The organism is Leisingera sp. NJS204 (assembly GCF_004123675.1).
Taxonomy (GTDB): domain Bacteria; phylum Pseudomonadota; class Alphaproteobacteria; order Rhodobacterales; family Rhodobacteraceae; genus Leisingera.
Genome location: NZ_CP035417.1, coordinates 3,535,860 through 3,648,023 on the forward strand (window position 1 = coordinate 3,535,860; position 112,164 = coordinate 3,648,023).

Sequence of the window (112,164 nt, forward strand, 5' to 3'; positions counted from 1 at the left end):
CCACGGGATCAAGGCGGTGGACGCCGAGATCATGAAGCTGCTGGACAGCTCTGCCGTTACCTTCCAATGCGTCATGACCAAGGCCGACAAGGTCAAGGAATCGGACCGCGCCAAGGTGCTGGAGCAGGTAAAGGACGCCTTGTCCAAACACCCCGCCGCTTACCCTGAGATCGTCCTGACCTCGTCCGAGAAGGGCGACGGCATCGCCACTCTGCGCTCGATCATCGCCGGGCTGTAACCGCATGCTGCGCTGCTTGTCCTCCTTTCTGGTTGTGATCGCCCTGGCCGTTGCCGGGCTGATCCCGGCCGGCTGGATGCCAAGCTCCGCACAGGACGGCAAGGTGCTGCTGGTGATCTGCACCACCGATGGCGTGCAGGAGGCCTGGGTCGATCCGGGTGATGATGGTTCACATGATCCTGCTGAACCAATGGACGACCGCAGCTGCCCCTTCTCCGGGTTTACCACGGCGGCTTTGCTGCCGGACGGCACGCTGCACCTCAGCCTTGATGCACCGCTGGCCGACCGCTGGTCACGCGAGGTGTTCACTCATCACAGCGCCGGTTTCCACTGGCGCTACGACGCCCGCGGCCCGCCCGCCGCGGCCTAGGGTCAGCCCCCTTTCATCCGGCCCCCGGCACTGGCTGAGCGAACAGGTCCCCCCTGCCCGCCGCCTGACAGCCGCGCCGCCAGTCTGCTTTGCTGCATTGGATCAACGCCCGGCGCGTTCTCCCGTCCAGCAATGTCTGGACCTGGCCGGATCAATGGGTCCTGACCCTTTCATCCCCCAAACCCCCAATATACCTGCCGGCACATCTGTGCCCGGCGCCCTGACATGGAGAGACCCATGGCGACCAGCCAACCGCAATCCGCGGGCCAATCGCGCCCGCTGTCCGAGAAATTCTACTTCGCCGCCTGGCGCTGGCACTTCTACGCCGGCCTGTTTGTGGTGCCGTTCCTGATCATGCTGGCTGTCACTGGCCTGATGATGATGTTCATCACCCAGTTCGACGGCCGCGACGGTGAGACCATCACCGTTACCCAGGGCACGGCTGAACTCAGCATCGCTGATCAATCCGCCGCCGTGCTGGCCGCCCAGCCCGGCACCATTGCCGAATGGATCGGCCCCAAGGCGCCGGATCTGGCCGCCGTTTTCCGCGTCAAAACCGAGGCCGGCCAGCGTCTGGTGGCACTGAACCAGTACACCGGCGAAGTGATCGAGACATGGGACCGCCGCGCAGGCTGGTATGATCTGGCCGACAACATCCATTCGACCCTGTTGATCGGCGACACCGGCGACCGGCTGATCGAGATCGCCGCGGGCCTTGGCATCGTGCTGGTGCTCACCGGGCTGTACCTGTGGTGGCCGCGCGGCAATGCCGCCAGTGCCTTTGTCCCGGATTTCCGCGCCAAGGGCCGCGCCCTGTGGAAGAACCTGCACGCGGTCACCGGCTTCTGGATGTCGGCACTGCTGGTTGTCTTCCTGATCTCCGGCCTCTCGTGGACCGGCATCTGGGGCGGCCAGATGATGCAGGCCTGGAGCACCTTTCCGGCAGCCAAATGGGACAACGTGCCCCTGTCCGACGACATTCACGCCAGCATGAACCATGGGCATACAAACGATGTGCCCTGGGCGCTGGAACAGACCCCGATGCCAGCTTCCGGCTCTGAGGCCGGGATTACCGGCATTTCCGAAGGCCAGCCTGTGGACGCAGGCAACATTATCGCCCTGGGCCGCGCTTTGGGGATGGAGGGCCGCTTCCGCCTGGCCTATCCCGGCGGCGGAAATGGCGTCTGGACCATCAACCGCGACAGCATGAGCGGCGACGGCGACGATCCTTTCATCGACCGCACCATTCATATTGACCAGTACAGCGGCAAGATTCTCGCTGACGTGAAATACGAGGACTACTCGCTCGCGGGCAAGGCAATGGCCGTCAGCATACCCTTCCACATGGGGCTGATGGGCACCTGGAGCTTCGTGCTGAACGTGGTGTTCTGCCTGGCAGTGATTTTTGTCTGCGTCTCCGGCCTGGTAATGTGGATGAAACGCCGCCCCGCAGGTGCCAGCCGCCTGGCCGCACCGCCGGAACCGGCAGAGATGCCGTTCTGGAAGGGGGCTGCGCTGATTGCCGTGCTGGTCTCGCTGGCCTTCCCGCTGACCGGCCTGCTGCTGCTGGCGGTGCTGGCGATTGACGTGCTGCTGCTGGGAAACCTGCCGGTGCTGAAACGCGCCGTGAGCTGACAGAGCGCCGCCCGGCCTTGAGGCCGGGCGGTGTGCCCGCAATCAAACGTGCTGCGCGCCGTTCACCTCAATCTCGGCGCCGGAGATATAGGAACTCCCTTCCGAGCACAGGAAATAGATCGCCGAGGCCACCTCCTCGGGCTGGCCCAGCCGCTGCATCGGCAGCTTCTCGACAATCTTGTCGGTGCCTGGCGACAGGATCGCGGTTTCCACCTCGCCCGGTGCAATGGCATTGACCCGCACCCCCAAGGGGCCGAAGTCATGCGCCATCTCCCGCGTCAGCGCCGCCAGTGCCGCCTTGGAGGTGGCATAGGCGGCCCCGGCAAAGGGGTGCACCCGGCTGCCCGCAATAGAGGTCACATTGACGACGGACCCTTTGGCGGCTGCCAGTTCCTCCTTCAACCCCCGCGCCAGCACAACCGAGCTGAAGAAATTCACGTGGAATACTTTGCCCCAATCCATCAGATCGGTATCCAGCGTGCTGAGCCGCTCGCCGTCCGGCCCTTTCGGCGAGATCCCGGCATTGTTGACCAGCGCGTCCAAGCGGCCGTCCAGCAGGTCCTGGATCTGGCCCACCGCGTTGATCGTGTCCGACGGGTCTGACAGGTCCAATTGCACATGGTTTTCCTGGCCGCCGCCCCAAGGGCATTCCGCCGGGAACGGATGCCGCGAGCAGGTGATAACCCGCCAGCCTTCGCGGTTGAAGCGGCGCACCGTTGCATGGCCGATACCGCGGCTGGCGCCGGTCAATAGCAAGGTCTTCTGACGCATCTGTTGATCCTCACAGGAGATTTCCAGGCTGAGCCTACCACCGGCACAGGCAACCGCAATGGCCTCCCGCCTGCGGCGGCGCCCGGCGTGCCGCACGCAACGCTTGGCAGCGGCCCCGGAACCGCCTAAACCCTTCTGTCAAAGGAATGATGACAGCGATGAAGACACAAAACATGAACCGCGACTGGATTGCCACTGCCGAGACCCTCTCAAGCGCCCTGCCCTATCTGCAGCGCTATGACGGGGCCATTGTTGTCATCAAGCTGGGCGGCCACGCCATGGGCAGCGACGAGGCGATGGAGACCTTTGCCCGCGATATCGTGCTGATGCGCCAGGTGGGGGTGAACCCTGTGATCGTCCACGGCGGCGGACCGATGATCAATGCGATGCTGGAAAAGCTGCAGATCCAGTCTGAGTTCGTCAACGGCAAGCGGGTCACCGATGCTGCCACCATGGAGGTGGTGGAGATGGTTTTGTCCGGCGTCGTCAACAAGCGTATCGTGCAGGCGATCAACCGGCAGGGCGGCCGCGCCGTTGGCTTGTCGGGCAAGGACGCCAATCTGATAACCTGCGATCAGGCCGACCCGGATCTGGGCTTTGTCGGCGCCCCGTCCGAATTGGACCCCAAGGTGCTGTACGGTCTGTTTGAAAAAGACATGATCCCGGTGATCGCCCCGATCGGTGCGGGCCGGGAAGGCGAGACCTTCAACATCAATGGCGACACCGCTGCCGGGGCCATCGCCAAGGCGCTGCAGGCTGACCGGCTGCTGCTGCTGACCGATGTGGCGGGCGTCAAAAACGGCGACGGCGAGGTGGTCACCGAGCTGAAGGCCGCGGATGTCGACGCAATGACCGCCAGCGGCGTGATTGCCGGCGGGATGATCCCCAAGACCGAAACCGCGCTGGATGCGGTGCGCAACGGCGTGCGCGCCTGCACCATCGTCGACGGGCGGGTTCAGAATTCGGTGCTGCTGGAGCTATTCACCGATCACGGCGCCGGCTCGATGATCCGCGCCTGACGCAGGTGGAAGGAGGGTATGAGGGGCGCTGCCCCTCTTGGCCCTTGGGCCAATTCACCCTGGGGTATTTTTGACCAGAAAGAAGCCGGATGGCAGCGGGCGGCTGCCGTCCGGCGCTGGCTGCGTTAGCTTCCTGGCGCTTTGTAGACCTTGGCGATGCCGCCGGCCTTCTTCTGTATTGCGGTGAATTCGTCCGAGGTGAACGCCCGCACGGTTTTCAGGTTGCTGACGGCGCCGCTGGCGCCCGTTGCCATCAGCCCCGCAAGCAGGCCCGTTGCGTCGTCAATTGTCACTTGGATCGCAAAATCGCTGTCGCCGGTGGTCAGATAGTAGCTTTCCAAAGTCCCGCCTGCCGCTTCGACAATTGCGCGGGCTGCCGCCTCGCGGTCACTGGGGTTTTCAATCATCGCTTTCATGGCAGAGGCCGTGTAACAGCCGGTCACGATAAATCTTGGCATTCTGTCTCTCCCTGGGGCGAAACCTGCAAGCCGGCGATGGGCCCGATGCCGCACAGCCCGGCCCGCATTCCCCCGGGGCCGGATCATACCACATTCAGGCGTTCCGGCATATGAGAGCGAAGCTGGCAGCGGGGCTGCACTGGCAGGACGGACGCCCGGCAAAGCTGGACTGGAGCCGGCGGCTGCCGTTCCGCCGCTTCTGACCGCGCCGGCGGGAAGACGCCGGCAGAACAGGACGGGACGTTTTTGCGCTCTGGCAAGCAGGCTTGCGCTGTTAGGCTCGCGCTAAGCCCATGACCGGATGCCGCATATGACCCAGACCGACCTGCCAGACCACCGCCTCCACAGTGCCCAAGGGGCACTGTCTTATCCTGAGATCGAAGCCGCCGCCGCGCAGGTCGGGCTTGCGGTCTGCGGTGCCCTGCATCCCGCGCGCCAGCCCGTCAAGGCGCTGGAAGATGGCACATTGATCCTGCTGGGAACCGCCGCCGCTTTCTGGCCCGTCTTCAAGAGCAGTCCGGAGCACCGCGACGGCGCCCCGCACCCGGTGGACCGCTGGTCCGAGCGGGTGGTCAGCGCCCTGGCCCAGGACCTGCGCGGCAGCGCCTATTTCCCCTTTGGCGGGCCGCCCTACACGCCATTCATCAATTGGGCGCTGGCATCGGGCCGGTTTTTCACATCCCCGTCACAGATGATGGTGCATGATCGCGCCGGCATGCTGATATCCTTGCGGGGGGGCCTTCATTTCAAACAGGAAATTGACATTCCCCCTCCGCCTTTGGCAGAGTCTCCCTGCCGCAGCTGCCACTCCCGCCCCTGTCTCAGCGCCTGTCCCGTCAGCGCATTGGCAGACGGCGGCCCCTACGATCTGGCAGCCTGCCATGACTATCTTGACACTCCTGCCGGCGCCGGCTGCATGGCAGGCGGCTGTCTGGCCCGCCGCGCCTGCCCGCTGAGCCGCAACGCCGGCCGCGACCCGGAACAAACCGCACATCACATGAGGCATTTTCACCCCCAATGACCTGCACCCTGATCCTGACCCGCCATGCCAAATCCGCCTGGGACGCCAATGTCCCCAGCGACCACGCCCGAACGCTGAACAAACGAGGGCGCCGGTCTGCCCCGGCCATCGCCGCCTGGTTGCGGGACACAGGATATGTGCCGGATCAGGTAATCTCATCCTCCGCGCAACGCACCCGCGAAACCTGCGAGCTGATGGAGCTGGGTGTGCCTGCGCGGTTCACCGAGCGTCTGTATCACGCCAATTCGGAAATGATGTTCAAGGTGCTGATAGAGGCGGAACAGCCGCGGGTCATGCTGATCGGGCACAATCCCGGCATCGCCGCCTTTGCCCATTCCATCGTCTCCAGCCCGCCGGATCATTCGCGGTTCGACGATTACCCGACCGGGGCAACGCTGGTGGCGGAGTTTGATATCAGCAGCTGGCGCGACCTGGCCTGGAGCAGCGGCAAACCCGTCGGCTTTGCCGTTCCGCGCGAACTGCTGGGCGAATAGCACGGTTGCGGCTGCGGCAATACCGCGCATCCTGCGCGGGAGGGGCATGGCGCGGTTGCAAGGGCGGACCTAGGTTGCCTGACAGACCCGTATTTGCCAGGACTGGAGATCCCCATGCGCCGCCGTTCCCTGCTGCTGGCCGCAGCCGCCCTCCCCCTCACCGCCCTGCCGGGATTTGCCACGGCAGCGGAAACCATCCGCATCATGAAGTCGCCCTCCTGCGGCTGCTGCACGGCCTGGGCCGATCACCTGGCCGCCGCCGGTTTTGCGGCCGAGGTGCGCAATGTGGCGGATGAGGATCTGTGGGCAATGAAAGAACGGCTCGGCGTCAGCGGCGATCTGGCTTCCTGCCACACTGCAATGGCCGGGCCTTATGTGATTGAGGGTCATGTGCCGGCAGGTGACATCCAGCGGCTGCTGACGGAACAGCCTGCGGCGCTGGGACTGACCGTTCCGGGCATGCCGATCGGTTCGCCGGGGATGGAGATGGGGGATGAGCGCGAGGCGTTTGACACCCTGCTGATCCTGGCTGATGGCACGGCAGAAGTGTTCGCCAGCCACTCCTAATCGAGGCGGCCTGATCAAGGCGGCCCGGCCTAGAACACCTGAACAAAAAAAGGCCGGGCGCAATGCCCGGCCTTCATTGTTTCGTGATACAGCTGCCTTAATGGCCCAGGATCTGGCTGAGGAACAGCTTGGTGCGGTCGCTCTTCGGGTTGTTGAAGAACTCTTCCGGCTCGTTCTGCTCCACGATCTGACCTGCGTCCATAAAGATCACCCGGTTCGCCACCTGACGGGCAAAGCCCATCTCGTGGGTCACGCAGAGCATGGTCATACCTTCTTCGGCCAGCTCGATCATGGTGTCGAGCACCTCTTTGATCATCTCCGGGTCCAGCGCCGAGGTCGGCTCGTCGAACAGCATGATGCGCGGCATCATGCAAAGCGAGCGCGCGATGGCCACACGCTGCTGCTGGCCGCCCGACAGCTGACCGGGGTATTTGTCGGCCTGCTCCGGGATTTTCACCTTCTCCAGGAAATGCATCGCCCGCTCTTCGGCTTCCTTCTTGGGTGTCTTGCGGACCCAGATCGGCGCCAGGGTGCAGTTCTCCAGAATGGTCAGATGCGGGAACAGGTTGAAGTGCTGGAACACCATGCCAACCTCGGAACGGATCTTGTCGATGTTCTTAAGGTCATTTGACAAGACGGTGCCATCCACCTCAATCCTGCCCTGCTGATGCTCTTCCAGGGCGTTCAGACAGCGGATCAGGGTGGATTTACCCGAACCGGACGGGCCGGCAATGACGATACGCTCGCCCTGGTTCACCGTCAGGTTGATATCGCGCAGCACGTGAAAAGACCCGTACCATTTGTTCATGTTGGAGATTTCGATGGCGACCTCGTCGCTCACCTGCATCTTGGAACGGTCGATTTGACGGTCGGTCATAAGTTCAGACATATGTTGAACTCCTTAACGGTGGCCAGTCTGAAGCTTGCGCTCCAGATACATGGAATAGCGGGACATGGAGAAGCAGAAGACGAAGAACAACAGGGCGATAAAGCCGTAAAGTTCCCAGACAATGCCGTTCCAGTTGGAGTCCGCGCGAATGGCGTTTGACAGGCCCAGAGGGTCCAGAAGCCCGATGATCGAGACCAGCGTGGTGTCCTTGAACACCCCGATAAAGGTCGAAACGATGCCGGGGATCGAGATCTTCAGCGCTTGCGGCATAATGATCAGCCGCTGCGCCTGCCAGTAGTTGAGGCCAAGACTGTCGGCGCCCTCATACTGGCCGCGGGGCAAGGCTGCCAGACCGCCGCGGATCACTTCGGCCATATAGGCCGCGGCAAACAGCGTGACCATGATCAGCACCCGCAGGATGATGTCGAAATTGGTTCCCGGCGGCATGAAGATGTTCAGCAGGGTCGAAGCCACAAACAACAGCGTGATCAACGGCACACCCCGGATGAACTCGATAAAGCCCACGCAGATGTATTTGACGATCAGCAGATCCGACTGGCGGCCCAGCGCCAGCACGATGCCGATCGGCAAGGAGCAGGCAATGGCCACAACACCGATGGTCACCGACAGCATGAAGCCGCCGAACTTGCGGCTTTCCACCGCTTCGATGCCGATGGGCAGGATCCCATCCAGCAGACCCGAGACCGGCGCCGCCAGCAGCATCCACCAGATAACAGCCGCGGCTACGCCCAGGATCACCCCCAGAAGTGTGCTCAGCGCTTCTGCGGCGAATTTGTAGACCAGCCCGCCGATGACAAAACCTGCCAGCGCGGCAATCGGCATCCAGATGGTGCCGCCCCACAAAAGCCAGGGGAAGATGAACGGGTAGAGCGCCGAAAAGATCAGCAGTTTCGACGGCACCCGGTCCGAGAACAGCACCGGAGCCAGTGCCGCGCCCAGCAGGACAAAGGCAGCGATGGGGCGCCAGTACAGGTGGCTCGGGTAGAAACCAAAGATCAGCTGGACCCAGCGCTCCTTGATCACGCCCCAGCAGGCGCCATGAGCATCGCCGTGGCCGGCAGCTGCCAGCGTTTCACGGCAATTGGACAGCGAGGTGCCGTTCCAGGTGGGCGACAGGATCCAGGGAACAATGGCGGCCAGCACGAAATAGACCGCAGCAAAGGACGCGATGGTCAGGATCGAGTTGAACCAGTTGGAAAACAGGTTATGCCGCGCCCAGCCGATCACCCCGACCTCAGAGGCGGGCGGATCCTGCTCGGGAAGCATTTCAGTGCGGACAAATCCGATATCAGACATCTCAGCGCTCCTTCAGCTTCACGGCTTCGTTGTACCAGTTCATGACCCCGGAAATGGTCAGCGAGATCGCCAGATACACCACCATCAGCAGCAGAACGCATTCCAGCTCGCGCCCTGTCTGGTTCATGGTGATGCCGCCCAGGGTTCCGGTGATGTCCATGTAACCCACGGCAATCGCCAGCGACGAGTTCTTGGTCAGGTTCAGATAGTTGGAGATCAGCGGCGGGATGATCACCCGCAGCGCCTGCGGCAGGACCACCAGCGACATGATCTTGTTGGAGCGCAGGCCCAGGGCCTCGGCGGCTTCGGTCTGGCCCTTGGATATCGCCATGATCCCGGCGCGCACGATTTCCGCGATAAAGGCGGCGGTGTACAGCGACAGCGCCAGCCACAGTGCGATCAGCGAGTTGCGCATGTGGGTGCCGCCCTGAAAGTTAAAGCCTTTCAACTCGGGGTAGCCCAGGTAAAAACCCAGCACGGCCAGCAGGATCGCCATCGGCACCACCACCACGGCGGTGCGCATATGCCAGGTGACCGGACGGTCGCCGGTGGCTTCCTGGATGCGGTCCGCACGCTGGCGGATCTTGATCGACGCAAACAGGCTGAGGCCCAGCACCACCAGAATGGCTATCAGGTCCAGGCTGACATCAAACCGCAGCGAGGATTCTCCAAACAGATGCGCATCGCCCAGCGAACGCGAAAACAACGGCTCGGGGATGTAGACACCGCGGTTGGTCACGGCAACGCTGTCGGCCAGGCTCATCGTGGCTTCGGGGTTCTCGCCCCGGAACGCCCGTGGCGCCGGCAGGGTTTCGATCAGGATCGCCATCACAAAGACAATCCACAACAGCACCGGCACATTGCGGAACAGCTCGACGTAGATCGTCATCAGACGCGCCACCAGCCAGTTCGACGACAGCCGCAGAACGCCGATGATCACGCCCAGGATTGTTGCAGTTATACAGCCGAGGAAGGCCACAACCAGCGTATTCAGAAGCCCCATCAGCGCGGCCCGCAAATGGCTGTCGCGCGAGGTGTATTCCAGCAGGCGCTGGTTGATATCATAGCCGGCCGGTTCCGCGAAGAAGCCGAAATCGATCGGCTTACCCAGTGCGGCCAGGTTGCTCAGCGTGTTGTTGATCAGCCAGGCTGCCAAAAGCATGAAGCCGAACATGGCGATGACCTGGATGGTCCCCGACCGGTACCGGGTGTCATAAAGGAGCATAGACAGCCGGAACTGCTCCTTTGGAGGGTCAGTTAACGTTGACATATAGTGTGATCCCCTGGGCTCCGGTATTCTGTCCTGGCGGGGTTGTCCCCGCTCCGCAGCGGTCCGGAGCTTATTTTCTGATAGGAAAAGGGCGCAGGAAATTCCTGCGCCCTTTCCGGTTGTGTGATTAGCGGAACGGCGGAGCGTACAGCAGGCCGCCTTCGGTCCACTGTGCGTTCAGGCCGCGGGCCAGACCGACTGGAGTGTCTTCGCCGATGTTCTTGGCAAAGATTTCACCGTAGTTGCCCTGCGAAGCGATGGCTTTCTGTGCCCAGGTGGCGTCCAGGCCGAGCATCTCGCCCAGGGTGCCTTCGCTGCCCAGCAGACGGTTGATTTCCGGGTTCTCGGTGCCGGCGGACATTTCGCTCAGGTTGGCCGAGGTGATGCCCAGCTCTTCAGCCGCGATCAGCGAGTTCAGAGTCCAGCGGACAACGTCGCCCCACTCGTGGTCGCCGTGGCGGACCAGCGGGCCCAGCGGTTCCTTGGAGATGATTTCCGGCAGCAGCACATGCGCGCCCGGATCATCAAAGGTGGCACGGGTCGCAGCCAGGCCGGAGGCGTCGGTGGTGTAAACGTCGCAGGCACCGGCCAGGTACTGCTGCTGCGCTTCGGCGTTGGTTTCGATCGGAACCGGCTCATACGAGATATTGTTGGAGCGGAAGAAGTCCGCCAGGTTCAGCTCGGTGGTGGTGCCGGTCTGGATGCAGACGGTGGCGCCGTCCAGTTCCTTGGCCGAGGACACGCCCAGCTCTTTCGGGACCATAAAGCCCTGGCCGTCATAATAGTTGACGCCGGTGAATTCGAACTTCAGGTCGACATCGCGGCTGAAGGTCCAGGTGGTGTTGCGGGCCAGCATGTCGATCTCGCCGGACGCCAGCGCGGTAAAGCGGGTCTTGCCGGTGGTCGGCACGAATTCAACAGCAGTCGAGTCGCCCAGCACAGCTGCAGCCACAGCCCGGCACACGGCAACGTCGAACCCTTCCCATTCCCCGTTCGCATTCGGAGCCGCAAAGCCGACCAGGCCGACGGTGACGCCGCAGTTCAGCTTGCCGCGCGCCTTCACATCGTCCAGCGTTCCGGCAGATGCCGCGCCAGCCGCAAGACCGGCAAAAGCCATTGCGCCCAAAAGTACGGATTTTTTCATATTTACCTCTTCCTGATAGCCCGCCATTCAGCGGAATAGTCCGCCATTCGGCGGTTCTTATTAACCGGCGATCCCCCGCCGGAATTGAGACTGAAGAAGGGTTTACCCCTTTTTCGCGCCCAAGTGTGGGCGCATTCATCAACAAACGTCAAGGGTGGGATCAGGAAATTCGATGCGCGGCATACGCACAGTTTGCCCGTGAGTAAATTTATTTACGCCTCACGGGGTCATTCGGTAATTTTCTGTTCTCTCAGGAGAAATCGTAAAACCGCTTGGCGTGCAGAAATTCCTGCCGCTTCACCTCCGCCGCAGCCTGAGCGTCCTCGTCGACACCCCATTGCTCTTCCTGCCAGCGTTCATCCAGACGCGACAGTTGCCAGATCTCATCGGCACTGCGCCAGCCCTGCGCAGCAGCAAAGCCAAGGATCAAAGAGCCGGAAATCCCTACCAAATCATGGAAAGCCGCCAGCTGGAACGGTGTCATAGCCTGCACCTTTTCCGCCAGCACCGCCAGCGCCGCTGTCTCCTGCGGCTGGTGCAGAATGCCGGTCCTGGGCTGCAGCTGCACGCCCAGCGCCCCTGCTGCCCAGTCCAGCGCCGGGTCCCATTCCCGCGCCTGACGCAACGTCAACTCAACCGGTGCGTCGGCGCGGTAGCACAGCAGGTCGGAATCGCCGTATTCAGCCAGCATGGCAGCAACTTCGCTGTGCTGATGTGTCACCTTGTCAATCGCAGCATTGGCAGACCGGGTGCAAGGCATGGTTCCGGGGTCAACTGATTCGCTCTGCGCGTCCCATTCCGCGGCGATGGCGTCCCCCATGGCCCGGGTCGGCACCGCCAGCGGCGCCTTGGCCGGCGTCTTTACCCGGCGCCCGTCCAGCTCCACCGCGAACCCGTCTTCGGTCTGCACAACCGAGACTGCTTTCCAGAACCGTTTCTGTGCCCAGCCGCTCATTTCTTACACCTTCCAAATCTCTGCCAGCAGCGGGCGCAGCTCCGCGAAATCGCGGATCAGGTAATCGGCGCCCAATGTCTCTGCCGGGTGGTATCCCCAGGGCACGGCAATGGTGGTGACCCCCGCTGCGCGCCCCATTTCAATGTCAAACCGCGTGTCGCCGATCATCACGGTGCTCGCGCGCTCCACCCCGGTTTCCGCCATCGCCGTCAGCACCATCGACGGATGCGGCTTTGACGGATGGTGGTCGGCCACCTGCCGGGTCACAAAGCAATCCAGCCCATGCGCCGCAATCAGCGCCTCAACCCCGCGCCGGGACTTACCGGTGGCAACCCCCAGCAGGTACTCCGGCACCGCATTCAGCTCCGCCAGCGCCTCGCGCGCACCGGGATACAGCGGCGAATGCCCCGCCCCGGCCGCCTCACGCGCCAGCATGTAGGAGGATTTGTACCCCTCCACCAGCGCCTCCAGCGTCGCGGCATTCTGATCCGGCGCCAGCTCCTTCATCGCCAAGGGCAGCGACAGGCCGACTATCGACAGGATCGCCGCGCGCGGCGGCACCGGCAGGCCGGCCCCCTCAAAGGCTTCAGCCATGGCGCCGGTGATCGCGCCCTGGCTGTCCGCCAGCGTGCCATCCACATCAAACAGGATCAGCCGCAGCGGTGAACTCACTTCAGATCCTCAAACGGGTCATCCGCCGCCAGATCCTCGCTCCAGCCGAAGGTGTCCCAGCTCTCTTTCATATGGTCGGGCAAAGGCGCCACAACCGAGACATTCTTGTGGGTCACCGGGTGTTCGAACACCATCCGGCGGGCGTGCAGATGCAGTTTCTTGGAAATCACCCCGCCAAACTGCGCACCCCAGCCGTCGCCCAGGTTCTCCTGACCCGAGCCGCCGTATTTACCGTCCCCGGCAATCGGATGGCCCATGCCCGACATATGCGCCCGCAGCTGGTGGGTGCGGCCGGTAATCGGCTCCATCGCCACCCAGGCAGCGCGGGAGGCAACACGGTACAGCGTCGCGTACAGCGTATGCGCCCGTTTGGCGCCGTATGTCTCGTCGATGTCTTGCGGGTGGACGTTGATCATCTTCTCGCCTTCGCCGCTCTTGCCATGGCCCGGTGCCTTGACCAGCCCGTTCTTGATCTCGCCCAGATAGGGCGTCGGAACACCCGCGACCAAGGCCCAGTAAATCTTGCGGGTATTCTTGTGGCGGAAAGCAGCGGTCAGCCCCTGCGCCGCTTTGCGGTTGCGCGCCAGCACCAGAATGCCGGAGGTGTCCTTGTCGATCCGGTGCACCAGCTTGGGCTTATCCTCCAGCCCGAACTTCAGCGCCTCCGCCAGCCCGTCCACATGTTTGGTGGTGCCAGAGCCGCCTTGCACCGCCAGCCCTGCGGGCTTGTTCAGCACGATCACATCGTCGTCGCGGTAGATCACGCAATCCTGGATCATCCTGGCATCGGCGTCCGAGATCTTCATCTCGCGCGGCGCGGCAGGTTTCAGGTCGCTGTCCGCCAGCGGCGGCACCCGTACCACCTGGCCGGTCTCGACACGGGTATTGGCCTTGACCCGGCCGCCATCCAACCGCAGCTCGCCCTTGCGGCACATCTTCTCGATGCGGCCCTGGTTCACATGCGGAAACAGCCGCCGCAGCCAGCGGTCAATGCGCTGGCCGCCATCGTCTTCGCTGACGGTAATCATCTGAACGCCGCTCATGCGAACACTCCTCTTGCGGCCATCAGGCCCAGAAACAAACCGCCCACGGACAATCCAACGGACAGAACAACATAAAGCGCCGCCTGCCCGAAGGCGCCGCGCTCGATCAGGTTGGCGGTCTCCAGCGAGAACGCCGAGAAGGTGGTGAACCCGCCCAGAAGCCCGGTCATCACCAAGGGGCTGAGGTGGGTCAGCCCGCGCATCGCCGCAGCCACCACAAACATCCCCATCAGAAAGGAGCCGATCACGTTGACGGTGACCACCGCGACCGGAAAGTCGTGATGCCCCATGACCCGGATGATACCCAGCCCGGCCAGAAAACGGCACACCGCCCCGATTGCGCCGCCCAGGGCCACCATGGAAACCGAAGAAATCATCCCCGTCCTGTCGCCGGCACAGGCAAGGATGTCAAGTTTTGCCCGTGTTGCATGGGGTGCAGAGCTTCCGTTTCATCTTTCCCCAAATACTCCCGCCGGAGGCAGCGGCTTTGCCTGCAAAGCCGCTTTACTTGTTCCGCTTCACCCTGAGGTTCGCGAAGTAGTCCGTGCGCCGCTTCAGCTCGCGCTCGAACCCGCGCTCAACTGGCTGATACAGTACCGGGCGCTTGACCCCGTCGGGGAAGTAGTTCTGGCCGGAGAACCCGTCCTCGGCGTCGTGGTCATAGGCATAGCCGTCTCCATACCCCTGCTCCGACATCAGCTTGGTCGGCGCATTCAGGATATGCTTGGGCGGCGGCGCGCTGCCGGTCTGCTTGGCCAGCCGCCGCGCCGCCTTGATGCCCACGTAAACCGCGTTGGATTTCGGCGCCAGCGCCAGATATACGGCGGCATTGGCCAGCGCCAGCTCGCCCTCCGGGCTGCCGAGCCGCTCATAGGTCTGCCAGGCATTGAGGCAGACGGTATTGGCCTGCGGATCCGCCATGCCGATATCCTCGGTCGACATCATGGTCAGACGCCGGGCCAGGAACCGCGGATCCTCGCCGCCCTCCAACATCCGCGCCAGCCAGTAAAGGGCGGCATCCGGATCCGAGCCGCGGATGGATTTGTGCAGGGCGGAAATCAGGTTGTAATGCTCGTCGCCGGACTTGTCGAACTTGGCCGCCCGCCGCATCAGCCGGGCCGACAGCGCCTCGCGCCCCAAGGGCGCCTCTACCGTCCAGGCGGCAACCTGTTCGATCAGGTTCAAAAGCGCCCGGCCGTCGCCATCGGCCATCTCATGCAGCGCATCACGGGCATCGCCTGACAACGGCAACGCCTGGCCCAGTTCTTTTTCAGCGCGCTGGGTGAGGTGTTCCAGATCCGCCAACGACAAACGCCCCAGCACCAGCACTTGCGAACGAGACAGTACAGCGGCGTTCAGCTCAAACGAGGGATTCTCGGTTGTCGCCCCGACCAGCAGGATAGTGCCATCCTCCATATGCGGCAGGAAGCCGTCCTGCTGGGCCTTGTTGAAGCGGTGGATCTCATCCACGAACAACAGCGTTCCCTGGCCGTTCTGACGGCGGATCTTTGCGGCCTCAAAGACTTTGCGCAGCTCCGGAACCCCGGTGAAGATCGCCGAGATCTGCATGAAATGCAGGTCGGTCTCCTGCGCCAGCAGCCGTGCGATGGTGGTCTTGCCTACGCCGGGCGGCCCCCAGAAAATCAGTGATGACAAGGAGCCGGACGCCAGCATCACCCCCAGCGGCGCCTCCGGCCCCAGCACCTGTTGCTGGCCGATCACCTCTGCCAGCGACCGCGGCCGCAGCCGGTCGGCCAGCGGCCGGTTGGGCTGCTGTGCATCGCCGCTTGCTGGCGCAGGGCTGCCGAACAGATCCGCCATCAGGTCCGGAACCGCAGGGTCACACGCTGGCCGCGCCGGTTCAGATCCAGCTGAATCCAGCGTCCGCTGTTTGCCAGAATTGCATAAACGTCATCGGTGCTGGCGACAGGCTGGCCGTTCACCGCCAAGAGTGCGTCGCCGGGTTGCACCCCGCCGCGTCCGGCATAGGGGCCGGGGTCCGTCACCACCACGCCTTCGGCCGACAGGGGCAGGCCGAGGCGCGCAATCACCTGCGGATTGATCCGCGCCACGGTCAGGCCGGGCAATGCCGTGTCTTCATCCAGCTGCACCGGATTTGCGGGCGGCTGATCAGGCGCCACGATCATCGGCACCGCAATCTCTTCCCGCGCCTCACCGCGCAGCCGGGTGATTGCGGACATACCGTCCAGCCCGGCGACAGACATGCGGAACACCATTTCCGAAGGTGAATTCACCACTTCGCCATCCACATGGGTGATCACATCGCCCACCTTGAACCCCGCCTTGGCAAAAGGGCTCTCAACATGCAGATCGGAAATCACCATACCCTCAGGCACGTTCATCTCCAGCGAGGCTGCCAGATCGGCATCCACGGGCTGCCCGGCCATGCCGGCCCAAGGGCGCTGGAACTCTTCCGCGCCTTTGCGGGCCTGATTGACGAACTCCGTCACCAGGTTTGCAGGGATCGCAAAACCGATGCCGTTGGAACCGCCGGAGCGGGACAGGATGCGGGTGTTAATGCCGATGAGGTCGCCGTTCACGTCGATCAGCGCCCCGCCCGAATTGCCCGGATTGATCGGCGCGTCGGTCTGGATGTAATAGCCGAAACCATCGCCTGCCCCCATGCCGGTGCGCGCGAGGCCCGAGATAATGCCGCTGCTGACGGTCTGCCCAACCCCAAAGGGGTTGCCGATGGCCAGCGCCAGTTCGCCCACCTCGACCTGGTCGCTGTCGCGCAGGTCCAGATGCGGCAGATCTGCGGCCTCTTCCAGCTGCAGGATTGCCAGGTCGCTAGCCTTGTCGCCCAGGATCACCCGCGCATTGTATTCACGCCGGTCAGAGGTCACCACGCGGATTTCGGTGGCGCTGCCGACAACATGGTAGTTGGACACAACGATGCCATCCGCCGACAGGATCACGCCCGAACCCAGCGAGTTCTCCACCCGCGGCTGCGGCTTGGCAAAGCCGCGGAAGAAATCATCGAAGAACGGATCGTTCATGAAAGGCGATCGGCGGCGCTGCTGCACCTGGCGCACCACCTTGGCATAGATATTCACCACTGCAGGCGAGGCTTCCTTGACCAAAGGCGCAAAGCCGAGGGTTATCTCCGCCTGGTTCTGCGGCACACGGGTCTCTGCCACAGCCGGCAAGGCAAGAATAATGGCAAGGGCGGTCAGGGCTGGGCGGATCATGGGCGCTCCGTTTGTTACTGCCCGAAGGATATGCGGAGCGCGCACGCGGATTGCAAGGCGGGAGACGTATAAGGACAAAGGGACGCCGCCCAGCAAGTTGCCGTGAAAGGGGCGCTGCCCCTCTTGGCCTCGCGGCCAATTCACCCCGAGGTATTTGGGACCAGAAAGAAGCAGACTGCCGGCAAGGCGCATCAGGCCTTCTTCCTTGCCGGTATCCTCGCAGTCCCTTTGCGGCATCAGGCCTCTGCCAGGCTCGGTGCAGCAGCCTGTGCCGCATGGGCACGCCGCGCGGTGACAGCTTCTGCCAGAGCCTCCAGCTCTTGTACTGTATCCTCCCAGCCCAGGCAGCCGTCGGTAACCGACTGCCCGTAAGTGAGTTCCCCTTTGCCCAGGTCCTGACGGCCCGCTACCAGATGGCTTTCCACCATCACCCCGGTGATGCGGCTGTCGCCGCCTGCGATCTGGCCCGCTACATCGCGCAGCACGGCGGGCTGCTTCATGGGATCCTTGCCGCTGTTGGCATGGCTGGCGTCGATCATCACATGGCCGCGGATGCCGTCTTTTTCCGCCAGCCTGCAGGCCGCATCGACCGAGGCGGCGTCATAATTGGTGCCGCCGCCGCCGCGCAGGATCAAGTGGCAGTCCGGGTTGCCGCTGGTCGCCGCAATTGCCGCGCGGCCCGATTTGGCCAATGCCATGAAATGATGCGGATGCGCCGCCGAGCGCACCGCGTCCACTGCGATCTGCAGATTGCCGCGGGTGCCGTTCTTGAAACCCACCGGGCAGCTGAGGCCTGAGGCCATCTCGCGGTGGATCTGGCTTTCGGTGGTGCGGGCGCCGATGGCGGCCCAGGCCACCAGATCCGAGATGTATTGCGGCACCGCCGTGTCCAGAAACTCAGTTCCGACCGGCAGGCCCAGGCTGTTGATGTCCAGGCACAGACGGCGGGCCAGCCCCAGGCCTTCGTTGATGCGGAACGAGCCGTCGAGGCCGGGATCGTTGATCAGCCCTTTCCAGCCCGAGATGGTGCGGGGTTTCTCGAAATAGACCCGCATCACAACCTCCAGCTCACCCGCCAGCCGTTTGCGCAGCGGTGCCAGCCGTTCGGCATACTCCATCGCCGCCTTGGGGTCGTGAATCGAACAGGGGCCGACCACAGCGACAACACGGTCATCGCGATCATGCAGCACATCCTGGATGGCGGTGCGGCTGGCCAGCACGGTATCTGTGGCCGCCGCCGTGCCGGGTAGCTGGGATGCGAGGTCTTCCGGCGAGATCAGCTCCTGCATGCCGGTGATACGGAGATTTTCGGTCTGGGGTGTCATGTTTCAGCTTCCTTGGCGGGGGGCCCTTGGCGCTGCGGCGGATACGAAAAAACCGCCGGCTGCTGCGGGCGGTTGGTGGTATCCTGGTGCGTTCCGATATCTTAGCTCAGAATGCGCTGACCCCTCCGTCCGCCATGTGGCGCGGATAAAAGAAATACCAGAATGCGGCATAGCTACGGGTCATGACCCGGACGCTAGCGGAGATTCGCCGGGCTGTCACCCCGGAAAATCCACCCTGAAAAGGCAACAGGCCCTCCACCGGGGAGGGCCTGTGCGGCGGTTTCCTCTGCGGCTCAGAAATCCTGCCAGAGGTCGCGGGCTGCATTTCCGTCTGCCGCCGGCTTTGCTGCGGGCGGGGCCGGGCTGGCCTCCAGGTCCCAATCATCGCTGCCATGGGCTGAGGGCGCCATGGCAGCCGGCGCCGCGGAAACCGGGGCGGATGCGGCTGCAAGGGCACCGCCGCCGGCCACCTGGAAGCGGGCGACCAGATCCGACAGCTTGCCCGCATCGCTGTTCAGCAGATGGCCTGCTGCCGTGGCTTCCTCGACCATGGCCGCGTTCTGCTGGGTCACCTGATCCAGCTGGGTGACGCCGGTATTGATCTCAAGCAGGCCGGTGGATTGCTCCTCGGCGCCTTCGGCGATCTCGGAGACCAGTTGCGAGATATGGCTGACCTGACCGACAATCGACTGCAGTGCGTCACCGGCGCGGCCGACCAGGTCCACCCCCTCCCCGACCTGACGTGAACTGTCGCCAATCAGAGTTTTGATCTCCATCGCCGCGTCCGAAGACCGCTGCGCCAGCGCCCGCACCTCGGACGCCACCACCGCAAAGCCGCGGCCGGCCTCGCCCGCGCGGGCGGCCTCGACCCCGGCGTTCAGCGCCAAAAGGTTGGTCTGGAAGGCGATGTCGTCAATCACCGAGATGATCTGGGAAATCTTCTTCGAGCTGGCCTCGATCCCGCTCATGGCGGCCACGGCGCTTTGCACCACCTCGCCGCTGCTTTCGGCCTCCTGGCGGGCTTCGCGCACGGTTGCCTCGACATTGCGGGCACCTTCGGCGGCGGATTTCACCGAGGCCGTCAGCTCGTCAATCGCGGCAGCGGTTTCTTCGAGCGTTGCCGCCTGGCTTTCGGTCCGGTGGGACAGATCGTCGGAGGCCTGACTGATCTCTGCAGAACCGCTGCGGATGCTGGTGGCGGCTTCGATCACCTGCTGCACCGTGGCGTTCAGATTGTCGATGGAGCCGTTGAAATCAGCGCGCAGCTGTTCGTATTCCTCCGGGAATTCCTCGGCGATGCGGATGGTCAGATCGCCGTGCGACAGCCGCGCCAGACGCTCGCTCAGCTGCTGGACCACATTGCCCAGTTCGGCGTCTTTGCTTTCCGCCTTCTGCGCTTCCGCCTCCTGCATCCGCAGCAGTTCAGCACGGAATTTATCCAGCGCGCGGGCCATATCGCCGACCTCGTCGCCGCGGGTCTGGCCCTTGATCTCCACCGCGTTGTTGCCCTCGGCCAGACCCCGCATCGACACCACGATGCGCCGCAGGCCCGAAGCGATGCCGGAGCCGGTGATCAGCGCCATCACCGCGCCGATCAGGATCGCCACAGCAATTGCCCCCGGAATCATGATCCGGGTCTGGGCGGCTAGCGCCTCATTGGCGGCGCGGCGGGCGGCCATTGCCTCGGCCCCTTTCGCCTCGATCGTCTCCATGGTGGCACGGAAGCTGTCGAAATACGCCTTGCCCTGCCCCTGAGCGACAAGGTCGGCCATGTCATCCATAGTCGCCGCGCTGCCGATCACCCGGCGCAGCTGCAGCATCGGAACCACCACGCTGCTGCGCCATTCGTCAACGATTTTGGCCACGTTATCCAGGCGGTTTGCCTGCATCAGATTGTCGGCCAGCGCTAGGTGGAGGTCGGCCAGAACCTCGTTGAAGCGCCCGTTGCCCTCCATATACGGTTCGAGAAATTCCCGGTCGCCCGCCAGAAGAAAGCCGCGCATCCCGGTTTCCATGTCGACCGCCGCCGACAGCAGATCCTTGGCGCTGCTGATGACCTTGTGGGTCTGCTCCACCGCCTGCAGCGAGGTGTTCAGGTAATCCGGATCGGCGATCCCGGCGTTCACCAGGGAAGAAAAGGTGTTGCGACGGTTGTTCAGCTCGACTTCCTCTTCCTCAATGACCTTAGCCATCTCCGCACGGAAGTTCTCAAAGTAGACCCTGCCCTTGGACTGTTTCACCTCTGCCGCCATATCGTTCATGGTCAGGGCGTCGCCGATATCGCGGCGCAACGCGATGGCGCCGGCCGCAACATCCTCCTGCCAGCCGGCCAAAGTCTGCTCCGCCGTATCGAGGTCAGCCAGCAAGTCCGGATTGCCCGCGGCCAGGCTGCGCAAACGATCCAGGGAGCCGGCAACTTTGGCGCTGCCGTTCTCAAACGGCACCAGATATTCATCCTGCCCGGCCAGCAGATAGCCCCGCAGCCCGGCCTCCATGCCTGAGGCGGCTTCGGCCAGCGCCTGCGCTTCGGTCAAAATCTCCTGGGTGTGGTCAACAGCCTGCGCAGTCTTGTCCATGCGGCCCAGGTTCACCACCGCCAGCACCCCGACCCCAAGAACCAGCAGCAGCGGGAACACCGCCACCGAAACGATCTTTGTCTTGGTGCTGAGGTTCGCCAGTGAGAACCGCCTGGCCGCGGGTGTCTTCTTTACTGCCATCACATCCGTCCCGGAACTTGCTTGCTTGCGACAGTAAAATCAGAAGAAAATTACGATTCCCTTTCGCACAAAAAATGCATTCTAAACATTGTCCGGATGCCGTCAGGTAACGAAAAACCCCCGCTCCGGGCGGAGCGGGGGCCAGATAGCTGAACCTGATAACTCAGCGTAATTTATTCGTCAGCTTCAGCAGCTGCTTCTGCTGCTTCCAGGCGGGCCTTGTCGGCGGCACCCTTAGCGGCAGTGTCGCGGTCAACAAACTCGATGATCGCCATCGGAGCCATGTCGCCGTAACGGAAGCCGGCCTTCAGGATACGGACATAGCCGCCCTGACGGTCCTTGTAGCGCGGGCCCAGAACCTCGAACAGTTTTGCGACGTCCTTGTCCTGCTTCAGCTTGGACGCGGCCTGACGGCGGGCGTGCAGATCGCCGCGCTTTGCCAGGGTGATCATCTTTTCGATGATCGGGCGCAGTTCTTTTGCTTTGGGCAGGGTTGTCTTGATCTGCTCGTGCTCGATCAGCGAGCCGCACATGTTCGAAAACAGGGCTTTGCGGTGCTCATGAGTACGGTTCAGGCGGCGGTAACCACGTGCGTGACGCATTTCTAAATTCCTTATCTTGCGTTTTTGCTTTGTCAGGCAGCTGATGCGTGTCGGCTGCTCACCTTGGGGCAGAAGCCCGTATCTTCCCCGGCCAAACCCGGGAATGGTTTGGGGAGGGCCAGTGCCCTCCCCTCAAAGACGCGCTTTAGAAGCTGTCTTCGAATTTCTTGGCCAGATCTTCGATGTTGTCCGGCGGCCAGTCCTCGACGTCCATGCCAAGGTGCAGACCCATGCCCGACAGCACTTCTTTGATCTCGTTCAGCGACTTGCGGCCGAAGTTCGGCGTGCGCAGCATTTCTGCTTCGGTCTTCTGGATGAGATCGCCGATATAGACGATGTTGTCGTTCTTCAGGCAGTTTGCCGAGCGCACGGACAGTTCCAGCTCGTCCACTTTCTTCAACAGAAGCGGGTTGAACTCGAGACCATCGTCCTCGTCCTGACGGTTTGCCGATTCCGGCTCGTCGAAGTTGACGAAGATCGACAGCTGGTCCTGCAGAATGCGGGCGGCATAGGCCACGGCGTCATCCGGCGTGATGGAGCCGTCGGTTTCCACCTTCATGGTCAGCTTGTCATAGTCCAGAACCTGGCCCTCACGGGTCGGCTGAACGTCATAGGAGACCTTCTTGACCGGCGAATAGATCGCGTCGATCGGGATCAGGCCGATCGGTGCGTCTTCCGGCTTGTTCTTCTCTGCCGAGACATAGCCTTTGCCGGTGTTCACGGTCAGTTCCATGAACAGGTCGGCGCCGTCGTCCAGGTGGCAGATGACGTGATCGCGGTTCAGAACCTCGATGCCGGCGGTTTCGGCAATGTCACCAGCAGTGACAACAGCCGGGCCCTTGGCATTGATCGACAGGCGCTTGGGGCCTTCGACTTCCATGCGCAGGGATACGCCCTTGAGGTTCAGGATGATGTCGGTGACGTCTTCGCGCACACCGGCAACAGACGAAAACTCGTGCAGCACGTTGTCGATCTGCACGCTGGTGATGGCCGCGCCTTGCAGCGAGCTCATCAGAACGCGGCGCAGCGCGTTGCCCAGGGTCAGGCCGAAACCGCGTTCCAGCGGCTCTGCGACGACAGTTGCCTGGCGTGCAGGATCGTTACCCGGCTTCACTTCCAGCTGTGCCGGCTTGATCAGCTCTGCCCAGTTCTTATGGATCATGCGTTCCCTCCATTCCTGTCCTTGCCCCATGTCCGAAAGGCCAAGGACGCCCGAGGTTTAAATGACGCACTGGGGCCCTGCGAATCAAGCGGGGCCCCAGCAAAAATTCGAATTAGACGCGACGGCGCTTCGGCGGGCGGCAGCCGTTGTGCGCAATCGGGGTCACATCACGGATCGAAGTGATGTTGAAACCGACGGCAGCCAGTGCGCGCAGAGCCGATTCACGGCCAGAGCCGGGGCCCTGAACTTCGACTTCCAGCGTCTTCACACCGTGATCCTGGGCTTTCTTGCCCGCATCCTCGGCAGCCATCTGGGCTGCGTAAGGCGTGGATTTCCGCGAGCCTTTGAAGCCCATGGTGCCGGCCGACGACCAGGAGATCGCGTTGCCCTGCACGTCGGAGATCAGGATTTTGGTGTTGTTGAACGACGAGTTCACATGCGCAACACCGGTTGCGATGTTCTTGCGCTCTTTCTTCTTAACGCGTGTCTTATCACGTGCCATTGGTCAAACCCTCCCTTACTTCTTCTTACCAGCGATGGCCTTTGCGGGGCCTTTGCGGGTGCGAGCGTTGGTGTGGGTACGCTGACCGCGGACCGGCAGGTTGCGGCGGTGGCGCAGGCCACGGTAGCAGCCAAGATCCATCAGACGTTTGATGTTCATCTGAGTTTCACGGCGCAGGTCGCCTTCGACGGTGAAGTTGGCGTCGATGTGCTCGCGCACGGCCAGGACTTCCGCGTCGCTGAGTTCGTTCACACGGCGGGTCGCGTCGATGCCAACGGCTTCGCAGATAGCTTTCGCCGAGGTATTACCGATACCGGTGATGTAGGTGAGGGCGATGGGAACCCGCTTTGCAGTCGGGATGTTAACGCCGGCAATACGTGCCACGTGTCACTTTCCTTTTCGTTGCGGTTCCGTAGCGCCGGAACCTTTTTTCACAACACTTGACCGTGGCAGTGTGGCCAGAGGGTCCAGCATTTCGAGGTGATAAAGCAGGCAAACGAATCTGCCCGCCGGGAATCATTCCCAGAAGGGATGTGGGTAACTAGGGGCTGGGAAATGGGCCGTCAAGCCCTAAAGAAAAAGCCCCGCCGGACCGGCAGGGCTTGGCTGTTCAGGCAGCTGGCAGAGCGGCTGCCCCGCCGCCTGCAATGAGCGTTATTCGCCCATAATCCAGGCCATCGTCTTGCGCACTTCCTGGATCGAGGCAAGGCCGTCCAGACGCTGCAGATTGCCCTTGGCATAGTAGTAGCCAATAAGGGGCGAGGTCTTTTTGTAATACTCCATCAGACGGGTCCTGAGGCTGTCCTCATTGTCGTCCGCACGGCGTTTCACATCATCGCTGCCGCAGTTGGCGCATTTGCCGTCCGCCGGCCAGGGCTTGGTCTCGTCATGATAGACCTCGCCGCAGCCGCCGCAGGTGGAGCGGCCGGTGATGCGGGTGACCAGCGCGTCATCATCGACCTGCATCTCGATCACCGCATCAAGCTTCAGACCCATCTCGTCCAGCAGCTTGGCCAGCGCATCGGCCTGGGCCAGGGTGCGCGGGAAGCCGTCGAAGATGAAACCGCCCTCGGCGCCCTCGCGCAGTTTCTCGCGGATCAGGCCAATGACGATCTGGTCGGTGACCAGCTTGCCTTCGGCCATGATGGCAGCAACCTTCTTGCCCATTTCGGTTCCGGAGGTCTGGGCCTCGCGCAGCATATCACCGGTGCTGAGTTGCACCATGCCGCGGGATTCAACCAGGTAGCGCGCTTGCGTACCTTTGCCCGCCCCCGGCGGGCCAAGAAGGATAATGTTGCTCATCGGCGAGAGGGTCCCCGTTTTGTCCGTTTTTTGTTGCGCCCGCGCAGCTGGCTTTTCTCAATAAGCCCCTCATACTGATGCGCGAGGAGGTGGCTTTGCACCTGTTGGATGGTGTCCATAGTGACGGATACCACAATAAGAACGGAGGTGCCGCCAAAATAGACGGGGATGGCGAATTGGCCGCGGAGGACCTCGGGCAGCAGGCAGACCAGCGCCAGGTAGCCGGAGCCGAGAACCAGGATGCGGTTGACCACGTACTCGATGTATTCTGCGGTTTTCTTGCCGGGACGGATGCCGGGAACAAAGCCGTTCTGGTTCTTCAGGTTGTTCGCCACGTCATCCGGTTTGAAGGAGACGTTGAAGGTGTAGAAATAGGCAAAGAACACGATCATCGCGACAAAGAACAGCAGATACAGCGGCTGGCCGGGGCCGAAGTTCGCCAAGAGCCAGGACATCACCGGACCGGTTGCAGCACCTGACGAGAACGCCGAAATGGTGGTCGGCAGCAGCAAGAGCGACGAGGCGAAGATCGCCGGGATCACGCCCGCCGGGTTCACCTTGACCGGCAGATGCGAGGAGCCGCCGTCATAGACCTTCATGCCGACCTGGCGGCGCGGGTACTGGATGTGGATCTTGCGCAGGGCGCGCTCCATGAACACGACAAACATGATCACGCCGATCACCATCAGGATCACACCGATGATCACGGCGGGGCTGATCGCACCGGAACGGCCGGAGGCAAAGAACTGGGCAATCGCTGCCGGAACCTCGGCGATGATGCCGACAAAGATGATCAGCGAGATACCGTTGCCGATGCCGCGCTGGGTGATCTGCTCGCCCAGCCACATCAGGAACATGGTGCCGCCGACCAGGGTGATCATGCAGGCCATGCGGAAATACATGCCCGGATCGGTCGCCAGATCACCCGATTCCAGCGACACCGCCAGCCCATAGGCCTGCGCGGTCGCCAGCGCCACGGTGCCGTAGCGGGTGTACTGGTTGATCTTCTTGCGGCCCTGTTCGCCCTCTTTCTTGAGCTGCTCAAGCGAGGGCACCATCGAAGTCAGAAGCTGAACGATAATGGAGGCGGAGATATAGGGCATGATGCCAAGGGCAAAAATCCCCATCCGGCCAAGCGCGCCGCCGGTGAACATCGACACCATGCCGCCGATGCCCTGGCCTGCCTGCTCCATGAACTGGCGCAGGGCGCCTGAATCAATGCCCGGAACCGGAATGAACGTGCCCAGGCGATAGACAATCAAAAGGCCGATCGTGAACAGGATCCGGTTGCGCAGATCCGTGGCCTTGCCCAGGGCAGCCCAGCTGGTGTTCGCCGCCATTTGTTCTGCTGCTGATACCATGAAAAGGTCTCTTCTTTAGCGAAACGCCGCCCGGAACCGTTTTCCGGCTCGGGCGGCGTTCTAGGAAAACTCGAAGACTATGTAAGCGGCATTGGCGCCGCTCACAAGCCGTTACTCTGCGGCGGCTGCAGTTGCCACAGTCAGAGCGCCGCCAGCTTTTGCAACAGCGTCAACGGCAGCTGCCGATGCACCGGTCACAGTGATGGTGGCTTTGGCGGTGATTTCACCTTTGGCCAGGACGCGGACGCCGTCCAGCTTGCGGCGTACCAGACCCGATGCGATCATCGAATCTTCGGTGATGTCCGCGGCGTCCAGCTTGCCCAGGTCGATGAATTTCTGGATCAGACCCAGGTTCACAACGGCGTATGCCTTGCGGTTCGGCTTGTTGAAGCCGCGCTTGGGCAGACGCTGGTACAAGGGCATCTGACCGCCTTCGTAACCGTTGATCGACACACCCGAACGGGATTTCTGGCCTTTGATACCACGGCCGCCCATTTTGCCCTTGCCGGAGCCGGGGCCACGGGCAACGCGCATGCGTTTTTTGGTTGCGCCAGGATTGTCGCTGAGTTCGTGAAGTTTCATGTCGCTTCTCCTTGCCGGATGTGGCCCCCGAAGCGAGACGGGCCAACCGCGGCGTTTCTTGATTGGTGATTCCATGGCGCAGAACGCCACCGGGTGCCTATAGACCCGATGCGGGACGGGATCAAGCCCCGCAGCCTTGCCAAACATGCGGCGCAGTCGGATCCCGCCGTCAAGACCCCTGCCCTGCCGGTTGCTGCTCTTGCTGCCTCTGGTGCTGTCCGTTCCGTCTGAGGCCGTCCGTTAAGGGATGGCGGCGCCGCCGGGGTGGAGATGGGATGGGGTTTCCCCCATGCGAATACGCGCATCGCGCGCTCCGGGTGCCATGCCGGAGCCCAGTTCCAGGTGCCGGGGGTGTCAGGCCCGGCGGGTGATCATGACCGGGGAACAGCATGGCGCATCCGGGTTAAATCCGCGTGGGCAGTGCGAACGGCGCCTGCGCAACACCTCTGCAAACAAAAACGCCCCCGCCGGGATGGCAGGGGCGCTTTCGGGCCGGGCTTTCGGAGAGGGAGGAGGATCCGTCAGCCGGCCGATGAGATTACTTGCCGTAAACGTGTTCACGCGCGACACCGGGGATGGCGCAGCGGGTCAGGCCGATGTCGGCCAGATCGCGGGTGGACATCGCGCGCAGGGCGTTGACGGTCGCCTTGTAGTCGCGGCGCAGCTTCCAGTTCTGGATCAGCCCGGCGGCAAAGCCTGCGAAACGAGCCGAAATCCCGGCGGAGGGTGCGGAGAGAGTTGAATATGCCATTGTTCTTGTTCCTTCGCTGCGCTGCCGGAGCGGGCCTCCGGCGCGTTGCTTGATCTGTTCGTCTGAAGTGAACGGCACATAAGGACGGCACGGACCGGGATCAACGGATGCTTTGGTCTGGCGGCTATGCAGCACCCGCATAGCACGATTGCGTGAGGTTCCTTGAAGGGCGTGCAAAAGAAAACGCTCCCGCCCGGCGGGGGCAGGAGCGCTTTGGCCCGGACACAAAGGAGGAGGAGGAGAGTAGCGTCCGGGAAGGAGGAAATTCTTAGCCGTAGACGTGCTGGCGGGCCAGGTCGGCGATATCGTCGCGACGCACGCCGATGTCCGAAAGCTCATGATCGCTCAGCGCGTCCAGTTCATTGTAGGTGCGCTGGAATTCACGGGCTTTCACCCAGGAATCGGCCAGGCCTTCCACGGCGGAACGGATGCGGGCGGTGAGGCTGTGGGTGCTGTGTGCGGTGCTGATAACATGTGCCATCGTAACAATCCTTATCTCTGATACCGGGCATATTCCCGGTGGTCTGTGTTTGGTCATTTGCTGTGACTCCGAGATAGGGAGCCGCTGCGATTCCAACAACTGACACAACCGGCAAGCCGCTATGCACGCGGTGCAAGGAGCCTTTCCCGCAGGCAAACGCCCTGCCCCCGCCCTGCGCTGTCCCAAAACGAAAAACGCCCCCGGTTTCCCGGAGGCGTTTGTTAGTCAGGGATCGAAAAGAGGCTTAGCCGCGCTCTTCGATGATCTGAACCATATGCGAGATCGAGTTGACCATGCCGCGGACCGAAGGAGTATCCTCCAGCTCACGGGTTTTGTGCATCTTGTTCAGGCCCAGGCCAATCAGCGTAGCGCGCTGTTTGGCAGGACGGCGGATCGGCGAGCCGATCTGCTTGATCACGATGGTTTTTGCCATGTCTCTCTACTCCTTACGCTTCAGCTTCGGCAGCTGCCGGTGCTTCGTCCCGCTTGGGCAGGATGTCAGCGACCTTTTTGCCGCGGCGCTGAGCCACCGAACGCGGGCTCTGCTCTTTGGACAGGCCGTTCAGGGTGGCGCGGATCATGTTGTAGGGGTTCTGCGAACCGATCGACTTCGAAACAACGTCTTTGACGCCAAGCATTTCGAAGACAGCACGCATCGGACCACCTGCGATGATACCGGTACCTTCAGGCGCGGTACGCATCACAACTTTGCCTGCGCCGTGACGGCCGGCCATGTCGTGGTGCAGGGTGCGGCCCTCTTTCAACGGCACACGGACCATCTGGCGCTTGGCCTGCTCGGTCGCCTTGCGGATCGCTTCGGGCACTTCTTTCGCTTTACCCTTGCCAAAGCCGACGCGGCCTTTTTGGTCGCCAACAACAACCAGGGCTGCAAAACCAAAGCGCTTACCGCCTTTTACGGTTTTGGAGACGCGGTTGATCGCGACCAGGCGATCTGCGAATTCCGGTGTCTCGTCACGGTCGCGGCGGTTGCCACGGCGGTTATCACGTTCTGCCATCAGGCATTCCTTTTAAGAGAGGCGCACTGCACAAAGCACGGGGCGCCTGTTGTTCCAATCCTGGTGACACCCGGACAAAGCCCGGGGTCCCGGATCATCGGGGCGGTCCCGAAAGACCGCCCGCAATAGATTAGATCTTCAGGCCGCCTTCACGCGCAGCGTCGGCCAGAGCCTTCACCTTGCCGTGAAACAGGAAGCCGCCACGATCGAAGTAGGCTTCGCTGACACCGGCCGCTTTTGCGCGTTCGGCGATCAGAGCACCAACTTTGGTCGCTGCTTCGACGTTGTTTTTGCCAACAACGCCGAGATCTTTTTCCAGGGTCGAAGCGGAGGCCACGGTCACGCCGCGCAGGTCGTCGATCAATTGAACAGAGATGTTCTTGTTCGAACGGTGCACAGAAAGACGCGGACGGCCTGCGTTCACTTTGCGAAGCTTGTTCCGGACGCGCAGCCGGCGCTTCAGAAACAGGGTACGTTTGCTGTTTGCCATTTTGCTGGTCCTTACTTCTTCTTGCCTTCCTTGCGGAAGATGAATTCGCCCTTGTAGCGGATGCCTTTGCCTTTGTAGGGCTCGGGACGGCGCCATTCGCGGATTTTCGCCGCGACTTCGCCCACCTGCTGCTGGTCGATACCTTCCACAACGATTTCGGTCTGCTTCGGTGCGGTGATGGTGACGCCATCAGGTGCAGTGAAGTCGACATCGTGGCTGTAGCCCAGGTTCAGCTTCAGGGTGTTGCCCTGCATCTGAGCCCGGTAACCCACACCCTGGATCTCAAGCTCTTTCTTGAAGCCCTGGGTCACGCCGGTCACAAGGTTGGCCACCTGAGTGCGGGACATGCCCCACTGCTGACGGGCACGCTTGGACTTGCCGCGCGGCTCGATGGTGACAACATTGTCGTTGACCGACAGGGTGACATCGTCGGTGGCAGTGAAGGTACGGGCGCCTTTCGGGCCTTTCACTTCGATGGTCTGGCCGGACACGGCAGCGGACACGCCGCTGGGCAGTTCGACCGGTTTTTTACCAATACGGGACATCTGCGAGCCTCCTTAGAAGACGGTGCAGAGCACTTCGCCGCCAACGTTGGCTGCGCGTGCGCTTGCGTCCGACATCACACCCTGGGGGGTGGAGACAATCGACACGCCCAGGCCCTGACGGACCGACGGGATGTCATTGACGCCCATGTAAACGCGGCGGCCGGGCTTGGAGACCCGCTTAAGCTCGCGAATGACAGGTTCGCCGTCGAAGTACTTCAGGCTGATTTCGATAGCCGGGTGGCCATTGGCACCAGTCATCTTCTCATAACCGCGGATGTAGCCCTCGTCTGCCAGCACGTCCAGCACCCAGGCCCGCAGCTTGGAAGCCGGGGTCAGGACGGTGGATTTGCCGCGCATCTGAGAGTTACGGATACGGGTGAGCATATCGCCGATAGGATCGTTCATATCTGTCTCTCCCTTACCAGCTCGATTTCACCATGCCGGGGATCTGACCAGCAGAACCCAGCTCGCGCAGCGCAATACGGCTGACCTTCAGCTTACGGTAGTAAGCGTGGGGACGGCCGGTGAGCTGGCAGCGGTTGTGAAGACGGGTTGCCGACGAGTTGCGCGGCAGTTTCGCCAGTTTCAGACGCGCTGTGAAACGCTCTTCCATCGGGCGGCTTTCGTCAGTCGCGATTTCTTTCAGCTCGGCGCGCTTTGCGGCGTATTTTGCCACCAGGCGCTCGCGCTTCTTCTCGCGTTCGATCATGCTTTTCTTAGCCATGGTCTCTATCCTTCCCCCGCTTAGCTGTTGAAGGGCATGTTGAAAGCTTTCAACAGCGCCTTTGCTTCCGCGTCGGTGTTCGCGGTGGTGGCGATCACGATGTCCATGCCCCAGTTTTCATCGATCTTATCAAAATCGATTTCCGGGAACACGAGATGCTCTTTCAAGCCCATGGCATAGTTGCCACGGCCGTCGAAAGAGGTGCCCGAAACACCGCGGAAGTCGCGGATACGGGGCATCGCAATGGTGATCAGACGGTCGAGGAATTCGTACATCCGGTCACCGCGCAGGGTCACCTTGGCGCCCATCGGCATGCCTTCGCGAACGCGGAAGCCGGCGATGGAGTTCTTTGCCACGGTGGTCAGAGCTTTCTGGCCCGCGATGAGGGTCAGATCGGCCTGAGCGGATTTGGCTTTCTTGCTGTCTTTGACAGCAGCGCGGCCGCAGCCGATGTTCAGAACGATTTTCTCCAGCTTGGGGAGCATCATGTCGTTCTTGTAGCCGAACTCTTCTTTCAGGGCGCCACGGATGGTGTCCTTGTACAGAGTCTTCAGGCGCGGGGTGTAGGTTGCAGCGTCAAGCATCAGACAGTCTCCCCGGTGGTCTTGGCGAAGCGCACCTTCTTGCCGTCTTCCTCGCGGAAGCCGACACGGGTTGCTTTGCCGTTGCTGTCCAGCAGCGCCAGGTTCGACAGGTCGATCGGCAGTGCTTTGGGCAGACGGCCGCCCTGTTCGTTTTGCGACTGGCGGGTATGGCGGATGGCCATGTTCACGCCGTCGACGATGGCTTTGCCGGCTTTCGGGTCAACGGAGGCGATAGCGCCTTCTTTGCCTTTGTCTTTGCCGGACAGCACGACGACCTTGTCGCCTTTGCGGAGTTTAGCAGCCATGATTACAGCACCTCCGGAGCAAGCGAGATGATCTTCATGAAGTTTTTCGCGCGCAGTTCACGAACAACCGGGCCAAAGATCCGGGTACCGACCGGCTCATTGTTGGTGTTCAGGATAACGGCTGCGTTCCGGTCGAACCGGATTGCAGTGCCGTCTTCGCGGCGGACTTCTTTGGCGGTGCGTACGACAACGGCCTTGCGGACGTCGCCTTTTTTCACGCGGCCGCGCGGGATGGCTTCCTTGACCGAAACGACAATGATGTCGCCTACGGATGCGTATTTACGCTTGGAGCCACCCAGAACCTTGATGCACTGAACTCGGCGGGCGCCGGAGTTGTCAGCAACATCCAGATTTGTTTGCATCTGGATCATGTGGTTTCTCCCGACCTATGGGGCGCCGATGCGTGGCGTGATCCCCCAGGGTTTCGACTTTGCTTTTCAGCCCAGTCGCCAGGAGTCTCGGTTGAGACTCTTAGGCTTCCAGAACTTCCCAGCGTTTCGTTTTCGATTTCGGCGCGCATTCGATGATGCGTACAGAGTCGCCGACCTTGAAAGCGTTCTTTTCATCGTGAGCCCGGTATTTCTTGGACTTACGGATGGTTTTCTTCAGAACCGGATGCGTGAAGCGGCGTTCAACCGAGACAGTTACGGTCTGGGCGTTGGCATCGCTGGTCACGGTGCCAGTGAGAATACGTTTGGGCATCGTGTCGCTCCTTATTCAGCTGCTGCAGCAGCTTTTTCGTTCAGGATGGTCTTCACTTTGGCAGCGTTGCGGCGGGCCGCTTTGATGCCTGCAGTGTTTTCCAGCTGACCGGTCGCCTGCTGAAAGCGCAGGTTGAAGCTCTCTTTTTTCAGGGATGCGAGGGCATCGCGGAGTTCATCCACGGTTTTGTCGCGCAGATCATTGGCGTTCATCGCCTTTGTTCCTTGTCCAAAGCACCAGAAGGCCCCGATGGGTAACCTTTGACCTGGTGGGTTATGTCAACCGCGCCAAAGACGCGGCAAAAAAGAATCACCCGGCCCAAATCCAAGGCGGATAAGGGACAGGCGATGGGTCCCTATAGAGGAGACAGGGTGCAGGGGCAAGGGAAAGATCGAAGATGCGCCGCAAGCCCGTCCGCCCTGCGGCGGCGGCGGTTCAGATGATCTCATCCTCGTCGAACATCGCCGCGTCCTCCAGCTGCGCATGCAGGCTCTCGATGCGGCTTTCGGCCTCTACCGGCGTCGCCACCCTGGCAATGTGGAACAGGGCGTCGCCCTCATTCACGATCGGCATATTGGCACGGCCGATGATCAGGCCCGCCTGGCCTGCCTGCAGCTCTTCTTCGTGTTCGCCAAAGGGATCGGAAACAACCCCCAGCACGTCGCCCTCCTCGACCATTTCACCGGTGGTCTTGTAGGTCCGCAGCAACCCGCCGGCGGGCGCGCGCTCCCAGCTGCTGCTGCCCGCCCGGACCGGCACCACCTCGGCCAGCGGCACGCCATCCCCGGGGATCATGTCCAGCGCGTGCATCACCCGCAGGATGCCGGCAACCCCCACCCGCGCGGACTGCTCGTCGAACCTAAGGCCCTCGCCGGCCTCATACAGCAGGACATCGACCCCGCGCGCCTGCGCCTCCTTGCGCAGGGAACCGTCGCGCAGCCCGGAGCGGATCACCACCGGCGCGCCAAAGGCATCGGCATAGGCCAGGGTCCCCTGCGCCTTCGGCGACACCCGGATCTGCGGCATATTGGTGCGGTGGATGGCGGCAGAATGCAGGTCGATACCCAGATCGCAGCGATCCACCACTTCGGTCATGAACAGATGCGCCAGGCGGCTGGCCAGCGAACCGCCGCCGCTGCCCGGAAAACAGCGGTTCAGGTCGCGCCGGTCCGGCAGATAACGGGAGTGGTTCAAAAACCCGAAGGTGTTGACGATCGGCACCACGATCAGGGTGCCCTTCAGGCGCGAAAACTTGCGGCTGCGCAGCAGGCGGCGGGCAATTTCCACCCCGATCACCTCATCGCCATGAATGGCCGCCGAGACAAACAGGGTTGGCCCGTCCTTCGCCCCGTGGATCACATGTGCGGACATGGTGACCGGTGTGTGGTCCGACAGCACGCTCACCGGCAGGTCCACCGTGCGGCGGGTGCCGGGCGGAATGTCGAAGCCGCCGATTTCAAAGTCAGGACGGGTCGCCATGGCAAAGCCTTTCAATGAGATGCTCTCAACAGGCTTAGCAAGTTTTCCGCATTACGCAATTGCACCGGTCCAGGCCAGCGCTCTGCCCGTTCGCAGGCAAAACACTCACCGGAGCGCTTCAGGGAAGCCTGCTTACTCCCACTTGTAATTGAAGCTCACCGAAATCCGTTCTTCCTCGGCCATATTCAGCGGCACTTCGTGGCGGATAAAGCTTTCCCACAACAGCACATCCCCCACCGCGGGCGACTGATAGACAAAGGTCCGCAGCTCCTGACGGCAGTCCTTCACTCGCGGCGGATGCGCCATCATCATCGCATGGCGCGGGTCCTCCAGCTTCAACGCCGAGGCACCCTCGGGCATCGACACATAGGTGGTGCCGGAAATCACCGAATGCGGATGGATGTGGCTGGCATGGGTGCCGCCCTCAGGCAGAATGTTGATCCACAGATCCTCCAGCACCAGTGCGCGCCCGTCCAGGTCCAGCTCCAGATCCTTGGCAAATGCCGCCACATGCAGATCCAGCGACTTTACCAGATCGGCAAAGATGGGAAACCGCCAGGGCAGATCGGTGAGCGAGGCGTAAGAGGTATAGCCGGGATAGCCGTTCTCCTCGCACCAGTCCTGCCCGGCATCGTCATCACCGGCGATGACAAGACAGGAGTTTTCCATTTCCTGCGCATCAATCGATGGTCCGTGTTCGGACAATTGCGCGCGGTAGAGGCGGGTCGCAAAAAGCGATTCAATCTGGGCCATAGCACCGTCTTAGCGTAGCGCCCCTGCCTTGGCGAGATGCTTCCTGCAGCTTCTTTCTGGTTGCAAATACCCCGGGGGAGCCGCCAAGGGCGGCGGGGGCAGCGCCCCAACGGACGGCCACAACGAAAAACCCCCGCCGATCACTCAGCGGGGGCCTTTGATTTTTTCAAAAACCGGCTGCGCTCTCATCGCTTTTGCAGGCAAAAGCAACTGTTGCGCAGGCGGCGGCAAGGCCGCCGTTTACCAGTCTTCGCGAACCACGACGCGGGTCTTGACCGGCAGTTTCATCGCTGCCAGGCGCAGGGCCTCGCGGGCGACTTCGTCGGTGACGCCGTCGATCTCGAACATCACGCGGCCAGGCTTAACCTTGGCGGCCCAGTAATCCACGGAACCTTTACCTTTACCCATACGGACTTCGGTCGGCTTCGAGGTCACCGGAGTGTCCGGGAAGATACGGATCCAGACACGGCCCTGGCGTTTCATGTGCCGGGTCATGGCACGGCGGGCAGCCTCAATCTGGCGCGCAGTCACACGCTCAGGAGTGGTTGCCTTCAGGCCATAGGTGCCGAAGTTCAGGTCGGAACCGCCTTTTGCCAGGCCGTGGATCCGGCCTTTGTGCATTTTGCGGAATTTAGTGCGCTTTGGCTGAAGCATCTCAAATCCTCCTTAGCGACGGCCGCCACCGGCACCGCGAGGTGCTGGGCCGTCCTGGATTTCTTGTGCTTTACGGTCACGTGCCGAAGGATCGTGCTCCATGATCTCGCCTTTGAAGATCCAGACCTTGATCCCGATGATCCCATAAGGGGTCACCGCTTCGGTGGGTGCGTAATCGATGTCGGCACGCAGGGTGTGCAGCGGCACGCGGCCTTCGCGGTACCATTCGGTACGGGCGATTTCAGCACCGCCCAGACGGCCGGCGACATTCACCCGGATACCCAGGGCACCCATGCGCATGGCGTTCTGCACGGCACGTTTCATCGCGCGGCGGAAGGACACACGGCGTTCCAGCTGCTGAGCGATGGACTCGCCGACCAGAGCAGCGTCGAGTTCCGGCTTGCGGACTTCAACGATGTTCAGGTGCAGCTCGCTGTCGGTCATCGAAGCCAGCTTCTTGCGAAGTACTTCGATATCCGCGCCTTTTTTACCGATGATCACGCCCGGACGCGCGGTGTGAATGGTCACACGGCACTTCTTGTGGGGGCGTTCGATGATCACACGGGCGATGCCCGCCTGCTTGCACTCGGTTTTGATGAACTCGCGGATTTTCAGGTCCTCGAGCAGCAGATCACCGTAGTCTTTGGTGTCGGCATACCAGCGGCTGTCCCAGGTGCGGTTCACCTGCAGGCGCATGCCGATCGGATTGACTTTATGACCCATTAGGCTTGCTCCTCAACTTGACGCACCTTGATGGTGATCTCCGCAAACGGCTTCAGGATTTTGCCGAACCGGCCACGGGCACGCGGACGGCCGCGCTTCATGGTCAGGTTTTTGCCGACCCACGCCTCGGCGACGACCAGTTCATCGACGTCCAGGTTGTGGTTGTTTTCCGCGTTTGCGATGGCGGACTGAAGGCATTTCTTCACGTCCTGAGCAATCCGCTTGTTGGAGAATGTCAGGTCGGTCAGCGCCTTCTCGACTTTCTTGCCACGGATCATCTGAGCCACCAGGTTCAGTTTCTGCGGCGAGGTACGGAGCATGCGCAGTTTTGCCATTGCTTCGTTGTCTGCCACGCGGCGGGGATTCTTTTCCTTACCCATGACTTACTTCCGCTTCGCTTTTTTGTCAGCGGCATGGCCATAATAGGTGCGGGTCGGCGAGTATTCACCGAACTTCTGACCGATCATGTCTTCCGAGACGTTGACTGGGATGTGCTTTTTGCCGTTGTAGACACCAAAGGTCAGACCGACAAACTGCGGCAGGATGGTGGAACGGCGCGACCAGATCTTGATCACTTCATTGCGGCCCGACTCACGCGCTGCTTCGGCCTTTTTCAGGACATAAGCATCAACGAAGGGGCCTTTCCATACGGAACGTGCCATGGATTAGCGGCCTTTCTTCTTGGCGTGGCGCGAGCGGACGATAAGCTTCTGCGACGCCTTGTTTTTGTTGCGGGTCCGTTTGCCCTTGGTCGGTTTACCCCAGGGGGTCACCGGGTGGCGGCCACCGGAGGTCCGGCCTTCACCACCGCCGTGGGGGTGGTCGATCGGGTTCATAACCACACCACGCACCGAAGGACGCTTGCCCTTGTGGCGCATACGGCCGGCTTTACCGAAGTTCTGGTTCGAGTTGTCGGGGTTCGACACGGCACCGATGGTGGCCATGCATTCCTGACGCACCAGACGCAACTCGCCCGAGGACAGGCGGATCTGAGCGTAACCGCCGTCACGGCCAACGAACTGAGCGTAAGTACCGGCTGCACGGGCGATCTGGCCGCCTTTGCCGGGCTTCATTTCGATGTTGTGAACGATGGTACCGATCGGCATGCCCGAGAACGGCATTGCGTTGCCCGGCTTGATGTCAGCCTTCGCCGCAGCGATGACCTTGTCGCCGACTGCCAGACGCTGCGGTGCCAGGATATAGGCCTGCTCGCCGTCTTCGTATTTGATCAGCGCGATGAATGCGGTCCGGTTCGGGTCGTATTCGATCCGTTCAACGGTGGCCGCGACATCAAATTTGTTCCGTTTGAAGTCAACGATCCGGTAGAGACGCTTTGCGCCGCCGCCGCGGCGGCGTGAAGTAATCCGTCCGGTGTTGTTCCGGCCGCCCGATTTGGTCAGACCCTCAGTGAGAGATTTGACCGGACGCCCTTTCCAAAGCTCCGAACGGTCGATCAGAACCAGCCCACGCTGGCCCGGCGTCGTCGGCTTATACGACTTAAGTGCCATGCTTTCTGTCTTCCGTTTAGCGTGCAGGCCCTTAGGTTTTTGTCTTTGGACCCGCTATGTGTTAGCCCCCCGCCCGGTTGTCTCCTGCGGAGACGCCCTACTAGGGTTGCCTGAAATATAGGGCCCCGAAGGTCCCAAAGTTGATGCATCCTGACAAACGTAACAACCCCGGAACGAATCCGGGGTCTGCAGGATTGGTGCGGCTTAGCAGAGTCGGCGCGCGCTGTCGATACTGTTTGGGAGGCTTTTTACACGAGGCACGCAACCTAGAAAATTCGACCGCAGCTTAGATTCTTGCAAAGCCAGAAACGGAGGTGCTTCGTCATTTCATTGCAGCTTGCGCCAGCTCGAGCATTTGAGACGAACAGACCATCCTCCAGCATATATGCCCCATGCTCCAGCCGGAGCGGCAAAAGGAATAGTTTTTACAGTTGGCGACGCTCCACTGGAAGTAGATACCCTTTTAAAGTTGTGATCCTCTGTAACCTCTCCCTTTGCACAATAAGTTTGCGACAGTATCTCTTTCGCCAATGAGACCGCACGTTCCCTATTCCGGGACGACTTTATCGGCGCAACCAGCCTTGGAGAGGACAAGTCAGGCGCATGCCTGAAGTGCTTTTTGACAAAATTGCGCGTCTCCTGAGGGTCTTTCAGCCACCTTAAGAATACACTGACATTCAGCGGCTCCCCTGTCCCTTTACGAGAGAAATTCTTGCTCGAGCCAACTGGACTTTCGAAATGAACCTGTAGATAGCCAGCCTCGGTCTCCAGCAAAAGATAGGGCACCGAGAACGGTGAAGAAACACGCGCCTCCTTCGGCAAGTCACGGGAAGAAAACTTTCGAAACCGTTTTAGAGCATCTGCATGCAGCGCTGACCCAGCAAAGCTGATCGTGAAAGCCATCAAGATAAGATGTCTTATTGCCAACATTTGTATTTCCTTTTCACTTCAATTCCTTTTGGGGGATGGCAACGCGCCAAAACGTGAGGAACCGAACCTGACCTCAAGTTAAACAAATCACCGGAACTCCAGCCCAGGTTTGCCTTCGAGAAGTGAGCTCGATAGCGGCATTGCCATTTGCGGGCTGTCATGTCGGCATCTGACCCGTAGTAAAAGCACATCTCGTCCAGAAGCTTCGTCCAGCGCCCTCGGACACCAGTTCGATTTCCCGGATACCAAAGATAGGAACGACCGTCAGCGGCAAGATACTCGACTTGGAAGCCTTGCTTAGGGGAAAACGAGAGGTACGTGGTATCAGGCTGCGGGTAATCCGGGGTGAGGTCCTCTTGAGCCAGTACAGCAGAAACTTCAGTTTCACGCGAGTTCAAGCAGCCGGACAAGATCAAACTGGCAGCCAGAAAAATTAGAGATGTTCTCCTTGATGAAGAAGATATTGCAATTGAATTCCACGCCGCCAAATTCATGATGTTCCAAACTTTCGCGAACTGAGAAATTAGATTCTTGCATGAGTGACAGTAGATAAACGAGCACTTTAAACACCACCATTCTGGAAGATCAACATGATCCTAAGACGGCCAAATCCGGACGACCTCACCGACGAGCACACCACCAGCCAAGTAGCGCCGCCCCAGGGGGCGGGACGGCGCTGGCGCGGCGGCCTGCGGCCTTGATCCCGCGCCGGGGAACTTTCCACTCCTACAGCACTTCGGGGGCGGATTACGCCGGAGGCATACTTTCAGCATAACGCTGGCACGCCCGGCAGCACCCTATTGCGCCTCAAGGAACCGGCTGGCGTCCAGAATGGTCTCAGTCAGCCCGGCAAAGAAGCCGGGAAAACTGATGTCCACCAGCCCCACGGATGCCACCCCGTCATCGGCGACAATGTCCTGGCCGGTGGTCACGGCAAATTTGGACGCCGGAGCATTCAGCAACTCCCGGTAGCTCGCCCCCTTGCCGTGCTTCAAAACATTGATCACCAGATAATACTGATGGACCCTCTCGGCGAGGGCGGCCTGCCCGGACTGCATCAGCAGGGCTGTCAATTTCCGTGAAAACGGTCCGCGCTTAAAATGGTGCTGCATCCGCGCCTCGAACAGAGTGAAGATATCGACCGCTGCGGCTTCCAGCGCAACCGTTGCCGCGCGCAGCTCTTCACACTGCCCGTCAGGGGACTGCGCCGCCATGATGCGATCTTCAAGCGTCTTGGCATTGGCCCGCGCCGCCGCGACCAGTTCAGGCAAACTCTGTGAAGGTCCCATCATTCATTCTCCTTAAGGCACCCCCTCCCATACGCTATAGCGCCAGGAATGATAGTGCCGGGGCGTCGTTTTTGAACGCCGCCCGTTGCGCAGGCAGCGCACGCGGGGCTTCGCGGATCTTAACCGCCGGCGGCTATTAATCAGCGGACGGAATGCACCAAGGAAGCCGCCATGCAGACATGCCTGCCCCGCACAAACGCAAAAGGCCCCCGCTGTCGCGAGGGCCTTCCAAAGTCTCAAAGAGGCAAATCTCAGAGTCCGGTGGACACGTCGATTGTGTTGCCCTCTTCCAGGGTCACATAGGCTTTCTTGACGTCTTTGCGACGGCCCATCTGGCCGCGGAACCGCTTGACCTTGCCTTTGGTGATGGTGGTGTTGACCGCCTTCACCTTGACGCCAAAGAGAGCTTCAACAGCTTCTTTGATCATCGGCTTGTTCGAGTCGATTGCCACCTCAAAGACCACTGCGCCGTTTTCGGACGCCATGGTGGTTTTTTCGGTGATGATCGGCTTGCGGACCACGTCGTAGTGTTCTGCTTTCGCGCTCATTTCAGGCGAGCCTCCAGTGCTTCGACACCTGCTTTGGTGATCACCAGGATGTCACGCTTCAGGATGTCATAGACGTTTGCGCCCATTGTCGGCAGGATATCCAGGCCTTCAATGTTGCGCGACGCTTTCAGGAAGTCTTCGTTGACCGAAGAACCGTCGATGACCAGCGCGCGTTTCCAGCCCAGGTTTTTCACCTGTTTGGCCAGAGCCGCGGTTTTGCCTTCGGAGGCTGCATCCTCGATGATGACCAGCTCGCCCGCTTTTGCCTTAGCGGACAGCGCGTGGCGCAGACCCAGCTTGCGGAACTTCTTGGTCAGATCGTGGCCGTGCGAACGGACAACCGGGCCCTTGTAGATACCGCCCTTGCGGAAGATCGGCGCGTTACGGTCACCGTGGCGTGCGCCGCCGGTGCCCTTCTGGCGATAGATCTTCTTGGTCGAATAGGAGGTTTCCGAGCGGGTCTTCACCTTGTGGGTGCCCTGCTGCGCGTTGTTGCGCTGCCAGCGGACCACACGGTGCAGGATGTCCGCACGCGGCTCCAGGCCGAACAGGTCTTCGGACAGCTCGATGTCGCCGGACTTGCCGCCGTCGAGTTTGATCACGTCAAGTTTCATGCTTCACCACCTTCCGCGGGGGCTTCAACAGCCGGTGCATCGGTTGCAGCCGCTTTCAGACCAGCCGGGAACGGCAGACCTTCGGGCGCTTTCTTCTTCACGGCGTCCTTGACGGTAACCCAGCCGGATTTCGGGCCGGGAACGGCGCCTTTGATGAAGACCAGGCCGCGATCGGCGTCGGTTTTCACCACTTCCAGATTCTGGGTGGTCACGCGGGCAGCGCCCATGTGGCCGGCCATCTTCTTGCCTTTGAAGACTTTGCCCGGATCCTGACACTGACCGGTCGAACCATGCGAACGGTGCGAGATCGACACACCGTGCGTGGCGCGCAGGCCGCCGAAGTTGTGCCGCTTCATGGCACCGGCGAAACCTTTACCGATCGAGGTGCCGGTGACGTCCACTTTCTGGCCAGCCAGGAAATGTTCGGCCGAAATTTCGGCGCCGACTTCGATCAGGGCGTCTGCGGGCACGCGGAATTCCACGAGCTTGCGCTTCGGCGCAACCTTGGCTGCTGCGAAGTGGCCGCGCATGGCTTGCGACGTGCGCTTTGCCTTGGCGGAACCGGCACCGAGCTGAACGGCGGTGTAGCCGTCTTTGTCATCGGTGCGCTGCGCAACAACCTGCAGGCCGTCCAGCGACAGAACGGTCACAGGGATCTGCTTGCCGTCTTCCAGGAACAGCCGGGTCATGCCGACTTTCTTTGCGATAATACCAGAGCGCATATTCATTACCCTCCGATCTTACGACTGCAGCTTGATTTCGACGTCCACACCAGCGGCGAGGTCGAGCTTCATCAGCGCGTCCACGGTCTGGGGGGTCGGATCAACGATGTCGAGAAGACGCTTGTGCGTCCGGATTTCGAACTGATCGCGGGATTTCTTGTCAACGTGGGGGCCACGCAGAACAGTGAATTTCTCGATCTTGTTCGGCATCGGGATCGGGCCACGAACCTGAGCGCCGGTGCGCTTGGCTGTGTTGACGATTTCCTGGGTGCTGGCATCCAGCACGCGGTAATCGAATGCCTTCAGCCGAATGCGAATGTTTTGGCTTTGCATTACATCTGCCTTTATTGAGGCGTTGAGGTTGAGAGGAGGGCCTGCGACCACCGCCGAACCCTCATCGAACCCAAAAGGCGGGAATCACCCCGCCCCTATCCGCACATAGCGAACCTGCGCGCTATACGCTTGATGAAGCAATGTGGCAAGGGGTTTCGCGGCGAAACGGTTGCGTTTGGGGCGGACGGTGCGTTTGGGGTTTGTTTGCCGTGGTAAACACCACCTAAAGCGTCACGAACTAAACAAGCTTGGCACAGGTCTCAAGGGAACGGCATTGCAATTCAAGCGCCAACTTCGTCTTGTCGGAGATAGTCTTATCCGTATAGCGTTTGGGCTTCACAAGATCCATTATGCAGTACCTGGAGTTCCCCAAAGCTGTACCCTTAAAGCAATCCAGTAGAACAAGAGTACCAATATTCGCAATCCTCTGAGCGAGTTCCGGCCTTTGCGTCGCCCAGACCAAATGCAGGTGGCTTTGCCCCTTCTCAAAGGTGCGAAACCACGGATCGACCTTCAACTCAATGTCGAAGTTCGGAATCGAGTAAATCCTCTCCTGATCGACTACTTCGATCTCTTTGGCTTTCCCAAACTTCGCGATGAAATTTTCAAAAGCAGCTTTGTTGTACTTTCGCTCCGCTTCTTTGGTTGGCGTATCGAGAATGTCTTCGATTTCTACCGAAGTAGCTCCTTCGATATAACTGTGAATAGCCTTTTTCAAAGACCAATGGAAATTGTGACCACCACCGGGACCATTCAACATCGTATCAAGTGCCCGCGCCAGCTCGACCTGATCGTAGTGGCAGAGTTTGATAAATGTTTGCAGGCGCATTGTGAGCATTCGACTCTCCTTTTAGATGCGCACAACAACACTCCAAACAGCACGGGAAGTAAAGGAAAACAAAGTCCTATCGTCTGGCCGTTTGCGATCGAATAGTTAGTTACCTGAGCGTGCCTCCGGGTTAGCCAAAATTCTCCTAAAATTTGCATCACGCTTTCTTGAACAACCAAGATGTGTGCTTATCTAAGCTTCGCACTGATACAAATGGAGAACATTGCATGAGCAGAACCTTGAAACCCGGTCAAAAAGCACCCGGCTCTGGCCAAGTCGAAATTGTTGGCCCTCGCGGAGGAAAGACTGGACAAGAACGCACTACCACAAAAGGGAACCCATTGCCTCCCACACCAAAACCGGGACAACGATACGTACCTGTAGACGGCACTAAGAACAAAAGCGGCTTTAAGAAATAGAGGTCAACAACGACTTCCGGTCTCTGCCCCGTTCAAACGCTGCTGCAAAAGAAAAGGGCCTCCCAAGGGAGGCCCTTTCTGTATTCAGAACCGGGTGGGTTCTCGGCGATTTTCTAGCGAAAACCGCCTGCCACCCACTGTTTCAAAATCACTCAGTGATTTTGGAAACGACGCCGGCGCCGACGGTGCGGCCGCCTTCGCGGATGGCGAAGCGCAGGCCGTTTTCCATCGCGATCGGCGCGATCAGCTCAACGTCGAACTTCAGGTTGTCGCCGGGCATAACCATCTCGGTGCCCTCGGGAAGGGTCACGGTGCCGGTCACGTCGGTGGTGCGGAAGTAGAACTGCGGACGGTAGTTCGCAAAGAACGGCGTGTGACGGCCGCCTTCTTCCTTGGTCAGGATATAGGCTTCGGCTTCGAACTTGGTGTGCGGGTTCACCGATTTCGGGGCGCACAGAACCTGGCCGCGCTCAACACCGTCACGGTCGATACCGCGCAGCAGGGCGCCGATGTTGTCGCCGGCTTCACCGCGGTCCAGCAGCTTGCGGAACATTTCCACACCGGTGCAGGTGGTGGTTTTGGTGTCGCGGATACCAACGATTTCGATCGAATCGCCAACGTTGATCACGCCGCGCTCAACCCGGCCGGTCACAACGGTGCCGCGGCCAGAGATCGAGAACACATCTTCAACCGGCATCAGGAACGGCTGGTCAACAGCACGCGCCGGGGTCGGGATGTACTCGTCCACAGCGGCCATCAGCTCTTTGATCTTCTCTTCGCCGATTTCAGGCTTGTTGCCTTCCATTGCGGCCAGAGCCGAACCCGCGATGATCGGGATATCGTCGCCCGGGTAGTCGTAGGACGACAGCAGCTCGCGGATTTCCATCTCGACCAGCTCAAGCAGCTCTTCGTCGTCGACCTGGTCGACTTTGTTCATGAACACGACCATGTGCGGGATGCCGACCTGGCGGCCCAGCAGGATGTGCTCGCGGGTCTGCGGCATCGGGCCGTCAGCAGCGTTCACAACCAGGATCGCGCCGTCCATCTGCGCCGCACCGGTGATCATGTTTTTCACATAGTCAGCGTGGCCGGGGCAGTCGACGTGGGCGTAGTGGCGGCCTTCGGTCTCATACTCGACGTGCGCGGTCGAGATGGTGATGCCGCGGGCTTTTTCTTCCGGTGCGCCGTCGATCTGGTCGTAGGCTTTGAAGTCACCGAAGTATTTGGTGATTGCTGCGGTCAGCGTGGTTTTGCCGTGGTCAACGTGGCCGATGGTGCCGATGTTGACGTGCGGTTTTGTGCGTTCGAACTTTTCCTTAGCCATGATGGCCTCCTATTGTTTCGAGAGGAGCCCGCAGCGGATGCGAACCCCTCAATTTTTTGACGCTTACGCGAATTTCGCCTGGATCTCTTCCGAGATGTTCTGCGGAACCGGTTCGTAATGGTCGAACTGCATGGTGAACTGGGCGCGGCCCGAGCTCATCGAACGCAGGGTGTTGATGTAGCCGAACATGTTCGCCAGCGGCACAAACGCGTCGATTGCGATTGCGTTGCCGCGGTTCTCCTGGCCGGACACCTGGCCCCGGCGCGAGGTCAGATCGCCGATGATACCGCCGGTATAGTCTTCCGGGGTGATCACTTCGACTTTCATCACCGGCTCGAGCAGTTTCGCACCAGCCTTGCGCATACCTTCACGCATGCCCATGCGGGCCGCGATTTCAAAGGCCAGAACCGAGGAGTCCACATCGTGGAACTTACCGTCGATCAGGGCAACCTTGAAGTCGATCACGGGGAAGCCGGCCAGCGGGCCGCTATCCATGACGGACTTGATGCCTTTTTCGACGCCCGGAATGTATTCCTTCGGAACCGCACCGCCGACGATGCGGGATTCGAAGGAGTAGCCTTCGCCCGGCTCTGTCGGAGAGATGATCAGTTTCACCTCGGCGAACTGGCCCGAACCACCCGACTGTTTCTTGTGGGTGTAGGAATGCTCGACCTCTTTGGAGATGGTCTCGCGGTAGGCAACCTGCGGCGCACCGATGTTGGCTTCGACCTTGAATTCCCGCTTGAGACGGTCAACCAGGATGTCCAGGTGAAGTTCGCCCATGCCCTTCATGATGGTCTGACCGGACTCGATGTCGGTCTCGACGCGGAAGGACGGATCCTCGGCAGCAAGACGCTGCAGACCCTGGGACATTTTCTCCTGGTCGGCCTTGGTCTTGGGCTCAACCGCGATTTCGATAACCGGATCGGGGAAGGTCATGGTTTCCAGCACGACCGGATCGTTGACAGCGCAGATGGTGTCACCGGTTGTGGTGTCTTTCAGACCTGCCAGCGCGATGATGTCGCCCGCGAACGCTTCCGTGATCTCCTCACGGTTGTTCGAGTGCATCATCATCATCCGGCCAACGCGCTCTTTCTTGCCTTTGGTCGAGTTCAAGAGCGTGTCGCCCTTGTTCAGGACACCGGAATAGATCCGGGTAAAGGTCAGCGAGCCGACAAAGGGGTCGTTCATGATTTTGAACGCCAGGCCGGAGAAGGCCATGCTGTCGTCCGCACGGCGGGCGATGTCACGGACTTCTTCTTCGTCACCGGGTTTGAAGCCCATGTAATCAACAACGTCCAGCGGGCTGGGCAGATAGTCGATCACAGCGTTCAGCAGCGGCTGCACGCCTTTGTTTTTAAACGCAGAACCGCCCAGAACCGGCACAAAGGCCATTTCCAGCGTGCCTTTGCGCAGCAGTTTGCGCAGGGTCGGCACGTCAGGCTCTTCGCCTTCCAGGTAAGCTTCCATGGCGTCGTCGTCCATTTCGACGGCCGCCTCGATCATCTTACCGCGCCATTCGTCAGCCATGTCTTTCAGGCTGTCGCGGATCGGTGCTTTGATCCACGATGCGCCAAGGTCTTCGCCCTGCCACAGCCATTCTTCCATGTTGACCAGGTCAACCAGGCCTTCCAGCTCGGTTTCGGCGCCGATCGGCACACCAACCGGAACCGCGCGGGCGCCGGTGCGGTCTTCGATCATTTCAACGCAGTTGAAGAAGTCAGCGCCGATCTTGTCCATCTTGTTGACGAACACCATGCGCGGAACCTTGTAGCGGTCAGCCTGACGCCACACGGTTTCGGTCTGCGGCTCAACACCGGCGTTGGCGTCCAGAACACAGACAGCACCGTCGAGAACCGCCAGCGAGCGTTCAACTTCGATGGTGAAGTCAACGTGGCCGGGGGTGTCGATGATGTTCAGGCGGTGCTTGGGCGAGTCAGCGGTTTCACCGTCTTCGGTGCGTTCCCAGAAGGTGGTGGTCGCAGCCGAAGTGATGGTGATGCCGCGTTCCTGCTCCTGCTCCATCCAGTCCATGGTGGCTGCACCGTCGTGCACCTCACCGATGTTGTGGGATTTGCCGGTGTAATACAGGATGCGCTCGGAGCAGGTGGTTTTACCTGCATCGATGTGCGCCATGATACCGAAGTTACGGTACAGTTCTAGCGGATAGTCGCGTGCCATAGGTCTAGGTCCTCCGGCTTACCAGCGGTAATGGCTGAAGGCTTTGTTCGCCTCGGCCATCTTGTGGGTGTCTTCGCGCTTTTTCACTGCGGTGCCACGGGACTGGACAGCGTCCATCAGCTCGCCTGCAAGGCGCTCTTCCATGGTGTTTTCGTTGCGCTTGCGCGCAGCAGTGATCAGCCAGCGGATTGCCAGTGCTTCACGGCGCTCGGGGCGGACTTCAACCGGCACCTGGTAGGTGGCACCGCCCACACGGCGCGAACGGACTTCGACCGAGGGTTTGATGTTGTCGAGAGCTTCGTGGAACACTTCAACCGGAGCGCGCTTGATTTTGCCTTCAACGCGGTCAAAGGCGTTGTAGACGATACGCTCTGCGACCGACTTCTTGCCGTCGATCATCAGGTTGTTCATGAATTTGGTCAGAACGCGGTCGCCGAACTTGGCGTCGGGCAGGACTTCGCGTTTTTCGGCGGCGTGACGACGTGACATATCAGCCTCTCCTTCTTACTTAGGACGCTTGGCGCCGTACTTCGAACGGCGTTGTTTACGGTCTTTAACGCCCTGGGTATCCAGAACACCGCGCAGGATGTGGTAACGGACACCCGGAAGGTCTTTTACCCGGCCGCCACGGATCAGAACCACAGAGTGCTCCTGAAGGTTGTGGCTTTCACCGGGGATGTAGGAGATCACTTCGAAACCGTTGGTCAGGCGGACCTTCGCAACTTTCCGCATAGCGGAGTTCGGTTTCTTCGGTGTGGTGGTGTACACGCGGGTGCAGACGCCGCGCTTCTGCGGGCACTGCTCGAGGTGCTGGGACTTCGAAACTTTGCGTTTCGGCTGACGCGGCTTGCGGATCAGCTGCTGGATCGTTGGCATTCAGGTTTTCCCCGTTTTCGCAACACTGTCATGCACGCCGGCGCGTGCGGGTGATTTCGCTGCACTTGTGCGTCCACAAGCGCAAAAACCGCAATCGCTCCCATTCCGAGGTGAGACGACGCGGTGAGGTTACAGAGGGCCCGGGTGGTAAAAGTGCCCAAGCCTTGAGCCACTGCAATTTTGAATTCGGCTTTCGAAGAATACACTCCGGGTGCCGGATAAGCGCGCGTATATGGGGAGTCGCCAAGGTTGTCAACAGCGGGCGGGGGCCGCCCTGCCGCCGGCAGGTCTGCACGCGTGTCCGCGCGCCCTGCCCGCCCTTGCCCGCGGCAAGGCTGAGCGGCATAGTCGCGGCGGCAGCGCTTTAGTATAAGACGGATTTCAGAATGCAAGTCATCGGATTGTGCCGGTTTTCCTATCCGGCCATCGGCGGGTTCCAAGTAGAGCATGAAACGATTGAGGAGCGGATTGCCTATCTCTATGCCGAAGCCCGGATGGAGGAGCGGTTCCGGCTGCTGGAAACCGTCGCTCTGCCCTGCCTGCGGGAGCAGACTGATCAGGATTTCGACCTGATCATGGTAATCGGCGACAGCCTGCCGCAGGTTCACCGCGACCGGCTGCAGGATCTGATCGCGGACATACCGCAAATCCAGCTTCACGCAGAGCCGCCGCGCAGGCATCGCGAGGTGATGAAAGATCTTCTGAACGGTGCAAGGCGGAAACCCGGCCAGCCCTGCCTGCAATTCAGGTTCGACGATGATGACGCGGTGGCAACGGAATTTGTCGAGCGCCTGCGGGACACCGCAAAAGACTGCGCCAAGCTGTTTGCCAAATCCGCCTCGGCTGCGATTGATTTCAACCGGGGCTATGTCGCGGAGTTCGGCCCGGACGGCATTTCAGCAGCACCAACCGTCCGGCCCTATTTCACCGCAGCCCTTGGCATGCATGTGGCAGCGGGCAGCCGCAAAACGATAATGAACTTTGCCCATCACCGTATTCACCACCACATGCCGTCTGTCACCATTACCGACGTCCCCATGTGGGTCCGCAGCCACAACCGGTTCAATGACTCCCGGCAAGACGGCGCCGCAGCCGTTGACGTCGCACCGCTGACGGGCAAGCAGGAAGCAGAATTTGCAACGGTCTTTGGTCTGCGGGCAGCCAAGGTGCGGGCGGCATTCAAGCCGCGCTAAACCGGCCGCGGCCAGGCGGGCAGCTACGGCAGCAAGGCCTTGAGGCGCGCCGGTGTGAAGCCGAAATGCTCGTTCAGCGCGTCTTCGATCTGGCGGGCGGGCCATTTCCGGGTCAGCCCCATTTGCGCCGGATCCGATTTATTGTCGCCATGAATGGTCCGCAGGAAGGCGGGCACCGAAATGTCGGAAAACGTATTGTAATGCTGCGCAATTTTGCGGTGGTTGAACGCATAGGGGTTGGCCCGGTGATCCGCCGGAGCAACCAGCGACAGGCCGGTGGACAACGGCGACCGCTCGCAGGTGTCATACAGCTCGGCGCCTTTGGCGGTTTTTTCCAGATACAGGCCACGGTTATGGGCGATGATAAACGGCGTCTGGCCTTCGCCCTGCAACGGGATCATGCCGCGGGCAAAGCCCTTGGTGCGTTTGACGAAATTCCGGTCCAAAGCATCATCATCATCCAGCCGGAACAGAACATGATGGGTGGCACGCCGTAAATTCACCAGGCCAAAAGCGTCCTTCAGCTGCTGGTAATGCGAGTCCGGCGCCGCACCGTGGCAAAAGATGTTGCTGTAAGGCTCTGTCAGTTCCAGCAGCCGTTCCAGATAGGGAGCAGGCAGGTCTTGCGAGGTCAGAACGATCAGCCGGAAACTCGGGTCGCTTTGCTGTGTCAGTGACTGCAGGCACAAATGTTCAAACAGCCGGAAGCGCAATTCCATCCGTTCGGGCGAGAACAGATGTGCTGCCTTTTCCTCCAAACTATTGAACCGCTCTGAATAATAATTCGTGCTGAGCACGGAAAACCGCACCAATCCGATCATCCGCAGCCTGATGTCCATCACCGTCCCCTGCCTGCCGCCATGTTGCCCGGTGTAATCCCGCGCCCGGCTGACGATAGCTGCGGTTGCGGAAATGAAAAAGCCCCCGCATGAAACCATGCGGGGGCTTTCCTGAAGGTATGAGCCGTGGCTTAGTCGCGGCTTTCCGGGGTTTCGACCAGGATATCCAGATCGTCGCCGCCCATCGCGTCTTCGTCCATCACCGGTGCGGCCAGGGCTGCAGCGGCTTCGGCTTCTTCGCGGCGGGCTTCCAGAACCACGTTGTCGCGGCCCTGGGCAATGGCGCGCACTGCCTGGGTCGCACCACCGGTGCCGGCCGGGATCAGGCGGCCCACGATGACGTTTTCCTTAAGGCCGACCAGCTTGTCCTTCTTGCCCTGCACCGAAGCCTCGGTGAGAACCCGGGTGGTCTCCTGGAAGGAGGCCGCCGAGATGAAGGAGCGGGTCTGCAGCGACGCTTTGGTGATGCCGAGCAGGATCGGTGCGCCCTGAGCCGGGCGCTTGCTGCGGGCCAGCGATTTCTCGTTGGCTGCGTCAAACTCCTGCTTGTCCACGTGTTCGCCTTTGAGCAGCGTGGTGTCGCCGGAGTCGGAGATTTCCCACTTCTGCAGCATCTGGCGGACGATCACCTCGATGTGCTTGTCGTTGATCTTCACACCCTGCAGGCGGTAGACGTCCTGAACCTCGTCGATCATGTAGTTGGCCAGAGCCTCGACACCCATGATGGACAGGATGTCATGCGGCGCCGGGTTGCCGTCCATGATGTAGTCGCCCTTCTGGACAAAGTCACCTTCCTGAACAGGAATGTGCTTACCCTTGGGCACCATGTATTCGACGGCATCCCGCGACTCGTCCGACGGTTCGATCGCGATGCGGCGCTTGTTCTTGTAGTCGCGGCCAAAGCGCACGTAACCATCGATTTCGGCGATGATCGCGTGGTCTTTCGGACGACGGGCTTCGAACAGTTCGGCAACGCGCGGCAGACCACCGGTGATGTCCTTGGTCTTGGCGCCCTCACGCGGGATACGCGCAACAACGTCACCAGCAACAACCTGATCGCCATCTTCGACCGAGAGGATCGCATCCACCGACATCGGATAGGTCAGCGGATTGCCAAGGTCGTTGCGCATCGGTTCGCCGTTGCTGTCGACCAGGATGATCTCCGGCTTCAGGTCCGAACCTTTCGGAGCCGTGCGCCAGTCGATCACGATCTTCTGGGTCATGCCGGTGGCTTCGTCGGTCTCATCACGGACAGCCAGGCCCGAGACCAGGTCCACGTATTTGGCAGTACCCGGCTTTTCGGCGATGATCGGCAGGGTATAGGGATCCCATTCGAACAGCTTGTCGCCGCGCGCAATGTCCTGACCTTCCTTGACGAACAGCTTGGAACCGTAACCCAGCTTGTGGCTGGCACGTTCTTCGCCGTGTTCGTCCTGAATGATCAGCTTCATGTTGCGGCCCACAACCATGGTCTCGCCGTTGGCGTTCTCCAGGGTCTGCGGCATCTCAAAGACGATCTTGCCTTCCTGGGACGCTTCCTGGAACGACTGCTGGCCACCCTGCGCAACGCCGCCGATGTGGAAGGTCCGCATGGTCAGCTGGGTGCCGGGTTCGCCGATCGACTGCGCCGCGATGATACCCACCGCTTCGCCTTCGTTCACCTTGGTGCCGCGCGCCAGATCTCGGCCATAGCACATGGCGCAGACGCCCTCTTCCGACTCACAGGTCAGCGGCGAGCGGATACGGGTCGACTGAACGCCGGCCTCTTCCACGGCATCTGCCATACGTTCGTCGATCAGCTGGCCTGCAGCAATGATGACTTCTTCGGTGCCAGGACGCAGGATATCGTCTGCAGCCACGCGGCCCAGAAGACGTTCGCCCAGGGTCGCGACAACTTCGCCATCGTTCACAGCCGCTTCGGCAGTGATCGCACGCTCGGTGCCGCAATCGTTCTCACGCACGATGCAGTCCTGCGCCACGTCCACCAGACGGCGGGTCAGGTAACCCGAGTTCGCCGTCTTAAGCGCGGTATCGGACAGACCCTTACGGGCACCGTGGGTCGAGTTGAAGTACTCGAGAACGGTCAGGCCTTCTTTAAAGTTCGAGATGATCGGAGTCTCGATGATGTCGCCGTTCGGCTTGGCCATCAGGCCGCGCATGCCGCCCAGCTGCTTCATCTGGGTAACCGAGCCACGCGCACCGGAGTGGGCCATCATGTAAACCGAGTTCGGTTCCATGACAGCGCCAGCCTCGTCGCGCTTGTCAGCCGAGATGGTGCCCATCATGGCTTCGGTGACCTTGTCGTTACACTTGGACCATGCATCGACCACTTTGTTGTACTTTTCACCCTGAGTGATCAGGCCGTCCATGTACTGCTGTTCAAAGTCCTTCACCTGATCGCGGGTCTCTTCAACCAGCGTCCATTTAGTGTCGGGGATCACCATGTCGTCCTTGCCGAACGAAATGCCCGCCTTGAACGCTTCGCGGAAGCCCATGGTCATGATCTGGTCACAGAAGATAACCGATTCCTTCTGACCGCAGTAGCGGTAGACGGTGTCGATGACCTGCTGCACTTCTTTCTTCCGCAGCAGCCGGTTGACCAACTCAAACGGGGCTTTGACGTTTTTCGGCAGCAGTGCGCCCAGACGGACACGGCCAGGCGTGGTTTCAAACCGCGACTTAACCTCGTTGCCTTCTTCGTCAAACTGGGTGATCCGGGCGGTGATCTTGGTGTGCATGTGCACAACACCAGCGTCCAGCGCATGCTGAACTTCTTCGATCGAGCCGAACACCATGCCTTCGCCCGGCATGCCTTCGCGTTCCAGGGTCACATAGTAGAGACCCAGGATCATATCCTGCGACGGAACAATGATCGGCGCGCCGTTGGCCGGCGACAGAACGTTGTTGGTGGACATCATCAGGACGCGCGCTTCCAGCTGGGCCTCAAGGCTCAAGGGGACGTGCACAGCCATCTGGTCGCCGTCAAAGTCCGCGTTGAACGCCGAGCAGACCAGCGGGTGCAGCTGGATAGCCTTGCCTTCGATCAGCGTGGGTTCAAACGCCTGGATGCCAAGACGGTGCAGCGTCGGTGCGCGGTTCAGCATCACCGGGTGTTCGCGGATCACCTCGTCGAGGATATCCCAAACCTCGGGACGCTCTTTTTCGACCAGCTTCTTCGCCTGTTTCACGGTGGAGGACAGACCTTTGGCCTCCAGACGCGAATAGATGAAGGGCTTGAACAGCTCCAGCGCCATCTTCTTGGGCAGGCCGCACTGGTGCAGTTTGAGTTCCGGGCCGGTCACAATGACCGAACGGCCGGAGAAGTCGACGCGCTTACCCAAAAGGTTCTGACGGAAGCGGCCCTGCTTGCCTTTCAGCATGTCAGAGAGCGATTTCAACGGACGCTTGTTGGCGCCGGTGATGACGCGGCCGCGGCGGCCGTTGTCGAACAGCGCGTCAACGGATTCCTGCAGCATCCGCTTTTCGTTGCGGACGATGATGTCAGGCGCGCGCAGTTCGATCAGCCGCTTCAGACGGTTGTTCCGGTTGATCACGCGGCGGTACAGGTCGTTCAGGTCGGAGGTCGCAAAGCGGCCGCCGTCCAGCGGCACCAGCGGACGCAGTTCCGGCGGGATGACCGGGATCACGGTCATGATCATCCATTCCGGACGGTTGCCCGATTCCAGGAAGGATTCCACGACTTTCAGACGCTTGATGATCTTCTTGGGCTTCAGTTCGCCGGTCGCTTCGGCCAGTTCGGCGCGCAGCTGCTCGGCTTCGGATTCCAGGTCGATCTGGGCCAGCATGTCACGGATAGCTTCGGCGCCGATGTTGGCGGTGAAAGCGTCCGTGCCGAAGGCATCCTGGGCGTCCATGAACTCTTCTTCGGTCATCATCTGGCCATAGGACAGATCGGTCAGGCCCGGCTCGATGACAACATAGTTTTCAAAGTACAGAACACGTTCCAGGTCGCGCAGGGTCATGTCCAGCATCAGGCCGATGCGCGACGGCAGCGACTTGAGGAACCAGATGTGTGCAACCGGTGCGGCCAGTTCGATGTGGCCCATGCGCTCGCGGCGGACTTTTTGCAGGGTGACCTCGACGCCGCATTTTTCGCAAACGACGCCGCGGTACTTCATCCGCTTATATTTGCCGCACAGGCATTCGTAGTCTTTGATCGGGCCGAAGATCCGGGCGCAGAACAGGCCGTCGCGCTCGGGCTTGAAGGTCCGGTAGTTGATGGTCTCGGGCTTTTTGATTTCGCCGTAAGACCACGACAGGATCCGTTCCGGCGACGCGAGCGAGACTTTGATTTCATCAAAGACCTTGGGCGGCGTCAGCGGGTTGAACGGGTTGTTGGTGATTTCCTGGTTCATTTTGATACCTCAAATTCGTGCGGAAGGGAGGAGGGGGTAAGGGCCGCAGCCCTTACTCTTCTTCCGCATCCAGGAGTTCCATGTTCAGGCCGAGGCCGCGGACTTCTTTCACCAGAACGTTGAACGATTCCGGTACGCCCGCTTCATAGTTGTCCTCGCCCTTGACGATCGACTCATAGACCTTGGTCCGGCCGGCGACGTCATCCGATTTCACGGTGAGCATCTCCTGCAGGGTGTAGGCGGCGCCGTAAGCTTCGAGAGCCCAGACTTCCATCTCACCAAAGCGCTGACCGCCGAACTGCGCCTTACCGCCCAGCGGCTGCTGGGTAACGAGGCTGTACGGGCCGGTGGAACGCGCGTGGATCTTGTCGTCCACCAGGTGGTGCAGCTTGAGCAGGTACTTGATGCCAACGGTCACCGGACGCGCGAACTGCTCACCGGTGCGGCCGTCGAACAGGATCGACTGGCCGGACTGATCAAAGCCCGCACGCACCAGGGCGTTGTTGACGTCGTCTTCCTTGGCGCCATCAAAGACCGGAGTCGCAATCGGCACACCGCGGGTCACATTGCCTGCGGCATCCACCAGGGCGGCCTCGGTCATGTTGGCGATGCCTTCGTCATAGACGTCGTCGCCATAGGCGTGGTGCATCGCTTCACGGACCGGGGTCAGATCGCCCGAGCGGCGGTATTCCTGCAGCGCGTCGTCCACCTTGATGCCAAGGCCGCGCGCGGCCCAGCCCATATGGGTTTCAAGGATCTGACCGACGTTCATACGCGACGGAACACCCAGCGGGTTAAGACAGAAATCGACCGGAGTACCGTCGGCGAGGAACGGCATGTCCTCCATCGGCACCACTTTCGAGATCACACCTTTGTTGCCGTGACGGCCGGCCATCTTGTCGCCCGGCTGCAGCTTGCGCTTCACGGCGATGAAGACTTTGACCATCTTCATCACACCCGGCGGCAGGTCGTCGCCGCGGCGGACCTTCTCGACCTTGTCCTCGAAACGGGCGTCCAGGGCGCGCTTCTGCGCCTCGTACTGCTCGTTCAGGGCCTCGACAACCTGGGCATCTTTTTCGTCTTCCAGCGCCAGCATCCACCACTGGCCGCGGGACAGGGAGTCCAGCAGTTCTTCGGTGATCTCGGCACCGGCGCGGACGCCTTTCGGGCCTTTGACAGCCACTTTGCCCAAGAGCATGCCACGCAGGCGGGCATAGATGTTGCGGTCCAGGATCGCCAGTTCGTCGTCCCGGTCACGGGCCAGACGTTCGACTTCTTCACGCTCGATCTGCAGCGCACGTTCGTCTTTTTCAACGCCGTGGCGGTTGAAGACGCGCACCTCGACCACGGTCCCGTAGTCGCCCGGCTTCACGCGCAGCGAGGTGTCGCGCACGTCAGATGCTTTTTCGCCGAAGATGGCGCGCAGCAGCTTTTCTTCCGGGGTCATCGGGCTTTCGCCCTTGGGCGTGATCTTACCGACCAGAATATCGCCCGGCTCCACATCGGCACCGATGTAGACGATGCCCGCTTCGTCGAGGTTGCGCAGGGCTTCCTCGCCGACGTTGGGGATGTCGCGGGTGATTTCTTCCGGGCCAAGTTTGGTGTCACGGGCGGCGACTTCGAATTCCTCGATGTGAACCGAGGTGAAGACGTCGTCACGCGCGATGCGCTCGGAGATCAGGATGGAGTCTTCGTAGTTGTAGCCGTTCCACGGCATGAACGCGACGACCACGTTTTTGCCCAGAGCCAGTTCGCCCATATCGGTCGACGGACCGTCGGCGATGACTTCGCCCTTGGTCACGGTGTCGCCCACCTTCACCAGCGGACGCTGGTTGATACAGGTGTTCTGGTTCGAACGCTGGAACTTGCGCATCCGGTAGATGTCCACGCCCGCGTCGCCCAGCTCCAGATCGGAGGTGGCACGGATCACGATACGCTGCGCATCAACCTGGTCGATGATACCCGCACGCTTGGCCTGAATGGCCGCGCCGGAGTCGATCGCCACTTTTTCCTCGATGCCGGTGCCGACCAGCGGCGCCTCGGCGCGCAGCAGCGGAACCGCCTGACGTTGCATGTTCGAGCCCATCAGAGCGCGGTTGGCGTCGTCGTTTTCCAGGAACGGGATCAGCGAGGCCGCAACGGAGACCAACTGTTTCGGGCTGACGTCGATCAGGTCAACGCTTTCGCGCGGCGCCAGGGTGTAGTCTCCGGACTGACGGGTCGAGACCAGATCATTGATGAACTTGCCGTTCTCATCCAGCGTCGCGTTGGCCTGCGCCACGGTGTGGCGCATTTCCTCGGTCGCGGACATGTAGTGGACTTCGTCGGTCACCTTCGCCTCGTTCACGACGCGATAGGGTGTCTCGATGAAGCCGTACTTGTTCACACGGGCAAAGGTCGCCAGCGAGTTGATCAGACCGATGTTCGGGCCTTCCGGCGTTTCAATCGGGCACATCCGGCCATAGTGGGTCGGATGAACGTCGCGGACTTCAAAGCCTGCGCGCTCGCGGGTCAGACCGCCGGGGCCAAGCGCCGAGAGACGGCGTTTGTGGGTGACTTCCGACAGCGGGTTGGTCTGGTCCATGAACTGCGACAGCTGCGAGGAGCCGAAGAATTCACGCACAGCCGCCGCAGCGGGTTTGGCGTTGATCAGATCCTGCGGCATCACAGTGTCGATCTCGACCGAGGACATACGTTCCTTGATCGCGCGCTCCATGCGCAGCAGACCGACGCGGTACTGGTTTTCCATCAGCTCGCCGACGGACCGCACGCGGCGGTTGCCGAGGTGGTCGATGTCGTCGATATCGCCGCGGCCGTCCCGCAGATCGACCAGCGCCTTGATACAGGCGACGATGTCTTCCTTGCGCAGAGTGCGCTGGGTGTCTTCGGCGTCCAGTGCCAGGCGCATGTTCATCTTCACGCGGCCAACTGCGGACAGGTCGTAACGCTCGCCATCGAAGAACAGGGTGTCGAACAGCGCCGACGCAGCCTCGACGGTGGGCGGCTCGCCCGGGCGCATCACACGGTAGATGTCCATGAGCGCGGTGTCGCGGGACCGGTTCTTGTCCTGCGCCATTGTGTTGCGCATGTAGGGGCCGACGTTGACGTTGTCGATGTCCAGCACCGGAATGTCGGTGATGCCGGCATCCAGCAGACCTTTCAGCGAGCCGCCGATCAGTTCGCCGTCTTTGTCGTATTCCAGGGTCAGCTCATCACCGGCTTCGACATAGATCGCGCCGTTTTCTTCGTTGATGATGTCCTGGGAGACATATTTGCCGACGATATGCTCGAAGGGCACCAGAAGCTCGGTGATGGTGCCTTCTTCGATCATCTTCTTGACGGCGCGCGGGGTGACCTTCTTGCCGGCTTCGCAGATGATTTCGCCAGTGGCCGCATCGACCAGGTCATAGGTCGGGCGGGTGCCGCGCACACGTTCCGGGAAGAACGGGGTGACCCAGCCGCGGGACTTTTCAAGCTTGAACTGGACGGTGTCGTAATAGGCGCTCATGATGGCGTCCTGGTCCAGGCCCAGGGCGTACAGCAGAGTGGTCACCGGCAGTTTGCGGCGGCGGTCGATACGGGCAAAGACGATGTCTTTGGCGTCGAATTCGAAATCCAGCCAGGAGCCGCGGTACGGGATGATACGGCAGGCGAACAACAGCTTGCCCGAGGAGTGGGTCTTGCCCTTGTCGTGGTCAAAGAACACGCCCGGCGAACGGTGCATCTGGGACACGATCACACGCTCGGTGCCGTTGACGACAAAGGTGCCGTTCGGGGTCATCAGGGGCATGTCGCCCATGAAGACGTCCTGTTCCTTGATGTCTTTTACCGACTTGGCGCCGGTATCTTCGTCCACATCAAAGACGATCAGGCGCAGGGTGACCTTCAGCGGCGCGCTGTAGGTCATGTCGCGCTGCATGCACTCTTCGACGTCGTATTTCGGCTTTTCAAACGCGTATTTGCCGAACTCCAGGACCGAAGTCTCGTTGAAGTCCTTGATCGGGAAAACCGACTGGAACACACCTTTGATGCCTTCGCCGTCCAGCGGCTCGGCTTCATCGCCAGAGCGCAGGAACAGGTCGTAGGAAGATTTCTGCACCTCAATGAGGTTCGGCATCTCCAGCACTTCGCGGATTTTGCCGTAGTATTTGCGTAGACGTTTCTGGCCAAGGAACGATTGAGCCATGTCAGATGTCACCTTTCGAGTTCTCACCGGTCAAGGATGCCGCCGGGCCCCGGCACCTTGCCCATACGAGACAGCGCGTTCGGATCAATTCATGGCCACCGTCCCGAAGGCAGCCTCCCGATCCTTTGAACTCCGCCTGAAAAAACGCCTCCTCAGAGGCCCTTTCTAAGACAGGTTCGGCTGAGCCCGGAAAACTCCGGACCCAGCCAAATTTCCGATGCATCAGAAATGCACCAGGAGCAGGGCTTAGGCCAGCTCGACTTCGGCGCCAGCTGCTTCCAGCTTGGCTTTGACGTCTTCGGCTTCGTCCTTGGACACGCCTTCTTTGATCTTGCCGCCGGCTTCGACCAGTTCTTTGGCTTCTTTCAGGCCCAGACCGGTCAGACCGCGGACTTCTTTGATCACGTTGATCTTGGAAGCGCCGGCGTTCTTCAGAACGACGTCGAATTCGGTCTTTTCTTCTTCAGCAGCTGCGCCGCCGTCGGCCGCGGCCATGACAACTGCGCCGCCAGCTGCGGGCTCGATGCCGTACTCATCCTTCAGGATGGTTTTCAGTTCTTGTGCTTCCAGCAGGGTCAGACCCACGATGCTTTCTGCGAGTGCTTTCAGATCAGCCATTGTATCAGCTCTTTCCGTTTACAGTATGTGTGTTCCAACGTGCAGGCTTTGCCCCACGCCAGTCATTCAGTGCCAACCGCTTACGCAGCTTCCGCCTTCTCTTCGATGGTCGAAAGGATGCTTGCGATGTTGCTTGCAGGTGCGCCAATTGCGCCGGCGATGTTGGAAGCGGGTGCGCCAATGCAGCTTGCGATCTGAGCAATAAGCTCGTCGCGGGACGGCATTTTCGACACGGCTTCGACGCCTGCGCGGTCCAGAGCATTCTCACCCATTGCGCCGCCGAGGATTTCAAACTTTTTGTTATCCTTGGCGAAACCCTCGGCCACTTTTGCAGCGGACACGGGGTCTTCGGAATAGGTCAGAACGGTCATCCCTGTCAGCAGGTCAGACATGCTTTCACACGGCTTTCCCTCGAGGGCGATTTTGGCGAGCCTGTTTTTGGCAACACGCACAGAGCTGTTCGCATCGCTTGCACGCGCGCGCAGATCCTGCATCTCGGCAACTGTCAGACCGGCGTAGTGGGCAACCACTACGACGCCAGAGCTTTCGAAGATCTGGCCGAGTTCCTCGACCACTTTCTCTTTCTGGGCTCTATCCACAGTTCTCTCCAAGTTAGGGATGCTTGTGCACCCCGGCTCATATTTGCCGGTCCAGAAGTCCCGGCGTTCAGGTCCGTTTTACGGGATGAGCCAAATCCGCCCGAGGGAATGAAAACCCTCGATCTTCTTGGTCTGTACCCGTCTCAGGAGGGAGATTAAGGCCCGATCGAAAGGCCGCCCACCATCTTGGACGAAATGAAATAAAGCGCACGACGAATCGCACGCTTTATCTCGTAGCCGTAGTTAGTCGTATTTTACGGGATTTCCAAGGGGGAAACTGGCCGCCTCAGTCAAATTCACTGCGCCGCCAGGCAGACCTGCCCGCGACGGGATTCCATGCAGCCCCTCAGCACACGCGCCTCGCCTGAGGTCAGCGTCATCGCCGCAGTCTTGCCGAACCGGCTGCTGTCCCGGCCAAGCGACGGAAACAGCGACAGCAGTTCACGGCGCTGCGCCCGGTCCAGCGCAGCCACCGATCCCGGCGCCAGAAAGAAGCTTTCGGTCAGCACGCCATTGGACCTTACGATATGATGCCGGTCGAACATGAAGTGGAAGTACCGGATCACGGCCTGCTCACGGATCCCGACTCCCGGAAGCCCGCAGAGATGCTTTGCAGCCACCAGAACATCCGCCTGGCCGAACAGCATCTCCGCTACCGGCAATTCAACATGAACCCGGTGCTGCTGCGACAAGATCAGCTCCCGGTCATTACCAATCGCCCCCGGCGCAAAAACAACCGGCGCAAACGCCCCGGTGCCGCGCACAGATGTCTCAGCGATCCAGCAAATTGGCTGCGCCCCGGAATCTTTGGTCCAGACACGCTGCCCCCGGGAAAGGTCCTCCACCGCAACCGGACCATCGGCGGTATCAATCCACGTCCCCTCGCCAAAGCAAGTGACATAATCGGAATAACGCGACGTGCCGGTGTTCTGGCCACCGGTCTTTACATAGGATTTCCCGGCCTCAAGCGGCAGGTCCGTCGCAAATCCCCAGACATTGGATGTCTGGCCGTCCTGCGAAAAGACGTAGATCCTGATCTGCGGACCGGTAGGGTTTCCGTTTCCGTCAAGTTCGCGCACCAGGATATGCGATTCGGATTCGACCTTGGCACCGTCTGCAACGATGCCGCCGCCATCGGTAATGACGTGATCCGATTCCCTGTCGTCATTGAACCTGTTCCGCCCGCCGCCGGTGTCATTCAGCGTAACCTCGGTTCCGGCGCCGCCGGAATAGGCGAAAACCGTTCCGTTGGGCGTGTCCGAATTATTGATGACCGCACCACCGACAATCGAGCCATTGGAGCTCGACGTAACAACCAGGCTCGAACTGTCCTGAGCAAAGAAACTGCGTAGTGCCATAGGTTGCAATTATGGGTGCTGCCGGGCAGGCACAAGGGTAAACAACCGGTTAAAATGCACCGCACGGCCATTTGAGCGCCCGACCGCCGCCCGGCAAAAGAAAAGGCCCCGGGTGCGTCACCCGGGGCCCATGATCTGGCAATGCTGTCCCGATTACTCGGTGACAGCGTTGTCCACGTCAACTGTGACGCCCGGACCCATGGTCGAGGTCAGGTTGATCTTCTTCATGTAAGCGCCTTTGGCGCCCGACGGACGGGCCTTGGCCACAGCCGAAATGAAGGCGCGGACGTTTTCGACCAGCTTGGCTTCGTCAAACGAGGCTTTGCCGACGCCTGCGTGCACAACGCCGCCTTTTTCCGCCTTGAACTGGACTTCGCCGCCCTTGGCCGCTTCAACAGCTGCCTTGACGTCCATAGTCACAGTGCCGACCTTGGGGTTCGGCATCAGGTTGCGCGGGCCGAGGATCTTACCCAGACGGCCAACGACGGGCATCATGTCCGGGGTTGCGATGCAACGGTCAAAGTCGATGCTGCCGCCCTGGATGGCTTCCATCAGGTCTTCGGCGCCGACGATGTCAGCACCGGCCGCGGTGGCTTCTTCTGCCTTGGGGCCGCGGGCGAACACTGCAACGCGCATGGCTTTGCCGGTGCCGTTCGGCAGGCCGACAACACCGCGGACCATCTGGTCTGCGTGGCGGGTGTCAACACCCAGGCTCATGGCGATTTCGACGGTTTCGTCGAACTTCGCAGTGGCGTTCGCCTTGATCAGGGAAACAGCTTCTTCGACCGACAGGTTATCTTTGCCGACGAGAGCTTCGCGCGCGGCGCGGGTACGTTTACCGAGCTTTGCCATCTTACTTTACCTCGATGCCCATGGAACGGGCAGAGCCCAGGATGATCTGCATTGCCGCGTCGATGTCGTTGGCGTTCAGATCTTTCATCTTGGCTTCGGCGATTTCTTTCACCTGGGCCGCGGTCACGGTGCCTACGGTTTCGCGCGACGGGGTTTTTGCACCCGACTTAACCTTGGCAGCCTTCTTCAGGTAGTAAGACGCGGGCGGCGTCTTGATGTCCATGGTGAAGGACTTGTCCTGATAGTAGGTGATCACGGTCGGGCACGGCGCGCCGGGCTCCATGTCTGCGGTCTTGGCGTTGAACGCCTTGCAGAATTCCATGATGTTGATGCCGCGCTGACCCAGCGCCGGACCAACCGGCGGGCTTGGGTTTGCCTGACCGGCTTTTACTTGCAGCTTCATCGTGCCGACGAGCTTCTTGGCCATTGGCCTTCTCCTTTTCCAACACCCTCCGGACGCGTCCGTTGGGCTGCTTTGCTGTGTGGTCCGGCCTTGGCACCGCGGTGCCGCCGCCTCCCACGCTCGGGGTGCCGGCCAAAGCGGCCGGCGTCACATCAGATCTGCTTGGTGACCTGAGTGAAATCCAGTTCGACCGGGGTTTCCCGGCCAAAGATCGAAACGGTGACCTTCAGCTTCTGGCTGTCCTCGTCGACCTCTTCGACCATGCCGTCGAAATCTTCGAACGGGCCGTCGTTGACTTTGACCTTCTCGCCGATCTCAAAGTGGATCAGCGTCCGCGGCGCCTCGACGCCTTCCTCGACGCGGCCCAGGATACCCTGCACCTCGGCGTCGCGCATCGGCATCGGGCGGCCTTGCGGACCCAGGAAGCCGGTGACGCGGTTGATCGAGGAGATCAGATGATAGCCACGGTCGGACATCTCCATGTGGACCAGCACGTAGCCCGGCATAAACCGGCGCTCGGTCGAGACTTTCTTGCCGCGGCGGATCTCGATCACCTCTTCGGTGGGGACCAGCACTTCGTCGATCTCGTCCTCAAGGCCCTGTTCAGCGACCGAGGTGCGGATTTGCTCTGCGATTTTCTTTTCGAAGTTCGAAAGAACGCTGACCGAATACCACCGTTTCGCCATGAACAATCGTCCTTGTTTTGCCAGGCGGGCCATTGCCGCGCCGCCGCTTTATCATCCCGATGCAGCCCGTAAGCTGCGCTCTCCAACAAAAAGCGGCGTGCAAACCGAATCGCCGCACGCCCGCCTTAATAGTTACGGGTCACCTACCGCCCATTGCCGCCAAGATCAAGGGCGGCACAGCAACACGGGCTTGGAAGCCATCAAACTGCCGCAGGCTTAGCCGAACATCCCCAAAAGCCCCTGCAGGCCATAGCGGATCAGCAGGTCGACCAGTGCAAAGAACACCGCCGTAAGCGCCGCCATGATAAACACCATGACCGTGGTCAGCAGAACCTCGCGCCGGGTCGGCCAAACGACCTTGGACACTTCGGCACGGACTTGCTGAATGAACTGAACTGGATTGATAGTCGCCATACTGGGGGTGTCTCTCTGCTAGCAGTGGTCGCGATTTAACGCCTGCTGCGGGTAAATTCAAGCCCTGCTCCGGCGGCAGAGCGGCTTGGGCCGCGCAGTCAATCCAATTTTAATCCACTTGCTGCAAAACTGTCCCAAGCAGCCCCGGCGCCATGTGCGCGCCGCGCAGGCATATCCCGCGTTTATTGATGAGATTGGATGCCATGACACCAGCATATTCCTTATCCCAGGCCGAACAGCTTGAACGTGATTCCAAACTTGAGGATGCAGTGCTTGCCTATTCCGGCATCCTGGCACGCAACCCGAAGAATACCCGCGCCCTGCAAGCGCTGGACTCCCTGCGCGGCCGCCTGCGTGAACAGCGCGAGCCCTCGCCGGACACCAAAGCAGAACTGGAGACAGCGCTTGCCGCCGGCCGCCACTTTGATGCGGCAGACAGCTGCGGCGCCTTGCTTAAGACGTTCCGCGATTCGCATTTCCTGTGGGATTTTCTGGGCCGCTGCCATCTGGCAGCAGGCCATTTGGACAATGCCGCAACCTGCCTGAACAAGGCCTGCGGTCTGAACCCCCAGGAAGCGGGCACCTATGCCGCGATGGGACGCGTCCATATGGCACGCGGGCAGCATGACAACGCCATGGCGCTGTATCAGAAAGCCCTGAAACTGGATGCCGAATGCCTGCCCGCCCTGCGCAGCATGGCCGAAGCTCTACCGCTGGAGGGCCGCAGCGTCGAGGCCGCCGGCGTTCTGCGCCAGGCGGTTTCCCTTGCCCCTGAAGATGCCTCATTGCATTTCACATTGGCCGGCCTGCTGCAGCAGCTGGGCGCGGCGGCTGAGGCCAAGGAACATTACACCCGTGCCGCCAGCCTGGATCCGCAACTGACCGAAGCGCACTTCCAGCTTGGCCTGCAGCTTAAGGCCGAGGGCCGGTTTGCGGATGCTCTGCCTTGTTTTGACAGAATCCTGCAGATTTCGCCATCCGACGACCGCAGCCGCACCCAGCGGCTGCATGTTCTGGCAGAGCTCAATGATTGGCGGTGGATCCAGGAATACGCGGACTGCCGGCGCCTGCTGGGCTTGCGTGGCAGCGGCTGCGATCCAAGCGTGCTGATGCTGATGGAAGACAACCCGGATCTGCTGCGGGCACGTGCCCAGGCCTATGCCGGCGACGCATTTCCTGTGATAGAGCCGCAAACGGCGGCACCCGTCCGGCAGCGTCCCGCCCGGTTGCGGATAGGATACTTTTTTGCCGGCAGTGATGGAGACGCAATAGCAATCCGGCACGCGGCAATGCTGGCAGCCCACGATAGCACCCGGTTTGAAATCCACGCCTATGCCACCGGCTCCAGGCTCTCGGCAACGACCGCTGCCGAACTGAGCCAAACCGTCTCCTGCTTCAGGCAATTGGACGGAACAGCCGGACAAGAAGCGGCCGTCGCAGTCAAGGCAGACCGTCTGGACATTGCCGTGGATGTCTCAGGCTATACAAACGGCAGCCTGAACCACTTGCTTTCCTGCCGGCTGGCACCGCTGCACATTGCCTGGCCGGGCTATCCCGGCACCATGGGCACCGCCGCCTTTGACTACCTGATCGGCGATCACACCGTGTGCCCGCCCGGCAGCGAACGGTACCACAACGAACACTTGCTGCGCCTGCCGGCAAGCCATCTGGCTGTGACGCCTGCACCGGCCGCAGCAGCGGGCAGTCCGGACCGGGCCGGCTGCGGCCTGCCGGAGTCTGGATTTGTATTCTGCAACTTTGCCGCAGGCAGCCGGATCACCCCGTCGGAATTCGACATCTGGATGCGGCTGTTGAGCGGGGCCAAGGATAGCGTTCTGTGGCTGCAGGATAATGGCGCGCATGCAGTGTCCAACCTGCGCCGGGCTGCGGCAGCGCGCGGCATTGATCCGGACCGGCTCATCTTTGCACCGCCTGCCCCGCCGGCGGAACACCAGGCCCGCCTGCCGCTGGCAGATCTGTTCCTGGACACCTTCACTGTGAATTCCCGCAGCGCCGCCCAGTCAGCCTTGGCTGCCAGGCTGCCGGTGCTCACCTTGCCGGGACAGCAATTCGCCGCCCGCAGTGTCGCAAGCCTGCTGCAGGCCGCCGGGCTGCCGGAACTGATCGCCGCCGGTATAGAAGACTACGAGGCGAAGGCTGCGGGCCTGGCGCAGGATCCGGAGGCCGGCAAGACATTGAAACGCCGCCTCCAGCATGCAGTTTTGCCGGACCCGGCACGCCTGGCACGGCAGGCCGAACAGGCCTATGACGCTGCCTATGACCGGTATTTGCAAGGATCCGCCCCGGAGCACCTGCCGCTGGCCTGACCATGGCAATGGCGCCCGCAACCCAAGCGGGCGGCTTTCCCGAAGGCGTTTCACTGTGCTTCTGGTGATCCGGTGAACTGGCAGGGGCATCAGGGTTCGAACCCGAGACCTACGGTTTTGGAGGCCATATCAAGACGCTGAATTTACGCGGGGAATTTTCCAAACGTGACGTTTAGCAGCCTAAAGGTTTCAATCAGTTAGGACTGTTTTTCCAACTGCCCTAACGCCCTTTTTTTACCGCCGCTTCCATTACCCGTCGATTACTCCCGGCTCATAGCCCAAGAGTTTCAATGCGATCTGCCCGGAAACCACAAGCTTACGGCGATTGGTCCAATCGGAATGCGAATGGTCACCGGACAAGCCAGCAGCCTTGTTCGCCGTCCGCCAAGCGCTCGCCATGTATCTTCCCGCTCTACGTAGAAGTGGACGAAATCTACAATTTGGCTTGCCCTGCTTCGCCAGTGCATTACCAGCATGACCCTGTACAAACGACGAAGACTTCCGTTCACGGTGCAATCAATATGCTTGGGCTTGCCATGAGGTTGAAATGCAAGATTTTACAGGCATCAACGAGCGAGGTTTATGGTGATCCCGATGTTCATCCGCAGCCAGAAAGCTATTGGGGGCGTGTGAATCCGATTTGAGCTACTCCCCAATGTTTGGACAGGTTTTGACGTAGTTTAAGCTACTCTCTGCTCCTGCTGATCGGTTTGGGTTTCTTCTTTTCTCAGCCAATAGACCACGGCTGGGGGTTTGCCGCCAAGGGCGGAGTGTGGGTGTTTCCGGTTGTAGAAATCGATCCATTTCCCAACGCCCGCCTTCGCCTCTGATCCGGTCTCCCAGGCGTGCAGGCAGACGCATTCGTATTTCAACGACCGCCAGAGCCGCTCGACGAAGATGTTATCGAGGAAGCGCCCCTTGCCATCCATCCGCTGCCCGGCAGCGCATGTGTGCATGCGCGAGAGGGGAGATCCGCACGCCGGATCGGCGCAATCTGCTCGTCCAGGCAAAAGATGTGAACTGGCTGCCCTGATCCGTATTCATGATTTCCGGCGGGCCAAACCTGGCGATGGCCTCGTTCAGTGCCTCGACGCAGAAGTCTGCTTCCAGCGTGTTCGAAAGGCGCCAGGCCAGCACCTTTCGGGTGTGCCAATCCATGATCGCCGCCAGATACAGAAAGCCCCTGCGCATTGGCAGATACGTGATGTCGGCACACCACACCTGATTGGGACGCTCCAGGCGTAGACCACGCAACAGATAGGGATAGGTCTTGTGCCCTTTCGCTGCTTTGCTGGTGTTTGGTTTCTGATAGACCGGCATCAAGCCCATCAGCCGCATCAAGCGTCGGATGCGCTTCTCGTTCACAAGGTGCCCGTCGTTTCGGAGGTGCCAAGTCATCTGGCGGACACCAAAGAACGGCGTTTCCAGGAACTGTTCCTCGATCCGGCGCATCAACATCAGGTTCATCGCCGTCTCGCCCTTGGGCGTGTAGTAAAACGACGACCGCGAGATCGACAGCAGCTTGCACTGCTTGCCAATCGACAGGTTGGCATTGGCAGGCTCAACCATCTTGCGCCTCACTTGCCGGTCCACGGCATGAGCTTTCGTGACAAAAAATCGTTGGCGACAGCCAGCTCCCCGATCTTCGCGTGCAGTTCTTTGACCTGCTCCTCGTCGATCTCTGGGGACTTCTTTCCGCCGCGTTCAAACACGCCGGACGCGCCTTCCAGCAGAGCGCGTTTCCAGCTGTGGATCATCGTGGGATGGACGCCGAATTGGCTGGCAAGCTCAGCCGCAGTTCGCTCACCCTTCAAAGCCTCAAGCGCGGCTTTCGCCTTGAACTCGGGCGAGTGGTTCTTCCGTTTCGACATCTCTGATCTCCTCTTCGTCGAAGACCAGCAGACAACAAATCATAGCTTACGTCAGTGTCCGAAATTCAGGGGGTAGCTCGCATCTTCGACTGCCATTGCCAATTCGGGTTTGGGCTGCATGCCTTTCAGGCGGGCACCCCCTATGGCCGGCAGGTGTCTCCTCTCGTCAGGATCGCCCAGGCGATGCGGGCGAGCTTGTTGGCCAACGCGACAGAGACAAGCCGGAATGGCTTTTTCTCCAGCAGGCTGTTGACCCGATCAGTCATCGGTGACGGTGTCCTCTTCGCATGGCGCATCACGGCAGTCGCGCCGACCACCAGCAATCTTCGTAGATATCGGCCGCCCTGCTTCGGGATGCCGCCGAGCCGGGTTTTGCCGCCGGTCGAGCGCTGCTGAGGTGTGAGACCGAGCCAGGCAGCGAACTGCCGGCCCGAGCGGAACTGACCGGGGTCCGTTACAGTGGCAGCAATGGCGGTTGCGGTGATCACGCCGACGCCGACGCCGGGGATGGCCGCGAGCCTGCGGCTGGCTTCGTTTTCGGCATGCCAGCCCCGCAGTTCCCGGTCGAGCATGCTGATCACTTCGGTCAGTTCGGCAAGTCGCCGGATCAGGATTTCAAAGGCTCGGCGGGCATAAGACGGAAGGTCGTTACCGGCGAATGCCCGGTCAGCCAGTTTCACAAGATTGGCGATGCCAGGATTGGCGGCAAGGCCGAATTCGGCCAGATGGGCGCGCAGTGCATTTGCAGCCATCGTGCGCTGACGAACCAGCAGTGAGCGGGTCCGGTGCGCCACGAGAATACCCTGCTGCTCGACCGTTTTCACCGGCACGAAGCGCATGGTTGGACGCTGAACCGCTTCGCAGATCGCTTCCGCATCCAGTGCGTCACCCTTACCGCGCTTGACGTACCCTTTCACAAACGAAGGCGGCATCAGTCGGGCTTCGTGCCCCATGGCGATCAGCGTGCGCGCGCAGTGATGCGCTGTGGCGCAGGCCTCCGCACGGATCAGGCAGGGCGGTGGTTTCGAGAAGAATGGGATCATCCGCTTTCGATGCAGACGCTTCACCAAAACCGTCTTGCTGTTCTCATCTATGCCATGCGCCTGGAAAACGCTCTTGGCCAGGTCAAGCCCTCTCGTTGTGATCTTCACAATGGCCGCTCCTTTTCTGCCGCGAATTGTCGACCTGAGCGTATCTGTCTCAAGTCTCTGTGGCAGGGGCGTCCACATCATCAAGCCGGGGTCTGGGATGGAGACCAGCTTGGCACGAGACCTGATGCCGGACGAGGATTGGGCGTTCTTTGAACACTTCATCCTTTCGGCCCGTGCCCCGAACGGGCGCAAACCCACCAACCACCGCCTTGTTCTTGACGGGATTTTCTGGATCGCCCGGACGGGTGCTCCATGGCGTGACCTGCCGGAAGGGTTTGGCAAGTGGTCGAGCGTCTACCGCCAGTTCCGGCGCTGGACGCTGGCGGGGCTTTGGGAGGAGATACTGGAGGCTCTGAACGAAAGCGGGGCCGTGCCAGACGCCCTGCAAAGGGCAACTTGAACAGCACTTTGATCGACAGACAGAACTGGATCGCCGCGACGGAAAAGACCGCTGGGCGGCCCGGGCGGCCTGCCTGCGGCGCGCGCCAGGTCATGTCCTTGTTCACCCAGATCAGCAGCGAGCCCCGCTTGCACAACGCGGCGTTGCAGCTGGACCAGTTCGTCGTGCGATAGCGGGAGGGGGATGGTTTGCTCATGCGGACCGTGTAAGCGCATGGTTTCCTGATGTGAAACCTCAGAAGTCAGAGTTCTGCAACAACGCCGACCGCAATGCGGAACTTTTGGCTGCCTGAAGGGTTTTACTAACAACAACTCGCAACCGAAAGGACAAGGTATGCTCAATTGGGCTCTCATTTTCCTAGCCGTTGCCATCATTGCCGGCATCTTCGGATTTGGCGGCATCGCTTCGGCCTCCGCTGGGATCGCACAGATCCTGTTCTTTATTTTTCTCGTGCTGTTTGCACTAGCGCTGATCCTGCGCGTAATTCGCGGCGCCTCCCGCTGACGGCCAGTGCGGGCGGCGGCCTGGGGCCGTCGTCCGAATTCGCCAGATTTTCAACCTGGTCCTGACCCGAGAAACTGGTCCGGTTTGAATGCGGAATTTTGGGTGCATTCCTGGCACGAGAGGAGTGTACCGATGCCGAAGAAACGATTCAGCGATGAACAGATTGCCTTTGCGCTGAGGCAGGCGGAAGCAAGCACAACGATTGGCGAGCTCTGCCGTAAGATGGAGAAAAGGTCGTTGGACGTGTCGCGGTTTGATGCCGCTCCTTTGATAGCATTTATTGCAGCAAAGGAGACGAACTATGGGACTGAAACGGACAGAAGAATTCCGGGCCGATGCGGTGCGGATTGCGCTGACGAGCGGGCTGAGCAGGAAGCAAGTGGCCTCTGATTTGGGTGTTGGCCTTTCGACCCTGAACAAGTGGATCACAGCGCATCGCGACACCGAGGTGGTATCCGACAAAGACCTCGACCTTGCCCGAGAGAATGAACGGCTTCGACGGGAGAACCGCATTCTCAAGGAGGAGAGGGAGATCTTAAAAAAGGCAACGCAGTTCTTCGCGGGCCAAAAGCCATGAGGTTCAGGTTCATCGAAGAACACACTGATACCTTCAGCGCCAAGCGGATGTGCAATGTGCTGGATGTCAGTGAGCGCGGTCTACGGGCCTATCGCAGCCGCCCGGCCAGTCAAAGGCAGCGCACTGACATGGTCGTTCTGGCGCATATCAAGGAACAATCTCGCCTCAGCCTGGGCAGTTATGGCCGCCCACGGATGACCGAGGAACTGAAGGAGTTGGGCCTGAACATTGGCCATCGTCGCGTCGGGCGTTTGATGCGTGAGAATGGCATCCGTGTCGAACGATCTAAGAAATACAAGGTGACGACCATTGCCCGGCAGACGATTGCGAAGCAATCAGCCGAGAGGGGGACAGCAACCACGCCTTCAACATCGCACCCAATCTGCTGAACCGGGATTTCTGCGCAGATGCGCCCAATCAGAAATGGGCAGGTGACATAAGTTACGTGTGGACGCGCGAGGGCTGGCTCTACCTGGCGGTGATCCTTGATCTGCATTCCCGGCGGGTGATCGGTTGGGCCATCAGCAATCGGATGAAGCGGGACTTGGCGATCCGGGCGCTGAACATGGCTATAGCCTTCAGATCACCGCCTATGGGCTGCATTCATCATACGGATCGTGGATCGCAATACTGTTCTCATGACTATCAGATAATCCTGCGACAACACGGGTTCAGCGTGTCCCCCTCTCATGCATGTAAACATGCACTGCCGGGGCAGTGGATGAGCGGCAAGGGAAATTGCTACGACAACTCGGCGGTCGAAACGTTCTTCAAAACGATCAAGGCAGAGCTGATCTGGCGAAGGTCGTGGCCAACGCGTAGGGCCGTTGAACTGGCCATCTTCAACTACATCAATGGCTTCTACAATCCGCGACGGCGGCACTCAGCATTGGGCTGGAAAAGCCCCGTCGCATTCGAACGGAAAGTGGCCTAAACGAGCACTTGGAGCGGCACGAAAACGGGACACGTCCACTTTCCTCCTTGTCAGATTTGTCGCCGCTGCAGCTCACGCTGAACAGCAGCCACAAACCTTAGACAGAGCTGTCGCTAATCTTCGCGTTTTGAATGGCCGCTTTTGATTGAGAAAGCGCAACTCGCTCTGCTTCAAGAGACGAAAATCTGCATTGGGCCCCGACAAACAGGGATGGTTCTGTGCGACCACTGTTCCCTACTTTCTAGCCAGACAATCCGCCAACAGATCGAACACCAGTCGTATTCTGAGATTGGTCCTTAGTTCGCGGTGCGCGACGAGCCAGGTTTCTATCTCTATTGGTTCAAAGTCAGGGTAAGCGTCCTCCAGTTCCGGATGTGCCGCACCCACATCTATCGGCAGCACCCCGATTCCCAGCCCTGCGCGCATCAATTCCAGAGCCATGGTCACACTTGCGGTGGAGTAGTTGAAATTGGCTACAGTCAGATTGAGACCGCGCGAGGCCATCATTCCCAGCATGTGCTCGGGGTACTCAGCCCCCACGAATTGCAGCTTTGCAATATCAGCCGGATTGGAAGGGCGGCCAACCGCCTCCAGGTAGTCTGACGACGCAAATAGATGTGCGGTCGTGTCCTTCAGACGTTTGGCAAAAAGGTTTTCATCCTGCGGGCGGGAGTGCCGGATCGCAATGTCCGCCTCTCGTCGTCGCAGGTCGCTTATCTCATTGGACGCGATAATCTCGATTTGAAGGTCTGGTGCCTGGGCCTGAAGCTTCTTGAGTATCTCCGGAAGATAGAAAGTCGCCATTCCATTGGTGCAGGCGATGGCCACATGCCCCGTCACTGCCTCGGACTGGCCGGTCGCCGCTATTGCGATACGGTTCGCAGCCTCGCCCATGCTCCGGAAATGCTCAAGCAATTGCGTCCCTGCCTGGGTCAACAGCAGCGCGCGTGATGTCCTCTCAAACAGTGTCACGCCCAACGAGTCTTCGAGCGCGGCGACCTGTCGGCTGAGCGTGGGTTGCGTCAGCCCAAGCGCCCGCGCGGCAGCAGACAGCGATCCCTCCTCAGCGGTGGCAAGAAATGCCCGCGCCTGGTTCCAGTCAAAAGCTGATCTTTGCCACTCCATGATTTGCGTATACCAGAACTACGGATATATGCAATTTTGTTGCCCCGCAGTGGTCGCTAGAAGGCTGTGAGCAAATCACGCGAGGAACTTTGTCCCAATGCACATCCGCACGCAGCCCGTTGATGCATCGATTGATCCAAAAGACCAATACACAATCCCCATGATCGCGCACCGGTTCGGGTCGTGGCAGATTGCGATCAGTCGGAAGCCAAGGGCCAAGGACGACCTGGCCAGACACTACGATGCTGCGTCACGCAACTGGCAACACATAACACGACGGTACGGGCTTGCAGCGGCATACCGAAAATCGCTGGTCGCATCCGGCGTGGGGACAGCGCTTGGACAGATCGGTTCGCGGGCAGAGGTGTTGGATTGCGGAATCGGAACCGGCGCTCTTGCGATTGCACTGAGCAGCATTCTCACTGATCCTCCCAGAGTGCACGGCATTGATGTGTCGCCTGAGATGCTGGCCTTGTGTGCCGTTGAGATGCGACGGGCAGGTTTGACGCCGGATCTGCGCCGGGCAGATGTTCTTTCGATACCGTTTGCCGATGCGTCCTTTGACCTCGTGATGGCCGCGCATGTGATCGAGCATTTACCGGAACCTCAACATGCGCTGAGAGAAATGGTTCGTGTTCTCAAGCCAGGCGGCATGCTCTTTGTTTGCATGGTGCGGCGATCCGGCTTTGGCGCACTCGTCCAGATGCGGTGGCGGACCTGGGCGATATCGGAACCGCAGGGCATCGCTTGGCTGCAGGCATGCCATCTGGAAAACATCGGGTCCCAGCCTGTTCATCTGGGCTACTTCGCCGGCCAAGCCAGCACCGCATTCTGGGCGCGCCGCGCTGGCGAACCGGAGCAGGCTACTGAAATCGATCCCGCAATCACAAATCGGGAGTTGGTTTCTTGAAAGTTCTGCGAAAGTCTGAGTGGGCGATCCTACTCTTCATCGTTGCCTATTCGTTCTTACCAGCATTTGGTGGCTTGTTCCGCGTGCTCGAATTGGCGGGTGGCCCCGCCATCATTCCCGCAAATCAGCGGGCGTCGGCAATGCCCTTCCCAATCATCCTGCACATTCTTAGCAGCTTTCTGTTCCTTTTACTTGGCGCAACCCAGTTCCTGCCAAGCATCAGGCAGACGCATCCGACAGCCCACCGAGTTTTCGGTCGAATTGTTGCAGTGGCAGGGTGTCTTTCGGCAGGAAGTGGGATGTGGATGACGCACTTCTATGACTTTCCGGCTAGCCTTCAGGGAAGCTTGCTCTATTGGGTGCGGATCACTCTCGGCCTGCTGGTGATCGCATTCATCCTCTGGGCTGTTCTTTCAATCCGATCGTGCAATATCTTTCAGCATAGCGCTCTTATGTTGCGCGCCTATGCGATCGGCCAAGGTGCATCGACACAGGCGTTCATCGGCATTGGGTGGATGATCCTATATGGGACAGAAGCGACAGGGCCGCTACGGGATGCCCAATTGGGATCTGCCTGGGCAATTAACCTACTGATCGCCGAGGCCTTGATTTGGGCGACATTGGCACCAAAGCAGCCGGCCGCGGCACGTAACTTGCAAGAGAAGCCACTCAGAGTAGGGCACTAAGATGATCGGCTATGTGACAATTGGAACCAATAACCTGGACAGAGCGATCGAATTCTACGACGCATTGCTGGCGACCATCAGAATTCAGAGACTCTGGCGGCATGGGGATATGGCGGCGTGGGGGCCCTCGCGGAGCGAGACAGCGCTATGTTTGGCGCGCCCTTTTGACGGGCTGAAAGCGGGCACCGGCAATGGTGTCATGGTCGCACTCAAGGTCGAAAACGAACAGCAAGTCGGTGCCCTCCATTCCAAGGCCATCGAGCTTGGCGGCAGGAACGAAGGCAGCCCGGGACCACGCGGCGAGCACGGAGTTTACGCCAGTTACTTTCGCGACTTGGACGGAAACAAATTGAACGCCTACATCCCCGCGCAAGGCTAATTCTATTTTGATAAGCTGACGTTCATTGCTGGCGCAGCATTTTTGACTTTGGGCTCTTTTGGCATCTTCGCTGCCTACCGCATGAACGTTCGTTTTCTGGGTTTGGGTCAGAAATCTGACAAGAAGGTCAGCTTTGCTTGGCATTCGACAAAATCCTGTCAAACGTCAGGCAAAACTGACCCGATGATGACTGTTTTTAAGGACAAATTGCCTGCACCTGCCAAGCATTTCCACCCCAATTGTCAAGCATTTCTGACCCAAGCCAAGCCGTTTTTCGCTGCAAACGCAGCCAAGGCGCCATCCTGTGTCCTCTTTGCGCAGGCAGCTGACGTTGCTGCTTCATGCAGTGGACGGCAGGTTCGAGCCCACTGCTGCCATCGGCCACTTGATTGCCTCTCGCATGCGCAGCAGGTTATTAACAGCGCTAAGCGGCCCTTCACGGTCTAGCTCATGAAAAATCGAAGTGCAGACAAAGCTGCCATTGAATTCATGCTGATTTCTGCGACGGTCAAGCAATTAACCAAGGTAAGCCTAAATGTTCCTTCCCGGAAAGTTCTACTTATTGGCTACATCCAGCCTGTTTGCAGCTTCGGTCGCCAATGCCGCCGACCAACAGGACCTCGGCGGCTTCATGCTGGGAGGTTCGTTTGAAGCGGCACAACAGCACGCGCTCGAACAAGAATGGAAGCTCGTGCCTCTTTCGGACAACTTGCCGGGGCAGTGGGTTGTTGAGGAGGCGAACCTATCCCTGTTTGTTTGCAACGGAATAGTCGCTTCAGTCTCAGAACAATTGGAAGGCTACCTAGAGGAGTTTGCGGCACTCGTTTTTTCGATGCAGCTTGAATTTGGCAAACCCGACATTCAGATCCTAAGCTTACCTTCCGGCATAGGAACCGTATCAACGATAGATGCCCGTTTCGACACAGATAATGGTGGAGCCACGGTTCAGCTTCAAAGTATTGGTGAAAAACGAACTTTTTCGATAAGCCACCGGATCGAAATTGAATGCAACTGAAGGCCAGAGGCACCTCCCGTGGAAAGGTGATAATTGGCTCGAAGCGCAAGTTTGTGCCCTCCGCAGCAGACGGCCAGAACGAGCCCTTTGCGGACACTGACCACCATGCGGGCCCTCGCGGCTGCAGCAAGCCGCGAATGGCGTTTAGCGGTCGTACAGGACAAGGCCGCGAAGAGACAGCAGACGGTCAGGCTGTCGTTCGCTGCGGAGGCGGCGATGTGCCCGTTACGACGCCTGTCGACGTCTGAAAGCTTGAAAGCGGACACATAATCGATCGACCTCGCCTCAAAGTAACGCTACTTGGGATGTATTGACTCAAGGTTGCGCCCGTGTGTCTTGGCTGCGCGTGTTTTTTTGCGCAGGCTGGTTGGCTTGAATCCTTTTGCAAAGGCATTTATCTGGATTTCACAAGCGCAGCGGAATTTTAACTTCTATTTAACAAAGGATTAAGACCTATGCCTGGTTACAAAAATACAACCCCTGCCAATGGCGAAATTTTCTCAGGTATTTTGTGGGGGACCGAATGGGATGCGGGGTCTCTTACCTATTCGCTGCAAGTAACCGAAGGCGACTACGGTTACGCATTTCCTGATCTGGACCTTTTCGATGGTTTTTCGGAATTTAATTCCGCTCAGCGCGCTGCAGTCAAATTTGCGCTGGAACAGCAGGATGGCAACTCGGCGAACAACGGCTTTTCGGTGGAAGGGTTTACCAATCTGAGTTTTTCCGAGAACACCTCAGGCAATGGCGACCTTCGGTTTGCTAGCAGTTCCTCCCAGGATTTTGTCCAGCCTGGTGGGGGGACTATTCTTGGACTGGGATTCGCGCCTGGATCCCGGTCGGGATTGGAAATGGAGGGAGATAGCTGGTATTATGCACCAGCAGTTACCACAAACGGGGGCAGGCAGTCTTGGCCGCTGGGTTATCTTGCATGAAATTGGCCACACATTAGGTTTGTCGCATCCGCATCACAATTCGAATGATTTTGGGGAATTGTCTGCTCAGTATGACCATTTTGAATATACGGTCATGAGCTACAATAGCTATGAAGGATCGTCAGGCTTCGGCAGCGTGAGCGGCTGGAATTTTCCGCAGACCTACATGATGCTGGATATCGCCGCGCTGCAGCATATGTATGGCGCAGATTACACCACCAACAGCGGCAACACGGTCTACAAGTGGAACCCCAACTCCGGCGATACGCTGGTCAATGGCAGTGTCGCGATTGACGCAGGCGGCAATAAGATCTTTGCCACGATCTGGGACGGCGGCGGCGTCGATACCTATGATCTCTCGGCTTACTCCAGCAACCTGAGCATTGATCTGAACCCGGGTGAATCCTCCAGCTTCAGCTCGTCGCAAACCGCCAGCCTGGGGAATGGAAATTTAGCCAGCGGCAATATCTACAACGCATTGCTCCATGAAGGTGATGAACGCTCGCTGATCGAAAACGCCATTGGCGGCTCCGGCAACGATTTGATCACCGGCAATGACGCCGGTAACGAGCTGCGCGGCGGCAACGGCAATGACACGCTGAAAGGAGCTGGCGGCGATGATCTCCTTTTGGGAAACCAGGGCGAGGACAGCCTGCGCGGCGGCAACGGCAATGACACTTTGAACGGCGGCTGGGATAACGATACGTTGAAGGGCGGGGACGGCGGCGATGAATTGCTGGGGGGCCTTGGCGATGACAAGCTCTTTGGCGAGGAAGGGAACGACAGCCTGACGGGCGGCAGCGGCACGGACACGCTTTATGGCGGCGCCAATGGCGATACGCTGGACGGCGGCAATGGCGGGGACTTGCTGATCGGCGGCGAGGGCAACGATGTGTATTGGGTGAACTCAGGCGCTGACACCGTGAGAGAAACCAGCGGCGAGGGGCAGGATCTTGTCAATAGTTCCGTCAGCTTTGATATGCGGGACCACAGTCAGCATATCGAGGACCTGGTTTTGACGGGTACGGGCAATGTTGATGGCCGGGGCAACGGCAAGAACAACGAATTGACCGGAAATGACGGCAACAATGATCTGAACGGGGGATCGGGCAATGACAGCATCTTTGCCGGAGATGGTGATGATACGGTGTCCGGTGGCAATCAGGGGGACTACATCAAAGGGAATGAAGGGAACGACATTCTTGACGGGGACGGCGGCAACGACATTCTGATAGGCGGATATGGTAACGACACACTGTCGGGCGGAAGCAGCAACGACGAGCTCATTGGCAGTGTCGGCAATGACAGCCTGCTTGGCGGCGGCGGTGCGGACACCCTGTCCGGCGGCGGCAACAACGATTATCTCCGGGGCGGTGACGGCAGCGACATTCTGACCGGTGGCGGCGGCAGTGACACCTTCGAATTCAAGAAGGGCAACGATAGCGTGCAGGTTACTGACTTTGGCAACGGTAATGACACGCTGGTCCTGAGCAGCTTCGGGTTCTCGTCCGAGCAGGATGCGCTGAGCCATGCCCGCGAGGTGTCGGGAGATGTGTTGTTTGATTTCGGCAATGGCGACAACCTCACACTGCTGGACTTGCAGTTGCAGGACCTGAACGGCAATATCAGCATTCTATAAGTGCTGACATGAATAGTGGCCGGGCCAACGCATGCGAATTAGGCGTTAGGCCCGGTTCAGGCGGCCATGCAATGGGGTTCCCTTGGGATTGCAGCAGTCCAAAGAAATCAATGTGTGACCGCAATTTCAGTTCCAGCAACATATCCAAGAATTGTTAATGAATACACCTCAAGGGGGGGGGAGGAGGAGAGCAACTCAATAGTGTGTTAGGTCATGTTGACAAAAGGCGGAACCATAGGCGGATTGACGTGATGTCGATGAAACCCAGAAAACTCTCAGCAGTTTTGTCATAACGGGTTGCGACACGGCGCGCGTTCTTGAGCTTGTTGAAGCACCGTTCGACCATATTGCGCAGCCGGTAAAGCGTATGATCTGTAGTGGTTCCGATGTGATCTGACAGTTGGCCGTTTTTCCGGCGGCGTCTGTCAGGTCAAGTTTGGTTCAGGAACTTTTCCTTCCAGATTTCTTTGCCCTCGATCATGGTCTGAAACGGCGTTCTGCCGCAACACATTTTGCCCTGATGAGTGCGCTCGTGGTTGTAGTGGTGCAGCCATTCGTCCAGATCGGCCTGCAAGGCTTCGATGCTGTCGTAGAGCTTCTTGCGGAACGCGACCTGATAAAACTCCTGCAACACCGTCTTGTGAAACCGTTCGCAGATGCCATTGGTCTGCGGTGATTTCACCTTGGTTTTGGTGTGGTCGATATCGTTGATCGCCAGGAAGAGCTGGAAATCGTGTTTGTCGACGCGCCCGCAGTATTCCGTCCCGCGACTGTCATGATCCGCAGCACCGGCAGGTCGTGCTCGTCATGGAATGGCAGCACTCGGTCATTGAGCAGGTCGGCTGCGGTGATCGGTGTTTTGGTGGTGTAGAGCTTGGCATGCGCCACCTTGCAATAGGTGTCCACGTAAGTCTGCTGATAGACCCGCCCGACGCCCTTGAGGGTGCCGACATAAAACGTGTCCTGTGATCCCAGATAGCCGGGATGGGCTGTTTCCACCTCGCCGCAGGCTTCATCGTCGAGCTTCTTCTTCTCCAGCGCCTGCACCTGGGCCTCGGTCAGGATCATGCCGTCCTCGGCCACCTTGGCTTCCAACGCCCTCAGCCGGGCCTTGAAGTTCGCCAGATCGTGCCGCAGCCAGATCGACCGGACACCCGAGGGTGAGACGAAGACACCCAGCTTACGCAACTCGTTCGAAGTGCGGGCCTGACCGTAGGCCGGGAAATCAGTGGCGGATTTGATGACGGCCTGCTCGGTCGCGTCGTCCACCCGGTTTGCCAGATTGGGCTTGCGCCGGGTGCGCTCAAACAGCGCTTCCACGCCGCCTTCTTCAACGGCTGACTTGTAGCGATAGAAAGTATCCCGGCTATAGCCCATCACCTGACAGGCTTTCGAGACATTCCCCAGTTCCTCGGCCAGATTCAGCAGGCCGGTTTTGTGTTTGATGATCTTGTCGGTAGTATTCAACATCGTGGTTTCCTCGTTTCGATGGTTTGGTTGGCACCACCATCAAAACGGACAACCATCTCCCTTCAAGGGAACCACCGCCCCCAATCCAATTTGAAAAAATGGGGGCGGTGTCAGATCACATCGAGACTAATTCATATGATCCACTCCAACACGCATCTTGCGGGTCTTTCGCATCGGGATTTGCGGCTGGATAATGCGCTCGTTCATGTTTTCCCGAATGCGATCAGCGTCATATCCACGATCTGCCAGCAGCACTTTCGGCTCGGGCAGGTTGTCAGCCATGACAAGATCAAAGCCAAGGTAATCTGACGTTTGCCCCGGCGTGATCTCGGTTCTCATTGGCAACCCGTGCGCGTTGACGCAGAGGTGGATCTTGGTCGAAAACCCACCTCTTGAGCGGCCAAAACCCTGTTCCGGAGTCCCCCTTTTGCGCCAGCGGCTTGGTGGTGCGCGCGGATCACGGTGCTATCAACCATTTGCAGGGCGTCGGGGACGGCTCTGCTCTGGTTCAGGGCATCCAGGATATCCTCCCAAAGCCCTGCCAGGGTCCAGCGCCTGAACTGGCGGTAAACGCTGGACCATTTGCCGAACTCCTCAGGTAGGTCCCGCCACGGGGACCCGGTTCTGGATATCCAGAAAATCCCATCCAGAACAAGGCGGTGGTTGGCCGGTTTGCGCCCGTTTGCAGCGCGGATAGCGAGGATGAAGTGTTCAAAAAACGCCCATTCCTCATCCGTCATCAGATCTCGTGCCAAGCTGGTCTCCATCGAAGATACCAGCTTGAATCACGCCTGCGGTGCGTTGTGAATCCCTTTTGTCAACACCGCCTAGTTAGACACGGTTACGTTTTAGGAAAAACGATGAGCGGTACTAGAAAGTGCCGCTCCTCTCCGTTCTCAGTCACGGTCTGGACGAAGCTGCCTTTCTTTTCCACAAGGAAACTCACGTGATTGTTCTCACCCAACCACTCTTCATAGCCCTTGATTGCTGGACCGCCCAAGTTGATCGCAAACTCATGACCATAATACGAAAATACAAAATAAGTTTCAGGTGTTCCGGTCAGGAGTAAATCGTAGCCAAACCCAAACCGGACCCATTCTCTGGTATCAGGATGCTCCATCAACGTCTCTTCGGGGAAGTAAGCTCGATAGTGGAAGGGCCATTCATCAAAATTATGACCATATCGAGCCCATTCACGGACCCGGTCATAGTGTTCGCCAGAAATGATGTCATACGCTTCTTGCTCGCCGACGGTGCAGCAAAAGCGCTCAAACAAGGCCTCGAATGCCATTTTCGCCAAAAACCTAGACATCTCTTTCTGGGGAGGGTCGACATCCATCGGAAACACCAGAAGGTTCTGACGAACGAACATAGCATCCAATCTTTTGAGACGCTCGTATTCAGCGGTTTGGCTCTCTTTGACAGCAAAGAATTCAAGCCGTTCGGTCTTCTTGTTAAGGCGCATTCCGACTTCGATGTCAGTATTGTGCGCGAAACCCCTCACAAAAGGCGTTTTCCCTCGCTTAGTCGGCACCATGTACTTCGCACGCAAGTTTTGGAAGGAAATGTGACTTAATACAGGTCCTTCGACTTTGGTGGCGAAATAGTTATTGCAGGGATCGCAAACAGCGCCCTTAGGGAGGACGCGCCGACCAGAAATATTGCCCATGGACTCAGGAACAATGTGCTCGACACTGCGAAACGGACCAACAGTTTTCTTGCAAAAAATGCACTTTCCCAACTCGGAAGACTCGGACTTTGTCAATTTCTTCCGCTTCGCAGTGGTTTAGTTCGTGACAGACCCGCAGCTCGGATCGTTGCTTCATTACGCATCCACGCATCATTGACCAAATCTTGCCACTGGATGACTTCAATTGTTGAACCCTTGAAATCGTTATCTAGGCTTCGAATCCGGCCCTCACCGTTTGCCGTAGTCGTCCAACCACCAAGTTGATCCTCAAGGTCGCCAACAATGTCGGCGACGACGTAAACATAGAATAGACAGTCGCTTGCAATTCGGACCTTCTGACGGTTGAAAGCTTCAATCTGGCCACCCTTCAATTGCCGGAGGTACTTGGTAATCTGTTGCTCGATTTGGTCCTCGACTTTTCCGTATTGACGCCGACCTGGCCGCTTGAACTCTACAATCATCACTTTCCTAAGCGGTTCAGACACATCGACTTCGGCGTCTTCATCATTGGGATCGACGACACCTAACCCATGTGCAAGGTTCCAAACGAACAAGTCTGGGCGCGCATCGCTTTCGGAATTCGCCAACGTTTGAGCAAGCCTTTGATCTGATGAAAACGAGCGCGTGAAAGCCAACCTTTCGTCAACAATCCAAAGATCATGTGCCGTGGACTCGACCTGTGAGGGATCCTCTCCATTGACTCGCATCGGTACTATGAATGAATGCAATGTACTTTCGAGGTGATAATCCTCTTGTTTGTCCCCTCGTGCCCGAATGCGTGTGATAAGCTTCTCAAGCAGCTCTAAAACCAATTTTCGCCGCACCACATGCTGCGCAAGAGCCAGTCGTTCTGAATCTTGTAGTTCTCGTGTCGCCGTAGCAAGCGTATCTGCAAAGCTCTCAGAGATCTCATCCTCTTGCTCTAGCAGGCCAATTACCCTCTCTAAATCGTTTTGCCTTTTTTCATCGCGCCTAATTTGATACTTCACGAGGCCTGTCGCGAACTCTTCAGGGGACCGGGCTGCGAACGGAACTCGCCCTAGCTGCGTGTCGTCGTCGGCAAAGCCATAAATGGGGTAGCGTTGAACAAAGTTTTGATAGTCTTTCTTCCGAGCCTTTTCGAACTCCTTTATCTGCTCTGAAATAAAATTTTCTTTCACAAAGTCTGCGCAAAAACGGCAAAGTTCTTGAAGTTTGGATTCTTTCAAGTTGAAAGCTGTGCGCCCTTCATTGACGTGCCGATCGAGGTAGGGACCGGAAACACAGCCATGGAAAACGAGATCTTCATCATCTTCACGGCTGACTCTAAGCACGCCGAGAAGCTTGTCGATTTTCCTCGGCTCTACAGTTCGTCCATGCGCTAGAAGGTGAAGCTGATGGGTTCCATCCAGACCTGTGCTCGCTTCAGCCCTGCAAGTGTAGCCAGTAACACTCAGAGTACCGAACTCGTCGTGCTCCACAGTATCTCCCTGGTATGCCTTGCCCACAACCAGATCAGACACAGCTTCTGGATATTTCGTTAACTCTCCATCAAGATCGACAATGACCTCGGCACCGTTCCCGACCAAAAAATCGGAAATGAAATGGGCACTGAAATAGCGTAGGAAAGTGTCCTTTCTTTTGGGGAACTGCTTCCTATAACTCTCGGCACGCAAGCCAGAGAAAATGACGACAGTACCAAGGCCACTTGGAGCTTCGGGAAGGTCATCTGGCGAAGCATCTTGAATTTGCTCTTCGTTGGAAAGCTTAAACCGAAAGGACCGTGTCTGTGGACCCGATTCTGACAAGAAACGGCTCGACACCTCCGCGTTCGAAAAGGCATCTAGCCAGTAGAGTCGTCCAACTCCCTTTCCACCTTTCTCGCTTTTGAAATCTGTATCAACTTCGCAAAATGCCCTAAAACGCACATCGTCGAGGCCTATTCCATCGTCACTTACAACAATCTGGATTTTGTCCATGCTTGAGAGATCGCGATCTGTCACTCGAACTTGGCCGCGATGTCCGGCTTCCGTTTCGGCCCTGTCATCTATTGCAAAGAACGCATTACTCACTGCCTAAGGAGGGGGATCAGCCCCTGTGCCGGAGACGAAGGCTTCGGGAGCTTGCGAACGCGGTTTTCAATATTTGGGGAAAGCGTTGTCAAATCAAAACCTCATTAACGTTATGGTTGTGGAAGCTAGTATGAGACAGTCGAGTAAGCAACGTGCTTGTGATAGATGACAATCACTCGACAAAAGGAGGATCGCCGAGTGCCAGATCAATTTTCGCCGAGTCCGGGTCTTGCGAACTTTGGGGTCCAGCCGAGAGATCCCGGCTACATTTATCTTCTTGGCGCAGGTTCCCGGTTAAAAATTGGGCGCTCTGTCAACAGAGTGACTCGGATTAAGCAAGCTAAAACTTGGCTGCCCGAATGTGAGGTGATCGGCGTTAAACCATTCTGGAACCACAAAAATGTTGAAAAGTACTTGCAGCTTGGAATGGATCGATTTTGGGTCACAGGAGAATGGTACGAGTTTGAAGGCGACGAATTCGAAGATCTGTTTTTGACAGAGTTTAGGGCTTTTAGTGAGCAGGACATCAATAGGAACTCGATCGACTTCATCTATTTCATGAATTCGACCGGGATGAGCGAGTTAACACTCGAGTACTCGACACGAAAATTATCAAAGCTTGGCTTCCAACGAGAAGAAACCTCCCACTCGTCGCATCGCATCCCGTTGGTTGAAGGCAATTCTCAAGAAAGCGAACCGTAAATCTACGTTGGCACCCATGCGACACCCAGCGCGCTGATGTAGCTGCGAGCCAGATTTTCACATTCATCAAAGCATTGTTTCTGCTGAATTAAATGGTGCCCGGGGGCGGAATCGAACCACCGACACGAGGATTTTCAATCCACTGCTCTACCCCTGAGCTACCCGGGCACGGGAAGGCTGTTCGCCTTGGGTGAGGGCCTTCTATGACGAGCGCGCGGCGGTGTCCAGAGGGTTTTTCAAAGAAAAGCGCTAATGGCGGGTTTGCTGCGGATTTTCTTTCGGCGCCTGCGCGCGGCCAGCTTCTTCCAGAGCGTTTTCAATGTCTTCCAGGTCCTGGCTGGGCACTGAATAGGCACCGGTCAGCCATTTCCCGAGGTCGATATCAGCACAGCGCTTGGAACAGAAAGGCCGGTGTGTCTTCTGCATTTCCCCGCCGCAGATCGGGCAGCTCATTTCAGCACCTCATTCAGGGCAATGCGGCCGCGTTTGCGCTGCAACTCAAAATGGCCGAGGTTGGTCCAGCCAGCCAGAACCGTTTCCTCGGAATCGGCCCGGAAGGCGGACCGCAGCGCGGTTTCAAAGCCGCGCCGGTCCTTCTTGGGCATCGGGGCCAGGTCCAGGATGATCTGGCCGCCCAAGCCGCGCACCCGCAAGGCGCGGGGCAGGACCTTGGCGGCGGCCATATTGGCCTTAACGCCCGACGCAAGCGAGGTGTCCGAGCCGGTGTTCACATCCACCGCCACCAGGGCGCGGGTCGGCTCGATGAACAGGAAGGCGCCGCCCGGCAGCGGCTCGCGGATACCCTGTGCAATGTCCAGCGCATCCAGTACGCCCAGACGTTCGAACCCGCCGGGTTCGCGCTCCACATCAGCAGGTTCCACCCAGTCCCGCCAGGCCAGCAGATGGGGGGTGTCACCTTCGGCCAATACCTCCGGCTCGGAACCTTCATCCTGCATTACCTGCGCCGCCAGCGCCGCCATGGCAGCAACGTCTTCGGCGATCTCTTCGCTGTCCGCGCCGGCGCAGGCAGAGCGCAGGATCAGGCCGTAGCCCGACTCGCCCATTTCCTCATGTGCAATCTCCAGCAGCCGGTCGCGCTCGTCCTCGTCGCGGATGCTGCGCGAGATGTTCAGCCCCGGCGCCTCCGGCGTGACAATGGCATAGCGGCTCTTGAACAGCAGCTTCTGAGTGACCGGAATGGCCTTGCCCGGCTCGGCATAACCGGAGACCTGCACCAGGATCATCAGGCCAGGTGCCAGTCCTTTGACCTGGCGCAGGAAGGCCGGGCCGTCAGGCGTGGTCAGGAACATGCCGCCCTGCCCCTTCACGGGCCGGTCGGCGCGGGCGCGGTAGATGGTGCCGGGCGCGGGGGCGTCGCTTTCGGCCAGGAAGTCCTCCAGTTTGCCGTCCACCATCAGTGCTGCGGCTTCACGGTCCTGGATGTGGTCGAGAATGATGGTGCGGCCCTTCATGCGGCGGACTCCTGATACAGCGGCAGCCCGGCGGCGCGCAAAAGATTGGCAGTCTCGGACAACGGCAACCCGACAATCCCGGTGAAGGAGCCGCTGATCCATGGTATGAAAGCGCCCGCCGGTCCCTGGATGGCATAGGCGCCGGCCTTGCCTTTCCAGTCGCCTGTGGCGAGATAGGCGTTCAACTCCTCGTCGGAGAGGTTTTTCATCTTCACTTGGCTGACCACGTCTTTTTCCCAGACATGGCCGCCGCGGCGCACAGCAACGGCGGTGATCACCCGGTGGCGGCGGCCTGACAGGGCCAGCAGGAACTCTGCTGCCTCGCCTGCATCGCGCGGCTTGCCCAGTATGCGCCGGCCCAAGGCAACGGTGGTGTCGGCACAAAGAACAATATCCTCTGTCCCCGCGGGGACAGCTTGGGTTTTTTCCCGTGTCACCCGCGCGCAGTAGGCCCGTGGCAACTCAGCCTTCAGCGGCGTTTCATCAATTTCCGGCGGGCGCACCGCGTCCGGATGCACGCCGAGCTGCGCCAGAAGCTGCAGCCGCCGCGGGCTGCCCGATCCCAGAATGAATGCCATGCCGTGGCCCTCTTGTCCGTTTGCGCCCGTCATAGGGTGGATTTCAGCATTGGAAAAGTGCGCCTGCACCTTCCTTCTGTCAGAAACATCCCCGCCCGGGGCCGCGGCGGCAAGGCCGCCCGAAAAACAAAAGCCCGGCAGAATGCCGGGCCTTGATATTTCTTCCAGATCAACAGCTTACTTGAAGCGATAGTTGATCCGGCCCTTGGTCAGGTCATAGGGGGTCATTTCCACCTGGACCTTGTCGCCTGCCAGAACACGGATGCGGTTTTTGCGCATCTTGCCTGCCGTATGCGCGATGATCTCATGGCCGTTCTCAAGCTCGACCCGAAACGTCGCGTTAGGCAGGAGTTCCTTCACGACACCGGGAAATTCGAGCGTATCTTCCTTGGCCATGTTGTCTCCATCATTGGGTTAGCCCGCAAACTGCGGGACGTGCGCCTAAATGGGGTCATTTTTCCAATATTTCAAGGGCTCAATCAGCAAAGAGCGGCCTTTGTGACCGATTTCACCCGCGGCATTTGTTCTTCCCAATGCAGCCGGTTCAACACCCCGCCAGATGCCCGCACATGGGCGATGGCCTCCAGGTCGGCCTCGGCGTAGGTCCAGCCCGGCTGGTTCAGCGTGCCTTCGGCCAGAACGCCGGTGCCGGGGAAGCCCTTGTCCGGCGGGCCGAAAATGCCGCCGGTACCGGTGTTCAGGTCCACTGCCTCGGACCATTCGTTGGCGCCGACGATGGATGCCATGGCAGCCACGCATTGATTTTCCAGCGCCCGGGACATGGCACCGATGCGCACCCGCCAGTATCCGGCCAGCGCTTCGGTGCAGGAGGGGACGAGAATCACATCCGTCTGTGCCAGCGCACGCCCCAGCAGCGGGAATTCGCTGTCATAGCAGATCAGCACCCCGATTCTGCCCAGGGCGGTATCGAAAATCTTGAGCGGCCCGCCGCCCATGATGCCCCAGTCCTCTCGCTCGAACCGGGTCATGATCTGCTTGTCCTGATGATCCCGCTTACCTGAGGGCGTGTAGAGCTCTGCCCGGTTCACCGGCCGGGTGAGGCCGCTGTTGACCGGGGCAGAGGCACCCAGGATATGCACCCCGTGTTCGGCGGCGAGCCGCAGATGCAGCGCAGCAGCATCCTCCATTTTTTCCGACACCGAGTGGATAGACTGCTCCAGATCGGCGGCAACCGCCGCGCCGTCCAGCGTTGACAGCTCCATCGCGCCGTATTCCGGGAACACCAGCAGCTCGGCGCCATTTCCGGCAGCCTCTGCCACCCAGGCGGCCAGCTTGTCCTCATATTGTGCCCAGCTGCTGAGCCAGTCGAGCGGATAGGCGGCGGTGGCGATTTTCATGCGGTCTCTCCGGTGGCCGGCAGCCGCATCCCGGTGCGGCCTTCCGGCAGGATTGCCCTGCAAAGGTGCCCGGCGCAAGGCGGGGCAGTATACAGATTGCAGCTGCCGCCGGACCGGGCCGCAAAAACAGTTCGAAAAGGATGCGCATTTTTGCAACGGAAACAGCTGCATCCAGCGTTCCATCTTGGTGTTGCGCGGCTATTTGGCCATTCTCGGGCGCAGACACTCATTTGTTAATTTGAAAAAGGACCACTCCCTTGGCTACCAAGCTTGATGACAAGAACCTGAAAGGCGTTATTGCCGACATCCCGAAAAAAGGCTTCCGCACCAAATTCTGGCGTGAATACCGGGCCGGCGCCTGCAAGGGCAGTGGCGTGGGCAAATATATGGATCTGCTGGAGAAAATGGGCGTGCCGCCGTCGGGCGATCCGTCCAAGGCAGATCTGGACCAGATGTCTGAGATCGTGCAGGCGTTCAGTATGCTGGCCAATGCGATGCTGAAGGCGCGCGGCAAATGCGGCAAACTGCAATCGCACAGCAGGGACCTGTGCCTGGCCTATGCCAAGCTGATCGAAAAGCGAGAGGATGCGGCAGCAGAGCTGGCCCGCAATGCGGACAAGATCAAGCAAAAGCAGATGGCGCAGCAGTTGAAGGTCGAGAAGGAAAATGAAGAAACCGACAAGCATCTGGAAAAGCTCAAGAAGGAGCATGACCAGAAAAATAAGCTGGTTCTGAAGGAGCTGAAGGATCTTCATACCCGTGGTGCCAAGATCGAAGGCGCCTGCAATGACATCGTCAAGGATGTGAAACAGGCTGAAAAGGACTTGGAGGCCGTCCGCAAGGCCTGGAAGGCGCAGTACAGTAAGGAAGGCGTCAATCGCGAGGATATCGAAGGCAAAGCCGACGCAGCGCTGCGGGCGCTGATCAAGAAGCACAAGATCGCGCTTCATGCCAAGAACATCAAGGAAACCCTGCCCAAGATCCTAAAGGAAGCCACCAGCCTGCTGAAGCAATACGCCAAACAGTCCGGCATCGAGAAGGAGCGGGTTGCAACCGGCAAGGCGCTGGTTGCGGCGCAGAACAGCTTCAAGTCCGCTCAGGATGACGTGAGATTCTTCCTGGCCCAGCACAAGCAGGCCCTGGACGAGCTGCAAAAAGCCCGCCCCGAAGGCGTCTGAATTTCAGGTTTAAGGCGCCCCGCGCGGGCGCCTGCCCCCCCTTACAGATCCCGGATCCAGAACTGCAGCGGCTTGCTGGTTTCCCCGGCCTGATCCACATCCTTCCAGGAAAAATGCGCGGTGGCGCCCGTCAACGGCATGTAGCCACGCTTACGCCAGAATGGATCGAGCGGCGCGTAGTCCGCAGGCCGCAACGGGTGGTCCGCCGGGCGCTGCACGCTGCAAAAGGCGGTCTTGCTGAACCCATGCTTGCGGGCATGGGATTCGCGCGCATCAAAGAAACCGTGGCCGGCGCCATGGCCGCGGTATTCCGGCAGCAGCACGGATTCGGCGCAGTAGAAGACGCTGGTCAGGTCAATGCCGGTGCCCTCGAACGCCGCCGCGAAATCATCCGCATGATCGCTCAGCGGTGCGCCGGTGGAGGCCCCGACCAGGGTTTCACCGTCAAAGGCTCCGGCCACCACGGCGCGGGTGCTGTCACGGTAGCTTTGCAGGTATTCCCGCTCATACGCCAAGTCGCCATCGTACAGGTATGGCCAGGCGCGGAAGACTTTGATGCGCAGGTGTGCCACATCGTCCAGCGCGGCCTCCAGCGCCGCGCCGGTCATCGTCTCAACCCGGATCGTCATCCGGCGGAGACCTGGGCGATCCAGTCCGCCAGGTTGTAATAGGTGGTGACGCGGGAAATCTTGCCGTCTTTCAGTTCAAAGAACGAGCCGCCTGGCAGGCGGTAGGTCTGGCCCTTGGCTTCCGGCAGGCCCTCGTCCGTCACCAGATAGGTGCCGTTGACGATGAACTCTGCCGCTGCACGGGTGCCGTCGCCATTGGAAAAGATCACCATACCGGTCAGCTCTTCCTTATAGCAGCGGCTCATGTGGGCGCAGAATTCCGCGAATTTATCTTTGCCTACCCGGATTTTGCCCTCGTTCACATGATGGGCAATCTGGTTGTCCAGGCAGTCCAGCATGGCGTCGGTGTCGGCGGCGTTGAAGGCTGCGAAATAGCGCGCGATGGTATCGGTCATGTTCTCTCCGTCGGTTCACCCCAGCGGCTCTTCAAGTGCTGGATGATTTGGTCCCGTGATTGCCGGTAGACATCTAGCTTGGCTGCGCGTGTCTCGCCGAGCCCGGTAGGGTCCATAATCGGCCAATATTCGACATCGAGGTGAAAAAAACGGGTAAGTTCCAGCGCCCGGCGCTGGCTGGCCGGCGACAGCGCCACCACCAGATCGAAGGACGACAGGTCATCGCCCCAGCGTTCCATCTCGTCAAACGAGCGCGACCGGTGGCGCGACAGCTCGACATCGATTTCCTGGCAGACAGAGATGGCGAAACCGTCGATCTCCATGTCGTTCTTGACACCGGCGGACTGCACATAGGTGCCGGTGCCAAAGAATTTCTTCATGATGCCCTCCGCCATTGGAGAGCGGACCGAATTGTGGTCGCAACAGAACAGAATGGACTGCGGCAGCTCCTCCACCCGTCAGCCTCCGAAATGCAAGACGCAGATCAAGGTGAACAGGCGCCTGGCGGTGTCGGTGTCGACTTCGGCCTTGCCTTCCAGCCGTTCCTGCAGAACCCGGCTGCCTTCGTTGTGGATGCCGCGCCGCGCCATGTCGATGGTCTCGATCTGACTGGGCGGCATGGTTTTCACCGCGCTGAAGTAGCTTTCACAGATTTGATAGTAGTCCTTGACCACCTGACGGAACGGCGACAACGACAGGTGGAACTCTGCTGCTTTCTCACCCTCTTCCGTGATAATGTCAAAGACCAGGCGCTTGTCGCGGATCGCCAGCCCTAAATGATAAGGGCCGGCGGGCAGGTCGCGTCCTTCGCGGGACGGCAGCGCAAAACTGTTGTCCTCGATCAGGTCGTAAATCGCAACTTTCCGCTCCTGCTCAATTTCAGGCGTCGGAGGCGGCAGGTTGCGGTCGTCCAATTCGATATGGCTGATGCGGCTCATGGGTCTTTGTCTCTAATATGCGCTAAGGCGTCCGGCCATGACTATCGCACCGCCGCGCTTGGGGCAATGCAGCAGCGGGCGTCAAAGCCTGCGCCATTTGCGGCAGTGCTTGACAGGCCACGCCTGCACGAACAGCTTGCCTGCAACAGGAGACAGGACGATGACAGGGCTTGATCAGTTTTCCCTCAAAGGCCAGCGCGCGCTGGTGACCGGCTCCACGGACGGGCTGGGGTTTGCCGCTGCCCGCCTTCTGTCTGAAGCCGGAGCCGAGGTTTGGGTGAACGGACGCAATAAAGAAAGGGTGGCGGCGGCCTTGAGCCGGATGCCGGGAAAGGCCCGCGCATTGGTTCTGGATGTGGCTGATGAGGGATCTGCAACCCCGGCATTCGAAGGCATCGCTGGTGAAGGCGGTCTCGATATTCTGGTCAATAACGTGGGCCAGCGAGACCGGCGCAACCTCATGGACTTCACGCGATCCGATCTGCAAGCGCTATGGGATGTTGATCTGATCGCCCCGTTCCGTCTTGCGCAATTGGCCGCCGCCCAAATGGCACCAAAGGGGTATGGCCGCATCATCAACATATCCTCGATTGCCGGACTCATCGCCCAATCCGGGGATGCGGCCTACACAACAGCCAAAGCCGGCATCAACGGCATGACCAAGGCACTGGCGGCGGAGCTTGGCCCCAAAGGCATCACAGTGAATGCCATTGCCCCGGGTTTCTTCAAAACCAGCCCCAACATGTCCGCGGCCGCTGACCCGGAAATTGCAGCGAAATTGAAAAATGCCACCTCGCTCGGCCGCTGGGGCGAGCCTGAGGAGCTGGCGCCCGCCATCCTGTTCCTCGCCTCCCCTGCCGCGTCCTACATCACCGGGCAGGTGCTGGCTGTGGATGGCGGCTATACCGCGCACTATTGAGTGCTGCGTCATTTTTCCGGGAAAAATGACTTGCGGCCTCCGGCGGGGATATTGGGGCCAGATGAAGCAACGGATCATTAACCAAACTTGGCGACCCTAGTCTTGCGGTACAGGCGGGGACGCCGATGACCGCGCCAGGTGAAGCGCCCCGGCGGGCCCGGGGCGCGGATCCCTTTCATCTGGCGGAAAATATCCCGGGGTGAATGCGCGGCTCGCGCAGAGGGGCAGCGCCCCTGCTCCGCTTACTTGTTCAGCGCATCCAGCCGGGCGGTGACGGAAAGACTGTGCGCCTGCAGGCTTTCACTGTGAGCCAGAATTTCTGCCGCCGGGCCAATTGCCCGCAGCGCGTCCGATGTCATCTGGCTAAGGGTCGTGCGCTTGAGAAAATCCAGAACTGACAATCCGGAGGAAAACCGGGCTGAACGCGCCGTCGGCAGCACATGGTTCGGGCCGCCGACATAGTCGCCAATGGCTTCGGGCGTGTATTGACCCAGGAAGATGGCGCCTGCATGGATGGTTTTCTCGCTCAAGGCTACCGGATCGGCGACACACAACTCCAGATGCTCCGGTGCAATGCGGTTGGACAGCGCCGCCGCCTCATCCAGGTCCCGCACTGTTATCACCGCACCAAAATCCCGCCAGGAGGGGCCGGCAATTGCGCGGCGTTCCAGCGTTTCCAGACGCTTATCCACCGCCGCTGCCACAGCCAGGCCAAATCCTTCGTCATCGGTGATCAGAATCGACTGGGCGCTTTCGTCATGTTCGGATTGGCTCATCAGATCCAGTGCGATCCAGTCGGGATTATTGTCCTTATCCGCAATCACCAGGATTTCAGACGGCCCGGCGATCATGTCGATGCCGACCTTGCCAAACACCCGCCGCTTGGCGGCTGCAACAAAGGCATTGCCCGGGCCGGTTATCTTATCGACCGGGGCGATAGTTTCAGTGCCATAGGCCAGCGCCGCCACCGCCTGTGCCCCGCCGACCCGGTAGATTTCATCCACCTCTGCAATCTTTGCTGCCAGCAGCACCAGCGGGTTGATCTGGCCGTCCGGGGTTGGAACCGTGACCGCCAGCCGCTGCACGCCTGCAACTTTGGCCGGGATCGCGTTCATCAGCACCGAAGAGGGATAAGAGGCCAGCCCGCCCGGAACATAAAGCCCAGCCGCCGAGACTGCCGACCAGCGCCAGCCCAGCGTTGCGCCGGCCTCGTCCGTCCACTGCGCATCTTCCGGCATCTGGCGCATGTGATAGGCGCGGATGCGGTCGGCCGCCAGTTCCAGCGCCTGACGCTCTTCAGCAGAAACCGTGGCGATGGCCGCCTCCACCTCTGCACCAGTAATCCGCAGTTGCGCAGGCTCCAGCTCCATCCGGTCAAACTTCGCCGTCAGCTCCACCAGTGCCGCATCACCGCGGTCGCGCACGTCAGCGATGATCCCCGCCACGACAGCATCCACATCCGGGCTATCCTCGCGCTTAGCGCCCAGAAGGGCGGTGAAGGACTGCTCAAAACCGGCATCAGCGGTGTTCAGAAACTGCGGCATCGGGATCTCCTTTGGCCCCCGCATATCCGCAAGGGCGCAGAGCCTCAAGATTTATGCGTGCGAACGGTGCAATTGGACGCAAGCGGCAGGGGCGCTGCCCCGCAGGTTTAAATAGGGTAAGGGGCTCTGCCCCTCTTGGCCTGACGGCCAATTCACCCCGGGGTGTTTGGAACCAGAAAGAAGCGGAAGCTCAGCGTAAGGATTTGCGCATTGCAATGCAGGGTGTGCCGCAGCATCCGCCAGTCTTTCCTGCCGTCTGCCAGCCGTGCCTGCGATAGAAGTCCAGTGCTGTCCGGGTGGCGTCAAGGCTGCCCTCGGCATGGCCGCTCTGCAGCAGCTCCGCCTCCAGATACGCCAGCATGACGGCGCCAGTGCCCCGGCCGGCTGCGGCTGGGGCAACATACAGCAGGGAGATGGAGCCGTCCGGAGACAGCCCGCCCACGGCAGCGGCCTCGCCGCCATGCTCGGCCAGCCAGTAGCACCCGGGTCCGGCGATCCAGCCGCGGACCTGCTCCGGCGTCTTGTTGGCGGTCCAGTCCGCGATCCGGGCGGCATCACTGCCGTGGTCCGCCTGACACAGATCGCGGATCGAGGCGATGAGCACCCGGCTCATGGCAAAGACGTCGAAAACCGTGGCGCGGCGGATTTCCAGTGGTGCCGCCGGGGCGGCGAAAACCTGGGAAATGCCACGCTTGTTCTGCATGGATCAGCTGCCGTGGTCCGGGGCCTGGCCAGAAGGTGCCCGGTAGGGGCGGGTGACATCACGCAGGGACACCTCCAGCGCCTCCACTGGCAGGCGCAGAGCACCGTCGCCAGCCAGGGTCAGCAGCACATGGCCTGCGCCGTCCTCTCCGGGCTCGAAAGTGACGGCAAGCAGCGACAGAATCAGATCCTTATCCTTGCGGTCCACGCCTTGTGAGGAAACGCCCAGGACATTGTCCACCACCAGCAGCGACTGCACCCGCTCAAAAGCCCTGCCACGGCTTTCCGCAGCCTCGCGGTCCTCCCAGCGGAAACGGTTCACCAGCAGTGCAAAGCGGCGTTCGGAAGCGCGCCAGCTCATTTCGGTGACCGGAAACACCGCATCCTGCACCAATGAGGACAGGACCTTGAGATCCTCCTCCTCCAGTGCGCCCAGATTCAGAGGCGCCTCGCGGCCGTCTTCAAAGCTTGCATCCGCCATCACTCTTCCCTGATCCGTTCGATTTTGGCGCCGACGCCAGACAGCTTGCGCACCACATGCTCATAGCCGCGGTCCAAGTGGTAGACCCGGCTTACCTTGGTTTCGCCTTCCGCCGCCAGGCCGGCAAGAATCAGCGAGACCGAGGCGCGCAGGTCGGTAGCCATCACCGGAGCGCCTTTCAGCATTTCAACGCCGGTCACGGTTGCATGGCCGCCGTGCACTTCGATCTGTGCCCCCATGCGGGTGAGTTCCGGGGCATGCATAAAGCGGTTCTCAAAGATCTTTTCTTCCAGAACAGACGTGCCTTCAGCAGTACACATCAGTGCCATCATCTGTGCTTGCAAGTCGGTCGGAAAGCCCGGGAATGGCTCGGTCACCACATCCACGGCCTGCAGTCGGCCGTTCTTGCGGCTGACGGTCAGGCTGTTTTTACCCTCGGTGATCTCGATTCCTGCCGCCTCCAGTTTGCTGCAGAAGCTTTCCAGCAGGCTGCGGCGGCCGCCCAGCAGCTCCACCTCGCCGCCGCAGATCGCGGGTGCCAACATATATGTGCCCAGCTCGATCCGGTCGGTTACCACCTGATGAGTCGCCCCATGCAGGCGGTCGACGCCCTGAATGGTGATGTCGGGGGTACCGTCGCCGTCGATCTGCGCGCCCATTTTCCGCAGGCAATCTGCCAGATCAACGATCTCCGGCTCGCGCGCGGCGTTCTTGATGACGGTGGTGCCCTTTGCCAGGGTGGCTGCCATCATGATATTCTCGGTTGCCCCGACCGAGGCAAAGCTCAGCTCCACCACCGCGCCTTTCAGCCCCCCCGGGGCCTTGGCGTGCAGATACCCGTCCTTCAGCTCAATCTCGGCGCCCAGCGCCTCAAGACCCTGAATGTGCAGATCCATCGGCCGGGCGCCGATTGCGCAGCCGCCGGGCAGCGACACCACCGCCTGCCCCAGCCGCGCCAGCATCGGACCCAGCACCAGGTTGGAGGCGCGCATTTTCCGCACGATGTCATAGTCAGCCACATGGCTGGTCAGGTCATGGCTCGACATTGCCAGCACCTGGCCGTCCTGCAGGCTGGACACTTCGGCGCCCAGTGACTGCAAGAGCAATGTCATTGTCTTGATATCGCTCAAGCGCGGCGCATTGGTCAGCGTCAGCGGTTCCTCGCTCAGGAGCGTCGCAGGCATCAGCGTGAGGCAGGCGTTTTTGGCCCCTGCGATTGGAATCTGCCCGTTCAGCGGGCCGTTGCCAGTTACCAGAATCGAATCCATCTGCCCTTACTCTCCGTTTTTGCCCGTATCCTGGTCCGGCTTTTCCGCCCGCGCCTTGGCCTGAGCCTTGCGCCGGGCCATGTTTGCCTTGAGCGCTGCCTTCAGCCGGTCTTCGCGCGATGCCGCTGACCTGTCGTTTTTCGGTGTTTTCTTTTCCGCCATAAGACTTCTGTAACTGAGTGGGAAAAAACCGTCCAGAATGCTCTTGCGCCCCTCAGCGTTTATGCCTAAAAGCCCCCTCACCGGCGCTGCTGTAGCTCAGAGGTAGAGCACTCCCTTGGTAAGGGAGAGGTCGAGAGTTCAATTCTCTCCAGCAGCACCATCTGCTTTTTTGCGCCTGAGATACCCTCCAACACCTTGAAGGGAAAGGAAATTTCGGGAGTTCGATAGCCTTGATTCCGACTATACCGAAGAGGCTCCGCGAAGGCCAAACGGAGCACCGTTTGACGTGTGGCGTAGTCGCCATTTTTATAGATATTCCAAGGGCTTGATAGGAATTGAAGCGATAGTTCGATAAATTCCTCCAGCCGTCCCTTGGGCGGCAACGCAGATGCCTCTTTTTCGGTCAGCACGAACTTCTCACGCTCTAGCTTTGTCAGGCGTGTCTCGTAAGCGCTGATCACGCTGGGGCTAGTTGCCTCCACGATGCGATCCAGAAGGCTCTCGATCTGCTTCTCAACCGCTTTGAGCTGACGCTTGATTTCCCCTTGGGATGCCGTAACGGACTGGAGGCGAGCATTCCAAGCGTCCTCGAACATCACACGGGCAAGCGTGAAGAGCTGCTTCGTCGGCTGCATGGTTTTGAGGATGTCCGCAAAGCCGTCTTCGACCTTGGCACGCGGAATCGACTTCCGTTTCGACGGACAGCCCCGCGTGTCGCACAAATAGTAAGGGTAGTGCTTGCGGCACCCCTTCGACCAACAAGCGGTCATTGGTTTGCCACAGTCATCGCAATGCACGAAGCCCCGCAGCGGGAAGTCTTCGTTGAAATCCTTTCGCGCAGCGGGCCGCGCTCGGCCAGCAAGTGCCTCTTGGACACGTTTAAAGGTTTCGAAGCTGATCAATCCCTCATGCTCTCCCTTTCGGACAGAAATACCCCATTTAGGAGCTTCGACGTATCCGGCGTAGACGACTTTCTTCAGCAGTCGCGAGACCGTCATCGGACGGAGCCGCCCGTCAGGGAGGTCTTTCGGGAAGTGCGGGCATCGCTCGAAGAAGCGCTGTACTTCAGCTTGCGAGGCGAAGCGCCCATTCGCAAAGCCCTCTAGGGCTTCTCGGACAGTCGAGGCGAGCGGTTCATCTGGGACGAGCACCTTGCCGCCACCACTTTTTGCCGAGACGTATTTGTAGCCGACCGGAGCGCGGAATACCCAAAAGCCGTTTTCAACGCGCGCCTTCATCTTCTGCATGACTTGTCGGCGATTTTGTTCGCGCTCAAGTTCTCCTTGAGCCGCGATAATAGTCTCAATGAATTTGCCCTCTGGCGTATCTTCGAACTTAAAATTCAGACATTCCACGAGTGCGCCGCGCGCCTTTAAGGCCTGGCGCAGCTTAATGTGCATTTCGGTCTCGCGCGCAAAACGCTTGAGATCGTCAAAAATCACCACATAATTCTTGTCAGGCTGGGCATCGAGGTAGCTTAGAAGTGCTACCATGCCTGGACGTTTCATGAAGTCACCGCCGCCCGACGCATCGTCGGGGAAGACAGCTTCTACGTCATAGCCCTTCATATCCGCATATTCGCGGCATCGATGTTCCTGGCTTTCCAGCCCGCTCCCTTCCAGTTTCTGTTTGGGCGAAGAGACCCGGCAGTAAATCACTGCCTTTAGCTGGGTCTCCTCTTTCTTGTTCGCAATGGCCATGGGGCCTCCTTTCAATCTCTGGCGGGCCGCGATCACGTATCATCGCTGGCACGCTCGAATTTCTTGCTCAAAGTTTTTACAGGCTTGGATTCATTAGAATCCTTGTTGCCTTGCACATCAAGTTCTTGCTGGTGTTTTCCACAGACTTCTTGCGCCGGATGGACGCCAAAGCCGAGGTCCACGAAGGCGACGATGATGCTCCAGAGAGCTTGCATGATCTCTTCTTTCTGCGCGTTAGTCAGAGAAGGATCATCAAGATAGGCTTGGTATTTGGCCGTATCGATCTCCAGACTTGGCTTTGCTGCCGCGTCTAGCGTGAAGCGAACATCCTGGCCTTCATCGTGTTCATTCATGGCCGCACCCTCCTTTCCCACCATAGGCGTGCGTTTTCCCGCACCCGCTACTCGCGGATGTGCATCATTTCCGTCATGCCCTTGAGGTGCCTCATGCTGAACAGCGGAGGCGGAAAGCAGAGCGTCATTCGAGACGCTTTGTCCTACTTTCATTTTACCATCATTCGGGCCAATCCCGCAAATTTCCTCAGTCATCAGCTTCATTTCCATTCTCATTCCCTTTCATGTCCGTGGCCGCGAAAGCTGCGAGCCGTTTCAAAATCTTCACGACCTTTTCGAGCCGTTTGTCGGAAGCGCGTGCGCATGTTGCGGACTTGCGCACGCCGTTCTTCGATGGTCTTGTCTTGCGCCTCGCGGCGCAGATTCTCGTCGTCGATATCCCTCACCAGCTCAGGCTTGTCGGGCTGCTCCAGCGCCATCCATTCGAGAGCTTCCTTCGTCTTGATCCCCGTTTCAGCCACACGGGACGGATCGGGGAGACCCTCTCGGCGGACACGCGCCTCATTCGAGGCCATCCGGTCGAAAGCATCTTTGGGATCACCGATCATGATCGCGGCCTCGGCTTCGGGTGCGGTTTTCCTTTGGCCGCACACCCTGGCGCAGTTCGATCTTACGTTCGCGAATGGCGTCGTGAGCACGTCCGGCCAAATGCTGAAGCGGGAGAAGATCACGCTCGCCGAAGCTGGTAGTGCTTTGCCATTTGCCCTCGGAATCGCGGTAGGCGCGGCTGAAGGTGACATTGTGGGAGGCGCCACTTTCATGGCGGTTTTCCCAGACTTCCGCGCTCAGCGCATGTTCACGTAGCTTGGCAATGGGGCCGTCTTTTCGGTCTTGGGTCATGGGTCTTCCTTTCTTTGATTGGGTTTCAGGAGGCAGGCTTGAAGCCTTTGACGAAGCGCAGAGAGCGATGCCCGCCCGCGTATTGCGGCAGATGTGAAAGCCCGGGCGGGCAGTCCTGTTCGATGACAGCGCGGCGGCGCTTGCCGAAACGCGTCTGGATCGTGACGCGGACAAGGTCGCGCTCTTCGTTTGGATTGGGCAGGTAGTGGCCTGCGAAGCGCCGCTGGATGAAGTACGGGCGTTTGTCCGCAATGAAGGGGCGCAAGTGATATCCACGCGCCTGCACGAGCATCTTGGCGGGATCGAGACCGAGAAGCTGTTCCGGCTCCATCAGTGCCTTACGCATTTTCGTTCGGTGCGCCGCCTCATAGTCGAGCTGTTGCAGACGAAGGCCCGCTTGAACAGGATCGGCATCCTCCAGATGGACTTTCCGCCAGATATCCGCCGCCTCGCTCTGGGCGCGGGTCTGTACAAGCTGATCGGCCACTTCAATTGTCTGATAGCCAAGAGCAAGGCTGCGATTACGGGCAGTCTCGTAGTCGCGGATACCACCGCCAAGATCGATCATGATCGCAGCGTTGGCTTCGATGGTCGCTTTTCCGGTCGGCCCCAGGTTGCGGGCAATCTGCCCGTCATCCTGATAGAAGACATACGGCGTGATGCCTTGCCCGCGCCCGATGGAAAACAGTTCTGCCAGTTCGCCAAAACGACCAAGCCGCGCAGCTTCATCGATCAGAAAATTGATCGGCGATGCACTTGGCGTTCGTTGTTTCACTGTACGGATTGCGGAGAAGAACTGGCGTACAACGGGAGCCAAAGGCTCCAGCAGTTCTTCCGGCACGATCAGAGAAACGATTGTCTTGCCTCCGCGCAGCATCGCCTCCAGCGGAAAGTCGGCAAGTTCATTCGAAACGAATGTCTCTTGCGCCGCAGGGCTAGCCATGAAGGAGAGCGCGTTGCTGATACCCGCCATGACGGCGTCAAAAGTCTTGGCCGAGCCCGCATACATATCCTTCATCTCACCGAAGGTGGCGATAACATCGGCGGGGCTGTGTTCAAGCGCCATATCGGCCCATGCACTCCAGGCAGAAAAATCGCTGCGCAGCATCGAGATCAGATCAAAGATCGACTGGAAAGACGTGCTGCCGTTCAGGTAGATGTCGTGCCGCGTGATGGCATCGCCGAAACGCCGCCCCGCTTGATCGAAGAAACGGCTGTCGCCGCCACTATCCGGCAAAAGTGCATTCCAGAAGCGCTGGGAGTCAGGCACAAGGCTGCTGGAATCTGCCTTGAGGTAGGACAATAGCGAGACGCGCTGGCACGGCAGGCCGCTCACACCAAACGGATCGATGGCGTAGAGCGGAACGGCTTGAAGTGCGCAATGTGCCTCGATCACACGGGTGATTTCCGCGTTCTTGGTATCGAGCAACACGAAACTTGCATTCGAGCCAAGGATCATCGGCAGGGCGAGCTGAGAGGTCTTTCCGCTACCAGCACCGCCTGTGATCTTCATGCCCGCGCGGTTCGAGTGATAGAGCGGGCGGTTTTCGATAAGTCCGAATTCCACGCCGCCGCGTTGGAAAAGGCCCTTCTGACGGACTTCATCAAGGCGTGCGAAACGGGCTTCGCCGTAAGGCGAATTGGTATGGATCGTCATGTCATTGTTCCTTACATCTGGGGTGATGGTCTGGCGCTTGGCGCTTGGACGGCTGAAGAGCGCCAGACCGTTAGAGGCTGTTAAAGTCTCGGCTGTCGGGTCTGGTTCGAGAACAGTCTCGAACCAGACCTTTTCACCGCTGGGTGTACTGGTCTTTCGGAGGGATTCGAGCACCGATGGCAGTTAGAACTGCACCGACTCCACCGATTTTCAGCGCGACACCGAGGACCGCCACCCCTTCATTCCACAGGCCAATTCCGGCTGTGAGAATTAAGAAGCAACCGAGTCCGACCGTCGCTTGTTTTCCAATTCCCCAGAACTTACTTTTTTTGAACTCTTTGTTTCGCATGTGTTTCTCCTTAGTTTGTGTGATGCCCGATAAGGGCCTTTGAAGCTTCCGTGCTGGATTGCTCAGAAGCCGAGGACGCTCAGCGGCGAGCCGCCATTCCGCGCCGCGCTGACAACTGATCCAAGCAGGATCGCCGTCAGTACGATTTTGAAGAAGTAGTAGGCGATGCCTGCGAAGAGGCCGTAGCTACCGAAGGTGGACAGAGAAGCTAATTCGCTTGGCAATCGGCGAGAGAAGTATTCATAGACATTGTCGAAATACCCATCGATAGCATTCGCCATGATCACGAGCGTCAGGCTTGCCGAAAGCAACCCGGCAAGCCGCTCGTAGTCCTGTTTTTTGGTTTGGGCTTCTTTTGAACTCATAACTTTTCCTTTCCTTGTTGCGCCCAGCAGAAAGCCGAGCTTGGGTGATCGCTGAAGCGCATCGCTTCAGCGTTGATTGGTCGGTTCTGTGGGCTTGCTGCTTGAGTGCGACCTCCAGGTGAGCCTTGTGAAGCGCACCACTTGTTCTAGGATAGCTGCCAGATCGTCATATCGGGCTCAGCTGCCATGTTTCATCTTTACGTTCATCGATTTCTCCTTTCTCCGTTTGCGACCGCTTGTGGCGCGCCGCTGTTTCAACTGAAGTCAATCTAGACCAATGAAAAAAACTGATGAGGGGAAGATTGTTCCCCTGAGTTTCAACCATAAAAATAAGGGTGATGAGGCCTCTAGAGGTGATCGGGTTTCGCTGCCAGTCAGCCCGCCAGGCCTTATTCAAGCTGACAGGACGCTGGGATATTTCCCTACCAGCCTTAAAGAATACTATCGACGGGCGCTTATGGAGTACAAAGACGTCAATGGGATCGGGAACCAGAAGCTTCGCGATCTGATCATGGCCCCCGAAGACACAGAGCTTCGTGATCGTGCGAAGTCTGACGGCTTCAAAGGACGAGCTGCGAACGAACGAGACTCGCGGCTCACGCTGGATGACCTAAAGAAGTGGTTCGGAAGCAAGTCTTCACATCACATTGGCGATGCCAAATTCGCCTTTATCAACCGCTTCGCACAGCAAGTAATGATCGAAGGCGGCTTCAATGGATTTGAGGTGCGCTACAACAAGGAGCGTACGAATTTCCACCGACAGGCGCTCAGAGATATCTTTGCCTCAGGTTATCTGAGCGAGCCCGTTGCTCAAATCCTTGATGGAACACCGCCACACACGCTGATCCATTCTTTGACAGCCGGATTCGGCGTTCCGTTTCCAACTTGTCTGATCATGTGCGGCGGTTTCTATGGCGGCATTGCGCCGCTGACGATTGTCTTTTCAGACGTTGCAGCCGTACGCAAAGCGGCAAACACCTTCCATGACGAATTTTTTGTTTCACTGGAGAAAGGTCGATTTCCAATTGTTTTGCGCGGTTATTCGATTGTCACGGCAAATGAATATTCAGGAGCCCTTCAAGGACGTGATCTGGTCAATGCGCGTTTTGTTCTCACTAATGAAGATGTGCATGACTATGGTGACGAGCTCTTTCCTTATTCGAGAATAATTGCCGATGGGCGCATTGATGTAACCAAGGACGAGAATGGAAGTGTCACGGCTTACAGCATGACCATCGATACGACTGAATTTCCACCGGAGGTTTCAAACAAGGTAGAGCTGAAGAAGGTGCAGCGCTTCGACGGATCATCCTTTTTCGGAGCATCACGCAGACTCACCGCTGATCTTGTGAGGAGCAATCCTTACCTTGAGGCCATCGCCGAGAAGTTCAGTGCGGGGTATCACTGAAAATGAAGACCGCGCCCGCCAACAACGATAGGACGCTCAAGGAAGAGCCGCCTGACATCTTTAAGGCAGCGAGGGATGATGACCTCTATGAGTTGCGAATGGCCTTAGAGGATGGACAGTCTCTTCGAACCAGTCAACCAACCACCGCTTTGACGCCGATTCACGTGGCGGCAATGCGTGGCAGTGTTGGGTTTCTCAAGTTGGCGATGGAGAAAGATGCAGGATCATCCTGGCTTCAAGATGCACAGCTCCGAACGCCGTTCGACCACGCTGCTTCGAGACAAGATCGTCAGTCTATGGCATACCTTCACAACGCAATGTACCCGACAGCAAATCTACCCATCCCCGATGAGCAATGAGCCAGAATGCAAGCCTGCAAGTCCGCGATCACTATGTGGTACTACCATTTACTCCACGTGAAGGCGGCTAGAATAGCGCCAAACGCAAGCTGTGCGTGGTACTACCACGCTGCTTGGCAAGGGGTCCCGCTGCGCGCCCCCGTTGCATCCCCCCGGCCTGTGGCTCTTCCAGGGCATTGAGCCCGTTCAAGAGCCAGTAGAACGTATCCCCGTTCAATCAGTCGCAGGAGACTTCGCTCTCCCTGCACCCATCGATCAAAGGGCTATCGCGCCCCTTGAAACCACTCGCAACCTTTGGCCGTTGCATCACCAATCGGGGGAGCGTTCTTGCTACCCCCAATACCCCCATGACCATTTCATGGAGACCAGGAAGGAAGCATTTCATAGCTGCCCTTGCCTTGGAACCATCCCATCGACCACGGAGCCTTCGCGCCCCATTGGAACCCTGACCAACCTTCCGCAGATTGGATGCCGTCACCGCATCGGCGCTGAACCCGATCAAATGAACCATACCCGCCATTCTCGCACGCTCTTCCAATGTGGATAACTGCCCCCTAGGGCTCTTTGGGGATGCACGCACAAGATGTGCCTGCTAAGGTGATCCAAAACCACAACTCGTCAGGGCAGAGAGCACATTGTACGAAAACGCATTTAACAAGATCGAACGAGACCTTCGCGCGGAAGAAGGCATCGCCAACGAATTGGATTACGTAGAACAGACCTCTTGGGTACTGTTCCTGAAATACCTGCACGACCTTGAAACCGAGCGAGCTGATCGAGCCGAACTTGATGGCGATGATTACACCCCGATCATTGATGGCGAGTTTCGTTGGGACAAATGGGCCGCACCAAAAAAGGACGGCGAGTTTGACCACAACGCTGCCCGCATCGGCGACGACCTGATCAAGTTTGTCGATCAGGAACTATTCCCGTATCTCGCCTCTTTCCGCCAATCCGCAACAAGCCCGCAGACGATCCAATACAAGATCGGCGAAGTCTTCACCGAGCTGCGGAACAAGTTCCGCTCAGGCTATATCTTGCGCGACGTGCTCGAAGCCGTGGACGGCCTTTCTTTCAACACCCAGGCCGAGCGGCACGAGCTGTCACAGCTCTATGAAACCCGTATCCGCCGGATGGGCAACGCGGGGCGAAACGGGGGCGAATACTATACGCCGCGCCCGCTCATCCGTGCCATGATCAAGGTCACGGCCCCCAAGGTCGGCGAGACGATCTATGATGGCGCGGTTGGCTCGGCTGGCTTCCTCTGCGAAGCCTATGACTACCTCCGCACCGACAAGCTCTCCGCATCCGAATACGAGACCCTGCAAACCAAGACCTTCTACGGCCAAGAGAAGAAGGGCCTCGCCTACATCATCGGGATCATGAACATGGTCCTGCACGGCATCGAGGCCCCGAACCTGATCCACTCCAACACGCTCAATGAGAACGTGATGGATATTCAGGAGAAGGACCGCCACGACGTCATCCTTGCCAATCCGCCCTTCGGCGGCGGCGAGCGGCGCGAGGTGCAGCAAAACTTCCCGATCCGCACGGGCGAGACAGCCTACCTGTTCCTGCAACACTTCATCCGCAAGCTGAAGGCAGGCGGGCGTGCCGCCGTGGTGATCAAGAACACCTTCCTTAGCAACACCGACAACGCCTCCGTCGCGCTGCGCAAGGAACTGCTGGAGGCGGCGGAGCTGCACTCCATCCTCGATTGCCCGCAAGGCACCTTTCAGGGCGCGGGCGTCAAGACCGTGGTGCTGTTCTTCGAGAAAGGCGCGCCGACGCGGGATATCTGGTACTACCAGCTCGATCCGGGGCGGAGCCTTGGCAAAACCAACCCGCTGAACGATGATGATCTGGCGGAGTTCATCGAGCTACAACGCACCCGCCCGAACGGGCCGCAAAGCTGGATTGTGAAACGCGTCGATCTTGACGAGGACAGCTACGATCTGTCGGTCAAAAACCCGAACGCGCCGGAAGCCGAGGCGCTGCGCAGCCCCGAAGAGATTATTGCCGACATGCTGGCGCGGGATGCTGAAACGGCGCAAATCCTTGAAGAAATTCGGGGTATGCTGTGAAAGCTGGCTGGAAAGACGAGACACTCGGAGGAATCTTCGAGATCGGTTCGAGCAAACGGGTCTTGCAGAAACAATGGCAGCGGGAAGGAGTTCCCTTTTACCGCGCCCGTGAAATCGTAAAACTCGCCAAGGAGGGATCGGTCGAAAACGACCTTTTCATTTCTGAGGACCATTTCGCGGAGCTGAAAGACAAGCATGGTGTCCCGAGTTCAGGCGATTTAATGGTTTCGGCCGTTGGCACCCTTGGGGCTTGTTATGTTGTGCAGCCAGACGACAGATTTTACTTCAAAGATGCGAGCGTATTGCGCTTTCACCCCAAAGTGGACGTGGACTCACGGTTCTATCAGTATGCTTTTCAGTGGGATGGCTTGCTCGACACCGTTAAGAAAAGCGACGGCGCAACGGTTGGTACTCTTACTATTTCTCGCGCCAAAGGCATTCCAGTTCCCCTCCCACCGCTCGAAGAACAGCAGCGCATTGTTGCGGTTCTGGACGAGGCCTTCGAGGGTCTGGCCCGCGCCCGCGCCCACGCCGAAGCCAACCTCCAAAACGCGCGGGAGTTGTTCGAGAGCTACCTTGCGAATGTGTTTGGTGAAGGGGCTTGGCAAGAGAAGACACTCGACCAGATTTCCGAGAACTTGGACCGCGTGCGCGTTCCGATCACCAAGTCAAAACGCGTCGCGGGCGACATCCCGTACTATGGCGCATCGGGCGTCGTAGATCACGTTGCCGACTATCTGTTTGATGAGGACCTTCTGTTAATTTCAGAAGACGGCGCGAACCTTCTTGCGCGCACTTACCCGATTGCCTTTTCGATTAGCGGCAAATCCTGGGTTAACAATCATGCGCATGTGTTGAGATTTGACGACCCTGACACTCAAGAATTTGTTCGACTGTACCTGAATTCGATATCACTAGAGCCATACGTTAGCGGTATGGCGCAACCAAAGTTGAACCAAAAACAGTTGAACCGTATCCCGATTCCTTTCCCTGATGACGATATGAGAACGGAAATTGTCAGCAGGGCTCAGGCGATGTCAGAAGAGACGCAAAGGCTGGCAAGAAATTTCGAGGCGGCGTTGCGAGACCTCGACGATCTTCGCCAATCCCTTTTACAGAAAGCCTTCGCAGGCGAATTAACATGACGTAACGAGTAGAGAAGATGAGCATTCACGACGAAACCGAAGCCGACACCCGCGCCGAGCGCATAGACCCCGTCCTTGCGGCGGCGGGCTGGGGCAAGAACGGCTCAAAGGTTCGGCGTGAAGTCATCTGTCCTGGGCGCATCCAGTCTGGCGGCACGCGTGGCAAGGGACTGTCTGCCGACTATGTCCTGATCCATAAAGGCCAGAAGCTCGCCGTTCTGGAAGCCAAGCGCGCAGGCGTCAGCCATCGCAACGGGGTCGGTCAGGCCAAAGACTACGCGACCCGACTTGGCTCGCGCTATGCCTATGCCTCCAACGGCCTGAACTGGTATCAGATCGACATGGGCAGCAGGGCCGAGGGCGATATGGCATTGCCCTTCCCATCGCCCGAGGAGCTATGGGATCGTACATTCGCGGATCATAACGACTGGCGCGAGCGCTTCGGTGCCGTGGATTTCGAGACAGACGGCGGCAAGTGGGAACTGCGCTACTACCAGCACAAGGCCGTCAACGCTGCGCTTGAGGCCTTGGCCAAGGACGACCGCCGCATTCTCCTGACTCTCGCCACCGGCACGGGCAAAACTTCCATCGCCTTTCAGATCGCGTGGAAGCTGTTCCAAGCCAAGTGGAACCTCTCGGGCGAACCTACGCGACGCCCACGCATCTTGTTCCTCGCCGACCGCAACATCCTCGCGGATCAAGCCTACAACGCCTTTTCGGCTTTCCCGAACGATGCGGTCACTCGGATCGATCCTGATACGATCCGCAAGAACCGTGGCAAGCCGCCGAAGAATGCCAGCCTGTTCTTCACGATCTTCCAGACCTTCATGACGGGCGAAGGCGAACCCGTTTACACGCAGTATCCACCCGACTTCTTTGACTTCATCGTGATCGATGAATGCCACCGAGGTGGCGCAAAAGACGAAAGCGAATGGCGGCGCTTGCTAGAGTATTTCGAGCCCGCTGCCCAGCTTGGCCTTACGGCCACGCCCAAGCGTAAGCACAACGCCGACACGTATGCATATTTCGGCGAGCCCGTTTACACCTACGCGCTGCGGGACGGCATCGAGGACGGCTTCCTGACACCGTTCAAAGTGCGCCAGATGGCGAGCACCATCGACGAGTATGTTTATGACGGCAGCGACGAGCTGGTCGCGGGTGATATCGAGGCTGGCGAAGCCTTCACGGAAGGCGATTTCAATACACGCATCATCATCGAAGAGCGCGAGCTGAGCCGCGTCCAGGAATTCATGGGGCAGCTCGACCAACGCCAGAAGACACTGGTTTTTTGTGCCACGCAAGAACACGCGGCGCTCGTGCGCGACCTGATCAATCAGGTGAAGGACAGCACCAATCCGAACTATTGCCACCGCGTGACCGCCGATGACGGCGCAGTCGGTGAGCAGCACCTTCGAGACTTTCAGGATAACGACAAGACGATCCCGACGGTCTTGACGACTTCTCAGAAGCTCTCGACTGGCGTGGACGCGCGCAACATTCGGCATATCGTGTTGATGCGACCTATCCGCTCCATGATCGAATTCAAGCAAATCATCGGACGCGGGACGCGCACCTATGAAGGCAAAGACTTCTTCACGATCTGGGACTTTGTAAAGGCGCACGAAAACTTCAACGATCCCGAATGGGACGGCGAACCACTGGAACCCGAAGAACCCAAGGGGCCGCGCACGCCACCTACCGGACCGGAGCCAGGCCCGGAAGAACCGCCAGGAGGTGGTGAAGGCCCTGAGCCTCCACAGGAAAAAATCGTCGTGAAGCTTTCAGACGGCAGCGTACGCAGGATCAAATACATCGCATCCACGACATACTGGAGCCCTGAGGGTAAGCCGATATCGGCTCAGGAATTTCTTGAACGCCTGTTCGGCGACTTAAAGGGAATTGTTGCAGACGAAGATCAGCTTCGAGCTGTCTGGAGCGACCCAGACAATCGCGAGCGCTTCCTCGATCAGCTTTCGGATCGTGGCTATGACGCAGACCGGCTCAACGATATACGGCGGTTGGTGGACGCAGCCGATAGCGACCTCTTTGACGTGCTCAGCTACATCATGTTCACCAACCCGCCGAGAACACGGCACGAGCGAGCCGATCACGTTCGATCTGACGGAATAACGGATGCCGATGGCGAGATGAGAGACCTCTTGCTTGCCATTCTCAGTGCATACGAAATGCGCGGCGAAGCCGAGCTTGCGACGAAGAAGCTCGGAACATTCCTAACGGCGCGATATGGCAGCGTCAGCGAAGGCAAGGAAAAGCTCGGAGGATTGGCAGCAGTCAGGGATGCTTTCCGCGCTATGCAAGCAACACTGTATAAAGATTGAATGGGAGGGTAGCGCATGAGCAATATTAATGTCCGCCGCGCCGTCGAAAACATTCGATCTGGCACCAATGTCTACACCCCCCTTGTTGAAACGGTCGTTAATGCAATTCAAGCTATCGAAGCAGGTTCTTCAGAGTTCGGTCGTATCGATATTCTCGTAAAACGCTCTGATCAGACCGAACTTGACGGTGGTCAGCCAACAGTTGAGAGCTTCATCGTGATCGACAATGGTATCGGCTTTGATGACGAGAACAGGGATTCATTCGACACACTTTACTCAGACCACAAGATCGCCCAAGGCGGGAAGGGGTTCGGAAGGTTCATTTGCCTAAAGTATTTCGACGACTTGCTTATTGAAAGCGTCTTCGAAATTGAAGAGGGGCGGAAAAAGCGTACCTTTAAGATGGGAAAACAAACAGACATCATCGTGAATGAAACGCTTGAGGATTGTCCGAGCGACGAAATCGGGTCGCGAGTGACAATGTTGAAGGCAAAACGTACTTTCCCTGACAAGAAGATAAAGACCATTGCCCGTGCACTCGTCGAGAGGCTTTTACCATACTTCATTGATGCTGATTATAAATGCCCTGAAGTCAGAATTTCAGAAGAAGATGGTACCGGGCGCATCGTTCTGAACGACTTTGTAAGAAATCAACTTTCTGCCATGATAAGGGAAATTCCACTTCCTAATGCCGACATTTCACTCGGATCTGACGGTAAAGCTCAGAATTTTCAGGTTCGACTCTTCAAATTCTATTCGCCGAGAAATCAGAAGAGCAAGATAAGCCTGGTTGCAGACCGCCGTGAAGTTACAGACACGGCCATTCACAGTTACGTGCCTGAGTTTATTGATGAATTTTTCGAAGAGCGGTCGTCAGAGGGCGAGGATCGAGACCGAAACTACATTGTTAAAGCGTATGTTTTTGGTTCGTATCTTGACGCCAACGTCTCACTTGAACGTGGAGGTTTTGAGTTTCCAAAAAGTGACGATCTTCTTCATTCCATTTCACAAGCTGAAATCGAGCAGTCCGCAGCTCACATTGCGCGAGATGCGTTGGGCGATACAATCACGGCACGCCAAGAGAAGAAGCGCGCGCAAGTAAGAACGTACGTGGAGGAATCTGCGCCATGGCACCGTACAATTGCAGAAGACATCGACTTCTCATCCATGCCCTATAACCCAACCCCGGAGCAAATTGAGGCGGTTTTTCAGAAGGAGAAATTTTCCCAAGAGGTTTCAATACGGGAGCAAGTTAGCCGGATGCTCGACGAAACAGATGCGGCGGGCCTCAAGGATGGCCTCCCAAAGATTATGGATCAGATATCAAAGACTAGCCGAAATGATCTCGTTCATTACATTGCTCTACGGAAACACGTCCTTACACTTTTTGGTAAAAGTTTTGAGCTTACCGAAGATCAAAGATACCCGTCTGAAAGCACTGTCCACGATATCATCTTTCCTCGAAAGGGAGACTCGGTGGCAACCGCGTTTGAAGATCATAACCTCTGGATCATTGACGAACGACTTAATTTCACAAATTTTGTTTGTTCGGATAAGCCGTTAGACGGTGGCTCGACAAGTCGACCAGACATATTGGTTTTTGACAAGCCAGTGCTGTTTAGAGGAGACAACGAGGCGAGCAACCCGATCACAGTGTTCGAGTTCAAGAAGCCGGGGCGAGATGACTTCGTAAACCCGTCTTCGAAGGAAGACCCAGTACAACAAATCATTCGATACGTGAACAACGTCAAGAAGGGCAAGTTCAAGACTCCCAAAGGGAGACCGATTCTAGTCGCAGATAACACGCCTTTTTATGGCTATGTGATGTGCGAGATTTCCGAGAAGGTGAAAGAATGGCTGGAGACGGAAAAGGACTTTACGCCCATGCCAGACGGCGGTGGATGGTTCAAATGGTTCGGGAACATTAATCTCTATATGGAAGTCTTGAGCTGGGACAAAGTATTGCGTGACGCTGAAATGCGTAACGGCGTGTTCTTCCATAAGCTTGGGATTTGAAAATTTACTGATATTGAATGAAGTAGCTATTCACCGAACCCTTCATCGCAATACCAGTCACTTTGCGATGCGGCTTCATATAAAGCGCCTTCCCAAGAGTTTACGCTTACATCCGCGCAACTCTCACTTCGGTTTTCCAGGTCTTCGCGTACTGCATCCGAGCCAGCCGCGTCGTATATCTTTCTCAGGGATCGTTTAATGTTCTGAAGCTGCCGACCTGCTTGGGAAGCATAAAGCCTCCCCAATTTTAGAGTGGTAAACTGCCTTTGAACCCTAGTGGCAGTTTCCGCGCTCCAATGAGCTGGCGCTTCAACAAAGAAGGTCGCGCCTGGAGGCCCCCCTTCGACAATCTCAGCATAAAGCCAGCGATCCTGTGTCACGTCATCGTAATAAGCGTGAAGAAACTGAGTTTCTAGCGAGTTCGGCCCTAAAGTTCCTTTGTTGTGATTGCAGTCCTTACAGCAAGGAATCAAGTTGAACGGGGTCACAGCTAATGCTGGATGTCGAGCTTTGGGAAGAGAGTGGTCTAAAGTTGAGACGGGTAAGTGGCCGCAGAACGGACACTGACCATGCTCAGCGGCCATCATAATCTTATCATAGGTATCACGTCCACGGCTCTTCTGGCGCGCCATGTGTCGGTCATAGAGCTGCTCCATCTCCTTCGCAGATACGCTCCCGTTCGCACCAGCTATTTCGTTCTCTTCACCGATAAGATGGAGCTCAGTGACGGTGGCTCGCTGATCAAAGGCTTGTTCCGCGTTTTCGACTAAATCACGTATGCCTTCCAAGCGTAGCTTAGTCGCGGCAACACTAATTCCTTCAATGCAGATGTCGAACGTATCTCGTGCGTTGAGTTCTGGCTTCCGTATCGTCCACATGGCTCAGTCCTCTAGCTCTCTAGCTGCAACCAGAGACCGAACGATACCTCTCGCTTCATCGCCCAATTGGCCATTGAACTTTTCAAGCACGCCATCATAAGACAGGCCTTCATCGACGGCATCACTCAACATCTTGTGAAAGCCGGAATTGGTCACTTCCAAACGGAATATAGCTTGTGTGAGTGTTCCCACATTTTCGCCGAAAGTCTCTGCAACAGGACGCTCGATACGCTTTTCACGACCACTACGCCAGATTCTCCAAACGCAAGTTTTTGGCACTTCCTGCAAAATCACAGGAGAGTGCGTCGCGATGATCGCCACGCCATTTCTATTTATAAGAAGATCGGAAAGAGACCGAGTAAAGGCCGAAAGAAGGGGCGGATGAAGATGGGCTTCAGGCTCGTCAATCAATACCAGGGAGCGTTCTTCCAACGTCTCAACAAGGCGCGTGATGGTCAGCACCACAATTTTATGCCCGGAACTAAGCTTCGAATAGAGCTTGCGAGCCTCTTCTCTCAATTTGTTAAAAGCCTCGCGCTTCTCAAGTTCTTCAATAAGCTCGTCGTATAGTTCGATGAGTTGCCAAATCTCTGCTTGCTTGAAAATTGGGTCGGACTCTAGCAAGGAAAGTGCACGTCGCCATCGGTCACGCTTGGCAGTCTGCGTCACAATCAACTGGACGGATCGTCCGAAGTCTGCCGCCAAGTCATCTGTGGACTTTGGTGGCTTTGCTTTTCCATCTTCTGCCTTACCAATATGCTTAAGGCCGATATATTGATATCGTACACTTGAAAGCCTGTTTTCGCGATTGGGAAGCGGCTCAAACGGATCAAACGCGCTAAAGGTAACCGCTATGATGTTTGTGAAATTCTCCGACTCATCGAGTCCAAACTCGTCGATATCTTGCCAGGAAAAATCACCGAAACTTCCTTCATCTGGACGCACTAGAGCGTTCGTTAATTGCTCCACGGTATAGGTCTTACCCACATTGTTTCGTCCGATGAGGACGTGAACGTTTGTTGGCGGATAAGACTCTGGATGAACTTCGAACGTGAATGTCGGCGGTATGTTCCCGCGCCCCCAGGGAGGCGGCGTGTAAGAAAACGCATACTCCGTCAACCGCGCGCCGCCTTGTGCCATCCTTCGATATTGGATTCTGACAGAGCTATCCGACACGGAACGCAAAAGCGAAACGCCCGTTACATCTTCTTCTAACGCGCGCTCAAAAAGTTCAGCATCTCTAGCAACATCGCGCATCGATGTTAGGTAAGCGTCTCTAAACTGCTCACCAAGATCATTTAGATTTTGATAGTAGTCATCATCCTGACCCAATGAAAAAAACACATCATCAAGCTCGGTGAACTCATTGGGAATATTTGGGCGGCGCTGGTCGTCCGCCATATTGAACTCTCCAATTTTAACTTCTCCAATTCGGTGTTTTTCGCCCGCATCATCAAAGTAGAAGACAACATACATGGTGCTGTATTTGAACCAATCATCCCAACCATCGGTCAGAAGAAATACCTTGTCGTACTCGTCTTCGGGCAATCGTCCACGATAGGGAATGACTTGAAAATCCATGAAAAAATTGTAGCAGGCCGAATAGGCATGGCCAAGAACAAAGCAGTCTTTTGCACACCCTTCGGGTCGGGCTGTCGTAAACCGAGCCCACCTTTGGCGGTCTCGGCCATTCGGCTTCCATCCCTTGCGTGATCTTAGGCCAGCCGTGAACGGCTGACACTTCTCTTT

General features: G+C 59.0%; 113 protein-coding genes, 2 tRNA genes and 10 pseudogenes (2 of these 125 running past the window's edge). 30 read left to right on the forward strand and 95 right to left on the reverse strand.

The features are described 5' to 3' along the window. The 3 genes from yihA to ETW24_RS17190 all read left to right on the forward strand — a co-directional run. On the forward strand, positions 1-238 hold the 3' end of the coding sequence (gene yihA / locus ETW24_RS17180) for a ribosome biogenesis GTP-binding protein YihA/YsxC (RefSeq protein ID WP_129372185.1). 410 nt of this gene lie to the left of the window's left edge; 238 of the gene's 648 nt are visible here — the last part of the coding sequence; its start codon lies beyond the left edge, outside the window; the stop codon is at positions 236-238. Between the two features lie 4 nt (positions 239-242). Next, entirely contained in the window at positions 243-608 is a 366-nt protein-coding gene (locus tag ETW24_RS17185; RefSeq protein WP_129372186.1) for a DUF2946 family protein, read from the forward strand. A 237-nt stretch (positions 609-845) separates the two neighbouring features. Further along, the gene (locus ETW24_RS17190) at positions 846-2,243 is read left to right on the forward strand and encodes a PepSY-associated TM helix domain-containing protein (protein WP_129372187.1); all 1,398 of its coding nucleotides are present in this window, start codon (positions 846-848) and stop codon (positions 2,241-2,243) included. Between the two features lie 42 nt (positions 2,244-2,285). On the opposite strand, the gene ETW24_RS17195 is transcribed toward ETW24_RS17190, so the two are convergent. Continuing rightward, positions 2,286-3,014: an SDR family NAD(P)-dependent oxidoreductase gene (locus ETW24_RS17195; RefSeq protein ID WP_129372188.1), complete on the reverse strand. Its 729-nt coding sequence runs from the start codon at positions 3,012-3,014 to the stop codon at positions 2,286-2,288. A gap of 158 nt (positions 3,015-3,172) precedes the next feature. Between ETW24_RS17195 and argB the strand changes: the two genes are divergently transcribed. Next, on the forward strand, positions 3,173-4,033 hold the full coding sequence (gene argB / locus ETW24_RS17200) for an acetylglutamate kinase (RefSeq protein WP_129372189.1): 861 nt from the start codon (positions 3,173-3,175) through the stop codon (positions 4,031-4,033). Positions 4,034-4,158: 125 nt separating this feature from the next. Here argB and ETW24_RS17205 read toward each other — a convergent pair whose 3' ends face one another. Continuing rightward, a complete protein-coding gene (locus tag ETW24_RS17205) occupies positions 4,159-4,491 on the reverse strand; it encodes a GYD domain-containing protein (protein ID WP_129372190.1) in 333 nt (110 codons plus the stop codon). Positions 4,492-4,801: 310 nt separating this feature from the next. Between ETW24_RS17205 and ETW24_RS17210 the strand changes: the two genes are divergently transcribed. The 3 genes from ETW24_RS17210 (at position 4,802) to ETW24_RS17220 (ending at position 6,573) form a co-directional block, all read left to right on the forward strand. Next, positions 4,802-5,512, forward strand: a complete 711-nt coding sequence (locus ETW24_RS17210; RefSeq protein ID WP_129372191.1) for a ferredoxin — start codon at positions 4,802-4,804, stop codon at positions 5,510-5,512. Continuing rightward, positions 5,509-6,006, forward strand: a complete 498-nt coding sequence (locus ETW24_RS17215) for a SixA phosphatase family protein (protein WP_129372192.1) — start codon at positions 5,509-5,511, stop codon at positions 6,004-6,006. Before ETW24_RS17210 ends, ETW24_RS17215 begins: the two co-directional genes overlap by 4 nt. 114 nt (positions 6,007-6,120) lie before the next feature. Beyond that, positions 6,121-6,573: a DUF411 domain-containing protein gene (locus ETW24_RS17220; protein WP_129372193.1), complete on the forward strand. Its 453-nt coding sequence runs from the start codon at positions 6,121-6,123 to the stop codon at positions 6,571-6,573. A 97-nt stretch (positions 6,574-6,670) separates the two neighbouring features. On the opposite strand, the gene ETW24_RS17225 is transcribed toward ETW24_RS17220, so the two are convergent. The 50 genes from ETW24_RS17225 to rpsL all read right to left on the reverse strand — a co-directional run bounded on the left by ETW24_RS17225 (position 6,671) and on the right by rpsL (position 47,408). Next, entirely contained in the window at positions 6,671-7,462 is a 792-nt protein-coding gene (locus ETW24_RS17225; RefSeq protein ID WP_129372194.1) for an amino acid ABC transporter ATP-binding protein, read from the reverse strand. A 12-nt stretch (positions 7,463-7,474) separates the two neighbouring features. Next, complete coding sequence (locus tag ETW24_RS17230) at positions 7,475-8,779, reverse strand: amino acid ABC transporter permease (RefSeq protein WP_129372195.1); 1,305 nt, start codon at positions 8,777-8,779, stop codon at positions 7,475-7,477. 1 nt (position 8,780) lies between these two features. Beyond that, positions 8,781-10,049 (reverse strand): amino acid ABC transporter permease, encoded by a 1,269-nt coding sequence (locus ETW24_RS17235; protein WP_129372196.1) that lies wholly within the window; start codon positions 10,047-10,049, stop codon positions 8,781-8,783. A gap of 127 nt (positions 10,050-10,176) precedes the next feature. Next, positions 10,177-11,193, reverse strand: coding sequence for an amino acid ABC transporter substrate-binding protein (locus ETW24_RS17240; protein ID WP_129372197.1), 1,017 nt, complete (start codon positions 11,191-11,193; stop codon positions 10,177-10,179). 250 nt (positions 11,194-11,443) lie between these two features. Continuing rightward, positions 11,444-12,148: an ATP12 family chaperone protein gene (locus ETW24_RS17245; RefSeq protein WP_129372198.1), complete on the reverse strand. Its 705-nt coding sequence runs from the start codon at positions 12,146-12,148 to the stop codon at positions 11,444-11,446. Positions 12,149-12,151: 3 nt separating this feature from the next. Continuing rightward, entirely contained in the window at positions 12,152-12,820 is a 669-nt protein-coding gene (locus ETW24_RS17250) for an HAD family hydrolase (RefSeq protein WP_129372199.1), read from the reverse strand. Continuing rightward, positions 12,817-13,863, reverse strand: a complete 1,047-nt coding sequence (locus ETW24_RS17255) for an RluA family pseudouridine synthase (protein WP_129372200.1) — start codon at positions 13,861-13,863, stop codon at positions 12,817-12,819. The genes ETW24_RS17250 and ETW24_RS17255 overlap by 4 nt, the downstream gene beginning before the upstream one ends. Then, positions 13,860-14,240, reverse strand: a complete 381-nt coding sequence (gene crcB, locus ETW24_RS17260) for a fluoride efflux transporter CrcB (RefSeq protein ID WP_129372201.1) — start codon at positions 14,238-14,240, stop codon at positions 13,860-13,862. The genes ETW24_RS17255 and crcB overlap by 4 nt, the downstream gene beginning before the upstream one ends. Positions 14,241-14,367: 127 nt before the next feature. After that, entirely contained in the window at positions 14,368-15,684 is a 1,317-nt protein-coding gene (locus tag ETW24_RS17265; protein WP_129372202.1) for a replication-associated recombination protein A, read from the reverse strand. Further along, positions 15,684-17,075: a trypsin-like peptidase domain-containing protein gene (locus ETW24_RS17270; RefSeq protein ID WP_129372203.1), complete on the reverse strand. Its 1,392-nt coding sequence runs from the start codon at positions 17,073-17,075 to the stop codon at positions 15,684-15,686. The genes ETW24_RS17265 and ETW24_RS17270 overlap by 1 nt, the downstream gene beginning before the upstream one ends. Before the next feature lie 236 nt (positions 17,076-17,311). After that, positions 17,312-18,400: a 3-deoxy-7-phosphoheptulonate synthase gene (locus tag ETW24_RS17275; protein ID WP_129372204.1), complete on the reverse strand. Its 1,089-nt coding sequence runs from the start codon at positions 18,398-18,400 to the stop codon at positions 17,312-17,314. A 293-nt stretch (positions 18,401-18,693) separates the two neighbouring features. Next, positions 18,694-21,117, reverse strand: coding sequence for a CHASE3 domain-containing protein (locus ETW24_RS17280; protein ID WP_129372205.1), 2,424 nt, complete (start codon positions 21,115-21,117; stop codon positions 18,694-18,696). A gap of 173 nt (positions 21,118-21,290) precedes the next feature. Beyond that, positions 21,291-21,719, reverse strand: a complete 429-nt coding sequence (gene rplQ / locus ETW24_RS17285; RefSeq protein WP_027257365.1) for a 50S ribosomal protein L17 — start codon at positions 21,717-21,719, stop codon at positions 21,291-21,293. 145 nt (positions 21,720-21,864) lie between these two features. Next, complete coding sequence (locus ETW24_RS17290; RefSeq protein WP_129372206.1) at positions 21,865-22,881, reverse strand: DNA-directed RNA polymerase subunit alpha; 1,017 nt, start codon at positions 22,879-22,881, stop codon at positions 21,865-21,867. A 112-nt stretch (positions 22,882-22,993) separates the two neighbouring features. Next, the gene (gene rpsK, locus ETW24_RS17295) at positions 22,994-23,383 is read right to left on the reverse strand and encodes a 30S ribosomal protein S11 (RefSeq protein ID WP_129372207.1); all 390 of its coding nucleotides are present in this window, start codon (positions 23,381-23,383) and stop codon (positions 22,994-22,996) included. A gap of 15 nt (positions 23,384-23,398) precedes the next feature. Continuing rightward, the gene (rpsM, locus tag ETW24_RS17300; RefSeq protein WP_129372208.1) at positions 23,399-23,767 is read right to left on the reverse strand and encodes a 30S ribosomal protein S13; all 369 of its coding nucleotides are present in this window, start codon (positions 23,765-23,767) and stop codon (positions 23,399-23,401) included. 270 nt (positions 23,768-24,037) lie between these two features. After that, a complete protein-coding gene (locus tag ETW24_RS17305) occupies positions 24,038-24,685 on the reverse strand; it encodes an adenylate kinase (RefSeq protein ID WP_129372209.1) in 648 nt (215 codons plus the stop codon). Further along, positions 24,682-26,046, reverse strand: a complete 1,365-nt coding sequence (secY, locus tag ETW24_RS17310) for a preprotein translocase subunit SecY (protein WP_129372210.1) — start codon at positions 26,044-26,046, stop codon at positions 24,682-24,684. Before secY ends, ETW24_RS17305 begins: the two co-directional genes overlap by 4 nt. Positions 26,047-26,157: 111 nt before the next feature. Further along, positions 26,158-26,628: a 50S ribosomal protein L15 gene (gene rplO, locus ETW24_RS17315; protein ID WP_129372211.1), complete on the reverse strand. Its 471-nt coding sequence runs from the start codon at positions 26,626-26,628 to the stop codon at positions 26,158-26,160. A gap of 538 nt (positions 26,629-27,166) precedes the next feature. Next, entirely contained in the window at positions 27,167-27,379 is a 213-nt protein-coding gene (locus ETW24_RS17320; RefSeq protein WP_129372212.1) for a DUF1127 domain-containing protein, read from the reverse strand. A 268-nt stretch (positions 27,380-27,647) separates the two neighbouring features. Beyond that, a complete protein-coding gene (locus tag ETW24_RS17325; RefSeq protein ID WP_129372213.1) occupies positions 27,648-27,860 on the reverse strand; it encodes a DUF1127 domain-containing protein in 213 nt (70 codons plus the stop codon). A gap of 244 nt (positions 27,861-28,104) precedes the next feature. Next, on the reverse strand, positions 28,105-28,293 hold the full coding sequence (gene rpmD / locus ETW24_RS17330) for a 50S ribosomal protein L30 (protein WP_129372214.1): 189 nt from the start codon (positions 28,291-28,293) through the stop codon (positions 28,105-28,107). Between the two features lie 13 nt (positions 28,294-28,306). Further along, positions 28,307-28,876, reverse strand: a complete 570-nt coding sequence (gene rpsE / locus ETW24_RS17335) for a 30S ribosomal protein S5 (protein WP_129372215.1) — start codon at positions 28,874-28,876, stop codon at positions 28,307-28,309. Positions 28,877-29,006: 130 nt separating this feature from the next. Further along, on the reverse strand, positions 29,007-29,366 hold the full coding sequence (gene rplR / locus ETW24_RS17340) for a 50S ribosomal protein L18 (protein ID WP_027257354.1): 360 nt from the start codon (positions 29,364-29,366) through the stop codon (positions 29,007-29,009). Positions 29,367-29,377: 11 nt separating this feature from the next. Further along, a complete protein-coding gene (gene rplF / locus ETW24_RS17345; RefSeq protein WP_129372216.1) occupies positions 29,378-29,911 on the reverse strand; it encodes a 50S ribosomal protein L6 in 534 nt (177 codons plus the stop codon). A 12-nt stretch (positions 29,912-29,923) separates the two neighbouring features. Continuing rightward, positions 29,924-30,316 (reverse strand): 30S ribosomal protein S8, encoded by a 393-nt coding sequence (gene rpsH / locus ETW24_RS17350; protein WP_024088550.1) that lies wholly within the window; start codon positions 30,314-30,316, stop codon positions 29,924-29,926. A gap of 13 nt (positions 30,317-30,329) precedes the next feature. Further along, entirely contained in the window at positions 30,330-30,635 is a 306-nt protein-coding gene (gene rpsN, locus ETW24_RS17355; protein WP_129372217.1) for a 30S ribosomal protein S14, read from the reverse strand. A 20-nt stretch (positions 30,636-30,655) separates the two neighbouring features. Beyond that, a complete protein-coding gene (gene rplE / locus ETW24_RS17360; protein WP_129372218.1) occupies positions 30,656-31,219 on the reverse strand; it encodes a 50S ribosomal protein L5 in 564 nt (187 codons plus the stop codon). Then, entirely contained in the window at positions 31,219-31,524 is a 306-nt protein-coding gene (gene rplX, locus ETW24_RS17365) for a 50S ribosomal protein L24 (RefSeq protein WP_027257351.1), read from the reverse strand. Before rplX ends, rplE begins: the two co-directional genes overlap by 1 nt. A 2-nt stretch (positions 31,525-31,526) precedes the next feature. Beyond that, a complete protein-coding gene (rplN, locus tag ETW24_RS17370) occupies positions 31,527-31,895 on the reverse strand; it encodes a 50S ribosomal protein L14 (RefSeq protein ID WP_027257350.1) in 369 nt (122 codons plus the stop codon). A gap of 100 nt (positions 31,896-31,995) precedes the next feature. Continuing rightward, a complete protein-coding gene (rpsQ, locus tag ETW24_RS17375; RefSeq protein ID WP_024088546.1) occupies positions 31,996-32,226 on the reverse strand; it encodes a 30S ribosomal protein S17 in 231 nt (76 codons plus the stop codon). An 11-nt stretch (positions 32,227-32,237) separates the two neighbouring features. Beyond that, positions 32,238-32,438 (reverse strand): 50S ribosomal protein L29, encoded by a 201-nt coding sequence (gene rpmC / locus ETW24_RS17380; protein WP_024088545.1) that lies wholly within the window; start codon positions 32,436-32,438, stop codon positions 32,238-32,240. A gap of 223 nt (positions 32,439-32,661) precedes the next feature. Further along, positions 32,662-33,705 carry a succinylglutamate desuccinylase/aspartoacylase family protein gene (locus ETW24_RS17385; protein WP_129372219.1) on the reverse strand — a complete coding sequence of 348 codons (1,044 nt, stop codon included), beginning with the start codon at positions 33,703-33,705 and terminating at the stop codon, positions 32,662-32,664. A 132-nt stretch (positions 33,706-33,837) separates the two neighbouring features. Then, entirely contained in the window at positions 33,838-34,458 is a 621-nt protein-coding gene (locus ETW24_RS17390) for a TIGR02466 family protein (protein ID WP_129372220.1), read from the reverse strand. A 240-nt stretch (positions 34,459-34,698) separates the two neighbouring features. Next, positions 34,699-35,112 carry a 50S ribosomal protein L16 gene (gene rplP, locus ETW24_RS17395; RefSeq protein ID WP_024088541.1) on the reverse strand — a complete coding sequence of 138 codons (414 nt, stop codon included), beginning with the start codon at positions 35,110-35,112 and terminating at the stop codon, positions 34,699-34,701. Between the two features lie 12 nt (positions 35,113-35,124). Then, the gene (gene rpsC / locus ETW24_RS17400) at positions 35,125-35,835 is read right to left on the reverse strand and encodes a 30S ribosomal protein S3 (protein WP_044008297.1); all 711 of its coding nucleotides are present in this window, start codon (positions 35,833-35,835) and stop codon (positions 35,125-35,127) included. Continuing rightward, entirely contained in the window at positions 35,835-36,215 is a 381-nt protein-coding gene (rplV, locus tag ETW24_RS17405; RefSeq protein WP_024088540.1) for a 50S ribosomal protein L22, read from the reverse strand. Before rplV ends, rpsC begins: the two co-directional genes overlap by 1 nt. 3 nt (positions 36,216-36,218) lie before the next feature. Then, complete coding sequence (gene rpsS, locus ETW24_RS17410) at positions 36,219-36,497, reverse strand: 30S ribosomal protein S19 (RefSeq protein WP_024088539.1); 279 nt, start codon at positions 36,495-36,497, stop codon at positions 36,219-36,221. A 3-nt stretch (positions 36,498-36,500) separates the two neighbouring features. Continuing rightward, a complete protein-coding gene (rplB, locus tag ETW24_RS17415) occupies positions 36,501-37,343 on the reverse strand; it encodes a 50S ribosomal protein L2 (RefSeq protein ID WP_129372221.1) in 843 nt (280 codons plus the stop codon). Between the two features lie 327 nt (positions 37,344-37,670). Then, the gene (locus ETW24_RS17420; protein WP_164982762.1) at positions 37,671-38,273 is read right to left on the reverse strand and encodes a hypothetical protein; all 603 of its coding nucleotides are present in this window, start codon (positions 38,271-38,273) and stop codon (positions 37,671-37,673) included. Between the two features lie 797 nt (positions 38,274-39,070). Then, complete coding sequence (locus ETW24_RS17430) at positions 39,071-39,565, reverse strand: hypothetical protein (RefSeq protein WP_254695643.1); 495 nt, start codon at positions 39,563-39,565, stop codon at positions 39,071-39,073. A gap of 248 nt (positions 39,566-39,813) precedes the next feature. Then, a complete protein-coding gene (locus tag ETW24_RS17435; protein ID WP_024088533.1) occupies positions 39,814-40,110 on the reverse strand; it encodes a 50S ribosomal protein L23 in 297 nt (98 codons plus the stop codon). Continuing rightward, a complete protein-coding gene (gene rplD / locus ETW24_RS17440) occupies positions 40,107-40,724 on the reverse strand; it encodes a 50S ribosomal protein L4 (protein WP_129372224.1) in 618 nt (205 codons plus the stop codon). Before rplD ends, ETW24_RS17435 begins: the two co-directional genes overlap by 4 nt. Further along, positions 40,721-41,446 carry a 50S ribosomal protein L3 gene (rplC, locus tag ETW24_RS17445; protein ID WP_027257340.1) on the reverse strand — a complete coding sequence of 242 codons (726 nt, stop codon included), beginning with the start codon at positions 41,444-41,446 and terminating at the stop codon, positions 40,721-40,723. Before rplC ends, rplD begins: the two co-directional genes overlap by 4 nt. Positions 41,447-41,464: 18 nt before the next feature. Continuing rightward, the gene (gene rpsJ / locus ETW24_RS17450; RefSeq protein WP_019298501.1) at positions 41,465-41,779 is read right to left on the reverse strand and encodes a 30S ribosomal protein S10; all 315 of its coding nucleotides are present in this window, start codon (positions 41,777-41,779) and stop codon (positions 41,465-41,467) included. A gap of 238 nt (positions 41,780-42,017) precedes the next feature. After that, a complete protein-coding gene (locus tag ETW24_RS17455) occupies positions 42,018-42,617 on the reverse strand; it encodes a hypothetical protein (protein WP_129372225.1) in 600 nt (199 codons plus the stop codon). A gap of 558 nt (positions 42,618-43,175) precedes the next feature. After that, a complete protein-coding gene (tuf, locus tag ETW24_RS17465; protein WP_072503619.1) occupies positions 43,176-44,351 on the reverse strand; it encodes an elongation factor Tu in 1,176 nt (391 codons plus the stop codon). A 63-nt stretch (positions 44,352-44,414) separates the two neighbouring features. Then, positions 44,415-46,532 (reverse strand): elongation factor G, encoded by a 2,118-nt coding sequence (gene fusA, locus ETW24_RS17470; protein WP_129372227.1) that lies wholly within the window; start codon positions 46,530-46,532, stop codon positions 44,415-44,417. 18 nt (positions 46,533-46,550) lie between these two features. Then, positions 46,551-47,021 (reverse strand): 30S ribosomal protein S7, encoded by a 471-nt coding sequence (rpsG, locus tag ETW24_RS17475; protein WP_027257337.1) that lies wholly within the window; start codon positions 47,019-47,021, stop codon positions 46,551-46,553. Between the two features lie 15 nt (positions 47,022-47,036). Next, on the reverse strand, positions 47,037-47,408 hold the full coding sequence (rpsL, locus tag ETW24_RS17480; RefSeq protein ID WP_008204009.1) for a 30S ribosomal protein S12: 372 nt from the start codon (positions 47,406-47,408) through the stop codon (positions 47,037-47,039). A gap of 386 nt (positions 47,409-47,794) precedes the next feature. Between rpsL and ETW24_RS17485 the strand changes: the two genes are divergently transcribed. After that, the gene (locus ETW24_RS17485) at positions 47,795-48,601 is read left to right on the forward strand and encodes a putative rhamnosyl transferase (RefSeq protein WP_129372228.1); all 807 of its coding nucleotides are present in this window, start codon (positions 47,795-47,797) and stop codon (positions 48,599-48,601) included. Between the two features lie 23 nt (positions 48,602-48,624). On the opposite strand, the gene ETW24_RS17490 is transcribed toward ETW24_RS17485, so the two are convergent. The 10 genes from ETW24_RS17490 to secE form a co-directional block, all read right to left on the reverse strand. Continuing rightward, positions 48,625-49,440 (reverse strand): glycosyltransferase, encoded by an 816-nt coding sequence (locus ETW24_RS17490; RefSeq protein WP_129372229.1) that lies wholly within the window; start codon positions 49,438-49,440, stop codon positions 48,625-48,627. 131 nt (positions 49,441-49,571) lie between these two features. Further along, positions 49,572-53,816: a DNA-directed RNA polymerase subunit beta' gene (gene rpoC, locus ETW24_RS17495; protein WP_129372230.1), complete on the reverse strand. Its 4,245-nt coding sequence runs from the start codon at positions 53,814-53,816 to the stop codon at positions 49,572-49,574. 52 nt (positions 53,817-53,868) lie between these two features. Beyond that, complete coding sequence (gene rpoB, locus ETW24_RS17500) at positions 53,869-58,002, reverse strand: DNA-directed RNA polymerase subunit beta (protein ID WP_129372231.1); 4,134 nt, start codon at positions 58,000-58,002, stop codon at positions 53,869-53,871. Positions 58,003-58,248: 246 nt separating this feature from the next. Then, positions 58,249-58,620 carry a 50S ribosomal protein L7/L12 gene (gene rplL / locus ETW24_RS17505; RefSeq protein ID WP_129372232.1) on the reverse strand — a complete coding sequence of 124 codons (372 nt, stop codon included), beginning with the start codon at positions 58,618-58,620 and terminating at the stop codon, positions 58,249-58,251. An 80-nt stretch (positions 58,621-58,700) separates the two neighbouring features. Then, positions 58,701-59,219, reverse strand: a complete 519-nt coding sequence (gene rplJ / locus ETW24_RS17510) for a 50S ribosomal protein L10 (RefSeq protein WP_129372972.1) — start codon at positions 59,217-59,219, stop codon at positions 58,701-58,703. Positions 59,220-59,515: 296 nt separating this feature from the next. Beyond that, positions 59,516-60,577, reverse strand: coding sequence for a Hint domain-containing protein (locus tag ETW24_RS17515; RefSeq protein WP_129372233.1), 1,062 nt, complete (start codon positions 60,575-60,577; stop codon positions 59,516-59,518). 153 nt (positions 60,578-60,730) lie between these two features. Next, entirely contained in the window at positions 60,731-61,429 is a 699-nt protein-coding gene (rplA, locus tag ETW24_RS17520) for a 50S ribosomal protein L1 (protein WP_129372234.1), read from the reverse strand. A 1-nt stretch (position 61,430) separates the two neighbouring features. Next, a complete protein-coding gene (rplK, locus tag ETW24_RS17525; RefSeq protein WP_129372235.1) occupies positions 61,431-61,856 on the reverse strand; it encodes a 50S ribosomal protein L11 in 426 nt (141 codons plus the stop codon). Between the two features lie 128 nt (positions 61,857-61,984). Continuing rightward, entirely contained in the window at positions 61,985-62,518 is a 534-nt protein-coding gene (gene nusG / locus ETW24_RS17530; protein WP_129372236.1) for a transcription termination/antitermination protein NusG, read from the reverse strand. A gap of 216 nt (positions 62,519-62,734) precedes the next feature. Further along, entirely contained in the window at positions 62,735-62,932 is a 198-nt protein-coding gene (gene secE, locus ETW24_RS17535) for a preprotein translocase subunit SecE (protein WP_027257327.1), read from the reverse strand. Between the two features lie 203 nt (positions 62,933-63,135). On the opposite strand from secE, the gene ETW24_RS17540 reads away from it, so the two are divergent. Then, entirely contained in the window at positions 63,136-65,259 is a 2,124-nt protein-coding gene (locus ETW24_RS17540) for an O-linked N-acetylglucosamine transferase, SPINDLY family protein (RefSeq protein WP_129372237.1), read from the forward strand. A 401-nt stretch (positions 65,260-65,660) separates the two neighbouring features. Continuing rightward, positions 65,661-65,900 (forward strand): annotated as a pseudogene (locus tag ETW24_RS17545) (GDP-mannose 4,6-dehydratase); the annotation flags it as partial. Positions 65,901-65,939: 39 nt separating this feature from the next. On the opposite strand, the pseudogene ETW24_RS17550 reads toward ETW24_RS17545, so the two are convergent. Together ETW24_RS17550 and ETW24_RS17555 are read right to left on the reverse strand one after the other, a co-directional pair. Continuing rightward, positions 65,940-67,130: pseudogene (locus ETW24_RS17550) on the reverse strand (IS3 family transposase). A 140-nt stretch (positions 67,131-67,270) separates the two neighbouring features. After that, positions 67,271-68,281 carry an IS110 family transposase gene (locus tag ETW24_RS17555; protein ID WP_129371293.1) on the reverse strand — a complete coding sequence of 337 codons (1,011 nt, stop codon included), beginning with the start codon at positions 68,279-68,281 and terminating at the stop codon, positions 67,271-67,273. 97 nt (positions 68,282-68,378) lie between these two features. On the opposite strand from ETW24_RS17555, the pseudogene ETW24_RS17560 reads away from it, so the two are divergent. Further along, positions 68,379-68,669, forward strand: a pseudogene (locus tag ETW24_RS17560) (transposase); the annotation flags it as partial. 1 nt (position 68,670) lies between these two features. Here ETW24_RS17560 and ETW24_RS17565 read toward each other — a convergent pair. Then, positions 68,671-68,877, reverse strand: a pseudogene (locus ETW24_RS17565) (transposase); the annotation flags it as partial. Positions 68,878-69,014: 137 nt separating this feature from the next. Here ETW24_RS17565 and ETW24_RS17570 point away from each other — a divergent pair. From ETW24_RS17570 to ETW24_RS17575, 3 genes and pseudogenes are all read left to right on the forward strand, one after another. Next, positions 69,015-69,185, forward strand: coding sequence for a DUF1328 domain-containing protein (locus ETW24_RS17570; protein WP_129372238.1), 171 nt, complete (start codon positions 69,015-69,017; stop codon positions 69,183-69,185). Positions 69,186-69,317: 132 nt separating this feature from the next. Beyond that, a pseudogene (locus ETW24_RS25415) lies at positions 69,318-69,410 on the forward strand (transposase); the annotation flags it as partial. 76 nt (positions 69,411-69,486) lie between these two features. Beyond that, positions 69,487-70,696: pseudogene (locus tag ETW24_RS17575) on the forward strand (IS3 family transposase). A gap of 234 nt (positions 70,697-70,930) precedes the next feature. On the opposite strand, the gene ETW24_RS17580 reads toward ETW24_RS17575, so the two are convergent. Beyond that, positions 70,931-71,821 carry a LysR family transcriptional regulator gene (locus ETW24_RS17580; protein ID WP_129372239.1) on the reverse strand — a complete coding sequence of 297 codons (891 nt, stop codon included), beginning with the start codon at positions 71,819-71,821 and terminating at the stop codon, positions 70,931-70,933. Positions 71,822-71,918: 97 nt separating this feature from the next. Here ETW24_RS17580 and ETW24_RS17585 point away from each other — a divergent pair, with 97 nt between their 5' ends. The 6 genes from ETW24_RS17585 to ETW24_RS17605 all read left to right on the forward strand — a co-directional run bounded on the left by ETW24_RS17585 (position 71,919) and on the right by ETW24_RS17605 (position 77,385). Then, positions 71,919-72,731, forward strand: a complete 813-nt coding sequence (locus ETW24_RS17585; RefSeq protein ID WP_129372240.1) for a class I SAM-dependent methyltransferase — start codon at positions 71,919-71,921, stop codon at positions 72,729-72,731. Further along, positions 72,728-73,417, forward strand: a complete 690-nt coding sequence (locus tag ETW24_RS17590; RefSeq protein WP_129372241.1) for a DUF2306 domain-containing protein — start codon at positions 72,728-72,730, stop codon at positions 73,415-73,417. Before ETW24_RS17585 ends, ETW24_RS17590 begins: the two co-directional genes overlap by 4 nt. Position 73,418: 1 nt before the next feature. Further along, a complete protein-coding gene (locus tag ETW24_RS17595) occupies positions 73,419-73,796 on the forward strand; it encodes a VOC family protein (protein ID WP_129372242.1) in 378 nt (125 codons plus the stop codon). A gap of 535 nt (positions 73,797-74,331) precedes the next feature. After that, positions 74,332-74,811: a hypothetical protein gene (locus ETW24_RS17600; protein ID WP_129372243.1), complete on the forward strand. Its 480-nt coding sequence runs from the start codon at positions 74,332-74,334 to the stop codon at positions 74,809-74,811. A 455-nt stretch (positions 74,812-75,266) separates the two neighbouring features. Further along, positions 75,267-75,746: a hypothetical protein gene (locus tag ETW24_RS24925; RefSeq protein ID WP_254695644.1), complete on the forward strand. Its 480-nt coding sequence runs from the start codon at positions 75,267-75,269 to the stop codon at positions 75,744-75,746. Between the two features lie 196 nt (positions 75,747-75,942). Then, a complete protein-coding gene (locus ETW24_RS17605) occupies positions 75,943-77,385 on the forward strand; it encodes a calcium-binding protein (protein WP_254695760.1) in 1,443 nt (480 codons plus the stop codon). 211 nt (positions 77,386-77,596) lie between these two features. On the opposite strand, the pseudogene ETW24_RS17610 reads toward ETW24_RS17605, so the two are convergent. The 5 genes and pseudogenes from ETW24_RS17610 to ETW24_RS17630 all read right to left on the reverse strand — a co-directional run. Beyond that, positions 77,597-77,758 (reverse strand): annotated as a pseudogene (locus ETW24_RS17610) (transposase); the annotation flags it as partial. A gap of 57 nt (positions 77,759-77,815) precedes the next feature. After that, a pseudogene (locus ETW24_RS17615) lies at positions 77,816-78,855 on the reverse strand (IS481 family transposase). A gap of 138 nt (positions 78,856-78,993) precedes the next feature. Next, positions 78,994-79,622: pseudogene (locus tag ETW24_RS17620) on the reverse strand (IS5 family transposase); the annotation flags it as partial. 74 nt (positions 79,623-79,696) lie between these two features. Further along, positions 79,697-80,620 (reverse strand): HNH endonuclease, encoded by a 924-nt coding sequence (locus ETW24_RS17625; protein ID WP_129372245.1) that lies wholly within the window; start codon positions 80,618-80,620, stop codon positions 79,697-79,699. Next, positions 80,617-82,503 carry a hypothetical protein gene (locus ETW24_RS17630; protein ID WP_164982764.1) on the reverse strand — a complete coding sequence of 629 codons (1,887 nt, stop codon included), beginning with the start codon at positions 82,501-82,503 and terminating at the stop codon, positions 80,617-80,619. The genes ETW24_RS17625 and ETW24_RS17630 overlap by 4 nt, the downstream gene beginning before the upstream one ends. Before the next feature lie 291 nt (positions 82,504-82,794). On the opposite strand from ETW24_RS17630, the gene ETW24_RS17635 reads away from it, so the two are divergent. Then, entirely contained in the window at positions 82,795-83,298 is a 504-nt protein-coding gene (locus ETW24_RS17635) for a GIY-YIG nuclease family protein (protein WP_164982765.1), read from the forward strand. Between the two features lie 93 nt (positions 83,299-83,391). Here ETW24_RS17635 and ETW24_RS17640 read toward each other — a convergent pair. The 6 genes from ETW24_RS17640 to ETW24_RS17665 all read right to left on the reverse strand — a co-directional run bounded on the left by ETW24_RS17640 (position 83,392) and on the right by ETW24_RS17665 (position 86,706). After that, positions 83,392-83,466 (reverse strand) — tRNA-Phe (locus ETW24_RS17640). Positions 83,467-83,547: 81 nt separating this feature from the next. Next, positions 83,548-83,751: a DNA gyrase inhibitor YacG gene (locus ETW24_RS17645; RefSeq protein ID WP_129372248.1), complete on the reverse strand. Its 204-nt coding sequence runs from the start codon at positions 83,749-83,751 to the stop codon at positions 83,548-83,550. Continuing rightward, positions 83,748-84,770, reverse strand: coding sequence for a ribonuclease E/G (locus tag ETW24_RS17650; protein ID WP_129372249.1), 1,023 nt, complete (start codon positions 84,768-84,770; stop codon positions 83,748-83,750). The genes ETW24_RS17645 and ETW24_RS17650 overlap by 4 nt, the downstream gene beginning before the upstream one ends. Beyond that, complete coding sequence (locus tag ETW24_RS17655) at positions 84,767-85,348, reverse strand: Maf family protein (protein WP_129372250.1); 582 nt, start codon at positions 85,346-85,348, stop codon at positions 84,767-84,769. The genes ETW24_RS17650 and ETW24_RS17655 overlap by 4 nt, the downstream gene beginning before the upstream one ends. 177 nt (positions 85,349-85,525) lie before the next feature. Further along, positions 85,526-85,744 carry a translation initiation factor IF-1 gene (gene infA / locus ETW24_RS17660; protein WP_005978431.1) on the reverse strand — a complete coding sequence of 73 codons (219 nt, stop codon included), beginning with the start codon at positions 85,742-85,744 and terminating at the stop codon, positions 85,526-85,528. 83 nt (positions 85,745-85,827) lie between these two features. Beyond that, a complete protein-coding gene (locus ETW24_RS17665; RefSeq protein WP_129372251.1) occupies positions 85,828-86,706 on the reverse strand; it encodes a carbon-nitrogen hydrolase family protein in 879 nt (292 codons plus the stop codon). 257 nt (positions 86,707-86,963) lie between these two features. Between ETW24_RS17665 and ETW24_RS17670 the strand changes: the two genes are divergently transcribed. Beyond that, positions 86,964-87,884, forward strand: a complete 921-nt coding sequence (locus ETW24_RS17670) for a hypothetical protein (protein ID WP_129372252.1) — start codon at positions 86,964-86,966, stop codon at positions 87,882-87,884. Positions 87,885-87,925: 41 nt separating this feature from the next. Here ETW24_RS17670 and ETW24_RS17675 read toward each other — a convergent pair whose 3' ends face one another. From ETW24_RS17675 to ETW24_RS17690, 4 genes are read right to left on the reverse strand one after another with little or no spacing between them, the layout of a single operon-like run. Continuing rightward, positions 87,926-88,513, reverse strand: a complete 588-nt coding sequence (locus tag ETW24_RS17675; protein ID WP_129372253.1) for a GNAT family N-acetyltransferase — start codon at positions 88,511-88,513, stop codon at positions 87,926-87,928. Beyond that, entirely contained in the window at positions 88,510-88,908 is a 399-nt protein-coding gene (locus tag ETW24_RS17680; RefSeq protein ID WP_129372254.1) for a ketosteroid isomerase-related protein, read from the reverse strand. The genes ETW24_RS17675 and ETW24_RS17680 overlap by 4 nt, the downstream gene beginning before the upstream one ends. Then, the gene (locus ETW24_RS17685) at positions 88,905-89,363 is read right to left on the reverse strand and encodes an arsenate-mycothiol transferase ArsC (RefSeq protein WP_129372255.1); all 459 of its coding nucleotides are present in this window, start codon (positions 89,361-89,363) and stop codon (positions 88,905-88,907) included. Before ETW24_RS17685 ends, ETW24_RS17680 begins: the two co-directional genes overlap by 4 nt. 3 nt (positions 89,364-89,366) lie before the next feature. After that, complete coding sequence (locus ETW24_RS17690; RefSeq protein ID WP_129372256.1) at positions 89,367-89,846, reverse strand: UPF0262 family protein; 480 nt, start codon at positions 89,844-89,846, stop codon at positions 89,367-89,369. A gap of 160 nt (positions 89,847-90,006) precedes the next feature. Between ETW24_RS17690 and ETW24_RS17695 the strand changes: the two genes are divergently transcribed. Then, positions 90,007-90,765, forward strand: a complete 759-nt coding sequence (locus ETW24_RS17695) for an SDR family oxidoreductase (RefSeq protein WP_129372257.1) — start codon at positions 90,007-90,009, stop codon at positions 90,763-90,765. Positions 90,766-91,007: 242 nt separating this feature from the next. Here the strand turns inward: ETW24_RS17695 and hisD are convergent, their stop codons facing one another. From hisD to ETW24_RS24335, 5 genes are all read right to left on the reverse strand, one after another. After that, positions 91,008-92,309: a histidinol dehydrogenase gene (gene hisD, locus ETW24_RS17700; protein ID WP_129372258.1), complete on the reverse strand. Its 1,302-nt coding sequence runs from the start codon at positions 92,307-92,309 to the stop codon at positions 91,008-91,010. Positions 92,310-92,499: 190 nt separating this feature from the next. After that, positions 92,500-93,012: a GNAT family N-acetyltransferase gene (locus ETW24_RS17705; protein WP_129372259.1), complete on the reverse strand. Its 513-nt coding sequence runs from the start codon at positions 93,010-93,012 to the stop codon at positions 92,500-92,502. 3 nt (positions 93,013-93,015) lie between these two features. Continuing rightward, positions 93,016-93,492, reverse strand: a complete 477-nt coding sequence (locus ETW24_RS17710; RefSeq protein ID WP_129372260.1) for a DUF2948 family protein — start codon at positions 93,490-93,492, stop codon at positions 93,016-93,018. Further along, the gene (murA, locus tag ETW24_RS17715) at positions 93,492-94,760 is read right to left on the reverse strand and encodes a UDP-N-acetylglucosamine 1-carboxyvinyltransferase (protein ID WP_129372261.1); all 1,269 of its coding nucleotides are present in this window, start codon (positions 94,758-94,760) and stop codon (positions 93,492-93,494) included. The genes ETW24_RS17710 and murA overlap by 1 nt, the downstream gene beginning before the upstream one ends. 6 nt (positions 94,761-94,766) lie before the next feature. Then, on the reverse strand, positions 94,767-94,922 hold the full coding sequence (locus ETW24_RS24335; RefSeq protein ID WP_164982766.1) for a hypothetical protein: 156 nt from the start codon (positions 94,920-94,922) through the stop codon (positions 94,767-94,769). An 85-nt stretch (positions 94,923-95,007) separates the two neighbouring features. Between ETW24_RS24335 and ETW24_RS17720 the strand changes: the two genes are divergently transcribed. Continuing rightward, positions 95,008-95,082 (forward strand) — tRNA-Thr (locus tag ETW24_RS17720). A gap of 547 nt (positions 95,083-95,629) precedes the next feature. Here the strand turns inward: ETW24_RS17720 and ETW24_RS17725 are convergent. The 7 genes and pseudogenes from ETW24_RS17725 to ETW24_RS17755 all read right to left on the reverse strand — a co-directional run. Next, positions 95,630-96,622 (reverse strand): annotated as a pseudogene (locus ETW24_RS17725) (recombinase family protein); the annotation flags it as partial. A 32-nt stretch (positions 96,623-96,654) separates the two neighbouring features. After that, complete coding sequence (locus tag ETW24_RS17730; protein WP_129372262.1) at positions 96,655-97,185, reverse strand: hypothetical protein; 531 nt, start codon at positions 97,183-97,185, stop codon at positions 96,655-96,657. Positions 97,186-97,187: 2 nt separating this feature from the next. Continuing rightward, positions 97,188-97,523, reverse strand: a complete 336-nt coding sequence (locus ETW24_RS17735) for a hypothetical protein (protein ID WP_129372263.1) — start codon at positions 97,521-97,523, stop codon at positions 97,188-97,190. Next, positions 97,513-97,815 (reverse strand): hypothetical protein, encoded by a 303-nt coding sequence (locus tag ETW24_RS17740; protein ID WP_129372264.1) that lies wholly within the window; start codon positions 97,813-97,815, stop codon positions 97,513-97,515. Before ETW24_RS17740 ends, ETW24_RS17735 begins: the two co-directional genes overlap by 11 nt. 25 nt (positions 97,816-97,840) lie before the next feature. Continuing rightward, entirely contained in the window at positions 97,841-99,472 is a 1,632-nt protein-coding gene (locus ETW24_RS17745) for a type IV secretory system conjugative DNA transfer family protein (protein ID WP_129372265.1), read from the reverse strand. Positions 99,473-99,605: 133 nt separating this feature from the next. Further along, positions 99,606-99,821: a hypothetical protein gene (locus ETW24_RS17750; RefSeq protein WP_129372266.1), complete on the reverse strand. Its 216-nt coding sequence runs from the start codon at positions 99,819-99,821 to the stop codon at positions 99,606-99,608. Between the two features lie 62 nt (positions 99,822-99,883). Beyond that, the gene (locus ETW24_RS17755) at positions 99,884-100,186 is read right to left on the reverse strand and encodes a hypothetical protein (protein WP_129372267.1); all 303 of its coding nucleotides are present in this window, start codon (positions 100,184-100,186) and stop codon (positions 99,884-99,886) included. Between the two features lie 277 nt (positions 100,187-100,463). On the opposite strand from ETW24_RS17755, the gene ETW24_RS17760 reads away from it, so the two are divergent. The 6 genes from ETW24_RS17760 to ETW24_RS17785 all read left to right on the forward strand — a co-directional run bounded on the left by ETW24_RS17760 (position 100,464) and on the right by ETW24_RS17785 (position 109,537). Then, on the forward strand, positions 100,464-101,594 hold the full coding sequence (locus tag ETW24_RS17760) for a hypothetical protein (protein WP_129372268.1): 1,131 nt from the start codon (positions 100,464-100,466) through the stop codon (positions 101,592-101,594). A gap of 2 nt (positions 101,595-101,596) precedes the next feature. Continuing rightward, the gene (locus ETW24_RS17765; protein ID WP_129372269.1) at positions 101,597-101,953 is read left to right on the forward strand and encodes an ankyrin repeat domain-containing protein; all 357 of its coding nucleotides are present in this window, start codon (positions 101,597-101,599) and stop codon (positions 101,951-101,953) included. A gap of 635 nt (positions 101,954-102,588) precedes the next feature. After that, entirely contained in the window at positions 102,589-104,037 is a 1,449-nt protein-coding gene (locus ETW24_RS17770; RefSeq protein ID WP_129372270.1) for a class I SAM-dependent DNA methyltransferase, read from the forward strand. After that, positions 104,034-105,182, forward strand: coding sequence for a restriction endonuclease subunit S (locus tag ETW24_RS17775; RefSeq protein WP_129372271.1), 1,149 nt, complete (start codon positions 104,034-104,036; stop codon positions 105,180-105,182). Before ETW24_RS17770 ends, ETW24_RS17775 begins: the two co-directional genes overlap by 4 nt. A 17-nt stretch (positions 105,183-105,199) precedes the next feature. Further along, complete coding sequence (gene hsdR / locus ETW24_RS17780; RefSeq protein ID WP_129372272.1) at positions 105,200-107,521, forward strand: EcoAI/FtnUII family type I restriction enzme subunit R; 2,322 nt, start codon at positions 105,200-105,202, stop codon at positions 107,519-107,521. Positions 107,522-107,536: 15 nt separating this feature from the next. Continuing rightward, positions 107,537-109,537 carry an ATP-binding protein gene (locus tag ETW24_RS17785; protein ID WP_129372273.1) on the forward strand — a complete coding sequence of 667 codons (2,001 nt, stop codon included), beginning with the start codon at positions 107,537-107,539 and terminating at the stop codon, positions 109,535-109,537. A gap of 26 nt (positions 109,538-109,563) precedes the next feature. Here ETW24_RS17785 and ETW24_RS17790 read toward each other — a convergent pair whose 3' ends face one another. Beyond that, positions 109,564-110,415, reverse strand: coding sequence for an HNH endonuclease (locus ETW24_RS17790; protein WP_129372274.1), 852 nt, complete (start codon positions 110,413-110,415; stop codon positions 109,564-109,566). Between the two features lie 3 nt (positions 110,416-110,418). Then, positions 110,419-112,164, reverse strand: the 3' portion of a protein-coding gene (locus tag ETW24_RS17795; protein WP_205877294.1) for an AAA family ATPase. It continues 72 nt past the right edge of the window; 1,746 of the gene's 1,818 nt are visible here — the last part of the coding sequence; the start codon falls outside the window, past its right edge; the stop codon is at positions 110,419-110,421.

Excerpts from the sequence above, each read along its gene's own strand:
- rpsK (WP_129372207.1), bottom strand. The coding sequence starts at position 23,383 with ATGGCACGTGATAAGACACGCGTTAAGAAGAAAGAGCGCAAGAACATC.
- ETW24_RS17280 (WP_129372205.1), bottom strand. The coding sequence starts at position 21,117 with ATGGCAGTAAAGAAGACACCCGCGGCCAGGCGGTTCTCACTGGCGAAC.
- ETW24_RS17265 (WP_129372202.1), bottom strand. The coding sequence starts at position 15,684 with ATGGCGGATCTGTTCGGCAGCCCTGCGCCAGCAAGCGGCGATGCACAG.
- rpoC (WP_129372230.1), bottom strand. The coding sequence starts at position 53,816 with ATGAACCAGGAAATCACCAACAACCCGTTCAACCCGCTGACGCCGCCC.
- ETW24_RS17605 (WP_254695760.1), top strand. The coding sequence starts at position 75,943 with ATGTATGGCGCAGATTACACCACCAACAGCGGCAACACGGTCTACAAG.
- ETW24_RS17750 (WP_129372266.1), bottom strand. The coding sequence starts at position 99,821 with ATGCGAAACAAAGAGTTCAAAAAAAGTAAGTTCTGGGGAATTGGAAAA.
- ETW24_RS17320 (WP_129372212.1), bottom strand. The coding sequence starts at position 27,379 with ATGGCATATTCAACTCTCTCCGCACCCTCCGCCGGGATTTCGGCTCGT.
- ETW24_RS17385 (WP_129372219.1), bottom strand. The coding sequence starts at position 33,705 with ATGGCGACCCGTCCTGACTTTGAAATCGGCGGCTTCGACATTCCGCCC.
- rplK (WP_129372235.1), bottom strand. The coding sequence starts at position 61,856 with ATGGCCAAGAAGCTCGTCGGCACGATGAAGCTGCAAGTAAAAGCCGGT.
- ETW24_RS17650 (WP_129372249.1), bottom strand. The coding sequence starts at position 84,770 with ATGAAGGGCCGCACCATCATTCTCGACCACATCCAGGACCGTGAAGCC.
- rplN (WP_027257350.1), bottom strand. The coding sequence starts at position 31,895 with ATGATCCAGATGCAAACAAATCTGGATGTTGCTGACAACTCCGGCGCC.
- ETW24_RS17585 (WP_129372240.1), top strand. The coding sequence starts at position 71,919 with ATGCACATCCGCACGCAGCCCGTTGATGCATCGATTGATCCAAAAGAC.
- ETW24_RS17390 (WP_129372220.1), bottom strand. The coding sequence starts at position 34,458 with ATGGCCCAGATTGAATCGCTTTTTGCGACCCGCCTCTACCGCGCGCAA.
- rplQ (WP_027257365.1), bottom strand. The coding sequence starts at position 21,719 with ATGCGTCACGCACGTGGTTACCGCCGCCTGAACCGTACTCATGAGCAC.
- hsdR (WP_129372272.1), top strand. The coding sequence starts at position 105,200 with ATGAGCATTCACGACGAAACCGAAGCCGACACCCGCGCCGAGCGCATA.
- ETW24_RS17730 (WP_129372262.1), bottom strand. The coding sequence starts at position 97,185 with ATGGAAATGAAGCTGATGACTGAGGAAATTTGCGGGATTGGCCCGAAT.
- ETW24_RS17540 (WP_129372237.1), top strand. The coding sequence starts at position 63,136 with ATGACACCAGCATATTCCTTATCCCAGGCCGAACAGCTTGAACGTGAT.
- ETW24_RS17735 (WP_129372263.1), bottom strand. The coding sequence starts at position 97,523 with ATGATCGGTGATCCCAAAGATGCTTTCGACCGGATGGCCTCGAATGAG.
- ETW24_RS17210 (WP_129372191.1), top strand. The coding sequence starts at position 4,802 with ATGACCCAGACCGACCTGCCAGACCACCGCCTCCACAGTGCCCAAGGG.
- murA (WP_129372261.1), bottom strand. The coding sequence starts at position 94,760 with ATGGATTCGATTCTGGTAACTGGCAACGGCCCGCTGAACGGGCAGATT.
- ETW24_RS17645 (WP_129372248.1), bottom strand. The coding sequence starts at position 83,751 with ATGAGCTGCCCGATCTGCGGCGGGGAAATGCAGAAGACACACCGGCCT.
- rplP (WP_024088541.1), bottom strand. The coding sequence starts at position 35,112 with ATGCTTCAGCCAAAGCGCACTAAATTCCGCAAAATGCACAAAGGCCGG.
- ETW24_RS17655 (WP_129372250.1), bottom strand. The coding sequence starts at position 85,348 with ATGGCATTCATTCTGGGATCGGGCAGCCCGCGGCGGCTGCAGCTTCTG.
- ETW24_RS17740 (WP_129372264.1), bottom strand. The coding sequence starts at position 97,815 with ATGACCCAAGACCGAAAAGACGGCCCCATTGCCAAGCTACGTGAACAT.
- rplA (WP_129372234.1), bottom strand. The coding sequence starts at position 61,429 with ATGGCAAAGCTCGGTAAACGTACCCGCGCCGCGCGCGAAGCTCTCGTC.
- ETW24_RS17760 (WP_129372268.1), top strand. The coding sequence starts at position 100,464 with ATGAAAAAAACTGATGAGGGGAAGATTGTTCCCCTGAGTTTCAACCAT.
- ETW24_RS17305 (WP_129372209.1), bottom strand. The coding sequence starts at position 24,685 with ATGAGCAACATTATCCTTCTTGGCCCGCCGGGGGCGGGCAAAGGTACG.
- rpsG (WP_027257337.1), bottom strand. The coding sequence starts at position 47,021 with ATGTCACGTCGTCACGCCGCCGAAAAACGCGAAGTCCTGCCCGACGCC.
- ETW24_RS17665 (WP_129372251.1), bottom strand. The coding sequence starts at position 86,706 with ATGAAAATCGCCACCGCCGCCTATCCGCTCGACTGGCTCAGCAGCTGG.
- rplE (WP_129372218.1), bottom strand. The coding sequence starts at position 31,219 with ATGCTTGACGCTGCAACCTACACCCCGCGCCTGAAGACTCTGTACAAG.
- hisD (WP_129372258.1), bottom strand. The coding sequence starts at position 92,309 with ATGCCGCAGTTTCTGAACACCGCTGATGCCGGTTTTGAGCAGTCCTTC.
- rpsH (WP_024088550.1), bottom strand. The coding sequence starts at position 30,316 with ATGAACGATCCTATCGGCGATATGCTCACCCGTATCCGTAACTCTCAG.
- fusA (WP_129372227.1), bottom strand. The coding sequence starts at position 46,532 with ATGGCACGCGACTATCCGCTAGAACTGTACCGTAACTTCGGTATCATG.
- ETW24_RS17755 (WP_129372267.1), bottom strand. The coding sequence starts at position 100,186 with ATGAGTTCAAAAGAAGCCCAAACCAAAAAACAGGACTACGAGCGGCTT.
- ETW24_RS17270 (WP_129372203.1), bottom strand. The coding sequence starts at position 17,075 with ATGATCCGCCCAGCCCTGACCGCCCTTGCCATTATTCTTGCCTTGCCG.
- ETW24_RS17600 (WP_129372243.1), top strand. The coding sequence starts at position 74,332 with ATGTTCCTTCCCGGAAAGTTCTACTTATTGGCTACATCCAGCCTGTTT.
- ETW24_RS17790 (WP_129372274.1), bottom strand. The coding sequence starts at position 110,415 with ATGTGGACGATACGGAAGCCAGAACTCAACGCACGAGATACGTTCGAC.
- ETW24_RS17245 (WP_129372198.1), bottom strand. The coding sequence starts at position 12,148 with ATGAGCGGCTGGGCACAGAAACGGTTCTGGAAAGCAGTCTCGGTTGTG.
- ETW24_RS17595 (WP_129372242.1), top strand. The coding sequence starts at position 73,419 with ATGATCGGCTATGTGACAATTGGAACCAATAACCTGGACAGAGCGATC.
- ETW24_RS17290 (WP_129372206.1), bottom strand. The coding sequence starts at position 22,881 with ATGATCCATAAGAACTGGGCAGAGCTGATCAAGCCGGCACAGCTGGAA.
- crcB (WP_129372201.1), bottom strand. The coding sequence starts at position 14,240 with ATGATTTCTTCGGTTTCCATGGTGGCCCTGGGCGGCGCAATCGGGGCG.
- rpmD (WP_129372214.1), bottom strand. The coding sequence starts at position 28,293 with ATGGCAAAAACCATCGTGATCAAGCAGATCGGCTCGCCGATCCGCCGT.
- argB (WP_129372189.1), top strand. The coding sequence starts at position 3,173 with ATGAAGACACAAAACATGAACCGCGACTGGATTGCCACTGCCGAGACC.
- rplO (WP_129372211.1), bottom strand. The coding sequence starts at position 26,628 with ATGAAACTTCACGAACTCAGCGACAATCCTGGCGCAACCAAAAAACGC.
- ETW24_RS17185 (WP_129372186.1), top strand. The coding sequence starts at position 243 with ATGCTGCGCTGCTTGTCCTCCTTTCTGGTTGTGATCGCCCTGGCCGTT.
- ETW24_RS17215 (WP_129372192.1), top strand. The coding sequence starts at position 5,509 with ATGACCTGCACCCTGATCCTGACCCGCCATGCCAAATCCGCCTGGGAC.
- ETW24_RS17765 (WP_129372269.1), top strand. The coding sequence starts at position 101,597 with ATGAAGACCGCGCCCGCCAACAACGATAGGACGCTCAAGGAAGAGCCG.
- rplR (WP_027257354.1), bottom strand. The coding sequence starts at position 29,366 with ATGGCAAACAGCAAACGTACCCTGTTTCTGAAGCGCCGGCTGCGCGTC.
- ETW24_RS17420 (WP_164982762.1), bottom strand. The coding sequence starts at position 38,273 with ATGTTGGCAATAAGACATCTTATCTTGATGGCTTTCACGATCAGCTTT.
- tuf (WP_072503619.1), bottom strand. The coding sequence starts at position 44,351 with ATGGCTAAGGAAAAGTTCGAACGCACAAAACCGCACGTCAACATCGGC.
- infA (WP_005978431.1), bottom strand. The coding sequence starts at position 85,744 with ATGGCCAAGGAAGATACGCTCGAATTTCCCGGTGTCGTGAAGGAACTC.
- rpsN (WP_129372217.1), bottom strand. The coding sequence starts at position 30,635 with ATGGCTAAGAAAAGCATGATCGAACGCGAGAAGAAGCGCGAGCGCCTG.
- ETW24_RS24335 (WP_164982766.1), bottom strand. The coding sequence starts at position 94,922 with ATGGCGGAAAAGAAAACACCGAAAAACGACAGGTCAGCGGCATCGCGC.
- rpsE (WP_129372215.1), bottom strand. The coding sequence starts at position 28,876 with ATGGCAGAACGTGATAACCGCCGTGGCAACCGCCGCGACCGTGACGAG.
- ETW24_RS17515 (WP_129372233.1), bottom strand. The coding sequence starts at position 60,577 with ATGGCACTACGCAGTTTCTTTGCTCAGGACAGTTCGAGCCTGGTTGTT.
- rpsC (WP_044008297.1), bottom strand. The coding sequence starts at position 35,835 with ATGGGTCATAAAGTCAATCCGATCGGCATGCGCCTGCAGGTGAACCGC.
- secY (WP_129372210.1), bottom strand. The coding sequence starts at position 26,046 with ATGGTATCAGCAGCAGAACAAATGGCGGCGAACACCAGCTGGGCTGCC.
- ETW24_RS17230 (WP_129372195.1), bottom strand. The coding sequence starts at position 8,779 with ATGTCTGATATCGGATTTGTCCGCACTGAAATGCTTCCCGAGCAGGAT.
- ETW24_RS17710 (WP_129372260.1), bottom strand. The coding sequence starts at position 93,492 with ATGGCGGATGCAAGCTTTGAAGACGGCCGCGAGGCGCCTCTGAATCTG.
- rpsS (WP_024088539.1), bottom strand. The coding sequence starts at position 36,497 with ATGGCACGTTCCGTATGGAAAGGCCCCTTCGTTGATGCTTATGTCCTG.
- ETW24_RS17785 (WP_129372273.1), top strand. The coding sequence starts at position 107,537 with ATGAGCAATATTAATGTCCGCCGCGCCGTCGAAAACATTCGATCTGGC.
- ETW24_RS17485 (WP_129372228.1), top strand. The coding sequence starts at position 47,795 with ATGCAAGTCATCGGATTGTGCCGGTTTTCCTATCCGGCCATCGGCGGG.
- ETW24_RS17680 (WP_129372254.1), bottom strand. The coding sequence starts at position 88,908 with ATGACCGATACCATCGCGCGCTATTTCGCAGCCTTCAACGCCGCCGAC.
- secE (WP_027257327.1), bottom strand. The coding sequence starts at position 62,932 with ATGGCGACTATCAATCCAGTTCAGTTCATTCAGCAAGTCCGTGCCGAA.
- rpsQ (WP_024088546.1), bottom strand. The coding sequence starts at position 32,226 with ATGCCCAAACGTATTCTCACTGGCACCGTGACCAGCGATGCCAACGCC.
- ETW24_RS17455 (WP_129372225.1), bottom strand. The coding sequence starts at position 42,617 with ATGCTCACAATGCGCCTGCAAACATTTATCAAACTCTGCCACTACGAT.
- ETW24_RS17675 (WP_129372253.1), bottom strand. The coding sequence starts at position 88,513 with ATGACGATCCGGGTTGAGACGATGACCGGCGCGGCGCTGGAGGCCGCG.
- ETW24_RS24925 (WP_254695644.1), top strand. The coding sequence starts at position 75,267 with ATGCCTGGTTACAAAAATACAACCCCTGCCAATGGCGAAATTTTCTCA.
- rpoB (WP_129372231.1), bottom strand. The coding sequence starts at position 58,002 with ATGGCTCAATCGTTCCTTGGCCAGAAACGTCTACGCAAATACTACGGC.
- ETW24_RS17190 (WP_129372187.1), top strand. The coding sequence starts at position 846 with ATGGCGACCAGCCAACCGCAATCCGCGGGCCAATCGCGCCCGCTGTCC.
- rplC (WP_027257340.1), bottom strand. The coding sequence starts at position 41,446 with ATGCGCTCTGGTATTATCGCAAAGAAAGTCGGCATGACCCGGCTGTTC.
- ETW24_RS17430 (WP_254695643.1), bottom strand. The coding sequence starts at position 39,565 with ATGATGGGACCTTCACAGAGTTTGCCTGAACTGGTCGCGGCGGCGCGG.
- rplL (WP_129372232.1), bottom strand. The coding sequence starts at position 58,620 with ATGGCTGATCTGAAAGCACTCGCAGAAAGCATCGTGGGTCTGACCCTG.
- ETW24_RS17745 (WP_129372265.1), bottom strand. The coding sequence starts at position 99,472 with ATGACGATCCATACCAATTCGCCTTACGGCGAAGCCCGTTTCGCACGC.
- ETW24_RS17695 (WP_129372257.1), top strand. The coding sequence starts at position 90,007 with ATGACAGGGCTTGATCAGTTTTCCCTCAAAGGCCAGCGCGCGCTGGTG.
- rpsL (WP_008204009.1), bottom strand. The coding sequence starts at position 47,408 with ATGCCAACGATCCAGCAGCTGATCCGCAAGCCGCGTCAGCCGAAACGC.
- ETW24_RS17255 (WP_129372200.1), bottom strand. The coding sequence starts at position 13,863 with ATGAGCGGCGTTCAGATGATTACCGTCAGCGAAGACGATGGCGGCCAG.
- rplV (WP_024088540.1), bottom strand. The coding sequence starts at position 36,215 with ATGGGTAAGGAAAAGAATCCCCGCCGCGTGGCAGACAACGAAGCAATG.
- nusG (WP_129372236.1), bottom strand. The coding sequence starts at position 62,518 with ATGGCGAAACGGTGGTATTCGGTCAGCGTTCTTTCGAACTTCGAAAAG.
- ETW24_RS17275 (WP_129372204.1), bottom strand. The coding sequence starts at position 18,400 with ATGACACCCCAGACCGAAAATCTCCGTATCACCGGCATGCAGGAGCTG.
- ETW24_RS17235 (WP_129372196.1), bottom strand. The coding sequence starts at position 10,049 with ATGTCAACGTTAACTGACCCTCCAAAGGAGCAGTTCCGGCTGTCTATG.
- ETW24_RS17435 (WP_024088533.1), bottom strand. The coding sequence starts at position 40,110 with ATGAGCGCGAAAGCAGAACACTACGACGTGGTCCGCAAGCCGATCATC.
- ETW24_RS17325 (WP_129372213.1), bottom strand. The coding sequence starts at position 27,860 with ATGGCACATGTTATCAGCACCGCACACAGCACCCACAGCCTCACCGCC.
- ETW24_RS17570 (WP_129372238.1), top strand. The coding sequence starts at position 69,015 with ATGCTCAATTGGGCTCTCATTTTCCTAGCCGTTGCCATCATTGCCGGC.
- ETW24_RS17630 (WP_164982764.1), bottom strand. The coding sequence starts at position 82,503 with ATGGACAAAATCCAGATTGTTGTAAGTGACGATGGAATAGGCCTCGAC.
- ETW24_RS17580 (WP_129372239.1), bottom strand. The coding sequence starts at position 71,821 with ATGGAGTGGCAAAGATCAGCTTTTGACTGGAACCAGGCGCGGGCATTT.
- ETW24_RS17205 (WP_129372190.1), bottom strand. The coding sequence starts at position 4,491 with ATGCCAAGATTTATCGTGACCGGCTGTTACACGGCCTCTGCCATGAAA.
- ETW24_RS17225 (WP_129372194.1), bottom strand. The coding sequence starts at position 7,462 with ATGTCTGAACTTATGACCGACCGTCAAATCGACCGTTCCAAGATGCAG.
- ETW24_RS17690 (WP_129372256.1), bottom strand. The coding sequence starts at position 89,846 with ATGAGCCGCATCAGCCATATCGAATTGGACGACCGCAACCTGCCGCCT.
- rplB (WP_129372221.1), bottom strand. The coding sequence starts at position 37,343 with ATGGCACTTAAGTCGTATAAGCCGACGACGCCGGGCCAGCGTGGGCTG.
- ETW24_RS17490 (WP_129372229.1), bottom strand. The coding sequence starts at position 49,440 with ATGGACATCAGGCTGCGGATGATCGGATTGGTGCGGTTTTCCGTGCTC.
- ETW24_RS17220 (WP_129372193.1), top strand. The coding sequence starts at position 6,121 with ATGCGCCGCCGTTCCCTGCTGCTGGCCGCAGCCGCCCTCCCCCTCACC.
- rplD (WP_129372224.1), bottom strand. The coding sequence starts at position 40,724 with ATGAAACTTGACGTGATCAAACTCGACGGCGGCAAGTCCGGCGACATC.
- rpsJ (WP_019298501.1), bottom strand. The coding sequence starts at position 41,779 with ATGCAAAGCCAAAACATTCGCATTCGGCTGAAGGCATTCGATTACCGC.
- ETW24_RS17240 (WP_129372197.1), bottom strand. The coding sequence starts at position 11,193 with ATGAAAAAATCCGTACTTTTGGGCGCAATGGCTTTTGCCGGTCTTGCG.
- rpmC (WP_024088545.1), bottom strand. The coding sequence starts at position 32,438 with ATGAACGCCAATGATCTGCGCGACAAAACCGTGGATGAACTCCGCGAT.
- rplF (WP_129372216.1), bottom strand. The coding sequence starts at position 29,911 with ATGTCCCGTATTGGTAAAAAACCGGTCGAACTGCCCAGCGGCGTGTCC.
- ETW24_RS17705 (WP_129372259.1), bottom strand. The coding sequence starts at position 93,012 with ATGCAGAACAAGCGTGGCATTTCCCAGGTTTTCGCCGCCCCGGCGGCA.
- ETW24_RS17195 (WP_129372188.1), bottom strand. The coding sequence starts at position 3,014 with ATGCGTCAGAAGACCTTGCTATTGACCGGCGCCAGCCGCGGTATCGGC.
- rplX (WP_027257351.1), bottom strand. The coding sequence starts at position 31,524 with ATGGCTGCTAAACTCCGCAAAGGCGACAAGGTCGTCGTGCTGTCCGGC.